121 protein-coding genes and 2 tRNA genes (1 of these 123 running past the window's edge) are annotated in these 111821 nt (G+C 62.9%); 39 read left to right on the top strand and 84 right to left on the bottom strand.

The window, feature by feature from the left end:
• Both W930_RS28985 and W930_RS31105 read right to left on the bottom strand, forming a co-directional pair.
• Positions 1–345: the 5' portion of a phage antirepressor N-terminal domain-containing protein gene (locus tag W930_RS28985; RefSeq protein WP_024788421.1), read on the bottom strand. Its footprint begins 630 nt before the window's first position; 345 of the gene's 975 nt are visible here — the first part of the coding sequence; the start codon lies at positions 343–345; its stop codon lies beyond the left edge, outside the window.
• Between the two features lie 78 nt (positions 346–423).
• Positions 424–573, bottom strand: coding sequence for an Arc family DNA-binding protein (locus W930_RS31105; RefSeq protein WP_200873088.1), 150 nt, complete (start codon positions 571–573; stop codon positions 424–426).
• 136 nt (positions 574–709) lie between these two features.
• Between W930_RS31105 and W930_RS25760 the strand changes: the two genes are divergently transcribed.
• Positions 710–1207: an Arc family DNA-binding protein gene (locus W930_RS25760; protein ID WP_024788420.1), complete on the top strand. Its 498-nt coding sequence runs from the start codon at positions 710–712 to the stop codon at positions 1205–1207.
• 230 nt (positions 1208–1437) lie between these two features.
• Here W930_RS25760 and W930_RS0102495 read toward each other — a convergent pair whose 3' ends face one another.
• The 21 genes from W930_RS0102495 to W930_RS0102395 all read right to left on the bottom strand — a co-directional run bounded on the left by W930_RS0102495 (position 1438) and on the right by W930_RS0102395 (position 18543).
• On the bottom strand, positions 1438–1752 hold the full coding sequence (locus W930_RS0102495) for a hypothetical protein (RefSeq protein WP_023874023.1): 315 nt from the start codon (positions 1750–1752) through the stop codon (positions 1438–1440).
• A 1-nt stretch (position 1753) separates the two neighbouring features.
• On the bottom strand, positions 1754–2311 hold the full coding sequence (locus W930_RS0102490; protein WP_369798641.1) for a phage baseplate protein: 558 nt from the start codon (positions 2309–2311) through the stop codon (positions 1754–1756).
• A gap of 20 nt (positions 2312–2331) precedes the next feature.
• On the bottom strand, positions 2332–4140 hold the full coding sequence (locus W930_RS0102485; protein ID WP_023874021.1) for a mannosyl-glycoprotein endo-beta-N-acetylglucosamidase: 1809 nt from the start codon (positions 4138–4140) through the stop codon (positions 2332–2334).
• On the bottom strand, positions 4133–4363 hold the full coding sequence (locus W930_RS30580) for a hypothetical protein (RefSeq protein ID WP_145929453.1): 231 nt from the start codon (positions 4361–4363) through the stop codon (positions 4133–4135). Before W930_RS30580 ends, W930_RS0102485 begins: the two co-directional genes overlap by 8 nt.
• Complete coding sequence (locus tag W930_RS0102475; RefSeq protein ID WP_023874019.1) at positions 4321–4830, bottom strand: phage tail assembly chaperone; 510 nt, start codon at positions 4828–4830, stop codon at positions 4321–4323. Before W930_RS0102475 ends, W930_RS30580 begins: the two co-directional genes overlap by 43 nt.
• Entirely contained in the window at positions 4830–5270 is a 441-nt protein-coding gene (locus W930_RS0102470; RefSeq protein WP_023596439.1) for a phage protein, read from the bottom strand. Before W930_RS0102470 ends, W930_RS0102475 begins: the two co-directional genes overlap by 1 nt.
• A 12-nt stretch (positions 5271–5282) precedes the next feature.
• Complete coding sequence (locus tag W930_RS0102465) at positions 5283–6758, bottom strand: DUF3383 domain-containing protein (RefSeq protein ID WP_023874018.1); 1476 nt, start codon at positions 6756–6758, stop codon at positions 5283–5285.
• A gap of 31 nt (positions 6759–6789) precedes the next feature.
• The gene (locus W930_RS0102460; RefSeq protein ID WP_337588070.1) at positions 6790–7311 is read right to left on the bottom strand and encodes a hypothetical protein; all 522 of its coding nucleotides are present in this window, start codon (positions 7309–7311) and stop codon (positions 6790–6792) included.
• Between the two features lie 39 nt (positions 7312–7350).
• On the bottom strand, positions 7351–7722 hold the full coding sequence (locus W930_RS0102455; protein WP_023874016.1) for a hypothetical protein: 372 nt from the start codon (positions 7720–7722) through the stop codon (positions 7351–7353).
• 2 nt (positions 7723–7724) lie between these two features.
• On the bottom strand, positions 7725–8300 hold the full coding sequence (locus W930_RS0102450; RefSeq protein WP_235195474.1) for a hypothetical protein: 576 nt from the start codon (positions 8298–8300) through the stop codon (positions 7725–7727).
• A 44-nt stretch (positions 8301–8344) separates the two neighbouring features.
• The gene (locus tag W930_RS0102445; protein WP_023874014.1) at positions 8345–8728 is read right to left on the bottom strand and encodes a DUF4054 domain-containing protein; all 384 of its coding nucleotides are present in this window, start codon (positions 8726–8728) and stop codon (positions 8345–8347) included.
• 39 nt (positions 8729–8767) lie between these two features.
• Positions 8768–9184 (bottom strand): hypothetical protein, encoded by a 417-nt coding sequence (locus W930_RS0102440; RefSeq protein ID WP_023874013.1) that lies wholly within the window; start codon positions 9182–9184, stop codon positions 8768–8770.
• Between the two features lie 2 nt (positions 9185–9186).
• Positions 9187–10275, bottom strand: coding sequence for a DUF2184 domain-containing protein (locus tag W930_RS0102435; protein ID WP_023874012.1), 1089 nt, complete (start codon positions 10273–10275; stop codon positions 9187–9189).
• Positions 10276–10343: 68 nt separating this feature from the next.
• The gene (locus W930_RS0102430; RefSeq protein ID WP_023874011.1) at positions 10344–10847 is read right to left on the bottom strand and encodes a hypothetical protein; all 504 of its coding nucleotides are present in this window, start codon (positions 10845–10847) and stop codon (positions 10344–10346) included.
• A 9-nt stretch (positions 10848–10856) separates the two neighbouring features.
• Positions 10857–12326 (bottom strand): DUF2213 domain-containing protein, encoded by a 1470-nt coding sequence (locus W930_RS0102425; RefSeq protein WP_023874008.1) that lies wholly within the window; start codon positions 12324–12326, stop codon positions 10857–10859.
• A 153-nt stretch (positions 12327–12479) separates the two neighbouring features.
• Positions 12480–12995: a hypothetical protein gene (locus tag W930_RS0102420; RefSeq protein WP_028730764.1), complete on the bottom strand. Its 516-nt coding sequence runs from the start codon at positions 12993–12995 to the stop codon at positions 12480–12482.
• Positions 12996–12998: 3 nt separating this feature from the next.
• Positions 12999–13757 carry a phage minor head protein gene (locus W930_RS0102415; protein ID WP_023874006.1) on the bottom strand — a complete coding sequence of 253 codons (759 nt, stop codon included), beginning with the start codon at positions 13755–13757 and terminating at the stop codon, positions 12999–13001.
• The gene (locus W930_RS0102410) at positions 13754–15235 is read right to left on the bottom strand and encodes a DUF1073 domain-containing protein (protein ID WP_023874005.1); all 1482 of its coding nucleotides are present in this window, start codon (positions 15233–15235) and stop codon (positions 13754–13756) included. Before W930_RS0102410 ends, W930_RS0102415 begins: the two co-directional genes overlap by 4 nt.
• Positions 15236–15252: 17 nt before the next feature.
• The gene (terL, locus tag W930_RS0102405) at positions 15253–16809 is read right to left on the bottom strand and encodes a phage terminase large subunit (RefSeq protein WP_023874004.1); all 1557 of its coding nucleotides are present in this window, start codon (positions 16807–16809) and stop codon (positions 15253–15255) included.
• Positions 16760–17170: a hypothetical protein gene (locus tag W930_RS0102400; protein ID WP_023874003.1), complete on the bottom strand. Its 411-nt coding sequence runs from the start codon at positions 17168–17170 to the stop codon at positions 16760–16762. The genes terL and W930_RS0102400 overlap by 50 nt, the downstream gene beginning before the upstream one ends.
• The gene (locus W930_RS0102395; RefSeq protein ID WP_023874002.1) at positions 17170–18543 is read right to left on the bottom strand and encodes a DNA methyltransferase; all 1374 of its coding nucleotides are present in this window, start codon (positions 18541–18543) and stop codon (positions 17170–17172) included. The genes W930_RS0102400 and W930_RS0102395 overlap by 1 nt, the downstream gene beginning before the upstream one ends.
• Positions 18544–19186: 643 nt before the next feature.
• Between W930_RS0102395 and W930_RS0102390 the strand changes: the two genes are divergently transcribed.
• The 3 genes from W930_RS0102390 to W930_RS0102380 are packed head-to-tail and all read left to right on the top strand — an operon-like array spanning position 19187 to position 20044.
• A complete protein-coding gene (locus W930_RS0102390; protein WP_010806546.1) occupies positions 19187–19378 on the top strand; it encodes a type II toxin-antitoxin system HicA family toxin in 192 nt (63 codons plus the stop codon).
• A complete protein-coding gene (locus tag W930_RS0102385) occupies positions 19375–19770 on the top strand; it encodes a type II toxin-antitoxin system HicB family antitoxin (RefSeq protein WP_023874000.1) in 396 nt (131 codons plus the stop codon). Before W930_RS0102390 ends, W930_RS0102385 begins: the two co-directional genes overlap by 4 nt.
• Before the next feature lie 22 nt (positions 19771–19792).
• Positions 19793–20044 (top strand): hypothetical protein, encoded by a 252-nt coding sequence (locus W930_RS0102380; protein ID WP_023873999.1) that lies wholly within the window; start codon positions 19793–19795, stop codon positions 20042–20044.
• 101 nt (positions 20045–20145) lie between these two features.
• Here W930_RS0102380 and W930_RS0102375 read toward each other — a convergent pair whose 3' ends face one another.
• The 8 genes from W930_RS0102375 to W930_RS0102335 form a co-directional block, all read right to left on the bottom strand.
• Positions 20146–20772 (bottom strand): hypothetical protein, encoded by a 627-nt coding sequence (locus W930_RS0102375; protein ID WP_023873998.1) that lies wholly within the window; start codon positions 20770–20772, stop codon positions 20146–20148.
• A 108-nt stretch (positions 20773–20880) separates the two neighbouring features.
• The gene (locus tag W930_RS29990) at positions 20881–21573 is read right to left on the bottom strand and encodes an AP2 domain-containing protein (RefSeq protein WP_051399259.1); all 693 of its coding nucleotides are present in this window, start codon (positions 21571–21573) and stop codon (positions 20881–20883) included.
• Positions 21570–21944, bottom strand: a complete 375-nt coding sequence (locus tag W930_RS0102360; RefSeq protein ID WP_235195473.1) for a DUF1064 domain-containing protein — start codon at positions 21942–21944, stop codon at positions 21570–21572. The genes W930_RS29990 and W930_RS0102360 overlap by 4 nt, the downstream gene beginning before the upstream one ends.
• Complete coding sequence (locus W930_RS30980) at positions 21941–22066, bottom strand: hypothetical protein (protein ID WP_023873996.1); 126 nt, start codon at positions 22064–22066, stop codon at positions 21941–21943. The genes W930_RS0102360 and W930_RS30980 overlap by 4 nt, the downstream gene beginning before the upstream one ends.
• Positions 22067–22146: 80 nt before the next feature.
• Complete coding sequence (locus W930_RS28975) at positions 22147–22923, bottom strand: hypothetical protein (RefSeq protein WP_023873995.1); 777 nt, start codon at positions 22921–22923, stop codon at positions 22147–22149.
• A complete protein-coding gene (locus W930_RS28970; RefSeq protein ID WP_024788419.1) occupies positions 22874–23824 on the bottom strand; it encodes a hypothetical protein in 951 nt (316 codons plus the stop codon). The genes W930_RS28975 and W930_RS28970 overlap by 50 nt, the downstream gene beginning before the upstream one ends.
• Positions 23825–23835: 11 nt before the next feature.
• On the bottom strand, positions 23836–24345 hold the full coding sequence (locus tag W930_RS0102340; RefSeq protein ID WP_145929452.1) for a hypothetical protein: 510 nt from the start codon (positions 24343–24345) through the stop codon (positions 23836–23838).
• Between the two features lie 67 nt (positions 24346–24412).
• Positions 24413–24823, bottom strand: a complete 411-nt coding sequence (locus W930_RS0102335) for a hypothetical protein (RefSeq protein WP_145929451.1) — start codon at positions 24821–24823, stop codon at positions 24413–24415.
• Positions 24824–24879: 56 nt separating this feature from the next.
• Here W930_RS0102335 and W930_RS0102330 point away from each other — a divergent pair, with 56 nt between their 5' ends.
• Positions 24880–25176, top strand: a complete 297-nt coding sequence (locus W930_RS0102330; RefSeq protein WP_145929450.1) for a hypothetical protein — start codon at positions 24880–24882, stop codon at positions 25174–25176.
• Positions 25177–25547: 371 nt separating this feature from the next.
• On the opposite strand, the gene W930_RS25735 is transcribed toward W930_RS0102330, so the two are convergent.
• The gene (locus W930_RS25735; RefSeq protein ID WP_023873990.1) at positions 25548–25745 is read right to left on the bottom strand and encodes a hypothetical protein; all 198 of its coding nucleotides are present in this window, start codon (positions 25743–25745) and stop codon (positions 25548–25550) included.
• Between the two features lie 91 nt (positions 25746–25836).
• Between W930_RS25735 and W930_RS0102320 the strand changes: the two genes are divergently transcribed.
• From W930_RS0102320 to W930_RS0102255, 14 genes are all read left to right on the top strand, one after another.
• Positions 25837–26511 carry a LexA family transcriptional regulator gene (locus W930_RS0102320; RefSeq protein ID WP_023873989.1) on the top strand — a complete coding sequence of 225 codons (675 nt, stop codon included), beginning with the start codon at positions 25837–25839 and terminating at the stop codon, positions 26509–26511.
• An 8-nt stretch (positions 26512–26519) separates the two neighbouring features.
• Positions 26520–27494, top strand: a complete 975-nt coding sequence (locus W930_RS30715) for a LexA family transcriptional regulator (protein ID WP_023873987.1) — start codon at positions 26520–26522, stop codon at positions 27492–27494.
• Positions 27495–27884: 390 nt separating this feature from the next.
• Positions 27885–28358 carry a helix-turn-helix transcriptional regulator gene (locus tag W930_RS29430; protein ID WP_080685085.1) on the top strand — a complete coding sequence of 158 codons (474 nt, stop codon included), beginning with the start codon at positions 27885–27887 and terminating at the stop codon, positions 28356–28358.
• Positions 28355–28786 (top strand): hypothetical protein, encoded by a 432-nt coding sequence (locus tag W930_RS29985; protein ID WP_152552652.1) that lies wholly within the window; start codon positions 28355–28357, stop codon positions 28784–28786. The genes W930_RS29430 and W930_RS29985 overlap by 4 nt, the downstream gene beginning before the upstream one ends.
• A gap of 329 nt (positions 28787–29115) precedes the next feature.
• Positions 29116–29307, top strand: coding sequence for a hypothetical protein (locus W930_RS0102300; RefSeq protein WP_023873983.1), 192 nt, complete (start codon positions 29116–29118; stop codon positions 29305–29307).
• A 1-nt stretch (position 29308) separates the two neighbouring features.
• Positions 29309–29581, top strand: coding sequence for a hypothetical protein (locus W930_RS30575; protein ID WP_023873981.1), 273 nt, complete (start codon positions 29309–29311; stop codon positions 29579–29581).
• Positions 29578–29721 (top strand): hypothetical protein, encoded by a 144-nt coding sequence (locus tag W930_RS30365; RefSeq protein WP_023873979.1) that lies wholly within the window; start codon positions 29578–29580, stop codon positions 29719–29721. The genes W930_RS30575 and W930_RS30365 overlap by 4 nt, the downstream gene beginning before the upstream one ends.
• 114 nt (positions 29722–29835) lie before the next feature.
• Positions 29836–30642, top strand: coding sequence for a PD-(D/E)XK nuclease family protein (locus tag W930_RS0102285; RefSeq protein WP_023873977.1), 807 nt, complete (start codon positions 29836–29838; stop codon positions 30640–30642).
• Positions 30643–30651: 9 nt separating this feature from the next.
• Entirely contained in the window at positions 30652–30858 is a 207-nt protein-coding gene (locus W930_RS25715; protein ID WP_023596474.1) for a hypothetical protein, read from the top strand.
• Positions 30859–30863: 5 nt separating this feature from the next.
• Positions 30864–32090: a hypothetical protein gene (locus W930_RS0102275; RefSeq protein WP_023873976.1), complete on the top strand. Its 1227-nt coding sequence runs from the start codon at positions 30864–30866 to the stop codon at positions 32088–32090.
• Between the two features lie 11 nt (positions 32091–32101).
• Positions 32102–33841 (top strand): AAA family ATPase, encoded by a 1740-nt coding sequence (locus tag W930_RS0102270; protein ID WP_023873975.1) that lies wholly within the window; start codon positions 32102–32104, stop codon positions 33839–33841.
• Positions 33838–34170 carry a DUF551 domain-containing protein gene (locus W930_RS0102265; protein WP_023873974.1) on the top strand — a complete coding sequence of 111 codons (333 nt, stop codon included), beginning with the start codon at positions 33838–33840 and terminating at the stop codon, positions 34168–34170. The genes W930_RS0102270 and W930_RS0102265 overlap by 4 nt, the downstream gene beginning before the upstream one ends.
• Positions 34163–35113 (top strand): hypothetical protein, encoded by a 951-nt coding sequence (locus W930_RS0102260; protein ID WP_023873973.1) that lies wholly within the window; start codon positions 34163–34165, stop codon positions 35111–35113. Before W930_RS0102265 ends, W930_RS0102260 begins: the two co-directional genes overlap by 8 nt.
• A gap of 127 nt (positions 35114–35240) precedes the next feature.
• Entirely contained in the window at positions 35241–35873 is a 633-nt protein-coding gene (locus W930_RS0102255) for a hypothetical protein (RefSeq protein WP_028730761.1), read from the top strand.
• Positions 35874–35875: 2 nt separating this feature from the next.
• Here W930_RS0102255 and W930_RS25710 read toward each other — a convergent pair whose 3' ends face one another.
• Positions 35876–36445, bottom strand: a complete 570-nt coding sequence (locus tag W930_RS25710) for a hypothetical protein (protein ID WP_023873970.1) — start codon at positions 36443–36445, stop codon at positions 35876–35878.
• A gap of 35 nt (positions 36446–36480) precedes the next feature.
• Here W930_RS25710 and W930_RS25705 point away from each other — a divergent pair, with 35 nt between their 5' ends.
• Entirely contained in the window at positions 36481–37305 is an 825-nt protein-coding gene (locus W930_RS25705; RefSeq protein WP_023873968.1) for a DNA adenine methylase, read from the top strand.
• Entirely contained in the window at positions 37302–37967 is a 666-nt protein-coding gene (locus tag W930_RS0102240; RefSeq protein ID WP_023873967.1) for a hypothetical protein, read from the top strand. Before W930_RS25705 ends, W930_RS0102240 begins: the two co-directional genes overlap by 4 nt.
• A 200-nt stretch (positions 37968–38167) precedes the next feature.
• Here W930_RS0102240 and W930_RS0102235 read toward each other — a convergent pair whose 3' ends face one another.
• The gene (locus W930_RS0102235) at positions 38168–38401 is read right to left on the bottom strand and encodes a hypothetical protein (RefSeq protein ID WP_023873966.1); all 234 of its coding nucleotides are present in this window, start codon (positions 38399–38401) and stop codon (positions 38168–38170) included.
• 89 nt (positions 38402–38490) lie between these two features.
• Here W930_RS0102235 and W930_RS25700 point away from each other — a divergent pair, with 89 nt between their 5' ends.
• Both W930_RS25700 and W930_RS0102225 read left to right on the top strand, forming a co-directional pair.
• Positions 38491–38721 (top strand): DUF4224 domain-containing protein, encoded by a 231-nt coding sequence (locus W930_RS25700; RefSeq protein WP_023596483.1) that lies wholly within the window; start codon positions 38491–38493, stop codon positions 38719–38721.
• Positions 38687–39895 (top strand): hypothetical protein, encoded by a 1209-nt coding sequence (locus W930_RS0102225; protein ID WP_036655656.1) that lies wholly within the window; start codon positions 38687–38689, stop codon positions 39893–39895. The genes W930_RS25700 and W930_RS0102225 overlap by 35 nt, the downstream gene beginning before the upstream one ends.
• A gap of 84 nt (positions 39896–39979) precedes the next feature.
• Here W930_RS0102225 and W930_RS0102220 read toward each other — a convergent pair.
• Positions 39980–40055: transfer RNA gene (locus W930_RS0102220), tRNA-His, on the bottom strand.
• A 199-nt stretch (positions 40056–40254) separates the two neighbouring features.
• Positions 40255–41268 carry a tRNA dihydrouridine(20/20a) synthase DusA gene (gene dusA, locus W930_RS0102215; protein ID WP_023596485.1) on the bottom strand — a complete coding sequence of 338 codons (1014 nt, stop codon included), beginning with the start codon at positions 41266–41268 and terminating at the stop codon, positions 40255–40257.
• Positions 41269–41507: 239 nt separating this feature from the next.
• Between dusA and W930_RS0102210 the strand changes: the two genes are divergently transcribed.
• On the top strand, positions 41508–42392 hold the full coding sequence (locus tag W930_RS0102210; RefSeq protein WP_023873963.1) for an EamA family transporter: 885 nt from the start codon (positions 41508–41510) through the stop codon (positions 42390–42392).
• Positions 42393–42478: 86 nt separating this feature from the next.
• Here the strand turns inward: W930_RS0102210 and W930_RS25695 are convergent, their stop codons facing one another.
• Both W930_RS25695 and W930_RS0102200 read right to left on the bottom strand, forming a co-directional pair.
• The gene (locus W930_RS25695) at positions 42479–42952 is read right to left on the bottom strand and encodes a GNAT family N-acetyltransferase (RefSeq protein ID WP_023873961.1); all 474 of its coding nucleotides are present in this window, start codon (positions 42950–42952) and stop codon (positions 42479–42481) included.
• Between the two features lie 71 nt (positions 42953–43023).
• A tRNA-Met gene (locus W930_RS0102200) sits at positions 43024–43100 on the bottom strand.
• A gap of 223 nt (positions 43101–43323) precedes the next feature.
• Here W930_RS0102200 and W930_RS25690 point away from each other — a divergent pair.
• From W930_RS25690 to W930_RS0102170, 6 genes are all read left to right on the top strand, one after another.
• Positions 43324–43938, top strand: coding sequence for an NUDIX hydrolase (locus W930_RS25690; RefSeq protein WP_023873960.1), 615 nt, complete (start codon positions 43324–43326; stop codon positions 43936–43938).
• An 86-nt stretch (positions 43939–44024) separates the two neighbouring features.
• On the top strand, positions 44025–44789 hold the full coding sequence (gene aat, locus W930_RS0102190) for a leucyl/phenylalanyl-tRNA--protein transferase (RefSeq protein ID WP_023873959.1): 765 nt from the start codon (positions 44025–44027) through the stop codon (positions 44787–44789).
• On the top strand, positions 44786–45562 hold the full coding sequence (locus W930_RS25685) for an arginyltransferase (RefSeq protein ID WP_023873958.1): 777 nt from the start codon (positions 44786–44788) through the stop codon (positions 45560–45562). Before aat ends, W930_RS25685 begins: the two co-directional genes overlap by 4 nt.
• Positions 45563–45737: 175 nt before the next feature.
• The gene (locus tag W930_RS0102180) at positions 45738–46766 is read left to right on the top strand and encodes a quinone-dependent dihydroorotate dehydrogenase (RefSeq protein WP_023596491.1); all 1029 of its coding nucleotides are present in this window, start codon (positions 45738–45740) and stop codon (positions 46764–46766) included.
• 49 nt (positions 46767–46815) lie between these two features.
• Positions 46816–47613 (top strand): transporter substrate-binding domain-containing protein, encoded by a 798-nt coding sequence (locus W930_RS0102175; protein ID WP_023596492.1) that lies wholly within the window; start codon positions 46816–46818, stop codon positions 47611–47613.
• A 111-nt stretch (positions 47614–47724) separates the two neighbouring features.
• A complete protein-coding gene (locus W930_RS0102170; RefSeq protein ID WP_023596493.1) occupies positions 47725–48384 on the top strand; it encodes an amino acid ABC transporter permease in 660 nt (219 codons plus the stop codon).
• A 169-nt stretch (positions 48385–48553) separates the two neighbouring features.
• On the opposite strand, the gene W930_RS0102165 is transcribed toward W930_RS0102170, so the two are convergent.
• From W930_RS0102165 to W930_RS0102155, 3 genes are all read right to left on the bottom strand, one after another.
• Positions 48554–49963: a lactate utilization protein B gene (locus W930_RS0102165; RefSeq protein WP_023873957.1), complete on the bottom strand. Its 1410-nt coding sequence runs from the start codon at positions 49961–49963 to the stop codon at positions 48554–48556.
• A gap of 97 nt (positions 49964–50060) precedes the next feature.
• On the bottom strand, positions 50061–50786 hold the full coding sequence (locus tag W930_RS0102160; RefSeq protein WP_023596495.1) for a (Fe-S)-binding protein: 726 nt from the start codon (positions 50784–50786) through the stop codon (positions 50061–50063).
• A 90-nt stretch (positions 50787–50876) separates the two neighbouring features.
• Positions 50877–52394: a PspA/IM30 family protein gene (locus W930_RS0102155; protein ID WP_036655653.1), complete on the bottom strand. Its 1518-nt coding sequence runs from the start codon at positions 52392–52394 to the stop codon at positions 50877–50879.
• 291 nt (positions 52395–52685) lie between these two features.
• On the opposite strand from W930_RS0102155, the gene W930_RS0102150 reads away from it, so the two are divergent.
• Positions 52686–53516, top strand: a complete 831-nt coding sequence (locus tag W930_RS0102150) for an IclR family transcriptional regulator (protein ID WP_023596497.1) — start codon at positions 52686–52688, stop codon at positions 53514–53516.
• Between the two features lie 145 nt (positions 53517–53661).
• Here the strand turns inward: W930_RS0102150 and pbpG are convergent, their stop codons facing one another.
• The 4 genes from pbpG to W930_RS25680 form a co-directional block, all read right to left on the bottom strand.
• Positions 53662–54927 (bottom strand): D-alanyl-D-alanine endopeptidase, encoded by a 1266-nt coding sequence (pbpG, locus tag W930_RS0102145; protein ID WP_023873954.1) that lies wholly within the window; start codon positions 54925–54927, stop codon positions 53662–53664.
• Between the two features lie 188 nt (positions 54928–55115).
• Positions 55116–55874, bottom strand: a complete 759-nt coding sequence (locus W930_RS0102140; protein WP_080685076.1) for a nitroreductase — start codon at positions 55872–55874, stop codon at positions 55116–55118.
• A 174-nt stretch (positions 55875–56048) separates the two neighbouring features.
• A complete protein-coding gene (locus W930_RS0102135; protein WP_224785335.1) occupies positions 56049–56936 on the bottom strand; it encodes a DMT family transporter in 888 nt (295 codons plus the stop codon).
• A gap of 101 nt (positions 56937–57037) precedes the next feature.
• Positions 57038–58015 carry a histone deacetylase gene (locus tag W930_RS25680; RefSeq protein ID WP_023873950.1) on the bottom strand — a complete coding sequence of 326 codons (978 nt, stop codon included), beginning with the start codon at positions 58013–58015 and terminating at the stop codon, positions 57038–57040.
• Between the two features lie 482 nt (positions 58016–58497).
• On the opposite strand from W930_RS25680, the gene W930_RS0102125 reads away from it, so the two are divergent.
• Positions 58498–59058, top strand: coding sequence for a phasin family protein (locus tag W930_RS0102125; RefSeq protein WP_024788403.1), 561 nt, complete (start codon positions 58498–58500; stop codon positions 59056–59058).
• Between the two features lie 329 nt (positions 59059–59387).
• On the opposite strand, the gene lpdA is transcribed toward W930_RS0102125, so the two are convergent.
• From lpdA to aceE, 4 genes are all read right to left on the bottom strand, one after another.
• Positions 59388–61175, bottom strand: a complete 1788-nt coding sequence (gene lpdA / locus W930_RS0102120) for a dihydrolipoyl dehydrogenase (RefSeq protein WP_023596502.1) — start codon at positions 61173–61175, stop codon at positions 59388–59390.
• 20 nt (positions 61176–61195) lie between these two features.
• Positions 61196–61777: an MFS transporter gene (locus W930_RS0102115; RefSeq protein WP_023596503.1), complete on the bottom strand. Its 582-nt coding sequence runs from the start codon at positions 61775–61777 to the stop codon at positions 61196–61198.
• A gap of 83 nt (positions 61778–61860) precedes the next feature.
• Positions 61861–63546: a dihydrolipoyllysine-residue acetyltransferase gene (gene aceF, locus W930_RS0102110; protein ID WP_023873949.1), complete on the bottom strand. Its 1686-nt coding sequence runs from the start codon at positions 63544–63546 to the stop codon at positions 61861–61863.
• A gap of 97 nt (positions 63547–63643) precedes the next feature.
• Positions 63644–66331 (bottom strand): pyruvate dehydrogenase (acetyl-transferring), homodimeric type, encoded by a 2688-nt coding sequence (gene aceE, locus W930_RS0102105; RefSeq protein WP_023873948.1) that lies wholly within the window; start codon positions 66329–66331, stop codon positions 63644–63646.
• Between the two features lie 343 nt (positions 66332–66674).
• Here aceE and W930_RS0102100 point away from each other — a divergent pair, with 343 nt between their 5' ends.
• The 4 genes from W930_RS0102100 to W930_RS0102085 all read left to right on the top strand — a co-directional run bounded on the left by W930_RS0102100 (position 66675) and on the right by W930_RS0102085 (position 73138).
• Positions 66675–69158, top strand: a complete 2484-nt coding sequence (locus W930_RS0102100; RefSeq protein WP_023873947.1) for a PAS domain S-box protein — start codon at positions 66675–66677, stop codon at positions 69156–69158.
• Entirely contained in the window at positions 69155–69799 is a 645-nt protein-coding gene (locus tag W930_RS0102095; RefSeq protein ID WP_023596507.1) for a response regulator transcription factor, read from the top strand. Before W930_RS0102100 ends, W930_RS0102095 begins: the two co-directional genes overlap by 4 nt.
• Before the next feature lie 208 nt (positions 69800–70007).
• Positions 70008–70862 (top strand): bifunctional methylenetetrahydrofolate dehydrogenase/methenyltetrahydrofolate cyclohydrolase FolD, encoded by an 855-nt coding sequence (gene folD / locus W930_RS0102090; protein ID WP_023596508.1) that lies wholly within the window; start codon positions 70008–70010, stop codon positions 70860–70862.
• Between the two features lie 197 nt (positions 70863–71059).
• On the top strand, positions 71060–73138 hold the full coding sequence (locus W930_RS0102085) for a M3 family metallopeptidase (protein ID WP_023596509.1): 2079 nt from the start codon (positions 71060–71062) through the stop codon (positions 73136–73138).
• A gap of 124 nt (positions 73139–73262) precedes the next feature.
• Here W930_RS0102085 and W930_RS0102080 read toward each other — a convergent pair whose 3' ends face one another.
• From W930_RS0102080 to ndk, 17 genes are all read right to left on the bottom strand, one after another.
• On the bottom strand, positions 73263–73895 hold the full coding sequence (locus tag W930_RS0102080; protein ID WP_081255977.1) for a DUF4189 domain-containing protein: 633 nt from the start codon (positions 73893–73895) through the stop codon (positions 73263–73265).
• 467 nt (positions 73896–74362) lie between these two features.
• A complete protein-coding gene (locus W930_RS0102075) occupies positions 74363–74899 on the bottom strand; it encodes a phosphoribosyltransferase (RefSeq protein WP_023596511.1) in 537 nt (178 codons plus the stop codon).
• Between the two features lie 27 nt (positions 74900–74926).
• Positions 74927–76267, bottom strand: coding sequence for an adenylosuccinate synthase (locus tag W930_RS0102070; RefSeq protein ID WP_023596512.1), 1341 nt, complete (start codon positions 76265–76267; stop codon positions 74927–74929).
• 74 nt (positions 76268–76341) lie between these two features.
• Positions 76342–77502, bottom strand: coding sequence for an ATP phosphoribosyltransferase regulatory subunit (locus W930_RS0102065; RefSeq protein WP_023596513.1), 1161 nt, complete (start codon positions 77500–77502; stop codon positions 76342–76344).
• A 38-nt stretch (positions 77503–77540) separates the two neighbouring features.
• The gene (locus W930_RS29425) at positions 77541–77732 is read right to left on the bottom strand and encodes a DUF2065 domain-containing protein (protein WP_023596514.1); all 192 of its coding nucleotides are present in this window, start codon (positions 77730–77732) and stop codon (positions 77541–77543) included.
• A gap of 72 nt (positions 77733–77804) precedes the next feature.
• Positions 77805–78704: a protease modulator HflC gene (hflC, locus tag W930_RS0102055; protein ID WP_023873944.1), complete on the bottom strand. Its 900-nt coding sequence runs from the start codon at positions 78702–78704 to the stop codon at positions 77805–77807.
• Between the two features lie 12 nt (positions 78705–78716).
• The gene (gene hflK / locus W930_RS0102050) at positions 78717–80036 is read right to left on the bottom strand and encodes an FtsH protease activity modulator HflK (protein WP_024788402.1); all 1320 of its coding nucleotides are present in this window, start codon (positions 80034–80036) and stop codon (positions 78717–78719) included.
• Positions 80037–80288: 252 nt separating this feature from the next.
• Entirely contained in the window at positions 80289–81458 is a 1170-nt protein-coding gene (gene hflX / locus W930_RS0102045) for a GTPase HflX (protein WP_023873940.1), read from the bottom strand.
• A 99-nt stretch (positions 81459–81557) separates the two neighbouring features.
• On the bottom strand, positions 81558–81794 hold the full coding sequence (hfq, locus tag W930_RS0102040) for an RNA chaperone Hfq (protein ID WP_010807283.1): 237 nt from the start codon (positions 81792–81794) through the stop codon (positions 81558–81560).
• Between the two features lie 126 nt (positions 81795–81920).
• Entirely contained in the window at positions 81921–83258 is a 1338-nt protein-coding gene (gene der, locus W930_RS0102035) for a ribosome biogenesis GTPase Der (RefSeq protein ID WP_023596518.1), read from the bottom strand.
• A gap of 78 nt (positions 83259–83336) precedes the next feature.
• Positions 83337–84512, bottom strand: coding sequence for an outer membrane protein assembly factor BamB (gene bamB, locus W930_RS0102030; RefSeq protein ID WP_051399350.1), 1176 nt, complete (start codon positions 84510–84512; stop codon positions 83337–83339).
• 98 nt (positions 84513–84610) lie between these two features.
• On the bottom strand, positions 84611–85240 hold the full coding sequence (locus W930_RS0102025; protein WP_023873937.1) for a tetratricopeptide repeat protein: 630 nt from the start codon (positions 85238–85240) through the stop codon (positions 84611–84613).
• A gap of 32 nt (positions 85241–85272) precedes the next feature.
• Positions 85273–86649 (bottom strand): histidine--tRNA ligase, encoded by a 1377-nt coding sequence (gene hisS / locus W930_RS25675; protein WP_023596521.1) that lies wholly within the window; start codon positions 86647–86649, stop codon positions 85273–85275.
• 67 nt (positions 86650–86716) lie between these two features.
• Entirely contained in the window at positions 86717–87997 is a 1281-nt protein-coding gene (gene ispG, locus W930_RS25670) for a flavodoxin-dependent (E)-4-hydroxy-3-methylbut-2-enyl-diphosphate synthase (RefSeq protein ID WP_029754083.1), read from the bottom strand.
• A 20-nt stretch (positions 87998–88017) separates the two neighbouring features.
• Positions 88018–89079 carry a RodZ domain-containing protein gene (locus tag W930_RS25665; protein WP_024788401.1) on the bottom strand — a complete coding sequence of 354 codons (1062 nt, stop codon included), beginning with the start codon at positions 89077–89079 and terminating at the stop codon, positions 88018–88020.
• 261 nt (positions 89080–89340) lie between these two features.
• Entirely contained in the window at positions 89341–90462 is a 1122-nt protein-coding gene (gene rlmN, locus W930_RS0102005) for a 23S rRNA (adenine(2503)-C(2))-methyltransferase RlmN (protein WP_023596524.1), read from the bottom strand.
• 62 nt (positions 90463–90524) lie between these two features.
• Positions 90525–90950, bottom strand: a complete 426-nt coding sequence (gene ndk, locus W930_RS0102000; RefSeq protein WP_023596525.1) for a nucleoside-diphosphate kinase — start codon at positions 90948–90950, stop codon at positions 90525–90527.
• Positions 90951–91357: 407 nt separating this feature from the next.
• On the opposite strand from ndk, the gene W930_RS0101995 reads away from it, so the two are divergent.
• Positions 91358–92059, top strand: a complete 702-nt coding sequence (locus W930_RS0101995; protein ID WP_023596527.1) for a Bax inhibitor-1/YccA family protein — start codon at positions 91358–91360, stop codon at positions 92057–92059.
• A 163-nt stretch (positions 92060–92222) separates the two neighbouring features.
• Here the strand turns inward: W930_RS0101995 and rlmD are convergent, their stop codons facing one another.
• The 5 genes from rlmD to W930_RS31100 all read right to left on the bottom strand — a co-directional run bounded on the left by rlmD (position 92223) and on the right by W930_RS31100 (position 97420).
• Positions 92223–93752 carry a 23S rRNA (uracil(1939)-C(5))-methyltransferase RlmD gene (rlmD, locus tag W930_RS25660; protein ID WP_023596528.1) on the bottom strand — a complete coding sequence of 510 codons (1530 nt, stop codon included), beginning with the start codon at positions 93750–93752 and terminating at the stop codon, positions 92223–92225.
• A 131-nt stretch (positions 93753–93883) separates the two neighbouring features.
• Entirely contained in the window at positions 93884–94660 is a 777-nt protein-coding gene (locus W930_RS0101985) for a 3'-5' exonuclease (RefSeq protein ID WP_023596529.1), read from the bottom strand.
• A gap of 158 nt (positions 94661–94818) precedes the next feature.
• A complete protein-coding gene (gene rpoS, locus W930_RS0101980; protein ID WP_023596530.1) occupies positions 94819–95904 on the bottom strand; it encodes an RNA polymerase sigma factor RpoS in 1086 nt (361 codons plus the stop codon).
• Between the two features lie 15 nt (positions 95905–95919).
• Positions 95920–96693, bottom strand: coding sequence for a peptidoglycan DD-metalloendopeptidase family protein (locus W930_RS0101975; protein ID WP_224785342.1), 774 nt, complete (start codon positions 96691–96693; stop codon positions 95920–95922).
• A gap of 85 nt (positions 96694–96778) precedes the next feature.
• The gene (locus W930_RS31100) at positions 96779–97420 is read right to left on the bottom strand and encodes a protein-L-isoaspartate(D-aspartate) O-methyltransferase (protein ID WP_369798639.1); all 642 of its coding nucleotides are present in this window, start codon (positions 97418–97420) and stop codon (positions 96779–96781) included.
• Between W930_RS31100 and W930_RS31095 the strand changes: the two genes are divergently transcribed.
• Positions 97410–97595 carry a hypothetical protein gene (locus W930_RS31095; protein WP_369798642.1) on the top strand — a complete coding sequence of 62 codons (186 nt, stop codon included), beginning with the start codon at positions 97410–97412 and terminating at the stop codon, positions 97593–97595. The two genes, W930_RS31100 and W930_RS31095, sit on opposite strands and share 11 nt — an antisense overlap.
• Positions 97596–97956: 361 nt before the next feature.
• Here the strand turns inward: W930_RS31095 and surE are convergent, their stop codons facing one another.
• The 6 genes from surE to W930_RS25655 all read right to left on the bottom strand — a co-directional run bounded on the left by surE (position 97957) and on the right by W930_RS25655 (position 104165).
• Entirely contained in the window at positions 97957–98718 is a 762-nt protein-coding gene (gene surE, locus W930_RS0101965; protein WP_023596533.1) for a 5'/3'-nucleotidase SurE, read from the bottom strand.
• Between the two features lie 171 nt (positions 98719–98889).
• On the bottom strand, positions 98890–99708 hold the full coding sequence (locus W930_RS0101960) for an ABC transporter permease (RefSeq protein ID WP_023596534.1): 819 nt from the start codon (positions 99706–99708) through the stop codon (positions 98890–98892).
• 165 nt (positions 99709–99873) lie between these two features.
• Positions 99874–100686: an ABC transporter ATP-binding protein gene (locus W930_RS0101950; RefSeq protein ID WP_023873935.1), complete on the bottom strand. Its 813-nt coding sequence runs from the start codon at positions 100684–100686 to the stop codon at positions 99874–99876.
• Positions 100686–101717: an ABC transporter substrate-binding protein gene (locus tag W930_RS0101945; RefSeq protein ID WP_023873934.1), complete on the bottom strand. Its 1032-nt coding sequence runs from the start codon at positions 101715–101717 to the stop codon at positions 100686–100688. The genes W930_RS0101950 and W930_RS0101945 overlap by 1 nt, the downstream gene beginning before the upstream one ends.
• Positions 101718–101859: 142 nt before the next feature.
• Positions 101860–103233 (bottom strand): CaiB/BaiF CoA-transferase family protein, encoded by a 1374-nt coding sequence (locus tag W930_RS0101940; protein ID WP_023873933.1) that lies wholly within the window; start codon positions 103231–103233, stop codon positions 101860–101862.
• Between the two features lie 206 nt (positions 103234–103439).
• On the bottom strand, positions 103440–104165 hold the full coding sequence (locus W930_RS25655; RefSeq protein ID WP_023596539.1) for a response regulator transcription factor: 726 nt from the start codon (positions 104163–104165) through the stop codon (positions 103440–103442).
• A 435-nt stretch (positions 104166–104600) separates the two neighbouring features.
• Between W930_RS25655 and W930_RS0101930 the strand changes: the two genes are divergently transcribed.
• Entirely contained in the window at positions 104601–105026 is a 426-nt protein-coding gene (locus W930_RS0101930; RefSeq protein ID WP_023596540.1) for a hypothetical protein, read from the top strand.
• A 140-nt stretch (positions 105027–105166) separates the two neighbouring features.
• Here the strand turns inward: W930_RS0101930 and W930_RS0101925 are convergent, their stop codons facing one another.
• From W930_RS0101925 to W930_RS28965, 7 genes are all read right to left on the bottom strand, one after another.
• Complete coding sequence (locus tag W930_RS0101925) at positions 105167–106498, bottom strand: hypothetical protein (protein WP_023873931.1); 1332 nt, start codon at positions 106496–106498, stop codon at positions 105167–105169.
• A 395-nt stretch (positions 106499–106893) separates the two neighbouring features.
• Positions 106894–107655 (bottom strand): hypothetical protein, encoded by a 762-nt coding sequence (locus W930_RS25650; protein ID WP_023596542.1) that lies wholly within the window; start codon positions 107653–107655, stop codon positions 106894–106896.
• A 12-nt stretch (positions 107656–107667) separates the two neighbouring features.
• Positions 107668–108378, bottom strand: a complete 711-nt coding sequence (locus W930_RS0101915) for a C39 family peptidase (RefSeq protein WP_023873927.1) — start codon at positions 108376–108378, stop codon at positions 107668–107670.
• 52 nt (positions 108379–108430) lie between these two features.
• A complete protein-coding gene (locus W930_RS25645) occupies positions 108431–109810 on the bottom strand; it encodes a hypothetical protein (protein WP_023596544.1) in 1380 nt (459 codons plus the stop codon).
• A gap of 30 nt (positions 109811–109840) precedes the next feature.
• Complete coding sequence (locus tag W930_RS0101905) at positions 109841–110491, bottom strand: hypothetical protein (protein WP_023596545.1); 651 nt, start codon at positions 110489–110491, stop codon at positions 109841–109843.
• Complete coding sequence (locus W930_RS25640; protein ID WP_023596546.1) at positions 110488–111009, bottom strand: hypothetical protein; 522 nt, start codon at positions 111007–111009, stop codon at positions 110488–110490. The genes W930_RS0101905 and W930_RS25640 overlap by 4 nt, the downstream gene beginning before the upstream one ends.
• 5 nt (positions 111010–111014) lie before the next feature.
• The gene (locus W930_RS28965; RefSeq protein ID WP_051610622.1) at positions 111015–111569 is read right to left on the bottom strand and encodes a hypothetical protein; all 555 of its coding nucleotides are present in this window, start codon (positions 111567–111569) and stop codon (positions 111015–111017) included.
• Positions 111570–111821: the final 252 nt, after the last annotated feature.

Here is a 111821-nt window from a genome sequence, read left to right as displayed (position 1 = left end):
GAGTACGTCATCGCATTCCGCCTGATACTGGATCACACGCTCACGGATCTCGTCTTTCACCTTTCCCGGATGGATGCCGGTAAGCCACCCGAATATTTTCCGAAGAGGGATGCACAGGTACTGCTGGGCACCTGCGTTCGAAGGGATTGTGATGATCACAACACCCCACCGGCGCTCATTGGCGCGCAATTTCGTGAACTGACTTGCCCAATCCAGCCCCATTCCCTCGACGATCGGCTTCATCGGCGTGTAAGGTTGCCCATCGTGTTCGATGAGCAACAGGTTTGCGCCGTGAAACGGCACCGAAATTTGGCGGTTTACCGCCTGGATGCTATTCTTCGTCATGTTCTGACCTCGCAAAAGTGTTCGGAACCAAAGCCCTGACTGAATCCGCCAAGATATGCAGTCGGGGCTTTTTCTTTCTCAAGCCACATTTCCCCTCTCCCCCGAACGCTCGCGGACCTCCGTAAGAAGTCGAACGATTTCTGCGCTCAGGCTTCGAAAATTCTGCTGCGCCTCTCCCTCCAGCCACGACTTAAGGCCTTCAGGCATCCGGATGTTGACTTGCGGCATTGCGCGGGCACCACGCATTGATCACCTCCATGTTGTAAACACCGGCACCGCACCGGTAAACACATCATAGAATCTATATGACTCAGAGTCAATAAGATTCTTTGAGTCTTTTTGGCTCTAGTCCGATAATTGATACATGAGCGAGAAAACCCAACTTCCTCCTTACCCTCTTCGAATGCCCGCCGATCTTCGCGATCGGGTTTCCGATGAGGCGAAGAAAAACAATCGTTCCATGAACGCGGAACTCATCGCTCGCTTGGAGGAAACGTTTTCCAGCGCGGGCGCCATCGAGCGCGTCCAAGAACTTGAGGCGATGGCTGAACAGCACGCCGCCGTCATTAACGCAATGGGCGGCGAACTTGACAGAGCGCGGGATGCCCTTCGAGCTCAAAACGCCTTAATCGCCTCGCTCGGCTTGTATCTCAGGTTGGTTGCAGAGCGAGTGCCACCGTCTGACGACCCTGTTTCGAGCGAACTGATGTCTATCGTTCGAACAGTTGGCAACTCGATCGCCCACAACAAGATCGCAGATGCAATCGGCCCGATTAAGCGCATGATCGAGATGGGCAGAGAGCTTGAAATATTCAACGCTGACGGCAGTCCCGGACCAAACCACCCGGGCGAGCTTCGCTAGTCCGCCACCCAAATTACGCACCTCGCTCGCTGCTGTCGTCCAACAATAGTTGGAATCTGCAAAGAACTCAGCAGACTATTGTCAGAACTTCCCTTTCCGCAAACAGCTTCAGCAACGTTGATCCGAGTATCAGCGAACTCGGTTAGGAGCACCACGTTCAAATGCATCGCATTTCAACGTGTTGTTTTGGCCTGATCTGCGGTAGCTCACATCAGAAAATGCGCCACTGATCAGTCGGTCACCCAGAAAACATGCGAACCAGCGCCGAGGTCGTCGAACGTTGGGACATTGTCAGGGTCGTCAGCACCCTGGACCCAGATTCGGCCGCCCAGGCCAAGATAGCTGTACTGCTCGAGCAGGTCAGCACCGGTCACCAGCGGTATGCCCCCGATGATCGGCGCGCCGGACGAGTCTGCGATGCCGAGCACCCAGCCGGCACCACCAGCCGCGCGATACTGCACCGTTAGGGTGTACTCGACGCCTGATAGCGTGATGCGGAACGCCTGCGGCGTGGGCGAGAACGGGATTTCGTAGTAGCTGGCCATGTCATTGAGGGGTGACCGACCCGCCGGGCGCCGGCGTGGCCGGCACTGCTTGCTTCGAGCCGGTGTTCTGCGTCTCAGCGGTGCGCGACGGATCCGCCTGGTCGTCCCGCGGCGGAAGCCTCGTCGCCTTGGTCTGAACGATCCGGATCTGCCGCAGCGTTGCCGTAAGCATCAGCGCTCCGCTCGTCTTTGCGTCGTGGACGACTCGCAAGCCCTGCAACAGAACGTTCGAGTACTTCCGGCGCGACGTCACCGCGTCAAACCGAACGCGCGACTCCTGCAGCTTGAGCAGTTGCGAATACACCGCATCGATATATTCGGACTGCGTGGTGCTGCCGAATTCGTCGAAGTCCACCACGGGCGAGCTCAGCAATGCCGCGTAGTCGGCGTTCGACCAACCGCACTTCAGCACCACGTCGGGCTGCCGCTTGTATGCGTGGTCCGTGATGGCTGCGCCCTGCTCCACTGGGTGTTCGGTGATCTGCAACTCGTCGTTGTAAACCTCTTCGATCGTCACACCGATGCGGATCGTGTCCAGCATCTTCGGGATGATCATCATCACGTCGAAGCCAATGGTGCTCATGACAGCGCGCCCTGCAAGTTTCGAGTGAGTTCCTGGTTCACGCCGACCTGCTCGTCGCGTACCGCGCGCCCGGCCGCCTGCGGATCATTCACGCCGGTCACTGTGATATTCGTCTGGTTCGTCTGTGCGACGCTGATCTGCCGCGCGCCACCGCCCGACGCCCCCAGAATCGCCTCCGGCGAAAACGGGTTGCGCCCGTTCTCGTGCCGAGTGATTTCCGCGGACAGCCCGGCGATCACCTTCGGGTCGCTCATGTTCAGCGCCTGGTCTTCGCCCACGCCGAGCCGCTTGGCCACGGCCCCGACGTACGCACCGGTGTCGTTCTCACTCGGCGGCGCCCAACGGTTGATGACCCCGCGTACCGTGTTCAACCCGCGCCGCGCGTAGCTGCGCAGCAGCTCGCCCAGCGCGCGAAGACCGTCCTCGGCCGTCTGGAAGATGGCGAAGCCGCCCGAGTCCCTGCCGATGGCGCCTTGACCCTGAGCGAACTTTCCATAGCGGATGTTGCCGGGATTGTTGTTGCGCAGTCCACGCGGTAGCGATTTATCAGTGCTGGGCTGACCGCTCGCGGCGGACGTGGATGGTGCAGTACTAGGCGTAGCGCCAGGCACTGGAACGTTCGACGTCGTGCCGTCCGGGTTGGTGATGGTCATGCCGAGCTTTCGCCGACGCGCCAGGTCCTCGGGCTCGCCCTGGTTAAGCCCTTCGCTGTGGAACATCAGGCCAAGCGCGCCGCCGATACGCGCGAGCGGGGCAAACCGACTCAGAAGGCCGGCCACACCTGCTGCGATTCCACCGCCCGCCGCTGCGCCACCGGCACCAGCGGCAGCCCCGGCCGCAGTCGCAGCACCACCCAGTTCCCGCAGGGCTGCGACCATCTTCCAGATTCCGCCGATCAGCTGAAAGCCACCGAGGATCTTGAAGATCGCGATGGCGCCGATGATCTTTGTCGACCAGCCATCGGTGGACTTGTCGAGGTCGACGAACAGATCGATCAGTTTCCCGAGCACCGGGCCGATGGCTTCTGCGGCCGTGATGATCGCAAGCGCGATATCGCCGACGCGCTGCTCGATTACCGGCCCGTTCCGCTCGAACCACTTCTGGAACTCGCCCAACTTTGGCCCGAGACGCTGCACCAGACTGCTTTCGAGCCGGGCGGTGAAGCCGTCCCAAACCGCCCCCAGATCGCGCAGGGCGACCATGAACTTGTGTGAGTCGTTGGCCGCCTTGTCGAAGCCAGTCTTCGCAGCCATCTCGCGATACTGCTGCAGGTACTTCGAGAACTCGCCGCTGCGCATGGCCAGCAGCAGGTTCTCGTCGATTCCGAGCAGGTTGGCGTACTGGCTCGCGAGAAAGGTTGGCTTCTTAGCGAGTTCCCCGCCCAGGTCGGCCATGATGTCGACCGTGTCGCGCAATTCGCCGTTGGCGTTGCGCGTCTGGACACCGAGGCTTGCGATGTAGCTCTCGCCCGCCGGATTGTTGCGCATGAAGCGCGCGAGCGCTTCCACACTTCCCCGGGCCGTCTCGGCAGATATGCCCAGGTTCTTCGCCGAGAACTCGACCGCCTTCAGGCTGGTGACCGTAGCGCCGGTTCGCTGGGAAACGAAGTACAGGCCTTCAAGCTTCGAGGCGAATGCGGCTACGCCAACGCCAATGGCAATCGCTGCGCCCTCGATCGTGGCCACCATGCGGACCACGCTCTTCGTCGCATCTTCGACACCACCCTTGAATTTCTTCAAGCCCTTCTCATCGACCTTGTATCCCAGGGCGACGAGGAATTCTCGAATGATCGTGGGCTCAGACATGCTCGTTCTCTCGCAGGCGCTCGGCCAGCGCGCGATTATCGGCGCGCACAGACAGTGCGTCGTTCATCAGGGCTACGTCGTGCAGCCCGAGAACGCCGTCGAGCAGCGACTCGTACTTGCACATGCCGGCGAGCACAGGCGCCAGTAGCCAGTCCTCGCCGTCCGGCAGCCGCGCCCACGCTACGCCATCGTCGAAGGGTGACTCGCGGGGCTGGTAAGCCACCCGGCAATAAAAGGGCCGAGGCTATCCGCAATCACCTTCACGGAAAGCTCGATCATGGTTGCGAGGTCGATGTCCTCGTAAGTCGGCTGCTTGGCAGCCGGGGCCCAGATCGAGAACCACGAATTCCCCTGAAAGCGCTGCACCACCGACAGGCACTCGCCGATCACGTATTCCGCCTGGTCGTCCGGAAGGCTCGCCAGACCGTCCGCAAACGGCTGCAGCAACTGGGGCCGCGACAGGATGCCGCTGCCATCCGCGACCGCGACTTCCGGTGCCGTGCCGCCAACCAGCGGGGCATCGGCTGCCGGTTGAACCGGGGCCATTCCCTTCGATGAGGCCAGTTCCAGCATGATCGGCAGAAGCGCCGGTACCAGCGGCGCAATCTTGCGCGAGACGTGAAGCTGTTTCATCGCCGAGAGCTTGCCGATGCGGTACTTGATACCGCGGATCTCGAGATCAATTGCCATCAGTAAGTCCCCAGCATCGAGTCGATCTTGCCCGCGTGGAAGGTCCATTCCATCATCGCGCCCGCCTTGTCGTAGACCACGCGCGGCTTGCGGGCGAACGCGCAATCGCGACCGACATGCAGGTCGCTCGCGGCAGAGTTCGACACCGTGATGATGTTCTTGCCGTGCAACGCGCTACTGAGCGTCTGCGCGTCAAACGCGGCTTGCAGCAGCGCGTTCTGAGGGCTCGTCTTGAGCAAGCGCACCGTGATCGTGCCCGACTTGTCGGCGTGCAGGGCATGCATCACTTCGCCGTCGGCGCCCACCGTCATGGTGTTCTTGTCGCCGGTGGCCTCGATCGTTATGCCCTCTTCCGAGGCCGCCGCGCCCGCCCCGATCGAAAATGCCGCGCCCGGGCCGACGATGTTGGCCTGAACGTCTTGAAAGCTGTAAGTTGCCATTCGAGGCCCCTGTTATCGGTTGACGTTGACGAGAATGTCGACGGAATGGATCGCGCCCGCTTCCTTCGCTGCGATCTGGAACGGCACGGATTTGCGGGCCTCGCGGTCCGACTGCGCCTGCGTCGCGATTGGCGGCGTGTAGACGTAATAGCCCTTCGCCAACGTATCGCCCTGCTTCAGCGCACCGAAGCCCGCGGAATTCCAGATGCCCGGGGCGAGATAGCCGTTGTTCACCGCTGCCGCGCAAGCGGCCTCGATCACCGTGGCGATCAGCGCGTTGCCGGCATCGGTCTGCGGAATCTTCGTCGGGCTTTGATACAGCAGGTTGTAGACGTCGGTCTGGATGCGGTTCTGGAACCAGATCGAGTTGTAAACCGAGTCGATGAAGATCCCACTCGGCGTTACACCGTTCTGCAGGATCGCCGTCCCGTTGGCGTAGTTGACGTACGCATTGCCGTTCTTTGCCTCGAGCGCGTTCGCCTGGCTCGTGGTCAACGTCTCGGCGATCACCCCCGGTTCCTGCTTGAACATCAGGGTGATCGTCGTCGAATTCCCATTGAAATTGACGGTGAGAAGCCGCCCGAGCGCGGACACGGCCGTATACGGGCTCGACGACGAGTACTGTGCAAAGCTGTACTTGAACTTCAGCGCCTGGAATCGGCTGAGCAGATCCGTCGTGACCGTGGCATCGAGCGACTGCGGGTTCTGGGTCGTGGCCGCGTAGATGTGCTTCTGGTCCGCTTCGATCATCTGCGCAACGGCGACATGCTGGTCGTCGGTGACGGCGGCGTCAGCGATCGCGAGGCCGACAAACTGGTTCGCGAAGCGATCGAGGAAGATTGCGACCGCATCCGTCGGCGTCTCGGCAGCGATTCCCGGCGCCGGCGTTCCGGCAAGACCCGACGTCAGGCCGAGCTGAGCGGAAATGTCGGTACCGCTCGCCGGCGCCACGGCATAGCCGATGCTGGACGTGGCGCCCGTGCTGTTCGACGTGACAACGAACTGAGAGCCGTTCCACGCGCAGCTCGCGCCTGTGAGAGCGCCGTTGATCACGGTCGCGACACCATTCAGGTTAGTCTGCGCCGAGAAGTCCAGCCCCGATACAGATTTCGTGGTGCCGTCGATGGGGATCTTGAACGCGCCCGCAGTGACGGTCGTCCAGTTGGTCATTGCCTGCTGCGCGGCCGACAGTGCGCCGCCACGCAGAACGCCCGACGTGGCCGTCTTTGCCCACCGGCCAATGCTAAGCGTTTGGGGCTGCGGAACCTGGTTGAAATGCAACTGAGCGGCGAGATACTCGGGCGCGAGTGTGCCGAAATCGGCCGCCACTTCGTCGATCCCTCCATAGGTGCGCATCCGTTCGCCCGTGTCGATCACGGCGGACGCCCCCAAGATCAGCGCGTTGTTCAGGTTCGCACCCTGGGCCGCCAGCGGCGACATGTTGATCGAGACGTTGATCAGCCGCGATACCGGCAATCCATTGGACATGGTGATCCTCTACGTTGGTGAAGTTGGTGTTTCAGGGCTGATCCGTCGTGGTCGACGTTTGAGCAGACTCGAGATTGAGCACGCGGTAGGTGCGTGTGATCTTGCGGCGCAGGAAGACGCTGATGTCATATCGCCGCCTGACTTGCCGGTTGACCACGTCGGGGGCGCCAACAATGCTGGACGTGCCGATGAGGCCGAAATCGTTGAGCTGCAACTGCTCGCGGTTTTGTGGCACGTACAGGCCATCGCGCAAGACGCGCGCATATTCGCCGGCGTTTGGGCCGTAGAACTGGCATTTGACCTCGATGTCCTCGTGCCGAAGGTAGGTGTCGCTGCCGTCGTCTGCGGGCTGGTGGATGAGCCCTGCGTTTGCGTCCGGCTGGAAGTCGGCGACGGTGAATCCGCACCAGTTCGTCCCAGGCTCGGGAATTTTCGGCGCCACGGGTTGCGGGTATGGACGGACGAATGCACCGTCCAGCGACGTGACGCCCGCGATCATGGTTTGCAGGAAATCCTCGAGCGCGGAATCCTCGATCGGCGGCGTCGACTGCACAGGGGACAGGAAGCCACCGGTCGAGCTGTCGTTCATGGGTTACCCCGAAAGCGGTTTCAGGTCGCACGTGGCGCAGACGAAGCCGCGCCCGAAATGCGAGTAGTCGTTGACGTTGACGACTGTGTACACGCGTCCCTGCCAGGTGACCTCGTCGGCGTCAAAGCCGGCGCTGCCATCGATCAGGCGGAACGTCGTGTGGATGGTGATGGACCCGATGATTCTCGAGCCGTCGGCGTTGCGGTGCAGGATGTCGCCCTTGTCGCTGGTCACGACACCCGAGAACGCCTGCTGCGTGGGCGCGTTGGTCGCACGGCCACGGGCGTCGACGGCCTGCGCATTGCGTGTGACCGTCAGCCCGATGTCCATGAAATCCGGATCGAACAGGACGTCGGTAACGTCGAGTAAGGCCATGCCTACCTCTTCTTTTTGCGACGTACGAACGTGATCGCATTGCGCAACTGCCCGGTATTGATCAGCGGGACAATACCGGCCGCAGATTGGATCTCGGCGAGACTCATGCCAGCGGCCTGCGCACCAGCGTCGACCATGTCGAGGTACGCCTGCTCACCCTTGCGACGAGTGGCCGTCCCGCGCTGCCGCGCGCGCTCGCGTATCGTGCCCGGCTTGAGCGGCGGCGGGATATTGCTGCCGATCTTGGCCTTCACCGTGGTGGCGCCCAGCAACCCGACTCGGTCCATCCTCTGAAGCGCCAGATCCCGCTTGCCGTCTAGCGCCAGCCCGGCGGCGCCACCAAGTTCCTTGGCAGCGCGGTCCTGAATGCTCTTTACGCCGGGCACGAGAAACGGGCGGGCCGGAATGTTGTTGGCAGCCGACCCGTTCTCTTGTACGTACCCGATTTCGGCATTGTTGATCGGCCCGGCCTCGCCGTCCTTGCGCTCGGCGGTGGACGCCGGGATGCCGACGAGGACTTCCTCGTTGACCAGATCGGCGATGGACTTGAGCACGTCGTCCAGACGATCGACGGGCATTTTGAATGGCATGGTGAGATCCCGGCAGATCGCCGGGACGAGCGTCAGAGTTGCAAGCCGCCGGCGCCCATCATCTGAGCGAGTTTGAGGTAGCGAATGCCGTACTTCGACATATTCCAGAATCCGGCGCCGTCGATCGTTACCGACTTCGTGTCGTAGCCGACGCTGACCTTGTCGACGGATTTCGACGCCGTAGCCCCTTTGACTTCGCCCGGCGTGCCGCCGGCCGTGGCAACGGTCTGGTCCTGACTGGCGGTCACCAGGTGATGCGCGGTCACCAAACAGACGCCCTGATCAGTCAAGACGCCCCAGCGCTCGGCGTTGACGAGCGACACCGCGACGGTCATCCAGAACTGGACCTGGCTGTCGGGATACTTCGTCGTATCGGCGAATTCGGGAAAGTACGTGCGGAACTGATCAGGTGTCATGGGCGGAAGGATGATGCCCGGTGAAGGGCATCATACCCCTCACTTCTTGGCTGGGGGAGTGGACTTGGCAGCCGCTGCCGCATCGACCGCAGCCTGCTCGGCGGCCTTCTCGCGGGCCGCAACCGCTTCCTCACGCTTCGCCAGATCAGCGTCGCGTGCATCCGCGGCCTTCTCGCGGGCAGCTAGGTCCGAAGCCTTCTTCGCTTGATCGGCTTGGATGGTCTTCAGGAACTCATGCTGCTTGGCAAGCGCCCTCTCGCGCGCCTCAAGGTCTTCCAGCAACTCATCCGCCGACTTCTCGTCCGCCGTCTTCGCCGGTGCATCGCCCGTGTGGGGCTTCACAAACCAGTGGTTGGCGACCGCATCTTCGACGTCATGCATGCCCACGGCGAAATCCTGCTTCGTGCCGTCGGCGTGGGTGAACTGGAATGGAGTATGGACGTTGATCTTCGGCATGGTCAGACCCCGTCGCGATAAGCCGCCGTCACACCATAGCGCCACTCGATCTGGCCCAGACGCGACCAGTAGGTCGTGATCTGGAACAGCGAGCGGTACTCGAGCGGCGTGCGCTGAAGCTCGGTCATCGGGAACTGGACGTACTTCTTGTCGTCGTTGTACGCAACCATGCGGTCCACAGTACCAAGCTGGCCCGGCGTGCCGCCAACACCTGCGCCGATCAGCCACTTCAGCTCGAGGATTTCAAGCGGCGTGCCGAGTTGGCGGCAGATGTTGTTCTCGATCAGGTACGCGAGGATCGACTTGCTGCCAGCCGAGCTGACGAGACGGGTAGACAGCATGCCGAGCACTGCCGGCGGCAAAAGCAGTTTGTTCGGCTTCACCTTCCAACCCGAAGCCTGCCACGCGGCCGTCAGAATCTCGTTCACGTCGATGAGGATTTCATCCGGCGTCTTCGTTTTCCATTGCGGGGTGCCTGCCGCGCCGTTCTGCACGTTCGACGCACTGCCCACGGACGCCGACGAATTGACCAAGCCAGTGAAGCCAAGTTGCGAATCGCCGAAGTACACGATCTGGTCGATGTCCATATTGCGCTTCATGTTCATCGCCTCGACTTTCTGAGCGTCGATCGGCAGGCCCAGCCTCTGCGACTTCACCAGTTCGGGCACCGTGTACTTGACTTCGGCGCCCCAGAGGCGCATCGGCTGCGGCGTCTTGCCGATATCGACCGACGGGCCCGCAATCGCGTTGCCTTCGTTCGAGATCCAGTTCAGCCCGTTCGGATTGATACCGCCGCTCATGCCGAAAGCCGAGTTCGTGAACGACGCGATCTCGTCGGCGGCTGACACATCGGTGCGAATGAAGACATCGCGAGTCCAGGTGTACTCGACGAGCGGCTCGTTCAACGTCTGGTCGAGCCGTTCGAGCTGACCGACGAGGAACGCGCCGGTCGAGTCGACAGTCGCGCGATCATAGGTGTATTGCTCGTCGCGCGTGTATGCGCGGACGAAACGGCGCGTGGGTTCCGCGATCTCGCGTTGCGAGAGGTCTGCGGCCCGGCGCTTGAGGTGTTTCTGTACGGACATGTCCATTCAATGGCTCCAGAAATGCAAAAGCCCCGCCAAAGCGGGGCCGGTGTGTTGCGCGTAACGCGCCGGGATTAGATGTTGACGGCGATCTCGGTGATGCCGTTGGCGTCAGCCGGGCCGGTGAAATACCAGTTCGACGGCATGGCCACGGTGTTCGTGCTGTCGGCCGCAGCTTCGAAGCCGCCGAGCGGTTTGCCGCTGGCAGCGCCCGCGACGCGCACGTACACGGTGCCGTTCTTCGTGGCCGAGGCCGTGCCACCGAGTTGGACCAAGATGTAGCCGCGTTTGAGCACGTCGACGACACCCGACGTCGGCGGCGTCGACGTGCCCAGCGGGTCCGTGCCATTGCCCTGAATCGGGTAGGCACGGATGTTCACGCCGTAGACAGTTGCAGCGGTGTCGGCCGCATTGTTGATCGGCTGGACCTTCCCCGACACGAGCTTCACCGGCAGGCCGAAGGCAGCCGGCGGTGCGGACGCATCGAGAAACTGCGTCTCGATCGTGGCGACTTCAGCGCGTTGCAGGTCACCGGCGAAGCCCGCCGGCATACGGTATTGATAGGCTTGGAGGGACATGGCGATTCCTTACGAACGTTTCCAGAAAGCGCGATTGCGCTCGTTGATGTCATCGAAGGTGCCCGGCTTGGCACTGTCATTCGTCGCGTGGCGGTGCTGACCGGCATGGCTGTTTCGCGACTTGACCAGCTCGGCCGCTGCGTTGAACGCGACTGCCGCCGAATCGCAGGTCATGGCCTTGATGTCCGCGCCACCCAGTACAGACTTCACCAGGTCAGCATTCGGCGTTGCGAGCGCCGCGCGCAGCGCGCGCCGACGAAGCACGCACAGCGAATCGGTGGTCTTCTTCAGGCTCGACTTCGCATCGAACGTCGGGAGGTTGACGCCTGGTGCCAGGATTTCGGCTCGGGCACGCGCCTCTTGGAACAGTTCTCGCACAGCGGCGCTATCGCCAGTCTTCTGCGCCGATCCGGCTGCTGCCCCGCTGACCTCCTCGTCATCGTCTTCGGTCAGGCCGTCGATGCCGTCGTCATCGTCCTCGGTGGCGCCAGCGCCGCCGCCCGCTTCGAGCTTGGCGACCCGCTCGCCGATTGCTTCGACTGCTTCGGCAACCTTAGTGACGGCGGCAGTAAGGGCGGCAATCTTGTCGTCGCCGCCTGTTGCGCCAGCGCCAGCACCATCACCGCCTTCGTCACCCGTTGCGGCGGCAGGTGTGGCAGGCGTGCCGGGCATATGGATGTGAATCTGAGGCTGGCCGTCGCCCCCCTCGCCGCTTTCGTCGCCGGTCATCTCGCTCGCGGCCTGCTCGAATGCGTCCGAGTCTCGCGTCATGAACGCCTTGCGCAGCTTTTCCATCAGCGTCGAAGGCGCGGTTTTGTTCGTCTTCATTTCAGTGATTCCTTTCGAAAGGAGGTTGGATGCGCTATCCCCGATGGAACACACCGGGCCGCAGCGGGCGCTTTTCACGAGCGCGACGTGGTTGCCCACGATCGACACTTGACGCGCCCGCCCTGGCGCGATTTGCTCGTACTTGGCGTCGTAGCCGTTGCTGGTCTGCGTCAGCTCTTTCGCACGAACGCGGTGAATCGCCACGGCGTCCGTGATCAGCAGGTCTGCCAGCATCAATTCAGACTGCGTGCCCTCGCCTCGCCGCACGTTGCGCACGGTGCCGCGCACGACGTCCCGGTAGTTTTCCGGCGTCACGAAGTCGGGCGGGTGGTCGATCGTGACCGGCTTGCCCTCGAAGCTGGCCAGCGTCTCGGGATTGAACAGCACGTCGGCCGTCCGTTCGGCGACGATCACGCCGTCCTTGTCTTCGAGCTCGGGCAGTTCGACTGCCGCGTAGTCCATCGTCCCAACTCGGGCGATCGGCACCTCTTCGCACAGTAGGAAGCCCTCCGGCGTCATGGACTGACGCGCGCCAAGCGCTTCGGACGTCAAAACGCCGGCGGTGATCGCGCCGTCGCACGTATGCACGGGCGCGCCCGGCTTCTCGCCGCCGCACTTGCAGGTGCCGCCGCGCTTGGTGTGTTTCTTCATGGGAAGGGCACGCTTGAACAGCGTATGTCGTTGTTGCAGCAGGGAAATTGCGGAAAATCGGCAGCGCGCTATAATTGAAACCGGAGACCCCGGAGGTTCAAGCCAGTCCGCCCTAGCAGCGGGACGCACCTTACTCAAACGGCGGTCTCTTTTTTATTGCACCAGCCCATGGTCGTAGTAGCGACGCCCATCGCGGTACTGCTTGACCGTCAACAGCGCCTGGTACGTTTTTCCGTCGATCGTGACCGGCGCCGCGTATTTCTCAATCCCGAGAATGTTCTGGTCGCGCCGCTTGTCCTTCGCCGTCTCGACCAGTTTCGCGCGCTGCAATAGCTCGGGAATCGCGGGCACCGTTCGCACCAGGCTGTCGGACGCACCGGAAATCGTGTGACGCACGCCGGCGCGCGTCACGTTGATTTCGTTGCCCGTGTGGGCGTTCTTGAAGTTCTTGCCGATGAACCGATCGGCGTAGGTCAGCGCCTTCTCGCGCAGTTCCTTCATCGTGCTGTACTGGCCCAACTCGTCGCCGCGCAGCTTGGTGCCAAGCATCGCCACCTTCGACGAAGCGCCACCACTTCCGAACCGACCGTTCTTCGCCCTCGGGTGACGGCTCTCGTCCCAGTCCGACGAGTCACGGACATGAAAGTAAATGTGCAGTGCTTGGGGCATAACTCAGTCGGGTAAGTCCGGTTCCGGATAGCACCGGCAGTTCGGAAAACACCCGGCGTGGCCAGTCATGCCGTCCAACGTCGGCGGCGAATCCCAACGCACATACTTGCCTTCCATCTCGGCGTGCGAATGCCGCACGTCGCCGTCACCAGCTGTCCGCCAGAAGTAGCCCTCAGACCCGACGTGCCGCGCACGAGCCTCGGTTAGCGACGAGGCGCTGCGTGAAACTTCGGTGCGCGCGATCAAGTCGGCGCGGCTCTTTACGACACCGCCCGAGTTCTGAATGTCGCGAGAAATGTCAGCGGCACGGCGCCCGGTGCTGAGCCCGTCAATCGCCAACTCGTGTACGCGTCGCGCCGCGTCGAGTGGAATCGACTTGATCAGGCCGACCTGCTCTTCCATCAACTGAAATAGCGTCTGCCCCGTAGGTGCGTTGCGGATCTCATCACTGAGCGCCCGCCCTATCTCGTCGGAAAGGCGACTCCATGCCGACGCATCATTGCGGGCGACATCGTCGAGCATCTGTGCGGCGGCGCGCCGCGCCCAGCCGTCGAGCGCGTCGCTGTACTGACGCAGCACCTGTTCGAGCGTTGGCACACCTGCCAGGTCATCGTCTACGCCGTTCACGAGCGCCGCGACGTGCGACGCAATCTTGCGCAGTTGCGTCCGATAGCGGGCTTCAGTCGCTGTTGTGCGCACGGGGTTCCGGTTGCGGTTTCGCTTGCCGTTGCCCTTGCGCATTCTGTCGACGGTGTAGCTCATCCTCTCTTGAACCAAAATCGGCGGAAGAACGAATCGTTCGTGGCGACTTTGCCCAAGTCAGTGAGCTTCCGGACCGAATCCACCGGGCTCACATCGGGCGCCGGCGGTGGCTCGTCGACTTCCTGCGCTTCGGCTTCCGCCACCTGCTTAGCGGTGATATTTCCGAACAGCCCGGTGATCGCCGCGAGCCCCTTCAGTTCCTTGAGCGCCGTCGACACCTTGATAACGCCTTCTGCAAGCGCCGCCATGATGGCGTTCGTCTTGCGTTCTGCAATCTCGGCCTTCTCGGCCTCAGACATGTCCTGAAGGTTTCGAAACTCAAACTCGAATTCGTCTGGTAGCGGCTTGCCGAGTTCGGACATCGATAGCACGCCGAGAAGCCGGTGAAGCGGATGACGCAGACGCCTTTCCTGCTGCTGCTTGACGTTCTCGTGGTACTGCTTCATCTCGCCATCGCCGGTGGCATTGAGCCCGCCCGGCGACTGCCCGAACAGACGGGTCAGTGGCGTGCCGATCGAACCCGCCAACTGTTCGGCAAAGCGGATCATGACGTCCGACAGCCCGCTGAAGCTGTATTGGTGCGTCTCGAATTTGTCGGTCGAGTCGAGGACCGTCATGCCCTCGTTCGTCTGAGTGCCGCGAATGAATTCAATTTGCTTCGTCAGACCAGCCATTGCCGGGCCGCCAGCCGCGACGATCTCGCGCAGCTTCTCGATGCTGATCACGCGCAAATGCGCTTTGTAGATCAGTTGCCCGATGCCCACCGACGCGCTGTCGAAAGCGATCAGGCGGTCCCACATCGGTTCGAGGACCGACAGCCCCCATCCGTTTTCGCTGATTCGCTGGTTGAACGGCAAGTCGATGCCATCCATGCGCAACACGCGCGAATGGTGGATTTCCCCCGGCGGCAAACCGGTATTGGCGGCGACAATCTGGTAATACTTGGGCTTGCCCATGTCAGGGCCGAAATCCGTGACCACTTCACCGACAGGCGGCGCGATCATCCAACGGTCCAGCACCATCAACCCTTTGAAAGCCCCTTTTCCAATGGCTTCGGTGCGCAGCGGCGTCGACATGTCCTGCCCGTCGATCAGCATGACAGCGATAGAGCCGCCATACAGGCGTGCCCACTTCCCGTTGTCGCAGAGCGCGTCCCAGATGCCGAGCCGCGTCATACCGCGCTCCATCAGGGTGATGTCGGACGGATCCATGCCGCGCATTTCAATACCAGCGCGCGTCATATCCTCCGGCATTGAGTCGACGGCTTTGCCGACGATCCAAGAACCGCGATACGCGGCTTCGAGCCAGATTCGATTGCGGCTCTGGTAGGAAAGCGTGTATTGCGATCCGGACGATTGGTTGTCCGTCCCCCAGCCCAAGCGCGCGCCGAAGTTGGCGAACGAATCACTCGTACGCTGGGTAGACGTCGCGCCGGCCGCTGCTGCGGGGCTGCGGCCAGGTTTGTTCTTTCGCGACATCCTGTTTCAGTCCTGTGTTATCCGGCGCCGAGACGTTCCCAGACAGAGAGATTGCGGGCTGGGCCGAGCATGTCGTTGATTGCGTCGACCATCGGGTCGATCTGGTCATCGTGTGCGTGGGTGTCGTCAGCGGTGAAGGCGTCGCACTCAGACACGAAGTCGCTAACCCACGGCGCATCGATCGGGATGGCCACGTTGCCCGCGTCAATTTGGCTGATGATGTCCATCACCCGCGTCAGCTTGTCCTTGACACGCTCGATACCCTCAATCGGGATTCCGCCCTCTGCCTGGATGTCCTGAATAAGTCCGGTACCGCTGGACTTGTCCTCAACCTTCATCTGGCGCAGGACCGGCGCGTTCGGGTCGTCTGCGCCAATGGCGGCATGCTTGTTCCAGAAGTCGATGGCTCGCTGCTTCAGTTCGGGCGCCTTCCACTTCCCGCGCACCGTGTCGATCAAGTAGATGCGCTTATCGAAGCCCAGGCCCCAGCACTGAAGCACGCTGTAGTCGTTACGCTCGGCGGTCTTCTGCGCCGTGTCGGCAAAAATCTTGCGGTACTCAAGCAGCGGCAGCGCGCCGTAGCGCAGGAACTTGCCGCTTTGAATGATCCCGCCGCCGAGCGGCGCGGGACGCTGCATATACTGGCCGTTGAAGACATAGACGTCGGCCTTTTCCGTAGCAAGCAGGTCGTGCAGCGGTTCTTTGTAGGGCCAATAGCTAAACCGGCCGTCGTCGTCGCGCTCGCTATCTTCGACCTGGTCACGCACGCGCTGCGGCAGTTTCGCGACGTACTCATCGGTGATCAGGGCCGGGATCTCGATGAACTCCCATTCCCCCGGCACCTTGCCCGCTTTGATGAAGCCCGTCGGGTCTTCCTCGGCGAGCCGCTGCATGATCACGATGATCGGCGTGTCCGGATTGGCCTTTCGGCTCTTTACCGTAGACAACAGCTTGCGGTTTGCCTTGTTGCGATTCGGCTTGCTGTAGGCGTCCTCGACCTTCAGCGGGTCGTCGATGATGATCGCGCCCTGCCAACCCTCGGCCATGTGACCGGCTCGAAAGCCGGTGATCTGACCGCCGAGCGACACTGCGTAGACGCCGCCGGCCTTCTTGCCGTTCAGCATCACGTTCCAGCGCTTCTTCGACTTCGCGTCGTCGGCGATGGCCAGGGGCCAAAGCGCTTGGTATTCGTCGGACGAAACAATCTCTCGTGCCGTCTCGCTGTTGAGCAGCGCGAGGTCGTCCGAATACGAGATGTGCAGGAACCGCGCGCGAGGGTTCAGTGCGAGACCGCGTGCGATCAGGTTGATCGCGACCAGTTCCGTTTTCGACGAGCCCGGCGGCACGTTGATGACAACGTTCTTGAGTTCGCCGTCGATCACGCGCTGCACCGTGTCGGCGATCAGCACGTGGTGCCAGTTGACGCGGAACTTGATGCCCTGCCGGTGCTTGAAGAAGTACCGGCTGAAGAACAGGTGATCGCGTTCGCACTTCGCTTTTATGACTGCCCGCTCGACGGCAGGGTCAATACTCGTCTTCGAGCTTTGCGACGGTGGCTGCGACCTCTCTTTCATCGACGACGGTTGTCCGTTGTTCCACGGGGCCGCCGTCGGCCCCCGTGTGCTCAAGCCGCTGCGGCGGCTCTTTCCAGCCAGCGCGCACCTTCATCCAGAAGATTGCAGCGGTCACGGCGCCTTTGCCGGTGCCGGTCGCATGCTTGAAGAGTGACTGCGCGACAAGCGAGTTCGCCTTCGTCGCGCCAGTGTCTAGTTCAGAGCGAAAGTGCCTGCGCAGTGATTTCGGGTCCAGCGCCTTGGACGTCTGCGGGTTGACGATCTGCAGGGCGATATCCTCGTGCGGCACGCCATACCCGGCAAGCGTCTCGACCATCTTCCGGTCCGCCGCCGTGGGCACGAAGGGTTTGCGTCCAGCCATCACTCGTCAGGTTCGGGAAATTCAACGTTCGTCATATCCACCGTGCCGCATGCGGCGACGGCCTTCTTCCAGTCGCCCTTCACGAACACGAGGACGTTCTGGTGCACCTTCCCAAGCTTGCGACTGGCGGCGAACTGCTTGCCTGCGCGGATGGGAGCGCTGCCCAGCGCGGTCAGCAGGATCGCCTCGTTGTAGAGCGTCAGCCCGGCGTCGAGGAAGGCGGCAATCGTGTCGGACACGAAATTGCGATACGCGCCACTGCGCGCCCGAACATCGCCCACGACGAAGCCGGCGAAGCGGTCAGGCTTCAGCAGCGCCGCCGCGCCGGCGACGATGTCCCGGTACGCTGCAAGGAATTCGGAGTACTTCATCGTGGACAGGTCTTCCGTCCTGTCCGAGTAGCGTTCGAGGTCAGCGTATGGCGGGCACGAGAACAGGAAGTCGGCCTCGACGCCCTTGAGCGCCTGGCCAATCTTCCGGCTGTCGCCCACCGTCCACGCGGGCGCCGGGTCATCCGGCGCAATCAGGTGAAGCTGCTCGCGGTTGGCCGCGACCTGCTCTTCGCGCAGTTCCATGCCGACGTACTGGCGCCCGAGGCGCGCCGCGACGATGCCGCGCACGCTGCCGCCCGCGAACGGATCCAGCACGATCCCACCTTCCGGGCAAAACCACCGGTAGGCCAGTTCGCACAGCACCGGGTCGAACACACTGGTTCGGTGCTGAGCCGTTGCGCCGCGTGCCGCCTTCTGTGCCTCGCTGGAACCGCCGAATGCTGGCGCGTCGCGGCCGACTTCGGACTGGATGCCCAGCGACAGCCAGGCGTCTTTCCGCTCTTGCCATGCGGCGGCGCGCGCATCCAGCGTGCTGAATGGCGGCACCATGAATAGTTCAGCAAGCGACCCATCCCCACCGGGACCGGGTTCGCCGGGATCCGTGAATAGTTCGCGCAATTCAGCGTCGCTGAAGCCGATGACGGACAGGTCAAACCCGTCAGCCTTCAAATCAGCCAGCTCGGCCGCGAGCAGCTCTTCATCCCAGCCGGCGTTCAATGCAAGCTGGTTGTCGGCAAGGATGTACGCGCGCCGCTGCGTGGCGTCGAGGTGCGACAGGTCGACCGTCGGCACTTCGAACGGCCTCGGGCACATGCCGATGTTCTTGCCCGCTTCCCACATTCCGGTCGCCGCTTCGATGCGGCCATGCCCGGCGATGATTCCGCCGTCAGCGATCAGGACTGGGTTCGTCCAGCCGAACTGCTCAAGCGATGCCTGAATCTGCTCAATCTGCGCAGTGCTGTGCGTACGGGCGTTGTTCTCGTAGGCGGCCAGCTCGTCCGTCGACCGGTAGACGATCAGGAGTTGAGCGGGCTTTTTCATAGGCGGGAAAAATTCGAAAAATGGCGATCGTCGGCACGGTGAGCGTGACGAACTTGTACGTATCTCGCCGAAGTAATTTCTTTTTGCTCAAACACTTACAAGAGGAACAAGCGATATCCACGCAAACGGTCGGGATTCCGACCAACGCTTAAGTCGAGAATTTCGATGCCCGACAGGCACACAATTCAAACGCTATCGAAGGGAACACCATGCCGAACCGGATCGAAATCACCATCACTTGCGCTGCTTGTGCCTCGCCTCGCCGCCTCGACTTGCTACCGCCTGATCTTGCCAATGGCACTGCCTATGAATGCATTTGCGAGCGCGTTGATGCCGTTTCGCTCGAGCGCATGTCAATCCGGCATGGCGATGAGGGATATGTGGGACCCTGGTTCGGAAAAGCGAACATCGTATGACGATCAGTACTTCCACGCGCCCCCACCGCTCGTTTCCCCGCAGGAGGTACGGGTGGCGACATGTGGCGCGCTGCCGGGGTTATTTCGGAAAGGATCGGACACTGGCCGGCTGGTCCGGGCAGCGACGCGGCGTTATGGTCTGTGCCCTGCCGGGCGAATCAACCGATATGCGTCACGCTGCGCAAAATACCTTTACACAACGTTGTGTATTGTGTAAGATTACACACATGACAAGCGCAGACATCATCAAACGACTGAAAGCCGCCGGGTTCACCGAAGTGTCGGTGCGCGGCAGCCACCACAAGTTTCGGCACGAGAACGGTCGAGTGGTGATCGTCCCGCACCCGAAAAAGGACATGCCGATTGGCACCGCCCGCTCGATCTTTAAGCAAGCGGGCATTGACTGGAGAAGCGAATGAAATATCCGATCTACGTGTGGCAGGAAGGCGATAGCGCCTTCGGCGCCGCATTCCCGGATCTGCCGGGGGTGCACACCGCTGCGGATACGCTCGACGATCTCGAGCGCAATGCGCAAGAGGCCGTCGAGCTCATGTACGAAGACAGCGACGAGCAGATCCCGGCGCCGACATACGACATCAAGAAGCTGCACGCGAATGAAGTGGACGACGGCACCGGCTTCTGGATGTTCGTCGACATTGATCTGTCAAAGGTCAGCAGCAAGGCCGTGCGACTGAACATCAGCCTGCCCGAGCGTCTCGTGAGCCAAATCGATGCCGAAGCCGAGAAGCGCCATATGTCGCGCTCGGCATTTCTGGCACTCGCGGCACAGCGCGAGATGGAACACGCTTAATTCATCAACCCAGGGATACGCAATGGAAAAGGCACTGATCGAAGCCACAATGACGACTGCGGGCGATACCCACGCAATTCTCGCAGCGATAATTGCTCTGCTGAGCACGACGGAACGAACACCACAACTCGAGCAGGCCATGCATCACTGGATGGAGACGCTTCTATCAGCGTCCCTCGGTGCTGGCTGGTCCGATACGCAAATCGAGGCATTCGAGAAAACGCGTGCACTCATCGAAGGCTCGATCGGATCGGCGATAGCACCGAAACAGTGAAAAAGCCCGCACTAGGCGGGCTTTGGGTGTACTCGCGGTGAGTATGGGCGAATCTTAGGTGCTTTGTCGCAAAACTGCAAGCCCTTTTTCGTTCGAAGTCCTTACGCTGCAACGGACTGCGCGAAGTCGCACGCGGGACGGTTTGCGGCGGGCACCACCCCGTGAAGGACGAAACCCGATTCGAGTCGCGCGACTGCCAGATTTTCGAGTTCGGTGAAACGACTCGCCATCCACTTCGCAGCGCGGAAAGCCTTGTCCTTGGTCACCTTGTGTCGTTCGGCCAGGTCACGAATTGACGCCCCTTCGCGTTTGGTGCGCGGCAGGTAGTTCCACACGACCAAGTCCTCCAGCAGCCCAACCGCCGTGATGCCGCTCGACTTCCGCGACCAGACGGCCAACGCCTTGATACCCCTCACCTTCTCGTCACCATGCGCGAAGCGCGCGAGCACCGCGGCGTATTCAGGCGACGGCAAGCGCGTGCGCGCTGCGTCTGTGATCATGGCGCACTGAGCGCGATATTCCTCGAGCGTCAGGCGTTCTGGATCAAAGTCCCCCTGCGGGCCACGCAGTTCGTTGAGCCACGCTTCCTGCGCCCTCGTCGGTCGGTCGAGGTCCTCGAGGATACGAATCAGCATGTTCCGGAATGGCGCCTTCTGGCGCGGCGGTAGCGACAGAACGAGGTACGCCACGTGTAGCGCCTGTCGCGTGTCTTGAAATGCTTCGTTCATTGGCCTATTCCCCCGTCAAAAGTGCCAATCCATCACGCCGCTTCCAGCGGCAACTGCTCCGCCTGCACCCTCACACCGGGCGTCAGGCTGTAGCGCTTGTAAGCGCGGTCATTCATAGTCGTTCTCCAACCCTGCGTTGGGCGACGCAAACGCGCCGTGAAGCACCTTTGCTTCTGCGTCATATGCGGCAGCGGCTGCCTCACGCGTTCCGAAGTAACCGATCAGCCGTTCTTTTCCGTCTGCCCAGATACGCGCTCGCCACCGACCTCGCGCAGCGCGCGAGACGCCCTTGAATCCGCTCGTATTGTTCTTGGCAAGGCTGGTGTTCTGAGCATTCCCATTCGTCGTCGCGCTACGCAGGTTTCCGCGTCGATTGTCCAGCCGGTCGCGATTTTCGTGATCCACGATCAATTTGCCCTTGGCTCCCCCTATCAAAAGCCAACGGTGCAAGGTGACGCTATTTGCGAACCCAGCCGGGCGGCCAACCACATACCCACGAGCATCTTTCGTCCACGCGATGCCCTGGGTAATCTCAAGGTCGGCGTGGTCGACAAGGGCCCACCCGTGAAAGATGCCGCGCTGGCCGTGAAGCGGCAGCTTAGCGGTAATGCCATCGGTTTCCACTTCACGCCGATCGAACACCCGCCCAAAGTGCTTCACTTCAGCTGCAAGCCGTGCGCTCTTGGCCGCGTCGAAGCCGGCGAACCATCCCAAATAGAGGTTCTCGCCCCCGACGCCAATCGAGGCAGTCCAGCCTCCGTCCTTATGAGCGTAAACGCCGCGGAATTTGGCGTGTGTCACTCGAATACCTCCTGCTGCCAGCCACCGCCCTCGCGCTTCAAGCGCGTGCGCACGGCGATGAATCGGAACGGGTACAGCTCCGCCGCAACCTTAATTTTCACTCGGGCATCATCCTGCCAATGCCCTTTGACTTCGTGCATTTCCATGCATCCGTCCGCCAACATCACAGCAAAATCAGGCGAATAAAACGTGTTGTCCGCAAGGCGCAACTTCATGCCTTCGAACTTGTACCAAGCGATCGTGCCCGCTACGCGGCGCGCTTCGAGGTACTCGGCGTACTGCTTTTCGGTCTTGTTCATCTCGCCCGCCTTCAGCCGACCAAGAGCCTGCATGCGGGTTTTGGCATTGCTTCTAAAGTTCAACGTACTCATGCTTTCCTCGCTGCCCATCGGGCTTTCACTTCGGTTTCGATCTGGTTCATGGCCGTGTCGCCCAACTGCCTGCGCCATCGGTCGAGCGTCGCGCGGCGCATTTCGACCTTCGGCAGCGCCATGAGGTGCCGGACGCGGCAGCAGGGCTTCGTGAAGTCGAGCCGGCCGGCGTTCACCTGGCAGAGTGGGCACAGATCCACGGTCAGCCCCGCGGTGAGCGCTGAGCGCCCTTCTCTGCCCCGCGCGCGTACGCGAGGACGGAATCGGGGAGCAACTTCGCCACGGCGTCGGGGCGATCTGCAACCGGGAGCAACGCCTCGCGCGCACGCGAGAGCGAGCGTTCCGAGCGCCCCTTGCATCCCGCGAGAATCGTTGCGAGGTGCGCACGGCCGGTCGCCTTGTCCGTCACGGCTTTGCCGGGTGCTGGCAGCGCGGCCATAGCGGGTGGCACGGGCGGCACGTTGCCCTCGTCCCGAACCGCATCAAGCGCCGCCGCGAACCGCTTCACGAGCACGTCGCGACCGAGAGTGCGCATCTCGTACCCGCCGACGCGCTGGGCCGCCCAGTAGACCGCGGGATCGGGCCAGGCGTCATTGCCGTCGGTGCTGCGACGATGCAACTGCGCGACGGCGTAGTCGAGCAGTTCGCCAACGTGCTGGCGTGGGCGGCACAGCACGCGAAATTCCGGGCTGGTCGGCACGTACGGGCGATCGCGCAAAGCGGCGATACCGCGCTGCCACTCGGCGGCCGTCAGGTCGGACAGGTCGAGCGCCCACTGGCGCTTCACGCCGTCGAGGTGCTTTTGCACCGTCTCGGGCCGCGCCGGATCGCCGCCGCGCCACATGTCCGCGAGGCGGGCCCCGTAGCGCTGCCCAAGGATGGCGAACAAACGCTCGATGAGCCTTTGCGGTGCCGCGTCTTGCGGCCAGTCAGCCGACGACAGTCGCGTCGACGTCGATGGTGCCGGGGTCGTTCCCATGCTCGTCTCCCAAGGGGTTACCGGCGAGGCCGGCGAGGATCGCTGCGTTTTCAGCGCTGCGCGGCGAGGCGCGTGGTGCGCTCGAGCTGGCCAGCACGCGGTCGACGTATGCCGGCAGGTAAGCGATCGGTTCGGTCGCCTCGGCGTATGCGCGCTCGATGGCGTGGCGCATCCGACCGAGCGTGATACCGGCATTCACCCATGCTGTCGCCAACGGGACGAACTTCCGCCGATCGTGCTGGCTGCTCACAGAGACCTCGATGCCGTACTCGGCGCCGAAGAAAGTCGCCCATTCGGCCGGGTTGGCTGGCACGTACGCATCCGGAAGGCTGCGGATTTCATCGTCGCCGCTTACGGCGATTGAAGTACCACTACCTTTCGATACTCCACTCCCTTCCACTCCACTCCCCTCCGGGGGTGAACGGTCGTCGAACACTCCCCGTTCATTCGACGAGTGTTCGTCGAACATTCCACGAACATCAGGCGAGCGCTCACCGTCCAATCCGCGATCACTCGCCGAATCTTTCGATTTCATGCGGGTTTGACGGCGTTTCGGCGCACCAGAAGGAACTGTGCCGTCCGGCAGTGGGTGCTTGAACGTCGGTTGGTCAATCTTCTGGTGATGCCAGCCCGTGACGATCCAGAATCGCTGTCCGGCGACTTCATACTCGTCGAGCAAGCCGACGCGAAGCAGTTCGTCGACCATTCGGCGAACATCCGCCGAAGTCAGATCATCCGCCGGGAATACCTCGGCCTTCAGGCGCTTCTCGTTGGCCGAGTGAATTCCTGCGTCGTCGCAGAAATTCCACATCCCGATGAACAGGATGCGTGCGTCGCGAGACACGTCCATCACCTGCTCGGACGTCCAAAATTCAGGTTTAACTGAGCGAATTCTTGCCATTTTTCCCCCGCCTACGCGGTGCCATACAGCGCCGCAACCAGCGGATCACGACGAACAAGCCGCCCTGTCTTGATCGCATAGCGTGCGCGGGCACGCGCGTTGCGCGCGGCTGTGTACGCAGGATCCTTACTGGCCCGCTGCTTGTAGCGCCGGTCCACCACTTCGGGCGGTATCGGATCTGGTTTGAGTGCGTCAACGCCGGCACCGAGCGCGTAGCGGGCAGCCCATACGCCGGCAGGGGCGTAGCGCGCCCATCCGGCGATGTGAAGCTCGCCGGCGGTGTAGCGTGCGCGCAGCTGAATGAGGACTTGGCGACGCGAGAAGCCCGTCACCATGGCCAGAAACTTGGAATCGGCCATCGGCACCTTGCGCAACTCGCGTTGGATCGCTTCCCACGCGACAGACTGATTCGGACGCGGCATGTTGATCCGGTCGGGCAACGCAAGCCCGTAGCGGGCACGCTTCTGCACGGCAACTGGTGTGCGGTCGGCGAACCGCGCTGCAATCTGTTTGATAGACATGTGCGTTGCCCAAAGCTGCACGAGCAAGGCATCCTCTTCCGCACGCCACGCTTTTCGCGATGCCATATCAGTCCCCCAGCGAGTGCTTGAGAAGCGTGCGCATCGCATCCTGGCGCTCGAGCATCGCCTCGTACTCTGCGCGCGGCATCGTGACCGTATCGACGTCTTCGGGTATTTCCGGCGCGCCTTCAAGCCGAGACAGATCCAGTCCGAGCAGCTCGAGCAGCTCGCAGAATTTTTTCAGCGACAGTCCGTGACCGCGGCTGTTGTGGAAGCGATTGAAGTTCGTGCGGTCGATGCCCAGGGCGTTTGCCACGGCGACCTGAGTCCGCTTCGCGATCAGGCCCACTACCACATTTTCGTTTCTCTCAGCAACCTTCACGTGTTGCTCCCAAGTGCAAAGCGTCGTCAATACGATGGATTCCAACGAGACGAACGAGGCGGCGCAGCGGCGCCGGGCTGAAATGGTGAGCACCACCGACCATGCGAGAATCGAGTTTCCACACGTCAATCACTCTCACAGAAGGGGTGCTCATGAACAAATCGGAACTTATCGAAGCAGTCGAGAAACGACGGCTCATCGAGTTCACGGACGAATGGCTGAACGTCCGCACTGTCGAGGCACGCGCGTGCGTTCGTCTGAAAGACGGTCGGACCGCTCTCATCGGCTTCCAGGTGGACATTGGCCACGGACAGCCTCAGGAACAGCTTTGGAAGCTGCTGGACGATCCTGTGCGAATGCACGCCGTACACGGCCGGAACTACGCCACAAAGCGAACGATCCCCGAACGGTATATAGAGCAAGTGCTAGAGGTCTACGCTCAAGCTTGAGCGACATTCCACACACGCACGGCCGGCAATCATCGGGGCCCGGCGGGCACATGTGCCAAGTGCAGACCGGATGGTGGCCATACTTCTCAATGCCTGACGCGCGAGCCGCGACGCAGCGTGGGCAGTGGCACAGCATCTCTGGTGCGATCATTTCTGGATATCGGCGCCACCACGCGAAATGGGTGTACTCCAACGCCGCCCATACCATTCGCTCGAGCAAGGTCGGTCGTTTCATCGACGCCCCCGGAACTGTTTCGGGTCGTAGTAAGGACTGGGCGGCCGGCGATCAGCACGATGCAGCCGCCAGGCGCTGAAAAGCGCGGCGACGGTGCCGAGCAGGCCGACACGGCGACGGATCGGGATGACCTTTCTCATGCCGGAGTCGGCTCGCACGCTTTAGCCGCGGCGGCAAGCAAATCGGGCTTGGCGTGTTGAAGCGTCTGAAGGCGCGCCTTCGGAATTCCGGTTTTCTTCCATTCGGACACCGATGGGGGTTCGATATCGAAGAATTCGGCCGTCTTCGTTGTTCCGCCGAAGAGTTCGATGACAGCAACTGCGTAGGCATCCATCACTGGCTCCGATGACAATTTCTCGGAAGTTTAGGATTTCCTTACTTTTGAGTCAAGGAATTCCGAAGTCTCATTCTGTTAGGCTTACCTAATGTCTACACTCGCTGAACGTCTTACCGAATGTTTCGAGGATTCCGGGGCCAAGCCGGCGGAGCTCGCACGCGCGTGCGGGATTAAGCAACCGTCTATCAACGACTGGATGTCCGGCCGCACGAAGAACATCAGCGGTGAAAACTTACTGCTGGCCGCTCAGTTCTTTAAGGTGAATCCTTGGTGGCTCGCTACGGGCAAGGGCCACAAGGCCATCGATGGCGGGACATCTGGCATCGGTAACGTTATGCCTGCGTCCATTGGGCAGCGCCGTATCCCGCTTATCAGTAGTGTCCAGGCCGGCAGAATGACTGAAGCGTTCGAACCGTTTCCTCCGGGTGCGGCTTTCGAATACCTCCTGACCGACCTCGATCTGTCGGATCACGCATTTGCGTTGGAAATCGAGGGCCAATCAATGGAGCCCGATTTCAAGGAGGGCGATCGCATCATCGTCGACCCTGCGTTGCAACCTCAGCCCGGCGACTTCGTAGTGGCGAAAAACGGCCGTGAAGAAGCCACCTTCAAAAAGTACCGCCCCCGCGGTATCGGCCAGGGCGGTCGAGAGGTGTTCGAGCTCGTGCCGTTGAACGACGACTACCCGACCATCAACAGCGAACACGAGCCGGCTCGGATCATCGGCGTGATGGTCGAGCACCGCCGATATCGCCGGCGATAGGCGCTGACATGACCACGAACGCCAACACCTTCCCCGCGGCGACCCAGGCATGCGAGGGCCTCGCCCAGCGCATTACAGCTATTCTGGGCGACGGTGGAATCACGCAGGAAGCGCTCGAGGCGGCGGCTGGCGTAGCACCGGGCACCGCGGCAAAATGGCTTTGCGGCGAGCTGCTCGATATTGGCCACGACCAGGCCGCACGCCTTCAGGAAGCGTACGGCTTCAATATGTTTTGGCTGATCACCGGTAGGGGCAATCAGCGCATTCCGTCGCTCATCGGGCCAGGGCAAAAGCCGGCCCCGAAGTACCTCAATTCGTACCACCCGGAGAGCTTCACGGCCAGGCTGCACTACGCGATGGGCCTGCGCGGTGTTCGGCAGAAGTCCGATATCGCCGAAGCCGGCGGCGTCAGCACGGCAGCCGTTTCCCTATGGTTCAACGGCGCAGCGGACGCGGTCGACGACGAGAAGGTGGTCGCGCTGGCGAAGTTTCTGCGGGTTGAACCCGAATGGCTGCGGGACGGGAGTGGCCCTATGGAGGGCCCGGTGAATGTGCGCCCCGCCGAAGTGGGCAGGCGGCGCATACCGTTGATCAGCAGCGTGCAGGCAGGACTGATGCATGAGACCGTGACGCCCTTCCCTGCCGGCGACGCGTTCGAGTATCTGCTGACTGACCTCGACCTGTCGGATAGCGCCTTCGCGCTTGAGATAGAGGGGCGTTCGATGGAACCGGATTTTCGAGAAGGGGACCGGATTCTCGTGGATCCGGCGATCCGGCCCATCGCAGGGGACTTCGTTGTGGCCACCAACGGGCGTGACGAAGCGACGTTCAAGACCTACCGACCGCGTGGCGTAGACGCCAAAAGTATCGAGATATTCGAGCTGGTGCCGCTGAACCCGGACTATCCCACGATCAGCAGCGAACGCGAGCCGTTGCGCGTGGTCGGGGTCATGGTCGAGCACAGGCGATACCGGAGACGGTGATAGCGGTCTGGGCGGCATGCAATCTTGAAAATTATATGTTATAAGCTATAATGACAAGGGTAAGGCTCCACAGGGAGGCCAACGAGGACATCCAGAAAATCAAGTTGACATCGCAGAAAGATGCTGCGATGGCGCTTCTGATCGTCCGCGGGTTGATTGATGACCCTTCACCTCTCGAGCATTTGACCACACCGGACACGATCTGGCCCGGATTAGGGTTTGACTATGAAGTCACTCAATTCCAGTTCTTCCACAAACGCGGTCACGACGTATGGCGCATAAAGGCATATGACGCTCCTGGCCACACATTTCCTTACAGGCTTATCTACTTCTACGATATCGAAGCAAAAGACTTCTACATTGTGGCGGTAGTACATCGGAGCCTAGATTATGAAAATGACCCCGACACGTGCAAACGTATTCGTGAGCTTTATAAGCGACTCGGGCTCAAAGTTCACTGAATTCGCTCCGTCAGCGACCAGTGAACCCTTTGCTCTAGAGTTCAAACAAACGAAGTTCATTAACACGCTTCCAGACGACGAGTTCGTTGATATTGATGCGGAAATCGCCGCATTCGCGAACGAACCAGGTGGCCGAGAAGCGTTGGCGGCGGCGGCCTCAGACTACGAGGAAGTCAAGCGCCTAGAAAATTTATCCTTGCGCGAATTTCGTCTCGACCGTGGAATCTCGCAGACGCAGTTGGCGGCCCTCGCATGCATGAAGCAACCCTCCATTGCGAGAATTGAATCTGGCCGCGGAGATCCTAGGCTTAGTACATTCGTTCGCCTTTCTAGTGTTCTCGATGTTCCGCTATTGGATGTGGTTGGCGCATTCGTGCAGGTTTGCAAGCAGGAAAACAAATGAGTGGCCGTCACATTGAAGCAATATTTTGCGATGACATTCGCAACGAAATCGGGAATAAGATGTCATTCATGGGCGTCTACTTAAATGACATGCATGTCTCTGATTTCCCCATTACTATCCCAAAGCTTTGCATTTTTGCATCCGTTCACACAGCGATAGAAAAGCCATTTAAGGAGCTTGAACTCGTAGTGCGAAAAGATGGAGAAACTATTAGTTCAATTAAGTTTGAACCAGAGTCTCTCGTCCTAAATACGACAAGTCGTGAGGGATTCGCCCCTCCTACGCGCGCGCACGCCGGCGCAGCTCTCATATTCTCGCCATTCCAGTTCGACAGCCCCTGCCGTTTAGACGTTGTGGCGATTACAGAAGAAGGCGAACTAACTGGGCCCAAACTGTACGTTACGAAGGCCCTCGCCCCAGCGACTTGACTCGTACGCCCACATCTATCAAAAGCCCGCTTCGGCGGGTTTTTTCTAGCCCGACTCCCACAAAGCCCGCCTCGGCGGGCTTTTTTGCGTCTATAGCCGACGTGATCTCTCCGGCCGCTACCGCCAAAATTAGGAACTCCGAAAATAAATTAGGAAATCCTATTGACCAAAACTTAAGGATTTCCTAATATCCACTCCAACGCAGCACACAACCCGCCCCAATCCGCTGACTGACGAGTCATGACGCGGGGTCGCCGGGCCGGGAACCGGTAGCTGCGTCAGCCGCGCGAAAGCGCATTCGGAAGTGAACGCACGAAGGGGCCAGCGCGATGAACGTCAGCTACGTCGAGAGCTTCGAGGAAAAGCGGTATCAGACCTCGCTCGACGTGGCCGACGATCTGGCTGCCTACGCGGAACGGCACGGCCTGACGATCGGGGAAGCGCGCGACGAGTTGCGCGACCCCGACTCGATCAGCAGTGACCTGCGCCGCCTGCTCGTGCGCCGTGCTACGGGGGAATGAGATGGGCGATATCGCCGAAATGATGCTCGACGGCACTCTCTGCGAGGGTTGTGGCGTCGCTCTTGATGGCGCTGGCGAGGGTTTCCCGCGCCGCTGCTGTGACTGCCAAGAAGAGTCGACCTTCGACCAGCCGAAGAAGGCATCGAAGTGCTACTGCCCGGACTGCGGGCGCCGCGTAAAAGCCGCCGGGCTCGCAGACCATATGCGCGATGCCCACCAGGCCACGTATTTCAAGTTGGAAGTGCGCTACGCCCGCGCCCGAGGTGCCGCATGATCCGCCTCGCCCTCGACTTCAGCCAGTTTTGTGGCCGCGTCCTCATCGTCCTGATCGTACTTGCCCTGCTCATCGGCGGCGCGAAGTACTGCGTCGACGCCGAAGCCAGCGAAATGCCGGTCTACGGGAGGTCCGCATGAACGATCCCCTCTTCCACGAATTCGTCGAGCGCATGCGCGCTCGCGGCTGGCGGCTGTCGTGCCGCTGGTCCGGCAACGATCTGATTTTCGTCCGCATCCACTGAGAGACCCGCCATGCAAAGCATCTACACCGTTCGCGCCTCGAGCTGGGGCGCCCTCTTCGACTGCTCGTACCGCTGGGAAGGCATTCACCTGCTGAAGCTGCGCAATGTCGTCGGCCTGCGCGCAGCGCTGGGCACCGCCATCCACGCGGGCACCGCTGTGTTCGACCAGAGCCGCCTCGATGGCGCGGGGCTCACTGCTGACGACGCCGCCGGCGCGCTCATCGACAAGCTGCGCGATCCGGAAAACGAGTTTGATCCGTCGCAGGACGATCTGACGATGTCCGAAGCCGAGCGCATCGGCATCACGCTGCTGACGAAGTACTGCCGCGAGGTGTCGCCGCAATTCGAGTTTGTGGCCGTGGAAATGGAAACGAAGCCGCTCGACATTGATTGCGGCAATGGCGTCATCGTTCGCCTGACTGGAACCATGGACCGGGCCCGCGTACGCCGCACCGCCGCAGGCGTCGGCATCGCCGACCTGAAGAGCGGTTCGGCCGCCGTGCAGAAAGGCGCGGCGGTCACGAAGGGCCACGGCCCGCAGATCGGCACCTACGAGATTCTCTACGAGCACTCGACGGGCGACGTGATCGGCGACGATGCGGAAATCATCGGCCTCAAGACGAAGGGCACGCTCGAAATCGCAACCGGCACGATCAAGAACGCCAAGCGCGCCATGCTCGGCACCGAATCGACGCCCGGCCTGATCGAATTCGCGGCCGACATGTTCAAGACCGGCCGCTTCTATCCCAACCCGAAATCGCTGCTGTGCTCGGAGAAGTACTGCCCGCGCTACGCCGCCTGCCAGTTCCACGACTGAGCCACTGCCATGACCGCACAAGACCTTTTCATCCGCCTGACTGACCCGGCAGGCAAGCACAGCCCGATCGTGACGCAACACCGCGTGTGGGATCGGGACCGCTTCATTCGCAACATGCAGCACCAGTTCGGCGAAGGCGTGAAGAGCGTCGAGGATCGCCGCACCGTGACCGTCGTGGATCGCGACGCCTATACCACCATCCGTAAGGGAGCCTGAAGTCCATGAACGCACCCGCCAACATCCAGACAATGAAGACTGCAGGAAATGCGGTGCAGCCGATGCCGGATCTCGCCGTCGACATGTTCACCGAACGTGGTTTCGCACTGGCTAACCGAATCGCCAAAGCGTATGCAAGCAGTGACGCCGTCCCCGCGCAGTTCCGCGCGTACAACCTGAAGAAGGCAGGCACCGAAGAGAACTGGGTCGAGAACCCGTCCGCAATCGGAAACTGCCTGGTGGCCATCGAAGTCGCACGGGCTGTCGACATGTCGATCACTGCGGTGATGCAGAACGCCGACATGATCGAAGGAAAGCTGCGCTGGTCCGGCAAGTTCGTGATCGCCGCCATTAATGCGTCTGGTCGCTTCACCCCCCTTCGGTTCCAGATGATCAACCGTGGCCGCATCAATGCGACCTACAAAGAAAAGACCGGCTGGAACAAGGAAGCCCGTCGACCGATTTTCGAGGAGCGTAGCGTCGAAGTCGACGACGTCGAGTGTATCGCCTGGGCATTGCCGAAGGGGTTTCCGGAACCGCAATTGACCCCGGATCTGTTGCGCAAATTCCCCAATCGCATGCTGGACATGTACAAGGCGCTCGGGCTGCCCGTGGTCGAATCCGCGCCCGTCACGATGAAGATGGCCGTAGAAGAAGGCTGGTACGGCAAATCCGGCTCGAAATGGCAAACCGAAATGCGCGTGCTGATGTTCCAGTACCGCGCCGGGAGCTTCTTCGGCAACATCCACGCCCCCGACATCGTCATGGGCATGGGCCGGACGTCCGAAGAAGAGCGCGACATCATCGACATCAACCCTGACGGCAGCTACGTGGTTCCGACGATGTCCGTTGACGATTTGCGCGCCAATGCGACCCAAGCCACCGCGCGCGCCGAGCCTACCGACGTCGTCGGCGAACAGGCGCCCCAACACGCGGCCGCCGCAGACGATGGCCAGCAGCCTGGGCTCGACATCGATGGCAACGATGATGCCGGCCACGATGGCGACGCCCCGACGTTCAAGGACATCAACCGCGAACTGCTCACCGCGTCAACCGTCGAGGAATTGGACCTCGCCCGCAGCATGATTTCGGGCCTCGCAGACGAAGCGCATAAGGCCACGCTGAACCAGGTCGCCGCCCGCCGGGTGCGCGAACTGACTCAGGCCGCTGAAGAGCCGAGCACCGCGGCGCCGGCTGGCCGCCGCGCGCGCGCGCCCCTGAACGCTGAGTGAGGGCCGGCTCGATGAAGATCACCCACATCCACGCCACCAACTTCCTCGGCATCCGCACGGCCGACGTCGAGCTGCGCACGCCGGTCGCCCTCTTCTGCGGGCCGAACGGTGCCGGGAAGTCGAGCATTCAGGACGCCGTACGCCTGGCTCTCGCCGGCGAGAGCGTGCGCGTGGCGCTCAAGAAGGAATACGGGCGCCTGGTACACGACGGCGCCGAGTCGGGATCCATCGTCGTCGTGGCCGACGGCGGGCGCGCGAATAACGTCGCGCTGCCCGGCGGGAAGATCACTCAGACGATCCCGACCGATCCGCGCACACCGTTCGTGCTCGACGCCCAGCGCTTCGCCAGCCTCGATTCGAAGGCCCGCCGCACGTTCTTGTTCGACCTGATGGGTGTGACCGTGGGCACCGATGACGTGCGCAAGCGCCTCGCTGCCCGCGGCATCACCGGCGACAAGGCCGATGCCGTGCTGCCGCTGGTGCGCGCCGGCTTCGACGCCGCGGCGACCGAGGCTCAGTCGAAGGCCACCGCCGCTAAAGGGGCGTGGCGCGCCGTCACCGGCGAGACCTACGGCAGCTCGAAGGCCAGCGGTTGGACGGCAAAGGCACCGGAAGGCGCCGAGGATGCCGCAGACCTCGCCGCCGCACTGGTCGAGGGCCGCGAGACGATCGAGAACTTCGACCGCGAGTGCGCCGACCTTCAGCAGCAGCTCGGCGCCATCGACGCGGCAGACCGCCAGCGGCAACAACGTGACGCGCGCGCCGCGGCACTGCGCGAGGCTGCCGCCAAGCTGCCGAAGGCGGAACAGTCGCTCGAGCGCGCGCGCGCCGAACTGGCAGAGTTTTTGCCGAAGGTCGAAGCGCTGCGCGCCGCCGCCGGCGGCAAGGTCGAGGGCATGCCGTGCACCTGCCCCGAGTGCGGCGCCCTGCTGCGCTACCTCGCCGGGAAGCTCGCAGCGGACGCACCCGTCGAGCGAAACGAGGATGCAGCCGCGAGCCTGCCCGAGTACGAGAAGAGCCTGGCCGTGTTGCAGAACGCGATGAAGAGCCGCGAGGCCGAATTCGACCGCGCGCGCGACGCCGCCGCGCAGTTGGAACTGGTGATGAAAGAGTCCGCCGAGGCCGCGTCGGACGATGCCCCGCCGCGCACCGACATCGAGCAGGCCTTGACCGATGCCAGGGCAAGCGCCACCAAGGCGCGCGAGATTGTCGCGGGTATCGAAGGTGCACAGCGCGCGATCGCCGAGGCCGGCGAGAAAACGAAGCGCGCTGCGCAGCATCACGCAGACGTTGCAGCCTGGGAAGCACTCGCCGGTGCGTTGGGCCCGGACGGCATCCCCGCTGATCTGCTCGCCGAAGCCCTCGGGCCGATCAATGCCCGGGCGGCAGAACAATCCGACGCCGCGGGCTGGGCACGCGTAGCGATCGCCGCTGACATGTCCATCACCGCCGCCGGCCGCGATTACGCCCTGCTGTCTGAATCCGAGAAGTGGCGCGCAGACGCCTTGATCGCCGAGGCCATCGCGCACCTGTCCGGCGTGCGCGTGCTGATGCTCGACCGCGCCGACGTGCTGGTCGGGGCAGAACGCGACAACCTGCTGTATTGGCTCGATGACCTCGCGCACGCCGGCGACCTCGATACCGCTCTCGTGTTCATGAGCATGAAGGCCGCGCCCGGCGCCATGCCGGAATCCATCACCACATTCTGGATCGCCGACCACAGCGTCGGTGGATCGAAGGCGGCAGCATGACGCAAACGTTCGAACAATGGGCCGAATCGGAAGGGCTCGATATGTCGGTCGACTGGAAAGGCGAGCTTACGTCGCCGGTGACCGCTGGAGCGCTGCGCGGATGGGAAGCGGCGCAGCCGAAGTGGATGTCGATCGAGACGGCTCCGAAAGATGGCACAGAGGTGGCGCTGCTGTTCGCCGATGAGGTGACCGTGCTCGACAAGGTGCGGCCCCGCGTGCGCGCTGCATCGTGGCTGGGCGACTGGACGATACCCTATCGCCGCGACAACCCGCCGACTCACTGGATGCCCCTCCCCGCCGCTCCGACTGATGAGGTGAAAAATGCCTGACAACAAGACCGTGACGCTGGCCGACGCGATCATCAAGCAACTCGATGACCCCATGTACAAGATGTGGACTATCCAGGATGCGGTGCGAGATGCGGTCCGAAGAACTGCCGCCCCCACGCCAGCCGCACAGAGCGCAGGGCAAGAGGCGGTTCCTGTCGGTCGCGTGCAGGTCGGTGACGGCAGCATCACGTTCATCCCCGATGCCGATGCTTGGCGCATGGGCGACGAGTACGAAGTGTTCGCAAACGCCGCGCCCGTGAATGGCGGCGAGCGCGAGCTGGGGCAAGTGATTGACGAGCGCGACCAGTATCACGACGCGGCCGAGAAGCTGGCCGATGCCATCGCAAAGCATTTCGGTGTCGAAATTGGTGAGCACAGCAACCTCAATTGCCCGTGGCAGAACGCGCTTGATCATATCGCGCAGGCGACCAAGCGCGCCGCAGATGCGCAGCAGGTGGACGCTGACGTCATGGAGCGCCGAACCGGTCACGAAGCTGACGCCCTTGTGTTCGCGATCATGGAAGAAGTCCGCAAGCCGATCACGGCGGCCAATGCCTACGGTCTGAAAGCGAAGGCGAACATTCGGGCAATTCTGGTCGACGCGCTGAACCGTGCCGCCCTCACGTCTCCCGCGAAGGTGGGCGGGGATAAGCGGGAAAGATTCGTGCAGTGGTACACCCGTGGCACCGGCAAGCCGATTTCCACGAACGACCGGGACGCTGAGACGGCGTGGGATGCATGGCGCGCCGCGCTGTCAGCGGATGGCGGGAAGGACAAGCGGGATGCGGAGCGGTATCGGTGGGCCATCGCATTCGAAGATAACGCTGAAACGCTCCACTCCATCATGCTTTGCCATGCCGGTGATGCCGCAAAGATCAACGAGCGTGTGGATTCGTACATGGCCGCCGCCATTGCCGCCAATCAGGCAAAGGGGGATGCGTGAAGATCATCCTCATCATGACGGCACCGTGCGGCGAACCGCAAAAAGACGTTGTGGGCTGCCTCGGCATGGGCTGGCACGTCTGCTACTCGTGCCCTATCGGCCCTCAGGCAGCGGAGGAGCGGAAATCGTGAAAGAGCGCCCTATCCTTTTTAGCGCGCCGATGGTGCGCGCAATCCTCGACGGCACCAAGACGCAGACGCGGCGGGTCGTGAAGCCTCGCAAGGATCTCGCCTTTGGTGTGCTGCTTGCGGCCCACGAACTGGCCGGTGAGGTGAACGGCGGCGACTTCATGAACAGCCTATTCGGTCAGCCCGGAGACCGCCTGTGGGTGCGCGAGACGACTTACGACGTAGAACGCTACGGTTTCGTCGGACCGGTCTACGTGGAGTCGGAGGAAGGCGAGCACGCCGCCGCTTGGGGTTGGGGCGAGTCTGACGATCCCGACCACATCGAGCCGTATGAGCTTCGCAAGCGCCCCGCAATCCACATGCCGCGCTGGATGTGCCGCCTTGTGCTCGAAATCACCGGCGTGCGGGTAGAGCGGTTGCAGAGCATCAGCGATGCAGATGCGATCGCGGAGGGGGTGAAGCCGACAAGTGACGGGGCGTTTCACATTGAAGAAGACCGATACCGAGCGCCAAATCCGGCGGAATGCTATGTCCGCCTATGGGAATCGATCAGTGGCCCCGGATCGTGGGACGCCAACCCGTGGGTGTGGGTGATCGAGTTCACGCGCGTCGACGGCGCTAAGGGGGCGTGATGCTAGTCGTCGATACCGTCCACACCTTGGATGCCCGACCAAGCCTTCCGCGCCGCCCTTCTCGCTTCGGAAAGCACTTCCAAGTCGGAAGAATCAAACAGAAGGAATCCGCTTTCGGACCGGTCTCGGATATGTCTGACGGTACGCATCAACGAACTTCTAAGCGAACCCACTCTCGCGAGTTGCTCGCCTGTGGCAGCACGCTGACGACACCATGTCAGCCGTTCAAGCAAGTCGCTCACATCGATGTCGTCAATTTTTACCGTATTGGGCATTCCATCTGCCGCGTTGGCGAATCGATTAAGGAACTCCATCACATCGCCACTGACCCAGCGAAGTTCGACTTGAAGTTGATGCGCCAGGTCCTTGGCTTCTTCTGCCTGCCGTTGCGCAAATCTTCGCTGCTCGCTAATCGCGATCAAAACGGCCCAGAAAATTGCAGTTACCGAACCAAATGCCTGTACCCAGCTTGCCCAATCTCCACTCGACGCGGGCGGAAACCTAAAGAACACCGCAGCGAGGACGCCTGCGACGAATGCCCCGAAAAATGTCCCCCAACTGTGTCCTTGCACTTCGGTCCCCTGCAGAATTTTCGAGGAATCCTAGCATGACCTCCCCCACTCGCCCCATCATGCGATACCACGGCGGCAAATGGCGCCTAGCCCCGTGGATCATCCAGCATCTGCCCAGCCACCGCGTCTACGTCGAATGCTTTGGCGGCGGCGCGAGTGTGCTGCTGCGTAAGCCCAGATCATACGCAGAGATTTACAACGATCTCGACGGTGAGGTGGCGAATCTCTTCCGCGTCTGCCGTGACCACGGCGAGCGGCTCGCGCTCGCCTGTGAGTTGACACCATTTGCACGCAAGGAATTTGTATGCGCCTATGAGCCTGCCGAGGATCCAATCGAGCAGGCGCGGCGAACGCTCATTCGCAGTTTTATGGGGTTCGGCTCCGCCGGGGCTTCTGGTCAAGCAACCGGTTTCCGCGCGAATAGCAACCGCTCCGGCACGACGCCCGCTCATGATTGGATGAACTACCCGGATTGTCTGCGGGCCGTCATCGGTAGATTACGTGGGGTTGTCATCGAGAATCGTGACGCCGTCGCCTGCATGCGCCAGCACGACGGTCCGGAAACGCTGCATTACGTAGATCCACCCTATGTCCATAGCACGCGCAAGCTCGCTACGCATGCGCCTGCCTATCGCCATGAAATGAATGACGATCAGCATCGAGAACTTGCAGAGAGCCTATGTGGCCTTCAGGGGATGGTTGTTCTCAGTGGGTATCGGTGCGATCTCTACGACGAACTGTTTAAGGGTTGGGCTCGCATCGATGGCCGTGCGCATGCCGATGGTGCTCGTCCTCGGGTGGAATCACTCTGGCTATCGCCCAACCTGCCGCGCGTCGACTTATTGATGGAGGTCGCATGAGACAGAACGAGATCATTCTGGGCGACTGCCGACGCATCGTCATCTCGTGCTTCGACAAGACCGGCAACATGGTCAAGCCGTGGGCCGACTCTGGGTATCTGTGCTACTGCGTCGACATCCAGCATGCGCCAGGCGAGCGCCGCGATGGAAACATCGTCTGGGTAGGAGCGGACATGCTCGACTGGATGCCGCCGCGCGGGGATATCGCCGCAGCTTTTTTCTTCCCGCCGTGCACAGACGTCGCGGTGTCAGGTGCACGCTGGTTCAAGGATAAGGGTATTGGCTCGCTCATCATGGCTCTTCGCTTGTTCGATGCGTCCGTGAAGCTTGCCGAGTGGACCGGCGCGCCGTATCTGATCGAAAACCCTGTGAGCACCGTCAGTTCGTATTGGCGTAAGCCGGACCACACGTTCCATCCGTACGAGTTCGCCGGACTATGCGCCGACGACAACTATACGAAGAAGACGTGCCTGTGGACCGGTGGCGGCTTCATCATGCCTGCACCGCAACGGGACTTCGCACTCGCCTCGCCTGACGACCGCATTCACAAAGCGCCCCCGGGGGAACATCGCGCCGACTTCAGAAGCGCCACGCCGATGGGATTCGCGCGCGCGGTCTTCTTCGCTAATCACCGACAACAACAGACTGAACAAGCAGCATGACCACCCACCCGGCCAGAACGAAAAAAGGCCCATCGATGGGGATGGGCCCTGAATCCGCGGCGCCAGGGGGCAAATCAGCACCATACGGTCAGATCAGTCTACGAAGCCAAATTACGTCAGGAAGTATGGAATACCCGGAACACCCAAACGACCGTTTGATTTCTTCGTCGCTGTCGAACGCAGGGCCATCCAAGGGCCGCTCAGCAGCCAACAAGCCGATGATCGATCGCCATCTGGATCTCTTCGACAAGCGCCGCCTGGATCTCGTCCAGTTCCTCGACCTTCGCCAGCTTCAGCTTGCGGGCGCCGAACGGTTCGATCAGTTCGACGCCGTCGAACGGCGTCACCTCGATGGTGATGTCCCAGAGGGTTGCACGCTCGCCGATCTCGATGTCGACGTTGCAACCGCGATACGTGAAGTTGAGGGTAGGCATGGTTTGAGCGGCTTCCGAGAGTGGCCGGGAACCCATGATAGTACGAACGACATGCTACGAGTGACAGCACGAAATTGGGGAATCGCAATATGAACGACTACCTCTCCATGCACGAACTCGCCGAGCTGATCGGCTGCAAACCGAACCAGCGCTCGGCAATGATGAAGTGGCTCGACGCCAATCGATGGCGTTACGTGGTCGACAGCCACGGACAGCCGAAAGTGGCCCGGGCATACCGCGACAAGAAAATGGGCATCAATGAGAACAACAGTAGCACCAACAAATATGACGCAACGCCGAACTACCAAGCCTTCGCGTAAGAGCACCACTCGGGTCACCGACGAGCCTACCGGTACCCCGCGCCTTTACAAGAGGTTCGGGGTTCGCAAGGTCACCTTCTGGTACAAGTACCCGGACGGGCGCCGGGAAACGATCGCGAGCGCGCCGCGTGGTGACCGCGCCGAAATCGCGCGCGCCGCGGCGGTGAGCCAGCGCCGCGCGATGGACATCATTGCAGGACAGATCATCGCTGATTCAGTTGGCGACATGATCGACCGCTTTCGCACCGAGATCGACCCTACCCATTACGCCGACCAGTCGAAGGCAGGCATCGCGGTGCGCAAAGGCACATATGAACGGCTCACGGCATTCTTCGGCCGCATGCAGCCTGCGGCATTGGAGCCTGTCCACGGCTATCAGTATCTGGACGCGCGAGCAAAGTCCGGCGCCCCCAAAGGGGCGAACAAGGAAATGGCCCTCATGTCGACAATCTGCAACTACGGTATTCGCTGGGGGCTGATCCGTGTCCACCCGTTCCGCAACCTCATGTTGAACAAGGCCGACACCTTCGTGCGCGATGTCGTGCGCAGCCAGGTGATTCGGTTCTACCTGTGGTCGGTAAAGCAGGAACAGGCCTTCCGTACGATGGGCGTGGCCGGCATGTTCACGTACTTGACCGGCTTCCGCGCCGCAGAGGTGCGCCCGTATCACATGTCAGGGCTGAGCGACGATGGAGTGATGGTCGTTAGCGCGAAGCGGAAGATGGGTGAATCGGAAACGCGCAAATTGAGGAAATGGTCCCCACGCCTTCGCGTGGTCGTCGAGCGGGCGAAGCGCGAGCGAAAAGTCGCGAGCGTGTTTCTGTTTCCGAATCGCAGGGGCCGACCGTACACGAAGAGCGGCTGGAACTCGGTTTGGCAGGACGCGATGTATACGTACATCGGCGAGAAGGACGCCGCGATCGCCGAGGAATTCAAGGCGAAGAAGGCGCGCGAGGCAGCTCAGCGAAGAGGCGAAGCTGTGGCCGACTTGGAGCTTCAACTCACGAAGCACCCGGAATACTTTTCGTTGCTCGACATCCGCCCGGCTGCTATCACCTCGAAGCTCGAACAGCGCGCCGCAGATGCGTACGATTTCGCCGCTCACACAAGCCCGTCGACGACACATCGACACTACGATCGACGCAAGACAAGGGTCGCTGACGCTACCGAGTGAATTCCGAATTTGGGATTTTCGTTCCGAATTTTGCTTTGTGGAACGTAATGAGTGCGCTTAACGCTTTGAACAACAAGGGAATTTTGGGGTGACCGATGGGACTCGAACCCACGACGACTGGAATCACAATCCAGGACTCTACCAACTGAGCTACGGCCACCGCCGTGATCAGCAACATGACTTGCTTGCTGAACAGAAGCAAGATTATAGCGACGTTTTTATTTCGTTGCCAAGCACTTTTTTCACTTCTTCTAAATGTTTCCTCACTCGCGTGCGCGATCGATGCGCAACATCGCCATCTCACGCGGCGAACGATCCTCGCGCGACGCGGTGCAACATCACTCGCGCCACAACGCCGCTCAAGCCGAAGCTACACCACCCGCGTCTTCGCGCGCCGCGAAGGCGCCTGCGCGCAGTTGCTCCCGCGCTTGCTCGAACGCACCAATGCCGGCCTTCAATCGCTTGGGGTCCGACAGCACTCGACGCCATCCGCGCGCGCCCGGCACCCCGCGATACAACCCCAACGCGTGACGCGTGATCGCGCCCAGGTATTGCCCCTTATCCACCTGCGATGCCGCGTACTCGATCAACGCATCCTCCACCGCCTCGCGTGACTTGACCGGCGACGCGTCCCCATAGAATCGCGCATCCACCTCCGCCAGCACGTACGGGTTGTGATATGCCTCGCGGCCCAGCATCACACCGTCGACATGCCGCAGATGCCGCTCGACTTCATCGAGCGTCTTCACGCCACCGTTGATCAGGATTTCCAGTTGCGGAAATACCTGCTTCAGACGATATGCGTAGTCATATTTCAGTGGCGGAATTTCGCGATTCTCCTTCGGGCTCAGGCCCTTGAGAATGGCATTGCGGGCATGAACGATAAACGTCGTGCAACCCGCCTCGGCAACCTTGCCGACGAAATCCTCCACGAACGAGAACGATTCGACGTCGTCGATGCCAATGCGGTGCTTCACCGTGACGGGCACCTGCACCACGTCGCGCATCGCCTTGACGCAGTCGGCCACCAACGCCGGCTCGGCCATCAGGCATGCGCCAAATGCACCGCGCTGCACACGCTCCGACGGACATCCGCAGTTCAGGTTGATCTCGTCGTACCCCCACCGCTCACCCAGTTTCGCCGCCTGCGCCAGATCCGCCGGCTCGCTGCCGCCCAGTTGCAGCGCGACCGGATGCTCCACGGCGTCGAAGTCGAGATGACGCGCCACGTCGCCGTGCAGCAACGCCCCGGTCGTGACCATCTCGGTATAAAGCCACGTGTGACGCGAAAGCTGGCGATGAAAAACGCGACAGTGCGAATCCGTCCAATCCATCATCGGTGCGACGCTGACGCGGCGGGCAGGCAAGTTCATGCAAATTCCTCAAATACAGCAATCGCCGACTTGCTCCGGCAAGACGACGTCATGTGAAATACGAAACGCAAAGTATACGTGATGCCTTCGCCGGCCGCCGGCAGTACATCCCGGTCGCGGTCATCCTCCATCGCCCTGCCCCGCCCCGCAGGTTTTTCCTACGACACGTCGACGTCGCGGGAGTACACTTTCGCCTTTCTCCCCGAAACCCTACCCAAGCAGCGACAGGAGACGTCGGCATGGCACCGAAGGACCTCTTTCAGGCATTGATCGTCGTACTCGCCTGGGGCGTGAACTTCGTCGTCATCAAGGTCGGCCTTCACGGCGTGCCCCCCATGCTGTTGGGCGCGCTCCGATTTTTGCTCGCAGCGTTTCCCGCGGTCTTTTTCGTGAGACGCCCGCAAGTGCCATGGCGGTGGCTGCTCGCCTACGGCGCGACCATCTCATTCGGACAATTCGCGCTGCTGTTCACGGCGATGTATGTCGGCATGCCCGCCGGGTTGGCGTCGCTGGTACTTCAGGCCCAGGCATTCTTCACGCTCGGACTCGCCGTGATGTGCCTCGGCGAACGCTTTCGTGCGCAGAACGTCGTCGGACTGTTGATCGCGGCAGCAGGGCTCACCGTGATCGGACTTCAGGGCGGCGGCGCGATGACGCTCCTCGGCTTCGCGCTCACGCTGTGCGCGTCGCTGAGTTGGGCGACCGGCAACATCGTCACCAAGAAGATCGGCAATGTCGATCTGGTCGGACTCGTCGTATGGGGCAGCCTGATTCCGCCAATTCCCTTTGCCCTGCTCGCCTATGTGTTCGAAGGCCCACGGCAAATCGCCGACTCGCTGATGCACATTTCGGCGTCTTCGGTTTTCGCGGTGGCCTATCTGTCGTTCATCGCCACGCTCGTCGGCTACTCGCTGTGGGGACGCCTGATGACGCGCTATCCAGCCAGTCAGGTCGCGCCCTTCTCGCTGCTCGTGCCCATCATCGGCCTCGCATCGGCCGCCCTTTTGCTGGACGAACAACTCACGACACCGCAAATCGCAGGGGCTGCGCTCGTCATGGCCGGACTCGTCGTCAACGTGTTCGGTGCACGCATCAGACAGCGCCTGATGCCGGCGTCGCGTTAAATACGCGTGGCGCCTGACTTGCCTGATTTGCCCGATTCGCCTGATCCGCCTGATCCGCCTGACTCGCCTGATCCGCTAGATGGGTCCTACGCGTTCGATCCTGCGGCATGACCGGTCGGCGCGCTCGCCAGTTGCATGTGCAAAAGCGGAAAAGGACGCCCCTGTCCGTCGAGCGGCGAGCGCCCAGTCACCTCGAAGCCCTCGCGGCGATAAAACGCCAGCGCCTGCGGATTCTGCTCATTGACGTCGACGCGCGTGCAACCGAGTTCGCGCACCGCATAAGCCAGCAGCGCCGCGCCGATCCCCTGGCGCCGCGCGTCGGGCGCCACGAAAAGCATCTCGACGTTCCCTTCGGCCACACCGACAAACCCGCGGATGACATTCGCATCGTCGCGAAACACCCGCAGCGTCACCGCAGCGAGATATTCATTCCGAATGCGCGGACGCAACCAGGCGATATCCGCTTCGCTCAGGAAATCGTGCGTCGCGCGCACCGACGCTTCCCACAATTCGGTAATGGCGTCGAATGCCTTTTCGCTCGTAGAAAAGATGCCGGACATGGCGGTACCCGCTGGTTTGTCGTTCAGAACGCAAAAAGCCTGATTTCTTGTGGAAATCAGGCTTTCGAATTTGGTTGCGGGGACAGGATTTGAACCTGTGACCTTCGGGTTATGAGCCCGACGAGCTGCCAGACTGCTCCACCCCGCGTCTGAAGAATTGAATTATATGACAATCGCCATCGCAGCGCAACATTTACGGCCGAATATTTTTCCAGTCCCCTCACGAGGCGCCACCGGCTCACCGACACCCACGGCCGCGCAGTCCTCCGGCATGGGCGCTCGCCGGGGTTATCCCGGCACCCCGCGTGCGTCGGCGCACAGCGCGCGCCGCCGATGATACACTCGCAGCAACCATGAACCGACGTCCTACCATCCAATTCTGTTCCGCCTGCGGCCATCCGGTCGAGCTGCGCGTTCCGCCCGGCGACAACCGCGAGCGGCATGTCTGCACCCATTGCGGCACCATCCACTATCAGAACCCGCGCAACGTGCTCGGCACGGTGCCCGTGTGGGGCGATCAGGTGCTGCTGTGCAAGCGCGCCATCGAGCCGCGTCTCGGATACTGGACGCTGCCAGCCGGCTTCATGGAAATCGGAGAGACGACGTCGCAAGCCGCCGCGCGCGAAACACTGGAAGAAGCCGGTGCAGTCGTCGAGGTCGGCGCGCTGTTCTCGCTGCTCAACGTGCCGCACGTCAATCAGGTGCATATCTTCTATCTGGCACAGATGCGCGAACCGCAATTTGCCGCCGGCGAAGAGAGTCTCGAGGTCGGGCTGTTCTCGGAAGACGAGATTCCCTGGGACGATATCGCCTTTCCGACCGTCGCCAAGACGCTGAAGTACTTCTTCGAGGATCGCCGCGCGGGCGCCTTCGGCGTGCACCTCGAAGGCATGCCCAATGCAACCGCCCCCGGCATGCCGACGCCGGTGTTGCCCGTCAATACGGCGCACACCGAGGACATCCTCACGCCGATGCTGCGTGTCTGAACACACGAACGCCTCGCCTGCGGCTCCGCCTCGGCGCCTCACGCCCCGCGCGATGGCCTCCGTCACCCCGAAAAGCTAACGTCGTCATGGTCGTCTGGCTCGAAGCAAACGATCCTTTCCCGTCGGTCGACGAAGCGCTCGACGCCACGAGCGACGCGCCGGGACTGCTCGCCGCCGGCCTCGACCTCTCACCGCAACGCTTGCTCGCCGCCTACCGGCAGGGCATTTTCCCGTGGTACTCGCAGGGCCAGCCTGTTCTCTGGTGGAGCCCGGACCCACGCATGGTGCTGCGCCCGGAGCAGTTCGTCGTCAGTCACAACTTCCGCAAGTTGCTGCGCCGAGTGCTGCGCGACGACGCCTGGGAAATACGGCTCGACGACGATTTCGCCGCCGTGATGCAAGCCTGCGCGCAAGCTCCCCGGCGCGGACAGGACGGCACGTGGATCACGCCGGCCATCGTCGCGGCGTACCGCGCGCTGCACGACGCCGGCCTCGCCCACAGCGTGGAAACGTTCTACGAAGGTGAACGCGTAGGCGGCCTTTACGGCGTGGCCCTCGGACGAATGTTCTACGGCGAATCGATGTTCGCCCGCCGTAACGACGCGTCGAAAATCGCCCTGGCCGCACTCGTTGCTTTTGCACGCGCGCACGCTATAGAGATGATAGACTGCCAGCAAACTACCGCACATCTGGCGTCGCTCGGCGGCGGCGAAATCCCCCGCCAGGCCTTTCTGGCCCACGTGCAGAAAGCGGTCATGGCCCCCGCGCCGGTCTGGCGTCTGGACAAGCGGATGCTCAGCGCACTGGCCTACGGTAACGCAGCAGACAAGGCTCACGAGGTTTCGCAGTGACCCATCCGAACGAACTGCCGCTGTCCCCGCTGTCTGCCCTTCAGTTCTACGCGACAGCGCCCTACCCCTGCAGCTATCTCGACAATCACACGGCACGCTCGCAGGTCGCCACTCCCAGTCATCTCATCAACTCGGACGTCTACAGCGAACTCGTGCGCGCCGGATTCCGACGCAGCGGCGTATTCACCTACCGTCCCTATTGCGACGGCTGCCGCGCCTGCGTTCCCGTGCGCGTGCCGATCGCGCGCTTCGCGCCGAATCGTACGCAGCGACGTATCTGGCGGCGCCACGCCGGTCTGGCCGTCAACGTATCGGGACTGCACTACACCGAAGAGCACTACCAGCTCTATATGCGCTATCAGTCGCAGCGTCACGCGGGCGGCGGAATGGACCACGACAGCCGCGAACAGTACGAACAGTTCCTGCTGCAAAGCCGCGTGAACTCCCGCCTCGTCGAATTCCGCGAACCTCCCGGACATCAGGGCGCCGGCACGCTGCGCATGATCAGCATGGTCGACATCCTCAGCGACGGGCTGTCGTCGGTGTATACGTTCTTCGACCCCGACGTCGAAGGCGCCTCCTACGGCACGTACAACATCCTCTGGCAGATCGAACAGGCGCGTGCGCTCGGACTGCCCCACGTCTACCTCGGCTACTGGATCCAGGCCAGCCGGAAGATGGTCTACAAGGCCAATTTCCGACCGCTCCAGGGCTTGATCGACGGACAGTGGCATGACATGCCACAAGCCATGCTCGACGCCGCCGGGGCGTGACCCGGCGGGCAAAGGAACGCACCGGCGCACCCGCGCACACCTCGTAGTGCGCACCGCGCTCATCGCACCCCGGATGCTGCGGAATACAAGAGTACGCAGAGCGTAGAAAAAGACGCGCCCCGGCGTCGCGATCCCGGTAAAATGGCGACTTTCCGATTCTGCCGAACCCGACACCGTGCTTGCGTCTCTCTATCCTCTGGCCCGCCGCGCCCTGTTCTGCCTCGACGCCGAACAAGCTCACCATCTGACGCTTGCCACGCTGCGGGGCACCGCCGCGCTCGGCCTGGGCGGCCTCGTGGGCCAGACGCTTCCCGAATCCCCCCGCACGGTCATGGGCATCCGCTTCCCGAACCCCGTGGGCCTGGCCGCAGGCCTCGACAAGGACGGCAGCTGCATCGACGGTCTGGCCGCACTCGGCTTCGGTTTCGTGGAAGTGGGCACGGTCACGCCGCGTCCGCAGCCAGGCAATCCGAAGCCGCGCATCTTCCGGCTGCCGCAGGCCGAAGCGATCATCAACCGCATGGGCTTCAACAACGGCGGCGTCGAGCAGTTTCTCCAGAACGTCCAGTCGGCGCGCTACAAGGGACCGCTCGGCCTGAACATCGGCAAGAATGCCGACACGCCCATCGAGCGCGCAGTCGACGACTACCTCATCTGCCTCGAGAAGGTGTACCCGTACGCCACCTATGTAACGGTAAACATCTCGTCGCCCAACACGAAGAACCTGCGCCAGTTGCAAGGCGGCGATGAACTCGACGCATTGCTCGGCAAGCTCAAGGAAAAGCAACGCGCGCTGTCCGATCGTCATGGCAAGTACGTGCCGATTGCACTCAAGATCGCTCCGGATCTCGACGACGAGCAGATCAAGGTGATTGCGGGCACGCTGACGCGCCACGGCTTCGACGGCGTGATCGCCACCAATACCACACTGTCGCGTGAAGCGGTCGCCGGCCTGCCCTACGCCAACGAAACGGGTGGATTGTCGGGGCGTCCGGTGTTCGAGGCGTCGAACCGGGTGATTCGCGCGCTCGCCGCCGAACTCGGCGGCGCGTTGCCGATCATCGGCGTGGGCGGCATCCTGTCGGGCGCCGACGCACGAGCCAAGCTCGATGCCGGCGCAAGCCTGGTTCAGGTCTACAGCGGATTGATTTACCGCGGACCCGAGCTGGTGCGAGAATGCGTGGAGGCTCTGCGTTCGGCCTGACCGGCTGCACGCTGCCCCTCTTCAATCGCTATAGGGAGAATTCGTCACCATGAAAAACTGGCTCAAGACGCTGTGCCTCGTGCCGCTGGCCGCCGCCGCGTTGATCGGCACATCGCCGGCCCGCGCAGCCGACCTGCTCGATACCGTGAAATCGGCGGGCGTGTTGAAAGTCGGCATCGAGGGGACTTACCCCCCGTTCAACTACCGTGGCACCGACGGCCAGCTCGACGGCTATGACGTCGACGTGGCCAAGGCCGTGGCGCAGCGCCTCGGCGTGAAGGCGCAATTCGTGACGACCGAATGGAGCGGCATCATCGGCGGGCTGGTCGCAGGCAAGTTCGATGTCATCGTCAACCAGGTGGCCATCACCGACGAGCGCAAGAAGTCGCTCGACTTCAGCCAGCCGTACACCTACTCGGCCGCACAGCTCATTCAGCGCAAGGACGACAAGCGCGAATTCAATTCGCTCGACGCGCTCAAGGGCCACAAACTCGGCGTGAGCCTGGGCAGCAACTACGACAAGATGGCCAAAGCCGTGCCGGGCATCGACGTGCGCACGTATCCGGGCGCGCCCGAGTACTTGCGCGACCTCGCGGCAAACCGCATCGACGCCGCCCTCAACGATCGCCTGATGCTCGCGTATCTGATCAAGACGTCGAATCTGCCGCTGCGTCCGGGCGCCGTGCTCGAAGGCGCCAGCCAGTCCGTGGGCATCCCGTTCCGCAAGGGCAATCCGAAATTCGCCAAGGCCATCGACGACGCCCTCACGCAGATGAAGCAGGACGGCACGCTCACCAGGATCGCACAGAAGTGGTTCGGTGAAGACGTGTCCAAACCCGCGAAGTAAACCGCAGCTCCCGCGCCGAACGGTTTCGGCGACGTCACGGCCGGCATCACGCACACGACGCGGGTGCCGGCCGTCGTCATTGCGCACTCCGCCATTCCACCAGACATCCCCATGAATCCATTCGAACTCGCCGCCCAATCCATGCCGGTGCTGCTGCAGGGCACCGTGCTGACGATCAAGTTCGCCTTGATGTCGATGGTGTTCGGCCTGATGATCGGCATCGTCGTGGCGATCATGGGCATCGGCAAGATCCGTGCGCTGCGCGCCATCGCCCGCGCCTACGTCAGCGTGATGCGCGGCACGCCGCTGCTCGTGCAGATCTTCGTGGTCTATTACGGCCTGCCGGGCATCGGTATCTCGCTCGATCCCACTCCCGCCGGCGTGCTCACGCTCAGCCTGAATGTGGGTGCGTACCTGTCGGAGAGCATGCGCGGTGCGCTCGAAGGCATGCCGCGCGGCCAGTGGCTGGCCGCCTATAGCCTTGGTCTGTCGTACTGGCAGACGCTGCGCTACGTGATCGCGCCTCAGGCGCTACGCATCGCCGTGCCGAGTCTTGGCAACAGCCTGATCAGCCTGATCAAGGACACCTCGCTCGTATCGGTGATCACGGTGACCGAGTTGCTGCGCTCCGCACAGGAAGTGATTGCCTCGACGTACCAGCCGCTACCGCTATACCTCGCGTGCGCCGCCATCTACTGGGTGCTCTCGACGGGGCTGTCCGCGTTGCAGCGACGCATCGAGAAGCGCCTCGCGCTGCCGGCGAGGACGTAAGCCCACCCGCTGAATGCGACATGGCCGGGGGGCGCCGACACGGTCGACGCCACCCGGCCATGCCGGAAGTCCCACGTTGCGTTGGCGCGTCGGCGTGCGAACATGCACGCGCTCTTCGTCAACGCACCGCCGCGATCATCGCCAAGACGCACGCGCGGGCGGCTGACGCTTACCGCGGCGCCCTGCGCTCGCGATACATCGCACGGAACGTCTTGCCGCTCGGGGCGGGCATCTCGCGCGTGTCGGTCCAGCCTCCCCCGAAAGGCAATTTCGAAATGCTGCCGCGATCGCGCCCCATGCGACGCAGCGCCCACGAGCCAATGCCCGTGAGCGTGGCATACAGACGCGGCCGACGCGCGGCGAACGCCCATGCCGCAAGCGCCGCCCGCTCCTGCCACGGACGCAGGCCACGGTCGACCTGGCGCTCACGCAGCTTTCGCAGCAGGTCCGAAATCGGAATGCCGACCGGACACACACGGTTGCACTCCCCGCATAGCGTTGCTGCCTGCGGCAGGTCGAGCGTCTTCTCCAGCCCCACGTAGCTGGGGGTGAGCACCGACCCCATCGGCCCAGGATAGACCCAGCCGTAGGCGTGGCCGCCGATCTTCTGGTACACCGGACAGTGGTTCATGCACGCGCCGCAGCGAATGCATCGCAGCATCTCCTGGAACGCACCGCCGATCAGCCCCGAGCGCCCGCCATCGACGAGTACGAAGTACATGTGATCGGGGCCGTCCACCTCGCCTTCAGCACGCGTGCCCGTGAGCAACGAGAAGTAGTTCGACGTTCCCTGCCCGGTCGCCGAGCGCGGCAGCAAGCGCATCGCCGTGGCCAGGTCCTCGAGCGTGGGCAATACCTTTTCGATGCCCGTCACCGCCACATGCACGCGCGGCATGATCGTGCACATGCCCTCGTTGCCCTCGTTGGTCACCACGGCCACGGAGCCGGTTTCGGCCACGAGGAAGTTGCCGCCGGTCACGCCCATGTCGGCCGAGAGAAACTGCGGGCGCAACATCTCGCGGGCTTCGCGCGTCATCGCGGGAATCTCGGTCAGGCGCGGCTTGTGGTGCACGCGCGCGAACAGATCCGCGACCTCGTCTTTATCCTTGTGTACCACCGGCGCGATGATGTGCGACGGCGGCTCGTTGTCGTTGATCTGAAGAATGTACTCGCCAAGATCGGTCTCGACGGACTGCACGCCCATGTCGGCGAGCACCTTGTTGAGTTGCAACTCCTCTGTGACCATCGACTTCGACTTGATCACCTTTTTCACGTCATGCTTGCGCGCGATCTCGGCGATCAGGCGCGCGGCGTCCTGCGTGGATTCGGCGAACAGCACCGTCGCGCCGCGACGCGTGGCTTCGCGCTCGAAGATCTCCAGCCAGACGTCAAGCGTCTCGAGCCCGCGGTTGCGGCGCTCCTTGAGCGCCTCGCGAGTGGCCTCGAAATCGATCTCTTCGATGGCCGCGGCGCGCGCCGTCACGAACTTGGTCGAGAGCTTCTTGAGATTGGCCTGCAGACGCTGATCCGCGAGCTTCTGCCCCGCGCGCGCCTTGAACTGCATCGATTGAACTTGCATCGCGACTCAAGAGTAGTGATGGCAACCCGCACGCGCGCCGCGCGTCACCACGCGCGACGGTGCCGGGGCCGGTAGGGTCGGGAGGATGGCGGCGAACTCACGCATCGCCGGCGAGCACCTGTGCGATGTGCAACACGCGCGTCTTCGTGTCGCCCGTGCGCCGCAGGCGCCCTTCGATGTTGAGCATGCAACCGAGGTCGCCGAGCACCACGGCCGGTGCACCGCTCGCCGCAATGTTCGCGCACTTCTCGTCGACGATCGCCGTCGAGATGTCGCCGTACTTCAAGGCGAACGTGCCGCCGAATCCGCAGCAGGCCTGGCAGTCCTTCATCTCGGTCATCTTCACGCCGGGCATCTTCGCGAGCAATGCACGCGGCTGCGTCTTGACGCCAAGCTCGCGCAGGCCCGAGCACGAATCGTGGTACGTCACTTCGCCGTTGTAGTCGCCGGGCACCGTGTCGATGTGCAGAACGTTGACGAGAAAATCTGTCAGCTCGAACACCCGCGGGCGCAGGCGTTCGTAGCGTCCCATGAGTTCGGGGTCGTCGGCGAAGAGGTCGCCGTAATGCGCCTTGACCATGCCGCCACACGAACCCGACGGCACCACGACATAGTCGAACGATTCGAATTCATCGAGGAATTTCTGGGCGAGATCGCGGGCGATGGCGCGCTCGCCCGAGTTGTAGCCCGGCTGACCGCAACAGGTCTGGGAATCGGGAATGACGACTTCGCAACCGGCTGTCTCGAGCAGCTTGAGCGTCGAGAAGCCGATCTCCGGACGCATCATATCGATCAGACACGTGACAAACAGTCCGACGCGCATTGGGGGAATCCTCTTTTCGGGAACAATGCGCCATTATAAGTCGCCGGGCCAGGGCGGCCCAGCGTGGATTCCCGCATATCGCGCAGTGGATCACGCCATGCGCGGAACGTGCGGGCCGGCGCGGCCCGCCGAGCGAGAGCGCGGCGGCACGTAACCCCGGTCCGCCATCAGCGTGGCGACCTGATCCGAGGTGACCTTCAGCATGCGCTCCAGGCGATCCTGCCCCGCCGAGAGCCGCGCGTATCCCTCGGCCTGTGTCGTCCTGAGGCTCGCCACGTCGGCCTCGAGCACGGTCAGGCGATTCACGTCGGCCTCCACACGATCGAATCGTTCTCCAGTCGTGCCGGCGAGCGCCTTCAAGTCCGAGGAAAGCGCGTCGAGCCGGTGCCAGACCTGTTTGTCACGCGCCTCCTGCGCACGCGTCGCCTTCTCCAACCCGGTGGACAATCCGTCGAGCCGGTGCGAGACGCGCGCTTCGCTTTCCTGCCGCGCCCGGGTCTCCTTCGCCAGGTCCGCCGACAGCCCATCGAGCCGACGCCGCACCTGCGCATCGTCCTCCCGACGCGCCAGCGCCTCCTTCGCGAAATCCTCTGACAGTCCCTCGAGCCGGTTCGTGACGAAAGTGTCGCGCGCCTGTTGCGCCTGCGTCGCCTTGGCAAGATCCGCCGACAGCGCATTGAGCTGGTTCCATACCATCGTGTCACGCTCCAGTCGCGCACGTGTGGCCTGCACGTTCATTTGCGTTTTCATCATTGCCCCCTCCGATTCCAGAAAATGTCGGGTATCCGCCAACAGACCTTCGATCGACTTCCACGCGCGATCGCGATCGAACCCTCGTATGCTCGCCAGACTCTGCAGGCGAATAACCGTGGTGAATGTCAGTGCGGCGATGCCGATGATCGCCGCGAACGAGCCCCCCGAAGCAATCAGCGCCGCGATGCCGATTCCAACGGAGACGGCGTATAGCGCCGACGAAATCCAGAATCGCTTGCCGTAGTGCTTCTTCTCGGGCACCACCTGCTTCGAGGCCTGCCCAAGCGCCTCGCGCACCTCGTCGAGATGCAGGTCGATGGTCGCCATGAGCGCGGACGCCTCGCTCTCCACCTCGAGCCGGCTGCGCCACTCTCCCTGCACGTGCGAAGGCGGCCTCGCCCCGAGCTCCTCCACGCTCCGGGCCACGTCGATGCACGTCTGAAGCGCCTGATGTTCGTGCGCCAACACCTCCGTCAACTTCTCCAGAATCCGCGAAAACCGCCTGGCCGACGGCGTCAGCCGGCGGGCGTCGCTCACTGTCGTCTGATCGCCGACGAAGCCGAGCAGACCGGATGCCCGCGACGCCGATCCGCACCGCCAGAACGCATCGCACAGCCCGCCGCGCCAATAACCGGACGTCGCCTTCGCATAGCTCGTCACGAAGGTCTTCTGAAGCTTGCGCGTTGCAACGTTGCTCAGGCCGAGCCGGTCGCGGGCGTTGGCGATCTGCTCGAGTCGCGCGACGATTTCCGCCCGCCTCGCATCGATCGACCCTCCCAGCCCCTTGACCGCGCGAGGAACGTCATGGCGTCGGGGCAACACCGCCACCGCCGGCGCGTACACATAACCGAACATTGCCTGCACCTCCTCCGTGCCGGCCGCCGCCGCCCTCGACCGCGGCTTGACACTCCGTTGAATGGCACTGTCATCGTAACGAGCCACGGCGTTGGCCACTTTCGGTTTCTATCGGCGGTTACTGCGGCACCAACGCGCTTGCATGGCGAAGACCGAGCCACGGCGGCTCGCCGCCCCTTGCGCATACGATCGGCGTCGACGTCACTTTTCGCATGAGTCCTCTACGCGAAATGTGCGAATTTTTCACCATATGATATAGAATCGACGCTATACGAAACTCGGCCCTACCCCATGAAAGACGAAAGCAGTCAAGGCACGGAATCACGCACGTCCATCCAGGTGATCGAGCGCATGATGCGTTTGCTCGACGCGCTGGCAGCGCATGCGGACCCGGTCAGTCTCAAGGATCTGGCGCACGCCACCGAACTCCACCCGTCCACCGCACACCGCATCCTGAACGATATGGTGGCTTGCCGTTTCGTGGATCGTTGCGACCCGGGCACGTACCGTCTGGGCATGCGGTTGCTGGAACTCGGCAACCTGGTCAAGGCGCGCCTGTCGGTGCGCGACGCCGCGCTCACGCCGATGCGCAGCCTGCACCGCATTACCGGACAGACGGTGAACCTTTCGGTCCGTCAGGGCGACGAGATCGTCTATATCGAGCGCGCCTACAGCGAGCGCTCGGGCATGCAGGTGGTGCGTGCCATCGGCGGCCACGCGCCGTTGCACCTGACCTCGGTCGGCAAGCTGTTCCTCGCCGCCGACGAAGCGGCTCGCGTGCGGGCCTATGCCACACGCACCGGACTGTCGGGACATACGCGCAACAGCATCACTGATCTGCAGAAGCTCGAGCGCGAACTGACCCACGTTCGCAAATCGGGCTACGCGCGCGATAACGAAGAGCTGGAGCTTGGCGTGCGATGCATTGCTGCGGGAATCTACGACGACAGTGGCAAGCTCGTGGCGGGCCTCTCGCTCTCGGCGCCTGCCGACCGGCTGCAGGACGCCTGGCTGGCGAATCTGAACGAAACCGCGTTGGCGATTTCCACCTCGCTGGGTTTTCACGCCCCGCATCCGGAAACCAGCGGCGCGGCAGCACCGCACACCGCCGCGGCGGAATAGCCTGGATCGCCCAGTCGCACCAGGGCCTCCTCGGCCTTCACGGCATTCACGACGACCGGAACGGTTTGGACAAAACAAAAGGCGCTCCCGTGGGAGCGCCTTTTGTTTTGAACCCGAGCGTGGCAGCGGCCACGCCGCGAGCCGCTTACAGCGCGTGCTCGCTGTTGGTCGCGACCTGCGCCGTCGGCGCGGTACCGGCCGTACGCTGCGGCACCGAGCCACCCCCTTCCAGCAGCCACTTGCGGACGCGCGTTGCGTCGGCGAAGCGTGAATACTTGCCGGTCGAATCGAGCAGAATCATGATCACGGGACGGCCATCGACGTTCGCCTGCATCACGAGACATTGTCCGGCTTCGTTGATGTAACCCGTCTTCTGCAGACCGATTTCCCAACCCGGATGTCCGATCAGGTGGTTCGTGCTTACGTAGTGCAATTCACGACGACCGGTATTGACGTCGTAATTGCTGTCCGTCGAGAAACGGCGAATCATCGGGTACTGATACGCGGCCTTGACCATCTTCACGAGATCGCGGGCGCTCGACACGTTCTGGCTCGACAGTCCGGTGGGATCGTTGAAGTGCGTATCGTTCATGCCGAGCGCTTTCGCCTTGCGGTTCATCGCCGCGAGGAACGCCGGACGGCCACCCGGGAAATAGCGCGAGAGCGCCGCGGCCGCACGGTTCTCCGACGACATCAGCGCAATGTGCAGCATGTCCTCGCGCGTTAGACGCGAGCCCACCGACAGACGCGAGCCGGTGCCCTTCTCGTAGTCACGATCCTCGTCCGTCACTTCCATGACGTCCGTCATCGGGATATTGGCGTCGAGCGCGACCATTGCCGTCATCAGCTTGGAAATCGATGCGATCGGCAGCACGGCCTGCGAGTTCTTGTCGAACAGCGACTCGCCGGTGCGCTCGTCGACGACATACGCCACCGACGAACGCAGTGCCAGGGAGTCCGGTGTTTCGTGCAGGCCGAAGGCGCGGCCCGTCGACAAACGCTCCGGCGCCTGCGGTGCAAAACTCACGGTGCGGTACGACGTCACGACACGACGCTTGCCGTTCTTGTAGACGACGCGCTTGACGGCAACTCGCTTGGCCGCGGGTTCGTCGACTTCGACGGCCGCGAGCTTGCGAACCTTGCCACCGGCTTTCGCGTGTTTCGTTTCGCGAGAGACCTTGGTCGCTACAGCGGGTCTGACTTGGGATTTGGCGTTGACGGATTTCGTGGAGGCAACATTCGCGCAGGCGCGCTTCTGTGCAGCCGTCTTGGCCGTCTTGGGCGAGCAGGCGCTCGTCTTACCGGCGGCATGAACGACTGCCGGTGCACCGGCGGCGAGCGAAATCGCCACGACGGCAGCACCCCAGAGGCGGGAGCGGCACAGACGCGCAAGGGCGGTGATCGCGTACATAGATTGGGGGTAGCGTAAGGTTGGCAGGCAACGAGTTTGGGAGAAGTTTAGTAACTTCCGAAAAAATAAGCAATATGAATGACTTAGCTGAAATACTTAAACTGGCATCTGGCAGTTTTGTGCAGCGCAACGCGGCGAAATGCACATCCGCCAAATTTTGCCAAATTACGCCAACCTCTCGTGAAACGTCAGTTCAGAAAATGCGCCCATTCTTCAAGGGGCGCGCGCTCGGTGACGAGGCCGTTTTCCACCGCGTTCGGGTCGGCATGGCCCATCGCCATGCCACAGACCACCATGCGGGTCTCGGGCAGACGCAGTTCCGCCGCAATGACCTGATGAAACGTGGCGAAAGCCGCTTGCGGACACGTATCGAGCCCACGCGCGCGCGCCGCGACCATCACGCTCTGCAGGAACATCCCGTAATCCAGCCAGCTTCCCTGCTCCAGATGCCGGTCGATCGTGAAGATCAGTCCGACCGGGGCGTCGAAGAAGGTGAAATTGCGGGCATGTTGTCCGTGCATGCGCGCCTTGTCGGCCCGACCGATGCCCAGCAGTCCGTACAAATCCCATCCCACCTTGCGGCGCCGCGCCTGATAGGGCTCGGTCCACTCGCGCGGGTAGTACGCGTACTCCTCCTGGTGCAACAGCCGCTGCGCCGGATCGTTGAACGCCTCGAGCAATCGCGTCGTGAGCCGCTTCAGCGCTTCACCGGTCAGAACATAGGTCTGCCACGGTTGGATGTTGCTGCCGGATGGCGCCCTCGACGCGACCGACAGAATTTCGGCCACGGTCGACGGCGGCACCGGCTTGGGCAAATAGGCGCGAATCGAACGACGGCTGCGAATCGCCTCGTCGACATATCTCACGCACAGACCCGCATCGTCGTTGACAACTTCGTTCTGCGGACTTTCCCCAGGGCGTGCGCAATCGCCGTCGGCCGTCGCCATCGGACCGGGCGAATCGACGCGATCGGACGGATCGGCCGAACCGGTCGAATCCGTAAGATACGTAGAATCCGTCGAATCGACGTGCGGCATCGACTGTGCCGTGGGGATGTGCGGTGCTTCGTGACTCATGACGATGGACTCGTAACGTTCGGGAAAAGGCGAGCGCCGTGCCGATTACGACACTGCTGCGGCAGGCGCCGTGCGGCGTTCGATCACGAGGGCAACGCCCAGGGCCGCAACGACCATGCCTGCAGCGCTCAACGGCGAGAGCGTCTCGCCGAACAGCAGCCATGCCATGACGGCAGTGGTCGGAGGTGTCAGGTACATCAGACTGGAAACCTTGGTTGCGGCACCATGCCGGATCAGCACGAACAGCAACGAAATGGCGCCGATCGACAAGGCGAGCACCGACCACGCGAGCGCACCGATCATCTCGGCATTCCAGCGCACCTGCATGGTTTCGAGCGCCCAGGCGGCAGGCAAAGTCACGGCGAAGGCGGCGCCGAACTGCACAATCATGCCCACGCGCAGGTCGAAGTGCGAGCAGAAGCGCTTCTGGTACAACGTGCCCATGGTGATGGCAAACAGGCTCAGCACACACAGCGCGACCGTGCCGGCGCCAACGCCGCGAACACCGACCTTGTTGGCTACCACCAGCCCAACGCCCACGAAGCCGCACAGCAGGCCAAGCCATTGGCGGCGCGATACGGGTTCGCCGACCACACGCGCGAAGAGCGCCGTCAGGAGCGGCTGGATACCCACGACGAGCGCCGCCAGCCCTGCCGGTGCCCCGTGCTTGATCGCAGCCCAGACACCGCCGAGATAGATCGCCTGAATCAGGATGCCGGAGATCGCCAGATGCACGATGAGGGCCCAGTCGATGCGCTGCGCATCGCCGCGTCGCCTTGGCCACGGCGTGCGCGTGAGCAATGCGATCGGCAGCATCACGATCAGCGTGCCGCCAAACCGCAGTGCCAGGAAGGTCAGCGGTTCGGCGTTCGGCATGCCGTACTTCGCGACAATGAAGCCCGTGCTCCAGATCAGCACGAACCACCAAGGCATGGTGGCGCTCCAGAGCGCGCCCGCTCCGGCACGCGGCGCAGCGTATGCGCCTGGCAAATTCGGGGAATGAGAGGATTGCGGGTCGGCCGCGCGTCGATCCGTCATGCGAGCGCAACCGTCTGCGAGGTCGCGCTCGACGAGCCTGCCGCAAGTGCGCTGACTGCACCCAATGCACGACGTGAAGCGCGCTGGAACTGACTGGCGAGTCGAATCGTCGAGAAATGCGCGTCGACGGTCTGGCCAATGTCCCGTCCATATCCCCCTGCCATGGCAATCGCCACCGGCAGCCCCCGCTCGACGCACGCCGTGAGCACCCGCCGGTCGCGTGCGATCAGACCATCGTGCGTGAGCGCGAGCCGTCCGAGCCGGTCGTTCTCCAGCGGATCGGCGCCCGCAAGATAGATCACGAGCGTCGGGGTGAACTGCGCGAACAGGTCCGTCAACGCATGCCCCAGCGCGACGAGGTATTCGTCGTCGCCGCAGCCGTCGGGCAATGCGACATCCATGTCGCCGTGCGCCTTGTGAAACGGATAGTTATGCTCGCCGTGCAGCGACAGCGTGAAGACGCTCGGATCCTGCTCGAAAATCGCCGCGGTGCCATTGCCCTGGTGCACGTCGAGATCGACGATCGCCACGCGCGTGCCTGGGCCGAGCTCGGCCTGCATGGCACGGGCCGCGACCGCGGCATCGTTGAATACACAAAAGCCCTCGCCGTGATCGGAATAGGCGTGATGCGTACCCCCAGCGAGATTGACGGCAACACCGTCGACGAGCGCCGCCCGACACGCCGCCACCGTGGCCCCCGCTGACCGACGCGAACGCTCCACCATCTGTAGCGACCACGGAAACCCGATTTCGCGCTGTTCTTTCGGACTCAGCGCGCCCGAGCTAACGCGGCCAACGTAGTCCGAGGCATGGACGCGGCCGAGCATCGCATCATCGGCCGGCAGGGCCTCGACGAGCATGACCTGGGGCAGCTCTCGCGCCACACGTTCGCGCAGGCGCGCGTACTTCTCCATGGGAAACCGATGCCCGGGAGGCAGCGGCAAGACGAAATGGTCGCTGTAAAACGCTTGCATCGACGCGGATGGCCGGCGGGTGCGGCACGCTAAAAGGCGTTGAACGACGTCGGCAACGGCGAACGGCGCTCGCGGGAGCCCCCATCGGGTGTCCACCGCACGGCAAGCGCCCGTTCCGCCAGTGCCGGAACTCGTCGATAGTACCATCGCCCGGGACGGTGCGCCGGGCGCCACAACGGTGCAAAGCCGCACCAGTCAAGGCGTGCGAGGCGCCTACCCGCCTTCGCCGCAACGCGAGGTGATATGCGCGCCACGGGATCCCAAGTTACTGATTTTGTAAGTCTTTGTTGAATTTGTGCGCCGCACAAAAAAGACTTGACAGCCACGGGAAAATCTCTAAACTTGCATTTGTGCGATGCACAAAAAGAGATCGCACCCATTTTGAGAAGGCCCCAACCGTGTTTTCACCGAGATAAGGTGAGAACCATCCAGCGAACACGGAGTGGGTCGATACGTTGTGTATGACACCCTAGGAGAACGCCATGTCGTTTCTGACCCCCGAACAATTCGCTGCCGCGCACAAAGCCAACCTCGAAACCCTGTTTGGCCTGACCAACAAGGCCTTTGAAGGCGTTGAGAAGCTGGTCGAGCTGAACCTGCAAGCCGTCAAGGCATCGCTGGCCGAATCCGCCTCGACCGCACAGAAGGCTTTCGCCGTGAAGGACGCTCAGGAGCTGCTCGCCCTGCAAGCCAATCTCGTTCAGCCGGCGGCCGAAAAGGCGCTCGCGTACGGCCGTCACCTGTATGAAATCGCTTCGTCGACGCAAGCCGAAGTGACCAAGGTGGCCGAAGCCCAACTGGCCGAAGGCTCGCACAACATGCAAGCGCTGTTCGACAATCTGGCCAAGAACGCTCCGGCCGGTTCGGAGTCGGCGGTGGCACTGGCCAAGTCGGCCCTGTCCGCTGCCAACAGCGCGTTCGACAGCGTCCAGAAGGCAACCAAGCAAGCCGTGGAAATCGCCGAAACGAACTTCGCCGCTGCGACCAACGTCGCATCGAAGGCTGCGGCTCAGGCTTCGCGCGCCGCCAGCGCCAAGAAGTAATCTCGGCGCGTCTTTGGCATTGCTTTACGAGGGACGCTTGAAAATTCGTCGCCGCACCCCAAACTGATGTGGCGACACCAGTTGTCTCCTCGGTACCAAAGGTACCTTTCGAACCCGGCACTCGCCGGGTTTTCTTTTTGTGCGGTGCGAATTGTGCGCCACTGCGGGGCATCGACGCCGCACAAAAGAAAACCGCCATTCGGAGTCCGAACGGCGGTTTTTCACTTTGGCGATCGATGCGGCAGGGAGCACCCCTGGCGACCCTGCCGCACCGTGCTACGCCCTATCGCGCCGACGCGGCAAACGTGGCAAACGCGATCAACGTTGCCTCACTTCTTGCGAGCAGGCGGCACATCGGTGCACACCCCTTCATAGATCTCCGCGGCCATGCCGACCGATTCGGCCAGCGTCGGATGCGGATGGATCGTCTTGCCGATGTCGACCGCGTCGGCGCCCATCTCGACCGCCAGGCAAAGCTCGCCGATCAGATCGCCCGCATGGGTGCCGACGATCGCGCCGCCAACGATGCGATGGGTTTCTTCGTCGAACAGCACCTTGGTGAAGCCCTCGTCGCGGCCGTTCGCGATCGCGCGGCCCGACGCCGCCCACGGGAACACGGCCTTGCCGTACTTCACACCTTCGGCTTTCAACTGATCCTCGGTCTTGCCAGCCCAGGCCACTTCCGGATCGGTGTACGCGACCGAGGGAATCTGGATCGCATCGAAGTAAGCCTTCTCACCCGCTGCCGCCTCGGCAGCCACGTGCGCCTCATGCACCGCCTTGTGCGCGAGCATCGGCTGGCCGACGATATCGCCGATGGCGAAAATGTTCGGCACGTTGGTGCGCATTTGCTTGTCGACGGAAATGAACCCGCGATCGCCCACCGCCACGCCCGCCTTCTCCGCGCCGATCTTCTTGCCGTTCGGGCTGCGGCCCACCGCGACGAGCACGAGGTCGTAGCGTTGCGGCTCGGCCGGTGCGGATTCGCCTTCGAATTTCACATAAATGCCGTCGGGCTTGGCTTCGGCACCCACGGTCTTGGTCTTGAGCATGACGCGACCGAAGCGCTTGGCGTTCATTTTCTCCCAGACCTTGACGAGATCGCGGTCCGCGCCCTGCATCAGGCCATCGAGCATTTCGACGACGTCGATTTCGGCACCCAGCGCGCTGTACACCGTCGCCATCTCGAGACCGATGATGCCACCGCCGATCACCAGCATCTTCTTCGGCATCTGGCGCAACTCCAGCGCACCGGTCGAATCGACGATGCGCGGGTCTTCCGGCAGGAACGGCAGCTTGACGGCTTGTGAGCCAGCCGCAATGATCGCCTGCGCGAACTTCACCACGCGCTTGTTGCCCTCGCCGTCCACGACTTCGATGTGATTCGGGTCGAGGAAGGTGCCCACGCCGCGCACGACTTCGACCTTGCGCATCTTGGCCATGCCCGCCAGGCCGCCGGTGAGTTTGCCGACCACGCTTTCCTTGTAGCTGCGCAGCTTGTCGAGGTCGATCTCGGGCTTCGCAAACGAGATACCGTGATGCCCAAGCGATTGCGCCTCTTCAAGCACGGCGGCCGTGTGAAGCAGCGCCTTCGACGGAATACACCCCACGTTCAGACACACGCCGCCGAGCGTCGCGTAGCGCTCGATCAGCACGGTCTTGCGCCCCAGATCGGCACTGCGGAAGGCGGCCGAGTACCCGCCCGGTCCTGCGCCGAGCACGACCACGTCGCACTCGGTGTCGGCGCCACCGGCATGCGTGGCCGCGGCCGGTGCGGGTGCGCTCGATGCGGCTGGCGCTGCCGGCGCTGCCGGCGCTGCCTGGGCCGTTTGCGGCGCGGGCGCAGCGGCGGCCGGCGCAGAGGCCGTTGCGACACCCGCGTCGTCGGCTTCGACGAGCGCGATCAGCGTGCCCTGGCTGGCCTTGTCACCAACCTTGATCTTCACTTCCTTGACGGTGCCCGCCACTTCGGACGGCACTTCCATGGACGCCTTGTCCGATTCCAGCGTGATGAGCGACGCATCCTTGGCGATCTTGTCGCCGGGCTTGATCATCACTTCGATGACATCCACGCCCTCTGCGCCGATATCCGGCACCTTGACTTCAATGAGACTCATGCGGGGTCTCCCTGTCGCATTTATGACTTGATGGTGGTATCGATCGGAAACGCATGCACCTGAAACGGGCCGGCCGAGCTCTTGTCGAACTCGGCCCCCGCCTTCACGCCCGCTTCGGCGATGGCGCTAGCGCTCAGATCCTGGTCGTAGAGGGCGTACATCGCACCGAGCGCGAAGTTGCGCCCCGAGCCGATCCCCCAGAACCGATCGAAAACAAACACTTCCCGATAGGAATAGATCCCGTAGATACCCGTCGGATTCGCGACCACACAAGTGATCTGCGACGATTCGTACGGATCGTCTTCCTCTTCCTTGGTGTTGAGGAAATACTCTTCCTTGAGCTTCTGGTGGACGCGACAGAACGTGCGGAACACTTCGTCACGCGTGTGCAGACGGCACTCATCCGCCATGCCGGAGAGAATGGCGCGCATGACCGGAAAGTGCGCGGTCGTGCCGGCCAGTCCGATATACGAGTCGCCGACGAGAAACACCTTGCGATTCTCTTCGTACGTTTGCGACAGCCGCGTATCGCCGAACGTGACGAGCGAATCGGCGGCAATGGCGATCTCGCCGGCCTTCCTGACGACTACCACGGTGGTCATGCTGCCCCTCCCCCGTCCAGATCCAGAAACTTGTCCGCGCCGCCGCCGGCATTGCGCTCACGCGCGGCCGGCGGCGATTGCCATCACAGCATTGCGCGGCGGAAGTCAGCCAACAGTTGACCCAGGTAGGCATTGAAGCGCGCGGCCTCGGCGCCGTCGATCACGCGGTGATCGTACGACAGCGACAGCGGCAGCGTCAGTTGCGGCACGAACTGCTGCTTGCTTTCGTCCCACACCGGCTTCTGATACGAACGGGACAGGCCGAGAATGGCCACTTCCGGCGCGTTGATGATCGGCGTGAAGGTCGTCCCGCCGATACCGCCCAGCGACGAAATCGAGAAGCATCCGCCCTGCATCTGGTCCGGCTTGAGCTTGCCTTCGCGGGCGAGCTTGGCCAGTTCCGACGTTTCGCGAGCGATCTCGAACACGCCCTTCTTGTCGGCGTCGCGCACGACCGGCACCACGAGGCCGTTCGGGGTGTCAGCGGCGAAGCCGATGTGGAAATACTGCTTGAAGACGAGGTTGTCGCCGTCGAGGCTGGCGTTGAACGTCGGGAACTTCTTCAGGGCCAGCACGCAGGCCTTGATCACGAACGCAAGCATCGTCACCTTGATGCCGGCCTTTTCGTTTTCCTTGTTCAGTTGAACACGGAAGGCCTCGAGCTCGCCAATATCCGCTTCGTCGTTGTTCGTGACGTGCGGAATCATGACCCAGTTGCGGTGCAGATTGGCGCCGGAAATCTTCTTGATGCGCGAGATTGCCTTGGGCTCGACCGGGCCGAACTTGGAGAAGTCGACCTTCGGCCACGGCAGCAGATTCAGTTCGCCACCACCGGCCGGGGTCCCAACCGCCGCAGCCGGACGATTGCCGGCAAGCGCTGCCTTCACGAAGTTGCGAACGTCGTCGATGACGATACGTCCCTTCGGACCGGTGCCCTTCACTTGCGTAACATCCACGCCCAGTTCGCGGGCGAATTTGCGCACCGACGGGCTGGCATGGCTGATCGGTTGACCGCTCTGGGCCACGGCGGGCGCAACAGGTGCGGCGACAGCGGGGGCCTGCTGGGGCGCCGGCGCGGGCGCCTGTGCTGCGGGAGCCGGCGCGGGTGCGGGTGCGGGTGCGGGTGCAGGTGCAGCGGCCTTGGCCGGGGCAGCAGCGCCTTCGAGCACGACGATCGACGTGCCTTCCGAAACCTTGTCGCCCACCTTGACCTTCACTTCCTTGACAACGCCAGCCGCCGGGCTCGGTACGTCCATCGACGCCTTGTCCGACTCCAGCGTGATCAGCGATTGCTCGGCCGTCACGGTGTCGCCCACCTTGACGAGCAATTCGATCACGGGCACGTCGTCGTAGCCGCCGATATCCGGCACCTTCACATCGATCGTGCTCGTGCCCCCGACGGCCGGTGCGGAGGCCGGGGCCGGGGCCGCGGCGGGTGCAGACGGCGCGGCGGCCGTCGTCGCAGGCGCCTGAGGCGCTGCAGCCGGTGCGGGCGCCGCGGCACCGTTGGCTTGCGCACCCGAGCCGTTTGCGGTCTCGAGCGTCAGAATGAGGGAACCCTCGGATACCTCATCGCCGACTTTCAGGCTCATCGCCTTGATGACACCGGCGGCCGGACTCGGCACATCCATCGTGGCCTTGTCCGATTCCAGGGTGATCAGGGCCTGCTCGGCATCGATCTTGTCGCCCGCCTTGACCAGCACGTCGATGACGGGCAAGTCCTTGAAGTCACCGATATCCGGGACTTTCACTTCGATCACTTGACTCATTTTCCACAGTCTCCTCGAGGCTGCGCTTGGCACACAGCGCGCGAGCGCCGGCCGCTGGGGGGCGGCCGGTGCGCATGCACACCGCGCGAAGCGGCCTTTAGACGGTCATCGGGTTGGGTTTGTTCGGATCCAGGTTGTACTTGGCAATCGCTTCGGCGACCTTGCTCGCCGGCAGCGTGCCTTCGTCGGCCAGTGCCTTGAGGGCAGCGACCGTGACCCAGTGACGATCCACCTCGAAGAAGTGACGCAGCTTCTCGCGCGTGTCCGAGCGGCCGTAACCGTCGGTACCGAGCACCACATAGCGTCCGCGTACGAACGGACGGATCTGATCGGCGTACGTACGGATATAGTCGGTCGATGCGATGACCGGACCACGCGTGTCATTCAGGCACTTCTCGACATGCGACAGACGCGCCGTCTCGGTCGGGTGCAGGAGGTTGTAACGTGCCACGTCGTTGCCTTCGCGGGCCAGTTCGGTGAAGCTCGGGCAGCTCCACAGATCCGATTCGACACCCCAGTCGTTCCTGAGCATCTCGGCGGCGGCAATGACCTCATTGAAGATCGTGCCCGACCCCAGCAGTTGCACCCGCGGCGCCTTGCCGTTGTCCGCGCCACGGCGGAACGCGTACATACCCTTGAGGATGTCCTGTTCCACGCCTTCCGGCATGGCCGGATGCGGGTAGTTCTCGTTCATCACGGTCAGGTAGTAATACACGTCTTCCTGATCCTGCACCATGCGGCGCAGACCGTCCTGAACGATCACGGCGAGTTCGTAGGCGAACGTCGGATCGTACGGCAGGCAGTTCGGAATCGACGACGCCCACAGCAGCGAGTGACCGTCTTCGTGCTGGAGACCTTCGCCGTTGAGCGTCGTGCGACCAGCCGTGCCGCCAACCAGGAAGCCGCGTGCACGCATGTCGCCCGCTGCCCAGGCCAGATCGCCGATGCGCTGGAAGCCGAACATCGAGTAGAAGATGTAGAACGGGATCATCGTCTCGCCATGCGTCGAGTACGACGTCGCAGCGGCGATCCAGTCGCACATGCCGCCCGCTTCGTTGATGCCTTCCTGGAGAATCTGACCGCTTTCCGATTCCTTGTAGAACATGAGCTGGTCGTGATCCTGCGGAATGTAGCGCTGACCAGCCTGGCTCCAGATGCCGATCTGGCGGAACAGACCTTCCATCCCGAAGGTGCGCGACTCGTCCGGCACGATCGGTACGATGCGCTGGCCGAGCGCCTTGTCCTTGAGCAGCACGTTGAGAATACGCACGAACGCCATCGTCGTCGAAATCTCACGGCCTTCTGCCGTCGCCTTGAGCAGCGCGTCGAACGCTGCCAGCGCGGGCACCGGCAACGAAGCCGCCTTGGTACGGCGCTGCGGCAGGTAGCCGCCCAGTTCCATGCGGCGAGCGCGCATGTACTCGAGTTCCTTCGAGCCTTCCTCGAACTTCAGGTAGGGCACTTCAGCGATCTGATCGTCCGGAATCGGCAGCTTGAACTGATCGCGGAACTTCTTGAGCGACTCCACCGGCATCTTCTTCTGCTGGTGGGTGATGTTCATGGCCTGACCGGCCTCGCCCATGCCATAACCCTTGATCGTCTTGGCCAGGATGACGGTCGGTTGCCCCTTGTGCTGCGTGGCGGCCTGGTACGCGGCGTAGATCTTGTGCGGATCGTGACCGCCGCGGTTGAGCGCCCAGATGTCCTCGTCGGAATAATCGGCGACCATCGCCTTGAGTTCCGGCGTGTTGAAGAAATGCTCGCGCACGTAGGCGCCGTCCTTCGACTTGTAGGTCTGATACTCGCCGTCCACGCACTCCATCATGCGCTTCATCAGCAGGCCGTTCTTGTCGCGAGCCAGCAGCGGATCCCAGCGGCTACCCCAGATCACCTTGATGACGTTCCAGCCTGCGCCGCGGAACTCCGACTCGAGTTCCTGGATGATCTTGCCGTTGCCGCGCACCGGACCATCCAGGCGCTGCAGGTTGCAGTTGATCACGAAAACGAGGTTATCGAGCTGCTCGCGGCCGGCCATGCCGATGGCGCCCAGCGATTCCGGCTCGTCCGTCTCTCCATCGCCGAGGAAGGCCCAGACCTTACGGCCCTCGGTCTTCACGATATTGCGCGACTCCAGGTACTTCATGAAGCGTGCCTGGTAGATCGCCATGATCGGGCCGAGGCCCATCGACACGGTCGGGAACTGCCAGAAATCCGGCATCAGCCAGGGGTGCGGATACGACGACAGACCGCCGCCATCGACTTCCTGGCGGAAATTGTCGAGCTGCGGCATGTCGAGTCGGCCCAGCAGGAAAGCCCGGCTGTACACGCCCGGCGACGAGTGGCCCTGCACGAAAACCAGGTCACCGCCATGCTTGTCGGAAGGTGCATGCCAGAAGTGGTTGAAACCGACGTCGTACAGCGTGGCGGCCGAGGCGAACGATGCGATGTGGCCGCCCACGTTCGTGTCCTTGCCGGCGCGCAGCACCATCGCGATCGCGTTCCAGCGGGTGTACGAGCGGATCTTGTGCTCGACGTCCTGATCGCCAGGAATGCGGGCCTGCTGATCGACCGGGATGGTATTGATATAGGGGGTGTTGGCCGAGAACGGGTGGTGCTCGCCGTTGATGCGGGCGAATTCGATCAGCTTCTCGAGCAGGTAGTGGGCGCGCCCAGGTCCTTCGGCCGCCAGCACGCCTTCGAGCGATGCCAGCCATTCTTGCGTTTCTTGGGGATCGGCGTCCGCAGGGGATACGATCTTCAGGGCTTCTTCAGGTACGGCGGACATGGTGTCTCCTTGTCTGTCGTTAGCGGGTTGGCGTAATGGTCGATACCCGCTTCATGGACGGGCCCACCGGCATTTTTACCGGGGCATTGTACGAAGGATATTCCCGCATTCGCAAGCGAAATTTCAGATTACGATAGTAAATTTCATGATGCGGAATTCTGTTGCAGTGCACATAAAATCAAGGGGTTGCTGACGACATCACACCACGAATCGAGCGCGTACCGATCGGTCTCAACTGCACTTTGAGGTGCCGTCTTACCAAAAGGATCGGACGCATCCGAAAAGCAGGACCCTACGTGTTGCGGCAGCGGGAAACGGGGCGCGCCTGCGCTACAATCTCGCCATGCTTTCGCCACGCCTTGCCAACTCCGCCCCACCGTCCCGGTCCGCCGCTACGCCTGCCCGCTCCAACCGATGGTTGCAGGGGTTCGCGGAGTCGCATTACTACTTGCTCGTCCCGCTCGTCTCCATTGTGATCTTCCTCGTGGTGATGAGTTTGATCCTGTGGAGCCTGAACCGCAGGGAGACGGAGCAGCAGCAGGACACGCTTTACCGCAACGTGGCGTGGGCGCAGCAGCAGATTCGCCTGAACATGCTGGCCATTCAGGACCAGATCAGTTCCCTCGCGCGGGACACGGCCGCCAAGCCCCAGGACATCACGCACTTCCAGAACACCGCGAGCGAGCTGATGCAGAATCATGCGGACATTGTCTTCATGAACTGGCTCGACGCGTCGCAACGTCCGCGGTGGGCCGTCCCCGCCGATTCACCGTTTGCCTCGCGCCTGCAAGGCTCGGCGCAGCATCCGATGGAGGACGAACTGTTAGTGGCGTTTCGCGCCGCCCGGGATTCGCGGCGATCGGCGTACTCCACGCTGATCTACGACGCGTCCGGCGCCAGCTACATCGTCGTGCAGGTGCCGGTGCTGCGCGAGCGCGAGTTTCTCGGCACGATCAGCGCAGTGTATTCCGTCGAGGGGCTGCTCATCCATGAGCTGCCTCAGGAGCTCGGCGACAAGTTCAAGGTGTCGTTCATCGACACGCACAACAACGAGTTGGCCACGACGTCCACACGTCCGCCGTTGCCGCGCGACGTCTCGTATGAGTTGCTGCTCGATCCGCCGGGTCACAGTCTGGCGGTGCGTATCTACTCGTATCCGGCCGTCGGGAATTTCGTCAACAACACACTCGTCTGGCTGATCGCGGGACTGTCGTGTTTCGTCCTGTGGAGCTTGTGGAGCCTGTGGCGCCACACGCGGCAACGCTTCGAAGCCCAGCAGGCGCTGTTCAACGAAACGTCGTTCCGGCGTGCCATGGAGAACTCGATCGTCATCGGCATGCGCGTGCTGGACCTGCAGGGCCACATCACGTACGTGAATCCCGCGTTCTGCCGCATGACCGGCTGGGACGAGCCCGATCTCATGAATCGCGCGCCGCCCTACCCCTACTGGCCGAAGGACGACATTCACGAAATGCAGCGTCGCATCGACATGACACTGCGCGGCAAGGCCCCGTCGCACGGATTCGAGATTCGCGTGCAGCGCAAGGACGGCACCATCTTCTACGCGCGCATGTTCGTCTCGCCCCTCGTGGATGCACACGGCCGCCAGACCGGCTGGATGTCGTCGCTGACCGACATCAGTGAACCCAAACGCGCGCGCGAGGAACTGGCGGCGGCCCACGAGCGTTTCACAACCGTGCTCGAAAGCCTCGACGCGTCGGTGTCGGTACTGGCCGTCGACAAGGCCGAATTGCTGTTCGCGAACCGTTACTATCGACAACTGTTCGGTACGCGTCCCGAAGGTCACCTCGAACTATCGGGCGGCGGAGAACTGTCCCCGACGTCGCTCGATCATATCGACATGGTCGATGCGTTTGCGGGGCTGCCGGCGGCATCGCTGACCGACACGGCAGCGGAAACGCAGGAAATCTACCTGCCAACGCACCAGAAATGGTTCGAAGTCCGACGTCAGTACATTCAGTGGGTGGATGGTCATTTGGCGCAATTGCAGGTGGCGACCGACATTACGGCGCGTCGGCACGCGGAAGAACTGGCCCGCCAGGAAGAAGAACGCCTGCAATTCACCGGGCGCCTGACGACCATGGGTGAAATGGCGTCGTCGCTGGCTCACGAACTGAACCAGCCGTTGGCGGCCATCAACAACTACTGCATGGGCACGGCCGCACTGGTCCGTGCCGGGCGTACGTCCCCCGAGACCTTGCTGCCCGCGCTGGAAAAGACATCCCAGCAGGCCGTTCGCGCGGGCATGATCATCAAACGGATTCGCGCGTTCGTGAAACGTAGTGAACCGAAGCGTCAACCGTCATCGATTTATGAGATCGTGGCGGATGCCGTGGGCCTCGCCGAGATCGAAGCGCGCAAGCGGCGCATTCGCATCGTGACCGAGCTGCCCGCGGGACTACCGCAGATTTACGTCGATCCGGTGCTCATCGAGCAGGTGTTGGTGAACCTGCTCAAGAACGCCGCGGAAGCCATGCACGGCTACACGCCGCCGCCTGGTCAGCGACGCGATCCGACGGTACGTCTGCATGTGGAACGGCGAGACAAATCGGTCGAATTCCAGGTATCCGATCATGGACCTGGCGTCGACGAGGCGACCATCGAACGACTGTTTGAACCGTTCTTTAGCACCAAGTCGGACGGCATGGGCATGGGCCTGAACATTTGCCGCTCCATCATCGAATCGCATCACGGCCGTCTGTGGGTCGAAAACAATGAAATCGACGGCGTGCGGAATGGTTGTACTTTTTGTATTCTGTTACCGTTAGAAGGCGATACGACATCCGGATCCGGGGGAGGACTATGACGACACCCAACACCAATATCGATCAAGAAACTGTCTTCGTTGTCGATGACGACGAAGCTGTCCGCGACTCGCTTCGCTGGCTTCTCGAGGCCAATGGCTATCACGTGCGTACTTTTTCGAACGCCGAAGATTTCCTTTTGCACTACAACGAACATCAGATCGGCTGCCTGATTCTGGATGTCCGCATGCCCGGCATGACCGGCCCCGAACTTCAGGACCAACTGCTTGGCAAGAAAGTCAATATTCCGATCATTTTCGTGACCGGGCACGGCGACGTGCCGATGGCCGTCGAGACGATGAAAAAAGGCGCGATGGATTTCATCGAAAAGCCGTTTGACGAAGCGGACCTCCGGGCCCAAGTCGAGAAGATGCTGTCGAAAGCGCGTGCCGAAGCGAGCAGCCAGCGCGAACAACAGGCAGCGGAAGAGTTGCTCTCCAAGCTCACCAGTCGCGAGCACCAGGTGCTCGAGCGCATCATCGCCGGTCGCCTGAACAAGCAAATTGCCGACGATCTGGGCATCAGCATCAAAACGGTCGAAGCGCACCGCGCGAACATCATGGAGAAGCTCAACGTCAACACCGTTGCCGATCTGCTTCGCCTCGCGCTCTCGAAGCGCTCCAGCAGCGCACCTCGCCCCTGAGCGAACCGCCGCGAGCCGTGTGAAGGACGCCTCGTCACTCCCCCTTTGACGAGGCGTCAAAGCGCAGGCGCCCGCGCTTGTGCGCCCTCTCCCGTCCGTCCAGACGCGTCGGTATAATACGATCTTTGCGCTCGTCATCCGCCTGACACGCGCCGCCGTATCCGGCCCCTTGGGCCAGCCCCCTTCCTTCATTGAATACCCACGCATCATGACCGCCACCCTCATCGACGGCAACGCCCTCGCCAAACGTATTCGCGCCGAAGTCGCCACGCGCGCCGCCGCCCTCACCGCCCGCGGCCACCAGCCCGGCCTGGCCGTGGTGCTCGTCGGCGACGACCCCGCCAGCCAGGTCTACGTGCGCAACAAGGTCAAGGCGTGCGAGGACAACGGTTTGTATTCGTCCCTCGACCGCTATCCGGCGGATCTGACGGAAACCGCCCTGCTCGCCCGAATCGATGAGCTCAATCGCGACCCGAAGATCAATGGCATTCTGGTGCAACTGCCACTGCCGAAGCATATCGACAGCCACAAGGTGCTCGAAGCCATCGCGCCGGAAAAGGACGTCGACGGCTTCCACGTCTCAAACGCCGGCGCACTCATGACCGGCGCGCCGCTGTTCCGCCCGTGTACGCCCTACGGCTGCATGAAAATGCTCGAGTCCGTCGAATTCCCGCTGCGCGGCGCGGTGGCCGTCGTGATCGGCGCGTCGAACATTGTCGGCAAGCCCATGGCCATGATGCTGCTGCAAGCGGGCGCCACCGTCACCATCTGCAACAGCAAGACCCGTGACCTGGCCGCGCACACCCGCAACGCCGACGTGATCGTCGCCGCCGTGGGCAAGCGAAACATCGTGACGGCCGACATGGTCAAGCCGGGCGCCGCGGTCATCGACGTCGGCATGAACCGTGACGACGAAGGCAAGCTTTGCGGCGATGTCGATTTCAATGGTGTCAAGGACGTGGCGGGCTACATCACGCCAGTGCCGGGCGGCGTTGGCCCCATGACGATCACCATGCTGCTCGTCAACACGATCGAGGCTGCCGAGCGCGCACTGGGCGCCTGATCGCTCACCCGCCTCGGCCGCCCCTCGCAAGGGTGCATGCGGACAACCGCATGCACCCTTGTTGTTTCTGGACGCGCGCCATCGGACGGCCATTCGGGACCGCCCCACCCAATCGGCGCGGTTGAAAAAAACGACTGGAAAATTCGACGGGATGCCCCCACACTCTTCGTAAGCCCTTTCCAGTGGACCATGAACGCATGAATACGCCGCAAACCAATCCCCTGCTCGACATCGAAGGCCTGCCCCGTTTCGCCGAAATTCGCCCTGAGCACGTGACGCCGGCCGTCGACGTGCTGCTGGAGCAGGCGCGCGCGGCGGTCGAGCGCGCAGCGGACCCCGCAACGCCGGCGACCTGGGCCAACATTCTCGACGCCGTGGAAGACGGCACGGAAGGCCTTGGCCGTGCCTGGGAGATCGTCGGGCACCTGAACGCCGTTGCGGATACCCCCGAACTGCGCGCCGCCTACAGTGAAAACTTGCCGCGCGTTACCGAATTCTCGGCCAGCGTCGGCCAGAATCTGGCGTTGTTCGAAAAGTACAAGGCGATCGCCGCCGGCTCGGAATTCGACGGCCTGTCCGCAGCCCGCAAAAAGATCCTCGAAAACGAAATGCGCGGCTTTCGTTTGGGCGGTGCCGAACTGCCCGAAGACCAAAAGCCTCGATTCGCCGAGATTCAGGAAGCGCAGGCGCGACTGGCCAAGACCTTCTCGGATCACGTGCTCGACGCCACGAACAAGTTTTCGCTGATCGTCACCGACGAGCAGGAAATCGCTGGCCTGCCCGACGACGACAAGGCCGCCGCCCGTGCCGCCGCAGAGCGCGACGGCGCACAGGGCTGGAAGTTCACGCTGCACTTCCCGTCTTATTTCCCGGTGTTGCAGTACGCCGAAAATCGCGCGTTGCGCGAGAAGCTGTATCGCGCAAACGTCACGCGCGCCTCGGAGCTGGGACCGAAGTTCGGTGACGGCGAAGCCGACTGGGACAACACGGAAATCGTCGTCGAACAGCTGGCATTGCGTCGCGAAGAAGCCCATATGCTCGGCTTCAAGAACTATGCGGAGGTGTCGCTCGAACCCAAGATGGCGGAATCGCCGGCACAAGTGCTCGAGTTCCTCGAAGACCTCGCCCGTCGTGCCCGCCCCTACGCCGAACAGGATTGGGCGGAACTTCAGGCATTTGCCGCGACATCGCTCGGCATCGACAAGCTCGAACCCTGGGACACGGCCTATGCCTCTGAGAAGTTGCGTCAACAGCGCTACGCATTCTCGGAAACCGAAGTTCGCCAATATTTCCCCTTGCCCAAGGTGCTCGACGGCCTGTTCCGCGTGGCCGGCACGCTGTTCGGCGTGACGATCCGTCCGCAGGATGCCGAGACGTGGCACCCGGACGTGCGCTTTTTCCGCATCGAGCGCGACGGTGAACTGGTGGCCCAGTTCTACATGGATCTGTTCGCACGCGAAGGCAAGCGCGGCGGCGCCTGGATGGACAGCGCCCGTACGCGCAAGCGCCTGCACGACGGTGCGCTTCAAACCCCGGTCGCGTACCTGGTTTGCAACTTCCCCGCGCCGGTTGGCGAGAAGCCAGCCCTGTTGCCGCATGACGACGTGATCACACTGTTCCACGAGTTCGGCCACGGGCTGCACCATATGCTCACGCAGGTGGAAGACGCCGGCGTCGCGGGCATCAACGGCGTGGAATGGGATGCCGTCGAGCTGCCGTCGCAGTTCATGGAGAATTTCTGCTGGGAATGGGATGTGCTGGAGCACATGACGGCGCACGTCGACACGGGTGCCCCATTGCCGCGCGCATTGTTCGACAAGATGGTCGCCGCACGCAACTTCCAGAGCGGCCTGATGATGCTGCGTCAGCTGGTTTTCTCCGACTTCGACATGCATCTGCATTACGACTTCGACCCGCATGGCAAGGAGTCGGTGCTGGCGCTGTCCAAGCGCATCAACGATCGTCTGCACGTCACGCCCCAAGCGGAGTTCTCGCGCTGGCCGAACACGTTCAGCCACATCTTCGCCGGCGGATATGCCGCGGGGTACTACAGCTACAAGTGGGCCGAGGTGCTGTCGGCGGACGTGTATGCCGCGTTCGAGGAAGCCGCCAAAGTGAGTGGCACCGTTCTCGATACGACCACGGGTGCACGGTACCGCGATGAAATTCTTGCCGTGGGCGGCAGCCGCGAAGCGATGGAATCGTTCATCGCATTCCGTGGCCGAGCCCCGCAGGTGGACGCGCTGCTGCGCCACAGCGGGATGTCGGCAAACTGACGGACCTGCTCCGGGCGTGCGGGGGTAGACGCCGCGGTAAGGAAGACGGGCGCTTTCGAGCGCCCGTTTTTGTTTCGTCGGCCTTTCGCAAGGCACCAGCCGTCCAACGTCCCGACAACCGGCGTCACCCAGCGTCGTCACAGGCGTCCGGCTGCCAGACGTAGCGGTTCGTCTCCTTGTCAAAACAACGGGTAGCCTGAAAGCGAACTGTACAGCCGTTGTCGTAGGTTCGCGTGCAGCCGAGCGCATCGCATCGGGTCTGCATTCGGATCACCTGACCTGTCGGGATCCGGCACTGTGCGGGAGAAGCCTGTGCCGCCGGCGGCGGTGGCAGTCTGCGGCCCGGTCGTTGACCGTTGTCCGCCCACACTTGCGCGTTCTCCAGCGTGCATTGCCCCGCGCGCTGACACACCACGAAAGCGTCCCCGATTGCCGCCTCCTGCGTGTCGCCGAGCGCCACACCGACCTCGCCATTGGTCGCTCGCACCACCGCCCAGTAGGCGGGGCCGTTTCCGGCCATCAGAACTTCACATCGCCCTCCCCGGCTCCCCGCCGAGAACTGGGTCCGGCACCGGCTCAAGGCCGCAACTTTGGCCTTGGCCATGGATGTCTGGTTGGTCACGTACACGAGTCGAAACCCGCCCGACCCGCGTACCCCCGCCACGGCAGACGCCGCAAGGCCCGACGTGCTGGCCAAGCCCAACAGGCAGGACAGCCACATCGCAAGCATCACGGAAAGATAACGACTTCCATTCATCAGGGCGTAACCGCTGGTGCGGGAGCAACGAAGGCGTGAACCGATGCCCTCATCAAACCACACGACACCGCCTGACGAAGCGCGAAACAAAGGGGATTTTCGGGGGCATTATGGCCCGTCCAGCGTGGCGGCCATGCGCGCATGGGGCTCATCGGTGTCGCCGCTGCCTTGTAGGGTTGACGCGGCCACCGGCGTTCCGGCCCACTTCCCGGGAGTCTCGATAGAGAGAGCGATGCAGCGCGATAGCACGTCGCGGGCCGAAGAAGCGCACACCGAAACGGCGATACCGCCTCAAGTCGTCGGATAGCCGCTGCCAAAGGGCCTTCGGCATGCAAAGTCGCCGAAAAGCCGATATAACACTCCCGCCAAAGAAAAAGGCGGTGCATCTTTCGATATCACCGCCTTCCGGCAGAAGTTCGGCAGTTGGACGCCCCTGTCAAGGCGCGTCCAGTGCCTGCAAATTTCGCTCAGGTGCCGCGTTTGATCCAGGCCGCCAGGTTGTGCGGGCGCAGCGTGTCGTACTCTTCGAACGGCTGGTGAATCCATGGGTTCGTCGGCAGGAATTCCACGGCGTAGTCGGGCGCCACCTTCGAGCAGGCCTTGTGCCAGAGCACTGCCGAGCGCACGTCGGTCACGGCAGGAAATCGCTGCTTGAGGTGCTGGCCCACGCGCTCGAGCGTCACGCCCGAATCGACCAGATCGTCGACCAACAGCACGCGGCCTTCCAGCTCGCCGCGCGTGATGGTGATGTACTGAGCGATATCGAGGTCACCGCGCACGGTCCCCTCGGCTTCACGATACGAACTGGTCGCCAGAATCGCGAGCGGCACGTCGTAGATGCGCGCGAGCTGATCGCCCACGCGCAAACCACCACGGGCCAGACACAGGATCTTGTCGAACTTCCAGTTGGACTCATGGACCTTAAGCGCCAGACGCTCGATCAGCCGGTGATACTCTTCCCACGAGACCCAGAGGTTCTTATCGTCGTTTTGGGGCAGATTCATGGTGTGCCTTGCCAGTCCTACGGTATTTCAGTTCTTGAAGGGGTGACGCAACAGGATGGTTTCGTCGCGATCCGGGCCGGTCGACACCATATCGATCGGGATACCGCTCACCTCTTCGATGCGCTTCAGGTAATTCTGCGCCTGAACCGGCAATTGATCCCACGACGTCACGCCGACCGTGCTTTGCGACCAGCCGGGGAAGTCCTCGTAAACCGGCTCGCAACGCGCCACATCGACCGCACCGCGCGGCAGGATATCCACCGTCTTGCCGTCGATCTTGTAACCCACGCACAGGCGCACGGTGTCGAGGCCGTCGAGCACGTCGAGCTTCGTCATGCACAGGCCGGTCACGCCGTTGATCTGGATCGAACGCTTGAGCGCCGCGGCATCCATCCAGCCCGTGCGACGCGGACGTCCCGTGACCGAACCGAACTCCTTGCCGACCGTGGCCAGTTGCAGCCCGATGGGTTCCTGACGGGCGGGGTTGTCCGCATCGTACAGTTCGCTCGGGAACGGACCGGCGCCCACACGCGTGCAGTACGCCTTGGTGATGCCCAGAACATAGTGCAGTTGTTGCGGACCAACGCCGGCACCGGCCGAGGCGGCGCCCGCCACGCAGTTGCTGCTGGTCACGAACGGATACGTCCCGTGATCGATGTCGAGCAGCGTCCCCTGGGCACCTTCGAACAACAGCTTCTGGCCTTCACGGTTGGCCGCGTAGAGCATCTGCGACACGTCGGCAATCATCGGCTGCAGACGCGGTGCGTAGCTCAGCATCGTGTCCAGCGTTTCCTGGAAGTCGACAGCCTTCGCGCCCAGATATTGGGTCAGCACGAAGTTGTGATAATCGAGGTTTTCACGCAGACGATCGGCGAACGTCTTCGGATCGAACAGATCCTGGACACGCAGGGCACGGCGCCCGACCTTGTCTTCGTAGGCCGGACCAATGCCGCGACCGGTCGTGCCAATCTTGCCGGCACCGCGACGCGCTTCACGCGCCTGATCGATGGCGACGTGGTACGGGAGAATCAGCGTACAGGCCTCGGAAATGCGAAGGCGGCCGCAGACATCCAGGCCAGCGCTTTCGAGTTCTTCGATTTCCTTGAACAGCGCTTCGGGCGAGAGCACGACGCCGTTGCCGATGTAGCAAGTGACGTCCTTGTGCATGATCCCCGACGGGATCAGGCGCAGAATGGTCTTCTTGCCACCGATGATGAGCGTGTGTCCGGCATTGTGACCACCCTGGAAACGCACCACGCCTTGCGCGTGATCGGTCAGCCAATCGACGACCTTACCCTTGCCTTCGTCGCCCCATTGGGTTCCGATAACGACGACGTTGCGTCCCTGATTCAAAGCATTGCCGGACATAACAATAGTTGGTTTGGTTAAAAACGTATTCTACCCGTGTTGACGGACGCTAGTGCCGCTTTTTTCAGCGGGGTTCACCGGGGTGTCACTACCCATTGCCCATCTTTCTCGACGAGTACGCGGTCTCCCGTGAATTCCTCGAAATCCTGGTCGTGGCCGGGCAACATGCGGATGACCACCTCGCCCGCGTCGCGCAGGCCATCGATCTTCGCGCGCAGACCCGGCACATCGTCGGCCGGCGCCAAAATCGCGTTACTGCGCGCTTCCACCGGCGAAATAGCTGCCAATTCTCGCAAATCGAGCGAAAAACCAGTGGCAGGACGATCACGTCCGAAGGCCTGTCCAACCTTGTCGTAACGGCCACCGCGCGCGATCGCATTCGGGATGCCGTCCACGTAAGCGGCGAACATCACGCCGCTGTGGTACTGGTAGCCACGAAGATCGGCCAGATCGATCGAAAGGACGGCGGGTCCGTCCTTGCCTTGCGAAGCCGCCAGATACGCCAGATCATCCAGTGCGGCCTTCACGCCCGGCAGGTCCGGCAGCGCGTTGCGCGCGCGCGCGAGCGTCTCGGCCGGTTCACCGTACAAGGTGGTCAGGGCAAGCAGCGCATCGCGCAGGTGCGCGGGCAGATCGCGCGTCAACTCCTGCAGCTGGGGCACGTCCTTCGTCGCGAGCGCGCCGAACAGCTGGCTTTCAATGGCCTCCGCCGCCGGCACGCCTTCGATCAGCGCCTCGAGCACGCCGGCGTGACACAAATCGATACGAATCTGCTTCAGACCCGCCAGTTGCAGGCAGTAGAGCAGCAACTCCTGGATCTCGAGATCGGCTTCCAGGCCGCTGTGACCGAAGATCTCGGCACCGATCTGGAACGGCTCGCGGGTCGCCAGCAGATTGCGTGGGCGGGTGAAGAGCACACTGCCCGCGTAGCACAGGCGGGTCACGCCCTTGCGATTAAGCAAATGTGCATCGATACGGGCGATCTGCGGCGTGATATCCGCACGCAGGCCCATCGTGCGTCCCGAAAGCTGGTCGACGAGCTTGAACGTGCGCAGATCGAGGTCATGCCCGGTCCCCGTGAGCAGCGACTCGACATATTCGAGCATCGGCGGCATCACGAGTTCGTAGCCGTAGGTACGGAATCGATCGAGCATGAGACGGCGCAGATCCTCGATCTTGCGCGCCTCGGACGGCAGCACGTCGGCGATATTTTCGGGAAGTAGCCAATTCGGCATGGGTAGTTCGGTATTCAGACGGCGCGCAAAGGCGCCTTTTAGTAGTCGGCCAGCAGCATCAGAATCAGCCCCAGCGAGACGGCGGCCAGGCCGAAGAAGCGAATCTGGCCGGACGGCATTTCCGTTATTTTACGAAAACTTTGCCGCCACCGGTCCGGCGCGACAAACGGAAACATTCCCTCGACGATCAGCATGAGGGCAAAAGCGAGAATTATCGTGCTGCTGGTCACAGGGAGGCTCGGCCAAAACGCCACCGCCCGCGATTGACGCGGGCGGTGGCAGCTACTCGGATGTCAAGAGCGCTATTTTCCCGCTTTTCCGGCCGACGCGCCAGCACCACCGGAACTGCGCATGAATCGGAAGAAATCGCTGTTCGGGTCGGCGATGATCACGTCCTTCTTGTCGCGGAAGGTGGCCTTGTACGCCTCCAGACTCTGGTAGAACTGCGCGAACTGCGGGTCACGCCCAAAAGCCTGGGCATAGATGCCAGCCGCGGTGGCGTCGCCCTCACCCTTGACCTGCTGGGCCTTGGCATACGCTTCGGCCACCACGACGTCGCGCTGACGGTCCGCATCGGCACGAATCTGTTCGGCCTCGGCGGCGCCTGTCGAACGCAACTCGTTCGCCACACGCTTGCGCTCGGCCGCCATCCGGCTATAGACCGAATCGCTGATGCCCGCGGCCAGATCCACGCGGCGCATCCGCACGTCGACGATCTGGATGCCAACCTGCGCGGCGTCCTCGCCCACCTTCTGCTTGACCCACTGCATCACCTGCTCGCGCTGCGTCGACACGACTTCGGTCACCGTACGCTTGGTGAAGGCCTCCTGAAGGGCCGAGCGAATCTGCTGCGTCAGGCGATCCTGGGCGAGACGATTGTCGCCCTTGAAGCTCACATAGAACTTTCGCGGGTCGACGATGCGCCATTTCACGTAGGAATCGACGATCAGGTTCTTCTTCTCGGCCGTGATGAAGCGCTCCGGCTCCGGGTTATCGATGGTCATGATGCGCTTGTCCAGATACAGCACGGTCTGGAGCGGCGGCGGCAACTTGAATTTCAAGCCGGGCTGGCCATAGACATCCTTGATCTCGCCGAGCGAGAACACCACGGCGTAACGGCGCTGATCCACCACGAACATGGTCGAGGCGAGCACGATCAGCAGGACGATCAGCGCGACAATAGCGGTTCCAATACGGTTCATGCGCTTATCCCCTTAGCGTGAATCGCGGTCGCGGTTGCGCAGTGCCGCGCGCGAACGATCATGGTCGACATCGTTGTTGTCATCAGCGGCCGGTGCACCCGCCGCCGAACCCGTGCCGGCGCCGGACGCCGGTGCAGGGGTCGACGCGTCGCCGCGCGAACGCTCCATGATCTTGTCCAACGGCAGGTACAACAGACTGTTGTTCTTCGAGTCCACCATGATTTTCGTGGTACGCGAGTAGATCTGTTGCATCGTGTCGAGATACATCCGCTCGCGAATCACGCCAGGCGCCTTGGCATAGGCTTCCTGCACCGACTTGAAGCGATCGGCATCACCCTGCGCCTGCGATACCACGCGCGCCTTGTACGCGGCGGCTTCCTCGGTCAGGCGCGAGGCCGTACCCTTGGCGCGCGGTATCACGTCGTTGGCATAGGCCTGCGCTTCGTTCTTCGCACGCTCCAGATCCTGGCCGGCCTTCACGGCGTCGTCGAATGCGGCCTGCACCTGTTCTGGCGGCTGCACGCTCTGCATCGTCACGCTCGTGACGAGAATACCGGTCTTGTAGCTATCGAGAATGCGCTGAATCGACGTGACGAGTTCGTTGGCGATTTCCTCGCGCCCCGCATAGAGCACAAAATCCATCTTGCTCTTGCCGACGATTTCGCGAACCGCCGTCTGGGCCGCCAGATTCACCGACGATTCGGCGTCCACGTTATTGAAGAGGAATTCGGTCGCGTCCTTGATGCGGTACTGCACGGCAAAGCGCACGTCGATGATGTTCTCATCGCCCGTGAGCATGGACGAATCCTTCAGATCGGTGTCGCGGATCGTATTCGAGCGGCCGATCTCGACCGACCGGATTTGCGACATGTTGACGATCTCGACCGACTGGAAAGGATAAGGCAGGCGCCACTGAATCCCGGAGGTCGTCGTGTATTTGTACTTGCCGAATTGCGTGACAACGCCGACCTGGCCTTCCTGCACAATGAACACGCCGGTAGCGAGCCAGATGAGGAACGCCAGCGCGACAACGACGCCCACGCCGATGCCCGACCCACGCGAGCCGCCGGAGACATTGCCGGAGCCGCCGTTGCCGCTTCCGCCGCCCTTGCGGCCAAAGATACGGTTCAGGCGCCGGTTGAAATCGCGCCACAATTCGTCGAGATCGGGCGGGCCGTCCTGCTGCGGGCCTTGGGGTCCGCGTTGCGGCTCCTTCGGATCCTGCGAATTCGGTGGATTCGCACGATCAGGGCGGTTCGGCTCCTGATTGCCGGACGGCGTGTCGCCGCCGCCGTCCCGCCCCCAGCGCGGGTCGTTCAGGGAGAAAATCAAGCCAACTCGTCGCATCAAAGCTCTTGGAAGCATAGGTAGAAGCGTGGTGACTGAAGCGGTCTTGGCGTTGCGACCGGCGCCCGCGCTTCGGAGCGCGCATGCTGCCGGTTCGCGCGTGGTTCCCGAATCTGGTTTGCCGATCGGCGGCCTTGCCCGGCCTCCGTCTAGTCTCTTGCCAGTTCGTCACCCGTCTCGGGTCGCGCTGCCGGTATTCCCCGTGGCAACCCGCCCTTCACGGTGCGACGTCTCGTGTTATCTGTCTTCTGCGCGCGGCGCATCTTCCCAACGGTCGATGAGCCGGACATCGGGCGCTTCGTGTTGCGATTGTAACCCAGCAGTGCCGGCCACAACCGCTTCGCTGATGGCCTCGCGCAGCAGATCGAGGCCCTGGCCGGTACGTGCGCTCAGGAAGACGCGTGTGATGCGCCCCGCCTCATCCCGCTCGATTCTCGGCCCTTGCGCGGCCAGTTCCGGCACCGCGTCGATCTTGTTCCAGACGAGAATCTGCGGGATGTTCGCCGCGTCGATCTCCGCCAAAACGGCATTGACCTCGGCCATCTGCTCCTGGCGCACCTGACTCGAGGCATCCACCACATGCAACAGCATGTCGGCGTGCACCGTCTCCTCCAGGGTCGCCCGGAATGCCGCCACCAGTTGGTGCGGCAACTCGCGGATGAATCCGACAGTGTCGGACAGCACGATGTTCCCGACTTCGCCAAGATAAACGCGACGCGAGGTCGTATCGAGCGTGGCGAACAGCTGATCCGCGGCGTAGGCATTGGCCTTCGTCATCGCGTTGAACAGCGTGGATTTACCGGCGTTGGTGTAGCCGACGAGCGAGATCGACATGGTGCCGCTGCGCTGGCGCGCCCGGCGTTGCGTGTCGTGCTGGCGCTTTAGCCGCTCCAGCCGCGCCGTGAGCGACTTCACGCGCTCGCCGAGCAGACGGCGGTCCGTTTCGAGCTGCGTCTCACCCGGCCCTCGCAGGCCGATACCCCCCTTCTGACGCTCGAGGTGGGTCCACGCCCGAACGAGGCGCGTGGACAAGTACTGCAACTGCGCCAGTTCGACCTGCAGCTTGCCCTCGTGACTCTTCGCGCGCTGGGCGAAGATGTCGAGAATCAGGCTGGTACGGTCCTCCACGCGACGTTGCAGCAGGTGTTCGAGGTTTCGCTGCTGACCGGGTGTCAGCGCGTGGTTGAAGATCACCAGGTCGACGTCGTATTCCGCGATCGCGGCGCGCAATTCTTCCGCCTTGCCGCTGCCGATGAACAGCTTCGCATCGGGGCTGTGACGGCGACCGGTAATGGTCACGACAGGCGTGGCGCCTGCGGATTGCGTCAGAAGGTCGAGTTCCTGGAGACTGGCTTCGAAATCGAGTTTGCCGAAATCGATGCCGACGAGCGCGGCGTTGGTGGTCAAGCTACGCTGAGACTGGGTGTTGGGACTGTTGGACAAGAGCGGGCGATGGGGAAGAGAAATTCGCCCGGCCGGAGAGACTCCCGGTCGGGCGAGCCTGAATCAGGACTGCTCGGCTTCCGGATGGAAATTCACCGGACGCGCAGGGACGACCGTCGAAATGGCGTGCTTGTACACCATTTGGGTGACCGTGTTGCGCAGCAGGACGACATACTGGTCGAACGACTCGATGTTTCCCTGCAGCTTGATACCGTTGACCAGATAGATCGAGACGGGAACATGCTCCTTACGCAAGGCGTTCAGAAACGGGTCTTGTAGAAGTTGCCCTTTGTTGCTCATAAGTTACTCCATTGTATTTTTAGCAAATGACCGTAAGCCAGGGCGTGTGCGCGCTTCCCACCCTGACCTCCACACTATAGCCGATTTTGCTAGCGTCGCCAGCAAAACCCCGCCCGGGACTGGCTTTCACTCGCCCTTGGCGTAAGGGTTCGCGCTGTTGCGGAACTCTATGCGTAATGGAGTGCCCTTCAACTTAAAAGTTTCGCGGAAGCGGTTCTCCAGGTAGCGGCGATACGTGTCGGTCACGCCATCCAGATTGTTCCCGTGGATAACGATGATCGGCGGGTTCGATCCCCCCTGGTGCGCGTAGCGCAGCTTCGGACGAGAGAACCCCGAACGACGCGGCTGCTGGTGCTCCACCGCCTCGATGAGCGCCTTCGTGAGCTTCGGCGTGGGCAGCTTGCTCATGGCCGCGGCGTAGGCCTCGTCCACCGAGCGCATCAGCGGGCCGATACCGGTTGCCTTCGCGGCCGAAATGAAGTGGAAGTTCGCGAAACTCAGGAATTTGAGTTTGCGTTCCAACTCCTGCTTCGCCTGGTCCCGGGTGTACTCGTCCAGGCCGTCCCACTTGTTCACACCGACGACCAGCGCGCGCCCCGACTCGAGAATGAAGCCGGCGATGTGCGCGTCCTGATCCGAGATGTCCTGACGCGCGTCGAGCATGAGAATCACGACATTGGCGTCCGCGATCGATTGGAGCGTTTTCACAACCGAGAACTTCTCGACCGCCTCGAACACCTTGCCGCGACGGCGCAGACCCGCCGTATCGATCAGCGTGTACTGCTTGCCCTGACGCTCGAAGTCGATGTGAATCGAGTCGCGCGTGGTGCCCGGCATGTCGAAGGCGATCACGCGCTCTTCGCCGAGCAGCGTGTTGACCAGCGTCGACTTGCCGACGTTGGGGCGCCCGACGATGGCGATGCGCACACGGCCGTCATGCTTCGCATCGTCGTCCTCTTCGTCCTGGTTGGCATAGAACGGTGCGATCGCTTCGTCGATCACCTCCTTCACGCCATCGCCGTGCGCGGCGGAAATCGCCAGCGGATCGCCCAGACCTAGTTCGTAGAAGTCGTTCGCCACGGTGGTGTACTTCATGCCCTCGGCCTTGTTGACCACGAGCATGATCTTGCGTCCCGTCTTGCGCAGGTATTCGGCGATGATCTGGTCCTGCGGCGTGAGGCCCTGACGCCCGTCCACGATGTAGATCACCACGTCGGCCTCGACCACGGCCTGGCGCGTCTGCTTGGCCATTTCGTGGAAGATGCCGTCCTTGGCCACGGGTTCGAAGCCGCCGGTGTCGATCAGCAGATACGGGTGCTCGCCCACGCGCCCCTCGCCGTAGTGACGGTCGCGCGTGAGCCCGGGCATGTCGGCGACGAGCGCGTCGCGCGAGCGGGTCAAACGGTTGAATAGCGTCGATTTACCGACGTTGGGGCGCCCTACGAGCGCGATCACGGGTTTCATGAATAAGCCCTAAAAACGAAGACGGCCGGCGCGCTGCCGGCCGTTCCCGGAAAATGCCCGGGTGCTGCCGGTTACCGGTTATTCCGGACGGAAGCCATAGATGTTGCCGTCGCGCGTCTGGACCACCAGCGTCTGGCCGGCCAGCACCGGCTGCGCGCTGATCGCGCCGCTCAACTTGACGCGGGCGAGAATGTCACCGTTGTCACGCGACAGGAAATGCAGATAGCCCTGCTTGTCACCCACGACCACCACGCGGCCGAGCGCCAGCGGCGCCGACAGGTCGCGGTACTTGAGCTTGTCGTTCTGCCACAGTGTACTGCCATCAGCCGCATTGAAAGCGTACACGGCGCCGTCGGTATTGACCGCCGCCACCACGCGCTCGTCCTGCGACACGCCGTTCGGCGACGAGAAATCACGCGCCCAAAGGCCATTGCCGGTCTGCACGTCCACGCAGCCCACGCGGCCCTGGAACGACGCACCACAAACTTGACGGCCGAAAACGACCGGCGAGCCCGTGACGTCATTCACGCGCTCGACCTCCGTCACGCCCTTCGGGTACGACAGCGGCGTGATCCACAGCGGATTGCCCGTGTTGGCGTCGAGTGCCACCAGCTTGCCGCCCGGGAAGCCCGTCACGATCGCACGGTCGCCCACGAATGTCATGCCGGTGCCGGTGCGCAGCGTGAGCGTGGAGGTCGGCTGCGAATACGACCAACGCACGCTACCGGTGCCGGCGTCGAACGCCGTCACGCGGTTATTGATCGCGCGCACCACCACCAGACCGCGACCGACGAGCGGCGCGGTCAGCACCTCGCTGCCAGCGTTGGCCTTCCAAGACGGCTTTCCGTCATGGTCGAAAGCGATCACGTCACCCTTGTGCGTGGCGACAACCGTCGTCTCGCCGTCGCTACCCGGGCCGGCGGTGATGTTCGTGTCGGCCTTGGCCGACCAGGTCGATGCCCCCGTGTCCGCATCCACGCGCACGACGCCGCCGTTGGCGCCGGCCGCAAACACGGCATTGCCCACCGCGACCGGGGCAAAGCTGTAAGCGCCCGCCTTGCCGACGCTCGCCGTCCAGATTTGCTTGACGGTCAACGCCTGCTTGATCTCCGTGAGCGGCGTCGGCTCATGCGCCGGCTTGCTGCCGAACAGACCGCAACCACCCAGCGTGCCCAGCACCGCCAGCGCCAGCGCGGCGCTGCCCACTCGCTTGAAAATGCCACGGCGCGACGGCTCGGACTGTGACATGGCCATCGTTTGCGGCATCGATCGACGGAAGTCGTTAAGGATCATCATGTACCCGGTTATGCGTTATGGGAGGGTAATACTTGCCAACGGAATGCCGACGCGCGTCAGGCCCCCAGCGCGTCGAGCTTGAACTGCACGAACTGCCGCATGCCCGAGTCCTGCTTGTCGAGCTTGTCGAGCGCGAGCTTGTATGCGGTGCGCGCATCGGCCACCTTGCTCTGCGCGACGAGCACGTCGCCGCGACGGTCGGCAAACAGGGCAGCATACGCCGCCGGCGGGTTCTCGAGCAGCTTGAGTGCCTCGTCGTAGGCCTTCTCGTCGAGCAACACACCCGCCAGACGCAGCTTGGCCAGTTGCTTGTACTCGTCGTCCTTCGCATTCGACACCGCCCATTGCAGTTGGGCCTTGGCGCCGGCAGCATCGCCCGCGTCCGAAAGCGACTTCGCCGCCAGCAGCGCGGTCATCTGCGCATACGGCGTGCCGCTGAACTTGCTCTCCATGTCGGAGGCAATACGCGCGACCTTGGCCTTGTCCTTCGCATCGATGGCGCTTTCCAGTTCGCCGTACAGCACGCCCGCCTCGACCGTTTGCTTGCGCTCGTAGTAGCGCCACAGGTTCCAGCCGCCATAGGCCAGCATGATGACGACCAGCGTCCAGATAACGTAATTGCCGTACTGCTTCCACCAGGCTTTTACGTTCTCGATCTGTTCCTGTTCCTCGTGATAGCTGCTCATTCGCCGGGGTTCTCCGTGTCTGGCGTCTTGGATTAGTGAAGCGTTTCGTTGCCCGTACCGTTGCCGGTCAGGCTTTCGTTCACGCTTTCGTCGGCACTGGCGACGATCGCGTCGATCAGGTGCTCGGCGAGGGCGTCGAACGCCACGCTCGTCTGGTTGTTGGCCTGGTCGGCCGCGCGCAGGTGCTTGACCACCGCGGTGCCCGAGGCAACTTCGTTCTCGCCGACGATTACGGCGAAATTCGCCCCGCTCGCGTCCGCGCGCTTCATCTGCGACTTGAAGCTGCTGCCCTTGCCGTCCGGGCTGCAATGGAACACGACGTTCAGCCCGGCATCGCGCATGCGCTCGGCCGCGATCAGCGCCGGCGCCACCGCCGACTCACCCTGGTGCACGACGTAGACGTCGGCGCCTTCGGCCTGCGGCACGAGATCGTCTTCACGCAGCAGTTCGAGAATTCGCTCCACGCCCATTGCCCAGCCGCATGCCGGCGTGGCATCGCCGCCCAACTGTTCGATGAGGGGGTCGTAGCGGCCGCCGCCGGCCACCGTGCCTTGCGCGCCGAGCTTGTCGGTCACCCACTCGAACACGGTCAGGTTGTAATAGTCCAGCCCCCGCACCAGGCGCGGATTGATCGTGAACGGGATGTTGTTCGCCTTGAGCAGCGACTGCACACCCTCGAAGTGCTTGATCGACGCCTCGCCGAGGTAATCGATGAGCTTCGGCGCACCTTCGACCATCGCCTGCATCGCGGGGTTCTTCGTGTCGAGCACGCGCAACGGGTTCGTGTACAAACGACGCTTGCCATCCTCGTCGAGCAGGTCGACGTGCTTTTCCAGATACGTGATCAGGTCGGCACGGTGGCGCGCGCGCTCCTCGCCCTGCCCCAGCGAGTTCAGTTGCAGATGAATCCCGGTCAGGCCGAGATCGTCCCACAGGCGCTGGCACATCAGAATGATTTCGACGTCGGCATCGGGACCGGCCAGGCCGAGCGCCTCGACGCCCACCTGATGGAACTGGCGATAGCGACCGCGCTGCGGCTTCTCGTGACGGAACATCGGACCGAAATACCACAGGCGCTTCGGACCGCCGTAGAGCAAATTGTGCTCGAGCGTCGCACGCACAGCGGCGGCCGTACCCTCGGGGCGCATCGTCAGTTGCTCACCGTTGAGCGAATCGGTAAAGCTGTACATCTCTTTCTCGACGATATCGGTCACTTCGCCGATACCGCGCGTGAACAACTGCGTGTGCTCGAGAATCGGCGTACGGATCTGCTGATAGCCATACGCGCGCAGCATGGCGCGCACCGATTCTTCGAAAAACTCCCACAGGGCTTCGTCCTGCGGGAGGATGTCGTTCATGCCCTTGACCCCGGCCAGCTTGGCGGGGCGTTTCTTCTTTGCGTCAGTCATATTCTCTTGTGTCCTGCCTGCTTGCTCCTGCCTGCAACGGCCTCACTGCCCCACCGTCGGCACGGGGTCAGGCAGCGACCACCCCTTCGGCCTGACCGTAGCGCGTCTTCACGTACTCGTCGACGATCTGCTGGAATTCCTCGGCGATGTGATCGCCGCGCAGCGTGCGTACCTTCTCGCCGTCGACAAACACCGGTGCGGCCGGGGATTCGCCCGACCCCGGCAGGCTGATGCCGATGTTCGCGTGCTTCGATTCGCCCGGGCCGTTCACGATACAGCCCATCACGGCCACGTGCATGTTCTCGACGCCCGGATATTGAGCCTTCCATACCGGCATTTGTTCACGCAGATACGTCTGGATGCTCGAAGCCAGCTCCTGGAACACCGTGCTCGTCGTACGGCCGCAACCCGGACAGGCGATGACCATCGGTGCGAACGCGCGCAGGCCCATCGTCTGCAGGATTTCCTGCGCCACCACGACTTCGCCCGTGCGTGCGCCACCCGGCTCCGGCGTCAGCGAAATCCGAATCGTGTCGCCGATCCCTTCCTGCAGCAGCACCGCGAGCGCGGCCGTCGACGCCACGATGCCCTTCGACCCCATGCCGGCTTCGGTCAGCCCCAGATGCAACGCATAGTCGCAGCGCCTGGCCAACTCGCGATACACGGCGATCAGGTCCTGCACGGCGCTCACCTTGCACGAGAGCAGGATCTTGTCGGCCGACAGCCCCACGCGCTGCGCGAGTTCCGCCGATTCGAGCGCGGACGTGATGAGCGCTTCGTACATCACGCTTTGCGCGTCCCACGGGGTGGCGCGCGACGCGTTTTCGTCCATGATGCGTGCGAGCAGCGACTGGTCCAGACTGCCCCAGTTCACGCCGATGCGCACCGGCTTGTCGTGCTTGATCGCCATCTCGATCATCTGCGCGAACTGCGTGTCGCGCTTGGCGCCCTGCCCGACGTTGCCCGGGTTGATACGATACTTCGAGAGCGCCTGCGCGCACTCCGGATAGTCGGCGAGCAGCTTGTGACCGTTGTAATGGAAATCACCCACGAGCGGCACCGTCACGCCCATGCGATCGAGCTGCTCACGAATCGCCGGCACCGCCGCGGCGGCCTCCGGCGTATTCACGGTGATACGCACGAGTTCGGAGCCCGCCTGCGCAAGTTCCTTGACCTGGATGGCCGTGCCGATCGCGTCCGCGGTATCGGTATTGGTCATCGATTGCACGCGAATCGGCGAGTCGCCACCGACCGTCACGAGCTGGCCGCCCCAGCGAATCGCAACCTTGCGCGACTGACGGCGCGGCGCCGGACCGCCGATGATCGGCATGCATTCTACAGAAGCCATGATTACCCTCTTTCGGTCACTTACTGGAGCGTCAGACGCGCCACGTTGCCCGCATTGCGGGACTTGATCTCGACCGGTTGACCGTTGAACTCCAGCGACTCGACGCCCGCGACGTTACCCACGACGATCCTGAGCGGCGCATCGCCCGTAATTTCCTGTTGCGCACCTGCGCGCAGCAACTGGGAGAACAGCACCTTGCCGTCCTTCGAACGCACTTCTACCCAGCTATCCGCCTTCAGACGCAACGCAATCTTGCCATTACCCGGCGCACCGGCGCTCGACGCCCTGGCGTCCGACGGCGCCTCGGGGGCCGAAGCCACCTGCGCCGCGGCGGCCGCGCTCGCGATACCCGCCACCACATGCGTGGGGTCGACGGCCGCGATCAGGCCCGGGCCAGCAACGGCGGCACTGGCCGTCGCACCATTGACCGTATTTTCCGTGTTCCCGATGTTGGCCCCATCCGCGCCCGGCGGCGTGCCGTTGGCGTCGGTAACCACCGGCTGGCTCGCCGGCTCGGCGGCGTCCGTCGCACCTTGCGCCGACACGCCGCTTGCGAGTTCGGCCGGCTCGACCGAACCGCGTCCGGCCTTGTGGGCGTTGCCAAAGTACCAGGCGGCGCCAGCGATCACCACGAGCGCGGCTAGCGCCCAGGGCCATTTGGCCTGCGACGCGGCCACCGGCGAGCGAAAGCGCACCGGGCTCTTCGGAATGCTCGGCTGCCCCGTGGGCGCCTGCGGAATATCGATGGGTGCCGCGCGGCCGAAACGACGCAGCGGTTCGATCATCGGCTCCGGATCCGCGCCGAGCATGCGTGCATAGCTGCGCACGACGCCCTGGAGGAATGGCATCTCCGGCAAGGCATCCCACTCGCCGGCTTCGAGGCGCCTGAGCTTTTGCACCGACACTTTCAGACGCGCCGACACGTCTTCGATCGACATGCCGCGCTGTTCGCGCAATGCGGCCAGTTGCGCACCCACCTGCGCGCCCAGCTCAGCCAATCCGGCGGAAGACGATCCCTGCGGCAGCCCTTGGCCCTGAGCCTCGGCTTGCCCGCCTGCATCCGCCTGATTCTGGTTATCCATCGATACGCCCCCGTTCGTAAGCAGCCGCCCGCAGCGGCTGAGGATATGCTGACGACAGTCCCGCTACATCATCAGACGTACGCTCGGCGTGAAGATCTGCTCGGCGCATCGACGGATTCGGCATGGAACTGACGGAATCGCGCGGCGCACGAAACGCGCCCCGCGCAAGGAATGCTGTCCTGCGAGACTGATCCGACGGGCGGCACGGCGCGTGCGGGGCCGACGGCCCTCGCCACGGTCCGCGCCCGCCCGTTCGCAACCTCATACGGTACGCACCTCGACCGCGATTTTCCCGAATTTGCCGCGTTGCGCAAGCCGTGTGCGGTCCTGCACTTCACCGGCGAGTTGGCCGCACGCCGCGTCAATGTCGTCGCCACGCGTCTTGCGCACGGTGGTGACCAGGCCCGCGTCGAGCAGAATTTGAGCAAATCGCTTGATCTGCGGATCCTTCGAACGCAGCAGACCGGATTCGGGAAACGGATTGAACGGAATCAGATTGAATTTGCACGGCACGTCGCGCGTCAGGGCGACCAGCTCGCGCGCATGCGCTTCGGTGTCGTTCACACCGTCGAGCATGCAGTACTCGAACGTGATGAAATCGCGCGGCGCCACTTCCAGGTAACGCTCGCACGCGGCCATCAGTTCGCGTAACGGATATTTCTTGTTGAGCGGCACGAGCACGTCGCGCAGCGCGTCGTTCGGCGCATGCAGCGACACGGCCAGCGCCACGGGCAACTCCTGGCCCAGGCGATCCATCATCGGGACCACACCGGACGTCGACAATGTAACGCGCCGACGTGACAGCCCGTAAGCATTGTCGTCGAGCATCAGGCGCATGGCGCCCACGACGTTATCGAAATTGAGCAGCGGCTCGCCCATGCCCATCATCACCACGTTGGTGATGACACGCTCGTTCTTGCCCTCGCGCCCGAGATCACGACGCAGCGCGAATTCGGCCATCCACAGCTGGCCGATGATCTCGCCGAGCGTCAGGTTGCGCGAGAAACCTTGCTTGCCGGTGGAACAGAACCGGCAATTGACCGCGCAGCCCGCCTGCGACGAGACGCAAAGCGTGCCACGCGTTTCCTCGGGAATGTAGACGGTCTCGACGGCATTGCCGTTGCCCACGTCCAGCAGCCATTTGCGCGTGCCGTCCGCCGACAGGTGGTCGGTGATGGCGGCGGGCGCTGCGATGGTCGCGCGCGTCTTCAACTTCTCGCGCAGCGACTTGGCAAGATCGGTCATGCCGTCGAAATCGGCGGCACCCATCTGGTGGATCCAACGCTGGAGCTGGCGGGCACGGAACGGCTTTTCGCCGAGCGTGCCGCAATAGGCGGCCAGACCGTCCGGATCGTAATCAAGCAGATTCGTAAGGTGGGTCATGGCCGTAGTCCGTCTAACATCCCTTCGGTAACTTCCTGCAATCGAGCGACTGAACGCGCGGCTTAGCGCGCGTAGACGTTCATGCCCGGGAAGAAGAATGCCACTTCCACGGCGGCCGTTTCAGCGGCGTCCGAGCCGTGCACGGCGTTGGCGTCGATGCTGTCGGCGAAGTCGGCGCGAATCGTGCCCTTTTCGGCCTTCTTCGGATCGGTGGCGCCCATCAGTTCGCGGTTCTTCGCGATGGCGTTCTCGCCCTCGAGCACCTGGATCATCACCGGACCCGAGACCATGAAGTCGACCAGATCCTTGAAGAACGGGCGCTCCTTGTGCACGGCGTAGAACTGCTCGGCTTCGGCGCGCGACAGGTGCACGAGCTTGGCAGCGGCGATCTTCAGGCCTGCGCCTTCGAAGCGGCTGTAAATCTGGCCGATCACGTTCTTGGCAACGGCATCGGGCTTGATAATCGACAAAGTGCGTTCGACTGCCATGAAAAACTCCAAAAAATTAAGCAGTTATATAACCAACATGAACCCATAATTGTAGCACGAAGGCTGTTATGATGGGGATGGAACCTACAGTGCGCGTACCGCTCAAACGCAGGACGGCCGGGACGATCCGGCTTTTCGTGAAGTCGACGCAGGGGTATGAATCGGCAACCCTCCTATTATTGGAGGGTCGGGTGTCGGAAAGGTGAATTGAAATTCGGGGATTCGCCCGCAAATTTCGAGCGTCTTCCGAGTCCGCTGCCGGGTATCTTTCGGTATCCTCTGGACTTCGACGACGAGCCAGTCGCAGCGGCTGCGGGGAATTTGCCGGAGAAACGCCGGCATCGTAAGCGTCAAGCGGCGCTTGCCGGCCCCGCCGGCGGGCACAATGACCACGGAGAACACAATATATGAACCAGGACTTCCAACGTTTCGGCTACGGCGGGACCGCCGGCGCCACCACCGTACAAGTGCGCAACAAGGTACTGCGCAATACGTACTGGCTGCTCGCTCTGTCGATGCTGCCGACGATTGCGGGCGCCTGGCTGGGCGTGAACTACGGTTTCGCCTTGTTCGCGGGCAGCCCGATGGTCAGCATGATCGCCTTCCTGGCGATCGCTTTCGGCTTCATGTTCGCGATCGAGCGCTTCAAGAACAGCGGCGTGGGGGTTGCCCTGCTGCTGGGCTTCACGTTCTTCATGGGCCTGATGCTCACGCGCCTGCTGAGCTTCGTGCTGGGCTTCTCGAATGGCGCATCGCTCATCATGCTGGCGTTTGGCGGCACGGCGGTGATCTTCGGCGTCATGGCCTCGATCGCCACGGTCAGCAAGCGTGACTTCAGCGGACTCGGCAAGTGGCTGTTCATGGGCGTGCTCGTGATCCTTCTGGCCTCGGTCGCCAACATCTTCCTGCAACTGCCGGCACTGATGCTGACGGTTTCGGTGCTTGCCATCGCGATCTTCTCCGCCTACATCCTGTTCGACGTCCAGCGCGTGGTGAATGGCGGCGAAACGAACTACGTGACGGCAACGCTGGCGATCTACCTCGACCTTTACAACATCTTCACCAACCTGCTCGCCTTGCTGGGCGTGCTGGGCGGCAACCGCAACTGATCTGCCGCGGATGCGGTGGGTGCGCCCACCGCATCCATCTCGATCCGACAAAAAAACCAGTCCCTCGGGACTGGTTTTTTCGTTTTGGCGAATCGCGCCGCGCGCCTCGTCCTTCGCCGGGCCACGGGGAGAGAAGCGGGATTGCCGTCCCGCCCGCACGAAATCACTCGCTTTCGTGGACCACACCGTCACCGCCGATGGCACCGGCGATCGCCTCGACCCCCTCATCGGCGGGCGTCGCCTCGTCCTGCGGCTCCGACACGCGCACGCGCGGCACCCAGGGCTGACCGATACTCTCGTGCTCGAACACCGCCATCGATTCGACGTGCGACGTATGGGGGAACATGTTCACCACCCCCGCCAGCGTCAGACGGTAACCCGCCTCGTGCACGAGCAGGCCGGCGTCTCGCGCAAGCGTTGCAGGACTGCACGACACGTAAACGATTCGCCTGGGTAGCCCATCGTAGCCCTGTTGCGCCAACTCGGCGAGCGCCTTCGCGACGGCCAGCGCCCCTTCGCGCGGCGGGTCGATCAGGTAGCGATCGAACGCGCCCAGCGCCCGAATGTCGTCAGGCGTGATGTCGAACAGGTTGCGGCACGCGAACTCGGTACGATCCGCCACACCATTGCGCTGGGCGTTGGCCAGCGCCCGCTCCGTAAGCGCCGTGCTGCCCTCGATCCCCATCACGGTGCCGGCGCGACGCGCCAGCGGCAGCGTGAAGTTACCCAGGCCGCAGAACAGGTCGAGCACGCGCTCATGCGACTCGGGAGCCAGCAGCCGCAGCGCACGATGGACCAGTACGCGATTGATCTGGTGATTGACCTGCGTGAAGTCCGTCGGCTTGAACGGCATGCGGATCTGATATTCCGGCAGCGTGTAATGCAGCTCCGGCTCGAGCGGATAGAACGGCACCGCGGTATCCGGCCCCTTCGGCTGAACCCAGAACTGCACACGATGGGCGTCGGCAAACGCACGCAGAATGGTTTCGTCTTCTGGCGTAAGCGGCTCGAGAATACGCAACACGAGGGCTGTCACGTCCGCGCCGATAGCCAGCTCGATCTGCGGCAGACGCTCGCGAATCGAGAGCGACTCGACCAACCGCCGCAAGGGCACGAGCATGTCGGAAACATGGCGCGGCAACACTTCGCACGAGTCCATGTCGGCCACGTAGCTGCTCTTGCGTTCGTGAAAACCGATGAGCACCCCACCCTTCTTCGGCACGTAACGCACCGTCAGACGCGCCCGGAAACGGTACCCCCAGTCCGGGCCCTGAATCGGGCGAAGCATGGCTTCGGCTTTCACTTTCCCCAACCGGGCGAGATTGTCCTCGAGCACGCGCTGCTTGATGGCGATCTGTGCCCGGGGCTCGAGGTGCTGCATCGAGCAGCCGCCACACTTGCCGAAATGGGGGCATTGCGGCTTCGCGCGCATCGGACTCGAGCGCAGCACGCTGACGGCTTCGGCCTGCTCGAACTTGGGCTTGCGGCGATAGCTCAGATAGGTGACGCGTTCGCCGGGCAATGCGCCTTCGACGAAGATGACCTTGCCGGGCTTGTAATCGGGGGTACCCGGCTCACCCTCTGGCGCGGTGCGGCCAACGCCGCGCGCTTCCATGTCGAGCGATTCGATGTCGATGATGCCGGGCTCGGCGGCCGGCCGGCCGCGCGAGGCGTTTCGGGAGGAACGGGTCACGTCTTGGTTCTCATGGGCGACAGCAAACCCGGCATTTTAATCGATTCGTCCGCCCCTGACGCGTGCAGGCCGCGTCGCACCGCACCCCCATGCCTCGAACTGTCGATTCCGCGCACCGCCCCGCCTTGCGTTCAGCCCCACGCGTCGAGATATTCCTTCCAGTGGGCAGCGGCCTCCTGCGCGAGCGAATTTTTCACAAACTCGATTTCCTGCTCGTACTCGGCCTGACGCAGTCCACCGCGCATCAACTGATAGCGGCAATAGACGAGGTACGTGTTCACGACATCCGTCTCGCAGTAGTTGCGAATTTCCTCGAGCTTGCCTTGGCGATACGCCTCCCACACCTTGCTGCCGTCCATGCCGAGCTTGCCCGGGAAGCCGCACAGTTTGGCCAGATCGTCGAGGGGCGCGTTTGCCCGAGCCTGATACATCGCCAGCAAGTCCATCAAATCAAGGTGACGCTGGTGGTAGCGGCTGATGTAGTTGTTCCATTTGAACTCGCGATCGTCTTCGCCCATGTCCCAGTAGCGCGGCGCGGCAATGCCGTGAATCATCGCGCGGTAGTGCAACACGGGCAGATCGAATCCGCCGCCGTTCCACGATACGAGTTGCGGCGCGTACTTTTCGATCGTGCGATAAAACCCCGACACCAGTGCGCCCTCGCCGTCCTCGAGCGTGCCCAGCGACTTCACCCGGAAACCGTCGCGATCGCGAAACACGCAGGAAATGGCGGCGACACGCTGCAGATGCAACGGCAGGAAATCATGCCCCACCTTTTCGCGGCGCGCAGCAAACGCGGCTTCGGCAACGGCATCGTCGGACAGGCCGGCGTACGCCGGTTCGAGCTTGCGCAAGCCCTCGACATCGGGAATCGTTTCAATGTCGAAGACGAGTACGGGAGATGGCATGGTGACAATCGAAAGAGAAAAAATAGTGAGCGCCGCAATGCGGCATCGACGTGAGGCATGACCCGCCGGCAACGTCGGCGATTCGCGGCAATCCGTGATGCCGACCGGCGCGTGTCAGCGAGATGGCAGCATGCCGTAAGCGACTGGACCTGCGTTGCTCAGAGCACCGCGTCCTTGCGCACGCCGTTCGACGCGAAGTAGCGCTTGAGCTTGACGAGTGCTTCCTGCTGGATCTGACGTACGCGCTCGCGCGTCAGCCCCATTTCGTCGGCCAGCTCTTCGAGCGTCGCGGGCTCGACGCGATTGAGCCCGAAACGACGCTCGATCACGTAACGATGCTTGGTCGACAGCCGGGACAGCCACAGACGCATCAGGTCCTCCAGCTCTCGGTGTTGCACCTCTTGCTCGGGAGCCTCGCTGTGATCGTCGGACAGCAAATCGAGCAGACTGCTGCCCGGATCGATGTCCAGCGGTGCGTCGAGCGACGCCACGTGTTCGTTGAGCGCGAGGATGTCGGTAATTTCCTCGGGCGTCTTGCCGGTCAGGTCGGCAATGTCCTCGATACTGGCCTCGCGTTGTTCGCCAGCGTCGACATACGCCGCGCTCTTCTCGAGATGACGCTTGGCGCGCAGCACCTGATTGAGCTCGCGAATGACGTGCACCGGCAAGCGCACGGTTCGCGCCTGATTCATGATGGCCCGCTCGATGCTCTGGCGAATCCACCACGTGGCGTAGGTCGAGAAGCGGAACCCGCGACCCGGATCGAACTTCTCGATGGCGTGCATCAGGCCGAGATTGCCTTCCTCGATCAGATCGAGCAGCGGCACCCCGCGATTGAGATAGCCTTTGGCGATACTCACGACCAGACGCAGGTTGCGCTCGATCATGACCTGACGGGCGTCGAACTCGCCCGCTTGCGCGCGCGTGGAGTAATCGAGCTCCTCCGCGGGCGTGAGCAGCGGCTTGACACTGATGCGGTTGAGATAGTGCTGGACGGTGTCGGCCGTGAGTTCGGCCTGCAGCACGGTGCCGAAGTCGTCGGCGTCGGCGGACTTGCGCTTGCGCACGCCACCGCCGTCTTCGGCGGCATCGGACGACGAGGCGTCGTCGTCCTCCGCCTCGCGCTCGTCGAAAGCGTCGTCCACGTCCTCGTCCTGCCGGGATTGCCGATCGTCGATTTCCTGATCGGGCTCCGGGGCAGCGAGGTCTTCCTCTTGCGAAGTACGACGCTTTCTCTTGAGCATTCGACCCTGCCTAGATTATTGAGGCGGCAAATACTTCATCGGATCCACAGGCTTGCCATCCTTGCGCACTTCGAAATGCAGCATCACACGGTCTGCATCCGAACTGCCCATTTCGGCAATTTGCTGACCCCGCGTAACGGAGTCGCCTTCCTTGACCAACAGTTTGCGGTTGTGCGCATACGCCGTCAAGAAGGTGGCGTCGTGTTTGATGATGACAAGGTTGCCGTAGCCGCGCAGCCCCGCGCCGGAGTACACCACCTTGCCCGCCCCGGCGGCGTAGACGGGGGCGCCCGCGTCGGCGGCAATGTTCAGCCCCTTGTTCTTCGAATCGTCGAAACGCCCGACGACCATCCCCTTTGCCGGCCACGAGAGTTGCAGCTCGCCGCTCGACACCGCGGTCGGCGCCGACGACGTTGCCGGCGGCGGCACAACGGCCGGCGGCACGGTCGCCGCCGTGTTGCCGGTGCTCGACGGCGTGCTGGCCATCGGCGGCGGCAGCGGCGTGCCGGTGTCGCCTGCCGGCGGCTTCACGCGCAGCACCTGACCGACCTCGATCTGGTCCGGATTCTGGATGTTGTTCCAGCGCGCGATGTCGCGATAGTTCTGACCGTTCTCCAGCGCGATGCGATAGAGGCGATCACCGGGCTTGACCCGGTAATAGCCCGCCGGCACCGGCGTGTTGTCGATAACGGGCGCAGCACCCGGCACGTTGCTGTCGGTCGTCGCACCGCCTACGGTACGGTCGACGACCGGCGCCCCGACTTGTCGCGATGCGCACGCTGCCAGCATGCTCAGCAACAGGACACTGGCGACGCGTTGTTGGAAACCCGCTCGCAAATTCACTCAAATCCTCCGCAGAATAGGCCCGTCGGGCTCAAATGATGCCCGATTTTAAGGGGACGAATAACACCCTATCAAGCTGCGTCTCGCGCCATTGGCGCGCACCGACGCGCTCGATCAGGGTCAAAATCTGTTGCTCGCCGCCAACCGGCGCGACGAGACGCGCACCAACGGCCAGTTGGTCGATCAGCGCGTCCGGAATCTCAAGCCCGGCGGCCGCGATCACAATACCGTCGAACGGGGCGACCGCTGGCAATCCCAGGCGTCCGTCGCCGTAATGCAACCGGATGTTCGGCACGCGCAACGGCCGAAGATTGGCTTTGGCCCGCTCATGTAACGGCCGAACCCGCTCAATGGAATACACGTCGCGCGCGACGCACGACAACACGGCCGCCTGATAGCCGCAGCCAGTGCCGATCTCAAGCACCTTCTCGAGCGGACGTCCGCCCGCGAGCAGTAACTCGATCATCCGGCCGACGACCGAAGGCTTCGAAATCGTTTGTCCGTGGCCGATGGGCAGCGCGGCGTCCTCATACGCCTGAGTGGCCAGCGCGGCGTCCACGAAGCCATGGCGCGGCACCGTTGCGAGCGCCGCCAGCACGCCCGCGTGTTTGACGCCGGATGCGGCGACGCGTTCAGCCATTCGCGCCCGCACCCGATCGGATGTGAGTCCCATGCCCTCGGGCACGCTGGTGACCGCCGACGGGCCCGTGCGTACGGTACCGACAGACGAAACCTTCGCCGACGCGCCGCCATGCGACATCCCCGACGCACCGGCGGTACCGGCGGTGCCGACGGCACCGGCGACGGCCGGCTTGTGCAAACCGCCCGCAGCGGGCTTTGCCGCCTGACGCGGTGGGGTCTTCGCGGCGTGTGGGGCGGGTTGGGCATGCGGCGCCGCCGCCGGGCGCGCCAACCCTTTGGGCACGACGGGATGCGGCGTCTGGGCGCCACCCGGTCGCGCGGACGCGCCCGCCATCGGCGTCGACGCAGCGCGCGGTCCAGTGCGCGTGTTGGAATGCGCCGTAGCCGCGCCTCCTGCCGCCGGCGTTTTCCCATTCCCCGGGTTCGCTGAGCCCGCCTTGCGCGTCATTGCCGCGGGCGGTGCCCCTGCGGGACTTACCCGCGACGCCTTGTCGAGCGTCGGCGCCTTGCGTTGCCGACGCGTCATCACTTCGGCCAGGGGGAGAGGAAAACGCTTCGGCGGTGTCGTCATCGTTGGGCCACCCCTGCGCTGGCCAGCCAGTCATGCACGACGCCGAGCCGTGCGTTATGCGTGAGATCCAGTTGCAAGGGGGTGACCGAGACGTAATCGTGCGCCACGGCGTGAAAATCGGTGCCTTCGCTGCTGTCGCGCGCGTCGCCGGCCGGACCGATCCAATAAATGGCTTCGCCGCGCGGATTTTCCTGACGGATCACCGGCTGCGATTGGTGTCGCTTCCCAAGACGCGTGGCGAGTGCGCCTTTGAGCCGATCGTACGGCAAATTGGGAATATTGACGTTCAACAGGAACGGCGCGCCCAGCGGGCGCTCCATGTAGCGTTCGACGATCTCGCGCGCCACGCGTGCGGCGCTGTCGAGATGATCCCAACCCTTGTTGACCTGGGAAAACGCGAACGAGGGAATGCCGAACAGGAAACCCTCGGTGGCAGCGGCCACGGTACCGGAGTACAGCGTGTCCTCGCCCATGTTCTGGCCGTTATTGATACCCGAGACGACGATATCGGGACGCTCATTGAGCAGGCCTGTGAGCGCCACGTGTACGCAATCGGTCGGTGTGCCGTTGATGAACGTGAAATCGTTGGCCGCCTTGAAGACGGAAAGCGGCCGTTGCAGGGTCAGGGAATTGGACGCACCGCTACAGTTCTGTTCGGGCGCCACCACGGTAATGTCGCCAAGCGGTGCCAGCGCTTCGTAAAGCGCGGCCAGGCCTGGCGCCTGATACCCATCGTCGTTGCTGAGCAGGATTCGCATGCGGCAATTGTAACCGAGGAAAGGTACCCGGATATGACGCCTTCGCGGCATCGATCCACGCTTGGCCACGATCCGGGGTGGGCGGCAACGGCAAAATCGCCGTGTGTCGCCCAGTCGGCCATGCCACTGCCGCGAGCGCCGGAAACCCGGGGCGCCAGCGACACCGGCGCGCTACATCTTCTCGGTCTCGCCGGCTTGCGGTTGCCACACGAGCAAGCGCCGCTCGGCCACCCCGACCAGTCCGTCGAGCACCAGGGCGAATGCGGTGAGGATCAGCACCCCGGCAATCACGGCATTGATGTCGAACGTGCCCTCGGCCTGGAGGATGAGGTACCCCACGCCGCGCGCGGAGCCGAGGTATTCACCGACCACCGCGCCGACGAATGCCAGCCCCACCGAATTGTGAAGACTGGAGAACACCCAGCTCGTGGCGCTCGGCAAGTAGACGCGGCGCAGCAACTGGCGCTGGTTCGCGCCCAGCATGCGGGCGTTGGCCAGCACGACCGGACTCACTTCCTTCACGCCCTGGTAGACGTTGAAGAACACGATGAAAAACACCAGCGTGACCCCAAGTGCGACCTTCGACCAGATACCCAGCCCGAACCAGACCCCGAAAATCGGGGCGAGAATCACGCGCGGCATCGAATTGGCCGCCTTGATGTACGGATCGAGCAAGGCGCCGGCGCTAGGCGAGAGCGCCAGCCAGAGCCCGACCGCCAGGCCGGACACGGTGCCGATGATGAAAGCCAGCACCGTTTCGAGCAGCGTCACACCCAGATGCAGGTAGATCTCGCCGCTGGCGAACCATTGCCAGATTTGCAGGAGCACTTTCTGCGGTTCGCCAAAGAAGAAAGCCGCCTTGTCGGGGCTGTCGAAGTAGAACGCGGGCAGCAGCGTCGGGCTGGTGAGCACATACCAGACAAGAAACGCCACCGCCAGCAGCAGCCATTGCCACAAACGCAAATGCCGCATGATCGAACGATTACGCATGACAAACGGATTCCGGGAAATTCAGACGGACACGCAAACGAGCCGTCAGACAAGCCAATCGAACAGGCCGAAGCCATCCGGGAGATCGAACCAGTCCAGCCAATCGAACCAGCGCGCCCAGCCGCATGTACTCATCAGAAAGCCCGCGATTTGGCACATGACGATTCAGACCGCCTTCAACTGTTGGGCATAGCCCTTGAGCACTTCCTCGCGCAGCACGTCCCAGATCTGGGCGTGGAGCTCGGTAAAGCGCGGATGGTTCCGGATTTCCGCCACATCGCGCGGACGCGGCAGATCGATCCGGAACTCCCCTATCGGATGGGTGCCCGGCCCCGCGGCGAGCACCACGACACGGTCGGACAATGCAATCGCCTCGTCCAGATCGTGCGTGATGAAGAGCACCGCGCGACGTTTGGCCGCCCACAGCTCGAGCAACTCGTTCTCCATCAGCTGTCGCGTCTGGATATCGAGCGCTGAAAACGGCTCGTCCATCAAAATGATGTCGGGGTCGAGGATCAGCGTCTGCGCCATGGCAACCCGCTTTCGCATCCCGCCCGAGAGCTGGTACGGATATCGGTCGCCGAATCCGCCGAGCCCCACCCGCTTGAGCCATTCATGGCCGCGCGCCTTCGCCTCGTCGGCCGCCATGCCGCGAAATTCGAGGCCGGCGGTCACGTTGTCGATCGCGTTGCGCCAGGGCATCAGCGCTTCGGCCTGAAACATGTAGCCGGCGCGCGAATTGATGCCCCGAAGCGGTTCGCCGAACACCTTCACGGCGCCCGACGACGGCATGAGCAACCCCGCCGCGACGTTGAGCAAGGTCGACTTGCCGCAGCCGGTCGGCCCCACGACGGAGACGAACTCTCCCGGCGCAATATCGAGCGAGGTGTCCGCCACCGCCGTGTAACGCCTGGCGCGATCGTCGCGTGCGACGAAGGTGCACGTAATGCTGTCGAAACTCAGAGCCGGCGCAGTCATCATTTGTACTTGGCGTCGGCCTTCTTGGTGAACTCGTTCGTGAACGTCTTCGACAGATCGATCGACTTGCCCTTGACGGTTTCGTCGAACGCCTGGAGCGTGCGCAGCGCCGTTGCCGGACCGTCGGCGGGAATCATCCCATCGGGCGAGATCGCTTCTTTCACCCTCGCCCAGGCGTCAAGGTAAAGCGCACGATCGCCCAGCAGGTAGGCATCCGGCACCGTCTTGATGATGTCCGACGGACCGGCCGTCTGCAGCCAGCGCAATGCGCGAACCATGGCATTGGTCAGCGCCTGCGTGGTGTTCGGATTTTTCTGGATGAACGTTTCGTTCGTGTAAAGACACCCGGCCGGCATGTTGCCGCCGAACAACGATACCGTTTCCTTGAGCGTGCGCGTGTCGGAGATCACGCGGATTTCCTTGTCGCGCTCGAGCATCGTGATGACCGGATCGAGGTTCACGATCGCATCGATATTGCCCGAGCGGATCGCGGCGAGCGCACCGGACGAGGCCCCGACCCCGACGAAGGCCACCTCATTGGGTTTCACGCCGCCCTTGGCGAGCACGAAGTTCGCCATGATGTTCGTGGACGATCCGGGCGCGGTCACACCGATCTTCTTGCCGCGCAGATCGGCGATCGACTTGTAGTTCGGCAAGGTCTTGTTGGACACGCCGAAAACGATCTGGGGCGCACGGCCCTGCAGCACGAACGCGCGGATGTACTGATGCTTCGCCTGCAACAGGATCGTATGTTCGTACGCCCCCGACACCACATCCGCGCTGCCGCCGACCAGCGCCTGCAACGCCTTCGAACCACCGGCGAAGTCCGAGATCTCGACGTCCAGACCTTCGTCCTTGAAATAGTTCAGACGCTCGGCAATCGTGAGCGGCAGATAGTAGAAGAGGTTCTTCCCGCCGACGGCGATGGCGACCTTGGTCTTCTCCAGCTTGGCTTGCGCGAAGCCCGGACGAATGCCGGCCCCGATCAGACCGGTCGCGGCCAGTGCCGTAACGAATTGACGTCGTTGCATGGTTGTTTGTCTCCTTGGTTGCAGCGATTTTTCTTGGTGTGACGTGCGATGGGTGTGACGTGCTGCAGGGGCATCGCGTAAGGCGGCAAAGCGCGGACGATGCCGCATCTCGCGCGCCCCGGCGGGCACCAGGCAGTTTGGCTCAGATGACCCCGTTCTCGCGCAGCGCCTTGATTTGCTCGGCATCATACCCCAGGCGTGCGAGCACCTCGTCGGTGTGCGCGCCCAATTCGGGGCCGAGCCACTGCGTCTGGCCAGGCGTCTCCGACAGCTTTGGCGTGACGTTGGGCAGATCGATCGGCGTGCCGTCGGGGAACGTGTGACGCTGGATCATCTGGCGCGCGATGAACTGCGGGTCCTTGAACATGTCGGCCACGGTGTAGATCCGGCTCGCGGGCACATCCGCGCCCTGCAGCACGTCGAGCGCCTCCTCGATCGGTCGCTCGCGCGTCCAGTTGCCGATGGCATCGTCGATTTCCTGCGTGCGTGGCACGCGTCCGTCGTTGTGCGCCAGGCCGGGGTCTTCCGCCAGATCGGCGCGACCGATGGCGTGCATCAGCCGCTTGAAGATCGGGTCGCTGTTGCCGCCGACGACGATCATGCCGTCGGCGCAGGGATAGGTATTCGAAGGCACGATGCCCGGCAGCGACGCGCCGGTTCGCTCGCGCACCATGCCCGCCACGCTGTATTCGGGCACCACGCTCTCCATGAGGTTGAAGACAGCCTCGTAAAGTGCCACGTCCACGACCTGCCCTCGCCCGCCGTTCGCATTCCGATGGTGCAGCGCCATCATCGCGCCGATCACGCCATGCAGCGCCGCGATCGAATCGCCAATCGAAATGCCGATACGCGGTGGCGGCAGATCCGGGTAGCCGGTGATGTGCCGCAATCCCCCCATCGATTCGGCAATGGCGCCGAAACCCGGGCGGTCGCGGTACGGCCCGGTCTGTCCGTAGCCCGACAGGCGCACCATCACGAGCCCGGGATTGAGCGCGGACAATTGTTCGTATCCCAGACCGAAGCGCTCGAGCAGGCCCGGCCGGAAATTCTCCACCACGATGTCGGCCTGCGCCGCCAGCTTGCGCACGATCTCCTGGCCTTCCGACGATTTGAGGTTGATCGTCACCGACTTCTTGTTGCGTGCCTGCACGGCCCACCATAGCGAAGTACCGCCGGCGTCGGGGTGCAGCTTGCGCCACTTGCGCAGTGGATCGCCGTGCTGCGGATCCTCGATCTTGATGACTTCAGCGCCGAATTCGCCGAGCATGCGCGCCGCGAACGGCCCAGCGATGAGCGTACCGAGCTCCAGGACCTTGACCCCGGCGAGCGCGCCGCGCGCGGGCAGGCCAGCGGTCGCGGCGGAATTCTGCGACGAAGCGGCCCCGGGAGTACCGGCAGTACCGGGATTTCCGCCCATACCGGACGGATCGGACGGATCGGACGGATCGGACGTGGCAACCGAATCGGGTGAACGCGACGGTTCAGACGATGTGAACGACGTGGACGACTTGGACAACGCGTGGACTCCTGTACCCGTCGACGGCCATTGCCGTCGACTTCGAAACGCGCCCGGTGGGCGGCGCCTGTCACCATGGGTGGCAAATGAAGTCCGTATAGTAATTCGACAGTCGGCTATCGGCCAATAACGTAGAACCCGATACCGGAGAGTTCCGATCCGGATCGTCGCGAAGTCCTAAACTTGGCCTTCACCGGCCGCGGCGATCATGTCTCGAACAGGTGGCGCGCGCCACGCTGCGCCGCAATATAGATCGCTTCGCCCCGATTACGCGCGCCAAGCCGCCGGTAAAGCGCGGACACGTGGGTCTTTGCGGTGCCCTCCGAGATCACCAGTTGCTGGCAGATGCTTTTGATGGACAAACCGCGCGACAGCAGGGCCAGAATTTCGTACTGCCGTTGCGAGATGCCGAGGAGCGCCGACTCGGCCAGTTGCGTCGCCTTGTCGCCGCCGAGCGGAAACACGGGCAGGCGCGACAAGGGTAGCGCCTCACCCATGGCTTCCTGCCGCCAGAGCACGAGCAGCGCCGATAGCGCATCTTCCGGCACATAGCGCCCGCCGCAGAACGCCAGGTCGAACACCGACCGCACCCGCGCGACGGCGCTCGGCCAGGGCAGAAACGCGGTAACACCGCTCTGCAGCCAGTGAATGATTTCATCGGGAAAACCCGTATCGCCGATCACGATGACCGGCACAGGCGGCGCGCATTCGCCGGCCATCGGGCACAAGGTGTCGAGAAGCGGCGTGCGAGCGACCGATTCATCGAGTACGAGTGCACGGCGCGAGGGCAGTTCGCGCAGCCAGATCCAGTCCTGCGTCGCCACGTCATGAACGTGTCGCAGGACCGGTAGTGTCGCGTTGGCGTCGGTTTGCAATGCGACCTGCAGGCCGCTCAGCCATCTGGCGGCCTCACCCATGACCAGTACACGCATGGTTTCCCCTGTATTTCCGGTCGGCACCCCACGCCGCCGCCCCGATTCGGGTGACACCCGCCCGCTCGCCTGCGCTTCATCGCGCCGCTGCGCCGTTTTGTCTGCTCGCCACGTATGTCCGGCATCTCCGCGCGTTCCGCGCGCGTGTCGTGGCCGGCACGAAAACCGAAGATATCCTCCAGCGTTCGTCGTGATCTGTCCCTCGGGTGTCACTTCGCTTTCGAAGCAGTTTATGCGTGAAATCCGCACGTCGGCGAGTCCGCCCTCACGGGATCCCGGCCGTTGTTGCCTCTGCGCGACAATCCGCAATGTGCGTAACCTATTTACTCATTTCGCCGAGACTCCGCCATTACTTTTTTCCCTTCCTTTTCTCCAATAGCGCAATAGAATACAAAAAGCCTGACAGGACAGTCAGCGGAAGCCGGGGGGCACGCCATGTTCAAATTTTCCGTCGTCTCGACGCGCAGTGCCATGTTTTGCATGGCTTGCGCGTGCATTGCCAGCAGCGCCCAGGCCGACGTCACCGGCGCAGGCATCCCGAATATCGCCGTGAGCGACGCCTTGCTCGCCACCACCCGCGCCGCGAATCTGCAACAGAGTGTCGTTGCCCATCTCCCGGGCGCCACGCCCACCGCGCTCGCACCGGTCAGCTCGACACTCACCACCGCCAACAACGTGCGACTCTGGGATGAAGTCATCCCGCCTGCGCCGTCGCCGAAGCCAACACAGGCATCGAGCGCGCCGCAGGGACAACTGCGCACCACGGTTGCCATCGCCCAGCCGTCGACGCATCCCATCGCGGCCGGTTTGCTGGCAACGAGCTTCACGCTCAACGCCAGCACGGTGCGCGTGGGGCGTTGATCACCGGCACATCACCGAGGCTTTCCCGGCGCATCGCACGCACGCCGCGCCAGGCGCGCTCCGAATTTCACTGACGCGCTGCGCCTCTCCTGCGGGCGGGATGCGCAGCGCGTCACTTGTCACGGCCTCGCGTCACGCCATCAGAACGTGTACGGGAAACGCACGCCGATCACGTAATTCGGCGCATCCGGCGACATGCCGGCGTTCACGTAACCGTTCACCGTCCAGTGCTTGTTGATGGCGTAATTGATGCCGAAGTTGAGCGACGCGGCGTTCGTCGAGCTGCCGGCCACCGTCGTCCACGGACCGCCCGGCGTGGCGGTCTTCGTCGCACGCGAAATGGCCGTCGAGTACGAGATCGACAGCGCCGTCTTGTCGTTGAGCGCGAGCGCCATGCCGGCGCCGAGCTGAATGATGTCGCCCAGCTTGACCTTCGCGGGCTGCACCGTACCTTCGATCGTCGAGATGTCGTCGAAGGTGCGCGCCACGTTGTACGTGTACGCCACGTTCGCGAACAGCACGATCGGATCGTAGGTCCGCAGGAAAGACAAGCCGGCCGTGAACGCCCAGATCCCGTTCCCCGTGGGCAGACGCGACGGCGTGGTCAGGTTGTTGTTGGACGGGTCGGGCGTGCCGAGCTTGATACCGAACGGCGACGTGCCGGTCGGCGCCGTGACGCGCAACGACGCCACGATGTCCGGCCAGTTCGCATTCTCCTTGACCAGCTGGTAGTACAGCGACGCGTTCACGTCGCCGATATTCGCCGAGTTCTTGCTGATGTCGCTCACCGACGATGCCGCGCCGCCCACCCCGCCCGAGATGAAGTCCGAGTTGCGGTACAGGTACGGCACGTCGAACGCCACGCTCATACGGTCGGTGATGCCGTAGCGCGTGTTGACGTCGAAGGTCCACACGTTCGCCTTCGTCTGGCCGAGATTGAGCTGGCCGAGGAAGATGGCGTCGAGTGCCAGGAAGCCACTCAGTACGAGTTGACGCCGATCGTAGTAGCTGTAGCTGATACCGGCGTCGATGGTGAGCTTGCGATCGAACAGCGGCGCGTGCTGCGCCTGCACCACGGCTTCTTCGGCCGGCGTGCGCTGCGAGTCGGTCTCGCTCTTTTGCATCTGCTGCGTCTCGCCGATGGGCGTGGCCGTCGTGGGGCCCGCGGCCCCGGCGGCGCCACCGCCCGGCGTACCCGCGGACCCGGCGGCGGAACCGTCGCCGGGCGACACCTGCGCGATCTGCGCGGTATCCCACGCGGTCAGGCCGCGTCCGCGTTGCGCCATCTCGATGTCGGTAAGGCGCTGTTTCAGAGAAGAAATTTCCCGCTGCTGCCGGTCGACCATGTCCATCAACATCTGGAGACGGTCATCCGGCGATGGGTTCGTATGCTCCTGAGCCTGGGCCGATAGCGTGAAAAGCAGTACCCCCAACGGAATAGCGGCAACGGGAAAAAAGCGGTGAGTGTTCATGGTCCCCCCCGGGTAAAAAAGCGGACGGGCGTCCGCGCGCAATCCAACCAACACGTGATGCCGAAAAACGGTTGTCCTAGCTGCTCGACTGCGGGGTGATGCGTGCGAAACCCACCGCGACACCTGCTGCGCGCACTGCCCGGGCTCTGCCGACATCACCTTCTTGTTACGCCCCACTTCTTGTTGTCATCGCGTCCGGTGTCGCCCCGTCGCTTCACTGCGTTCGACGACCGCACCGGACACTGCTGCCGGCGTCGCGTGGTGCATGCACCACCTCGCGACGCCGTTACGACACCTGCGCTTTGCCTGCACCGCCACCTGCATCGGCGTCTGGGCGAACCGCATCGACACGGCTCGCCACATCGGTCACCGAATCGGTCACCCCAGCGATCGCTTCACCGGCGAATGGCCGCCATGTTGGCAAGCGCACTCTGCACGCCTGCCTGACGCAGCCCGCCCGATGTGATCGGACTCGACTGGAGGTTCAACTGCAACGTATTCATGACCTGCTGTGCGTTGCCCGCCACCTGCACGACCTGCATGATCTGGTTCATGGCCGCACCGGCGCCGCCGCCGATGCTCTGCCCGAGATTGCCGTTGGGCGTATTGAGCGTGACCTGCATGCCCGCCGACGTAATGGCGACGCTCGCACTCAGGTTGCCCACCGTGGTCTGCGAATGGTTGGCGCCCTGCCCGCTCACCGGTATGAGCGAGGCAATCGACACGCCCGGGGCGTACTGGATGATGGCTTTGTTCAATGCGTTGTTCGCGTCGCCGGCCACCTGCGTAATCTGGGCGACGCCGTTGATGAGCACGCTCGCACCGCCGGAGACAACCTGCGTGACGGGCGTCGTTGCGTTCGCCACGCCCGGCAGGATGCCGGTCGCGGCGCCGGTTTGGACCTGGTAGCCGCCGGCGCCCTGATTCACGCCGAGCACGCCGGTGGCCATCAGGCTCGCACCGGTCGGCATCTGCCATTGCGACTGCATGACGAGCTGAAAGCCCGTGATCATGTTCTGTTGAGCGTATTTGCCGGTCGCGTGCGAGAGCACCTCATCGCTCACGGGCGTCCAGCTCTCGGGCACCACGCTCGACGCGAATGCCGGCACGGCGCTCGCGAACAGCGGGATGGCCAGCATCGGGACATATCGATTCATGATGGTCTGGTCTCAAAACAGATCCGCCCGGATGATGCCGAAGTCCACCATCGGGGTCGGTGACGTCCCGGTCGCCAAGGCGCTGTCGCGTAGCTTGACTGCCAGGGATTCGTTGCCTTTGAGCAGCGGTGAATCCTCCAGAAACGGCTTGCCGATGACCGCCAACACCAAGCCATTCCACTGCTTGGCAAAATCGGCCTGCTCGATGATGCGGTTGCCCAGCGCCGGATCCGACACGAACACGCGCCCGTCCTTCGCCGCCTTGATGACCACAAAGTGCTGATAACCGTTGACGTCGATGAGCGCGATGACCGGGATCTTCAGGTCGTACAGCGCATTCACGTCCACCTTGAAACCGCGGCCCTCGAGCCCGAGCGTTTCGACGAACTTCTTCATGTCGAGCATCGAGAAACCATTCTTGATGACGGTCTGCGGATTGGAGAAGACCATCATCTTCTGAATCATTTCGGCCTCGGGGATATCGATCCCGTAGCCATATCGCAGCAACGTTGCCAGGGCTGCGGACCCACAGCTGAAGTCGTATTCCTGCTGGACCAGATTCACGTAGTGCATCGACTTGAACGAGCGCATCTTCTTGACCGCCGGTACACCGATCGAAGACTCCAGGTTCACCGATGCATACTGCGCGTGCCCGGCCACGCTTGCGCACGCCAGGGCGCAAACAGTAGCGATCCTCACTGCGGCACGACGCGCATCACTCATGACACACCTCAGGAAAAAACCGGTCCGGGGAACCCCGGACCGGTGACCTGCATTACTTGATTGCCGAGATGGCGAGGCTGTTGGCCTGAACGTTGCCGATACCGGCTGCGACGTTCACGCCCACGTTGCCGCTGGCCCACTGCAGAGCGCCGTTGCCCAGCGATGCGTTGGCGACGAAGTCACCCGAGGCCTTCATGCCCGCGACCTGGTCGGTTTGGGCCGTCGAGTTGGCCGCACCGCCCTTGAACCAGCCGTTTCCACCTTGCGAGACGGCCGCGGCCAGGCTGTTGCCCTGCACGTTGCCCACACCCGAAGCCACGTTCACGCCGACGTTGCCGGTGGCGCCGGCAAGCGCTCCGTCGCCCACGCTGGCGTTGACCATGAACTGCGAGATGCTGGCCGAACCCTTGGACGACTGGTTCGCAAACACCTGGGCCGACGCATACACCGGCTGGGCGTTGAGCGATGCGATCGCCACGTTGTTGGCCTGGGCGTTGTCGGCACCCGCCGCCACGTTCACACCGACGTTGCCGTTGGCGTTAGCCAGTGCGTTGGTGCCCAGCGTTGCGCCCATCGTCTGGTATTGCGCCGTGTTGAAGTGGTACGTGAGTGCGCCCTTCGTCCATGCGGTCGACGACATGTAGGTGTTCGAGAAACCCCACAGCGCACCGGCGGCCATCGAGTCGCTCTCGACGGAGTAGTTGCCGTGGTTCAGCGTGGCGTGGAACGCCGCGTCGAAGCTCTTCTGCGTGTTCAGGAAGCCTGCAGCAAGGAATCCGGCAGCCTGCTGCGACTGTTGCCCGTAGGCGTAGCCGCCCCATGCCGAACCCTGACCCGCGCCGAAGTTGCCCACGAGATAGCCGCCATACAGCGCCAGACCGCCCGGCAGCGGGATAATGCCGCCGCCGATGATGCCTCCACCGCCGGCGACGTTCGAGTACTGATACCCGCCGCCCGCGATGAAGCCACCCGAACCGGAGCTCGACTGGCCGGCCACATAACCCGCGCCCGCCTGGAAGGAGTGGCTCGTGTTCAGGTGGCCGTTGGCCGAAGCGTTCACCCACGACGTGGAGTTGTCGTAGTGCGTGGTGGTCCTGCCTGCGATCATGTACGCGCTACCCTGATCCGTCACCGTCTTGGTCTTCGAATCGACGCCGTACGTCACATGGCCTGTCACATAGGAACCAAGCAGCGGTCCCGTCAGGTTCACGTGGTGTACGTCGACACGCTGGTTGCTCTGCACGACAGCGTTGCCGGTGTTGTCCACCGTCACGCAGCCGCGAATGCCGACCAGACCGAAGATGCCGACCAGGTTCAGTACGTTGGTCTCGTTGCCGATGAACGAGAAGCTGTATTGCTGGTGATTGGGGGACGCCATGGCGGAACCCGTTGCTACCAGCAGTGCAGCCGCTGCAATTGCTTTCGTTTTCATGACCATCTCCTTGACGAGAGAATTACCCAGTTAAAAAGATGTGCCCGCCGGGGGACGGAGCACAAAAACATTTGCGGTTACATTGCCTATCCCAGCCGACTGGTTCACTTGCACCACACCGCTCGCGCCCCGAAAGGCGTCACCGGAAATCGACGCCGTGCGGAACTGATCGTTGAGGTTGTCGCGCCCAGCCGGGCCACCCTTGGAGATCGCAGCGGATAGTGCCGTATCCGATACGCTCGCCACTCCAGACGCATCGCCGGTCACAATGACGGTCGCGTTGCGTTGAAGATTGCCGGCACCGCTCGCCTGGTTGACTTGCGTCAGCCCCGAGGTGCCTGAAAATGCGTTGCCTTGAATTGCTGCGCTGGCCGCGCCGGTCGTGGTCGTGACGAGCGCCTGCTGATTCGTGCTCGACGCCCCGGCCGTCACACTGCCGCCATTGGCAATCACGGCACTGTTGGCCTGGGCGTTGTTCACGCCCGCCGCCTGATTCACACCCAGCGCGCCGGTCACGCCGACGGCCGTGCCGTTCTCGACGGTGGCGTGCGTGCCGGCGAGTTCACCGTTCACGAACCACACGTCTTCCGCGGCCGATGCACCGGCAAGCGTCGCCAACATTGCGGCAACCGCCAGATGGACGGCGCGCTGCGCGCCACGCGACCCACGCAGTCCGCTCATTTCGTCGCTCCTGCCGCGCCGAGATTGGTCAGCGGCGAGAGCGCCGAGCTGATCACCGACGGCACGAGCGTGCCGATGCTGCCGATACCGCCTACACCACCCGAGGCGCCCGCGAATCCACCGCCGACACCGTTGGACGTGTTGAGGCTGTTCCCACCAGGCGCATTGCCCACGAGCACGCCCATCACCGGATTGATGCCGGACTGCACGGCGCCCGTGACGAGACCGGCGTTGCCGCGGCCCATCAGGTCGCTGTCCGTGACCTGCTTGACAGCGCCCATGGCGGTATTGAACGGCCCGGTCGGGAAGGCCGGAACAGCGATGCCGATCGGGTTCTCGACGCGCGGCAGGCCTCGATAGGCGATTTGCGGACCGATGTTGCGCTCGACCACGATATCGCCCGGGGTCGCCGGTTCCGCACTCGCCTGACCCGCGAGCAGCACCGGCGTCAGCACCACGACCATCGTGGCGAGCGCTCGTGCGGCGTGCGCGACAGGAAGAAAATGGGTCTGGGTCATGTCGTTCACCGCGTGGTGTAAGTCACACGCGTCACCTGCACGTTGTTCACGCCGTTGGACAGTTGCTGCGGACGCGGCATCGGCGTGACGGCGCCGGGCAGTTCGTCCCACAACGTCACGCCATTGGCGAGCGCCATGCCTGGTGACTTGACCATCGTGCCGCCCATGTTGCGGCCGCGCTGGTTCCCAAGTTGTTCGTCGTCGACACGGGCGGCCGCGAGCGGCATTCCCGTAACGGCGGGGGCATTGCTTGCGGCCTCAGCCGATTCGTCATTGGTGGCGGCCACGTCCTGCGCATCGCCTTGCGGCAATTGCGCGGCAAGCGGCGCCGGGATGGCGACATCGGCGTCGTAAATCGACGCACGCGGCAGTGCCGTGGTCGTGAACGTCGTCGGCACCATCGCGCCCGTGAGCATCGCAACCTGCACGAACGGCGAGCGCGACACTTCCTGCGCCTGAGCCTGCGCGGCACACAGACCCAGTGCCACGGCAACCGCGGCGCCCAGAGCGCCTGCACTTTGCCGTACGCGGACCTGCATTTCGGTAGTGAGAATTCGCATCGCTTTGCCCTCCTTGCCCGGACCAATAAAGCGACTTCCGTGCCACCCACCTTAAGTGCATGAAAACATTGGCTTTATATTTTTCGACGTTCCAGTGTGCCTGGCCATGTGTCCGAAAACGTTTCAGCATTGATACGTGGGCCGCCATCCGGCGCGTGCGTCGTTTCACCCATGCCGTTCGCAAGCATTCCGAACTGCGAACGATATCCGCGCGAGCAGCGACGCATGCCGCGAAGGCCCGGCCGGCAAGGC

It is taken from the genome of Pandoraea sp. E26 (assembly GCF_000681415.1).
GTDB classification, from domain to species: Bacteria; Pseudomonadota; Gammaproteobacteria; order Burkholderiales; family Burkholderiaceae; genus Pandoraea; species Pandoraea pnomenusa.
The sequence above is the reverse complement of the archived record's forward strand: the minus strand, read 5'-3'. Positions and strand labels throughout refer to the sequence as shown.

Excerpts from the sequence above, each read along its gene's own strand:
- W930_RS31105 (WP_200873088.1), bottom strand. The coding sequence starts at position 573 with ATGCCGCAAGTCAACATCCGGATGCCTGAAGGCCTTAAGTCGTGGCTG.
- W930_RS25760 (WP_024788420.1), top strand. The coding sequence starts at position 710 with ATGAGCGAGAAAACCCAACTTCCTCCTTACCCTCTTCGAATGCCCGCC.
- W930_RS0102495 (WP_023874023.1), bottom strand. The coding sequence starts at position 1,752 with ATGGCCAGCTACTACGAAATCCCGTTCTCGCCCACGCCGCAGGCGTTC.
- W930_RS0102490 (WP_369798641.1), bottom strand. The coding sequence starts at position 2,311 with ATGATGATCATCCCGAAGATGCTGGACACGATCCGCATCGGTGTGACG.
- W930_RS0102485 (WP_023874021.1), bottom strand. The coding sequence starts at position 4,140 with ATGTCTGAGCCCACGATCATTCGAGAATTCCTCGTCGCCCTGGGATAC.
- W930_RS0102475 (WP_023874019.1), bottom strand. The coding sequence starts at position 4,830 with ATGGCAATTGATCTCGAGATCCGCGGTATCAAGTACCGCATCGGCAAG.
- W930_RS0102470 (WP_023596439.1), bottom strand. The coding sequence starts at position 5,270 with ATGGCAACTTACAGCTTTCAAGACGTTCAGGCCAACATCGTCGGCCCG.
- W930_RS0102465 (WP_023874018.1), bottom strand. The coding sequence starts at position 6,758 with ATGTCCAATGGATTGCCGGTATCGCGGCTGATCAACGTCTCGATCAAC.
- W930_RS0102455 (WP_023874016.1), bottom strand. The coding sequence starts at position 7,722 with ATGGCCTTACTCGACGTTACCGACGTCCTGTTCGATCCGGATTTCATG.
- W930_RS0102450 (WP_235195474.1), bottom strand. The coding sequence starts at position 8,300 with ATGCCCGTCGATCGTCTGGACGACGTGCTCAAGTCCATCGCCGATCTG.
- W930_RS0102445 (WP_023874014.1), bottom strand. The coding sequence starts at position 8,728 with ATGACACCTGATCAGTTCCGCACGTACTTTCCCGAATTCGCCGATACG.
- W930_RS0102440 (WP_023874013.1), bottom strand. The coding sequence starts at position 9,184 with ATGCCGAAGATCAACGTCCATACTCCATTCCAGTTCACCCACGCCGAC.
- W930_RS0102435 (WP_023874012.1), bottom strand. The coding sequence starts at position 10,275 with ATGGACATGTCCGTACAGAAACACCTCAAGCGCCGGGCCGCAGACCTC.
- W930_RS0102430 (WP_023874011.1), bottom strand. The coding sequence starts at position 10,847 with ATGTCCCTCCAAGCCTATCAATACCGTATGCCGGCGGGCTTCGCCGGT.
- W930_RS0102425 (WP_023874008.1), bottom strand. The coding sequence starts at position 12,326 with ATGAAGAAACACACCAAGCGCGGCGGCACCTGCAAGTGCGGCGGCGAG.
- W930_RS0102420 (WP_028730764.1), bottom strand. The coding sequence starts at position 12,995 with ATGCCCCAAGCACTGCACATTTACTTTCATGTCCGTGACTCGTCGGAC.
- W930_RS0102415 (WP_023874006.1), bottom strand. The coding sequence starts at position 13,757 with ATGAGCTACACCGTCGACAGAATGCGCAAGGGCAACGGCAAGCGAAAC.
- W930_RS0102410 (WP_023874005.1), bottom strand. The coding sequence starts at position 15,235 with ATGTCGCGAAAGAACAAACCTGGCCGCAGCCCCGCAGCAGCGGCCGGC.
- terL (WP_023874004.1), bottom strand. The coding sequence starts at position 16,809 with ATGAAAGAGAGGTCGCAGCCACCGTCGCAAAGCTCGAAGACGAGTATT.
- W930_RS0102400 (WP_023874003.1), bottom strand. The coding sequence starts at position 17,170 with ATGGCTGGACGCAAACCCTTCGTGCCCACGGCGGCGGACCGGAAGATG.
- W930_RS0102395 (WP_023874002.1), bottom strand. The coding sequence starts at position 18,543 with ATGAAAAAGCCCGCTCAACTCCTGATCGTCTACCGGTCGACGGACGAG.
- W930_RS0102390 (WP_010806546.1), top strand. The coding sequence starts at position 19,187 with ATGACAAGCGCAGACATCATCAAACGACTGAAAGCCGCCGGGTTCACC.
- W930_RS0102385 (WP_023874000.1), top strand. The coding sequence starts at position 19,375 with ATGAAATATCCGATCTACGTGTGGCAGGAAGGCGATAGCGCCTTCGGC.
- W930_RS0102380 (WP_023873999.1), top strand. The coding sequence starts at position 19,793 with ATGGAAAAGGCACTGATCGAAGCCACAATGACGACTGCGGGCGATACC.
- W930_RS0102375 (WP_023873998.1), bottom strand. The coding sequence starts at position 20,772 with ATGAACGAAGCATTTCAAGACACGCGACAGGCGCTACACGTGGCGTAC.
- W930_RS0102360 (WP_235195473.1), bottom strand. The coding sequence starts at position 21,944 with ATGAGTACGTTGAACTTTAGAAGCAATGCCAAAACCCGCATGCAGGCT.
- W930_RS30980 (WP_023873996.1), bottom strand. The coding sequence starts at position 22,066 with ATGGCGCTGCCGAAGGTCGAAATGCGCCGCGCGACGCTCGACCGATGG.
- W930_RS28975 (WP_023873995.1), bottom strand. The coding sequence starts at position 22,923 with ATGGGAACGACCCCGGCACCATCGACGTCGACGCGACTGTCGTCGGCT.
- W930_RS28970 (WP_024788419.1), bottom strand. The coding sequence starts at position 23,824 with ATGGCAAGAATTCGCTCAGTTAAACCTGAATTTTGGACGTCCGAGCAG.
- W930_RS0102340 (WP_145929452.1), bottom strand. The coding sequence starts at position 24,345 with ATGTCTATCAAACAGATTGCAGCGCGGTTCGCCGACCGCACACCAGTT.
- W930_RS0102330 (WP_145929450.1), top strand. The coding sequence starts at position 24,880 with ATGAACAAATCGGAACTTATCGAAGCAGTCGAGAAACGACGGCTCATC.
- W930_RS25735 (WP_023873990.1), bottom strand. The coding sequence starts at position 25,745 with ATGGATGCCTACGCAGTTGCTGTCATCGAACTCTTCGGCGGAACAACG.
- W930_RS0102320 (WP_023873989.1), top strand. The coding sequence starts at position 25,837 with ATGTCTACACTCGCTGAACGTCTTACCGAATGTTTCGAGGATTCCGGG.
- W930_RS30715 (WP_023873987.1), top strand. The coding sequence starts at position 26,520 with ATGACCACGAACGCCAACACCTTCCCCGCGGCGACCCAGGCATGCGAG.
- W930_RS29430 (WP_080685085.1), top strand. The coding sequence starts at position 27,885 with ATGAAAATGACCCCGACACGTGCAAACGTATTCGTGAGCTTTATAAGC.
- W930_RS29985 (WP_152552652.1), top strand. The coding sequence starts at position 28,355 with ATGAGTGGCCGTCACATTGAAGCAATATTTTGCGATGACATTCGCAAC.
- W930_RS0102300 (WP_023873983.1), top strand. The coding sequence starts at position 29,116 with ATGAACGTCAGCTACGTCGAGAGCTTCGAGGAAAAGCGGTATCAGACC.
- W930_RS30575 (WP_023873981.1), top strand. The coding sequence starts at position 29,309 with ATGGGCGATATCGCCGAAATGATGCTCGACGGCACTCTCTGCGAGGGT.
- W930_RS30365 (WP_023873979.1), top strand. The coding sequence starts at position 29,578 with ATGATCCGCCTCGCCCTCGACTTCAGCCAGTTTTGTGGCCGCGTCCTC.
- W930_RS0102285 (WP_023873977.1), top strand. The coding sequence starts at position 29,836 with ATGCAAAGCATCTACACCGTTCGCGCCTCGAGCTGGGGCGCCCTCTTC.
- W930_RS25715 (WP_023596474.1), top strand. The coding sequence starts at position 30,652 with ATGACCGCACAAGACCTTTTCATCCGCCTGACTGACCCGGCAGGCAAG.
- W930_RS0102275 (WP_023873976.1), top strand. The coding sequence starts at position 30,864 with ATGAACGCACCCGCCAACATCCAGACAATGAAGACTGCAGGAAATGCG.
- W930_RS0102270 (WP_023873975.1), top strand. The coding sequence starts at position 32,102 with ATGAAGATCACCCACATCCACGCCACCAACTTCCTCGGCATCCGCACG.
- W930_RS0102265 (WP_023873974.1), top strand. The coding sequence starts at position 33,838 with ATGACGCAAACGTTCGAACAATGGGCCGAATCGGAAGGGCTCGATATG.
- W930_RS0102260 (WP_023873973.1), top strand. The coding sequence starts at position 34,163 with ATGCCTGACAACAAGACCGTGACGCTGGCCGACGCGATCATCAAGCAA.
- W930_RS25705 (WP_023873968.1), top strand. The coding sequence starts at position 36,481 with ATGACCTCCCCCACTCGCCCCATCATGCGATACCACGGCGGCAAATGG.
- W930_RS0102240 (WP_023873967.1), top strand. The coding sequence starts at position 37,302 with ATGAGACAGAACGAGATCATTCTGGGCGACTGCCGACGCATCGTCATC.
- W930_RS0102235 (WP_023873966.1), bottom strand. The coding sequence starts at position 38,401 with ATGCCTACCCTCAACTTCACGTATCGCGGTTGCAACGTCGACATCGAG.
- W930_RS25700 (WP_023596483.1), top strand. The coding sequence starts at position 38,491 with ATGAACGACTACCTCTCCATGCACGAACTCGCCGAGCTGATCGGCTGC.
- W930_RS0102225 (WP_036655656.1), top strand. The coding sequence starts at position 38,687 with ATGACGCAACGCCGAACTACCAAGCCTTCGCGTAAGAGCACCACTCGG.
- dusA (WP_023596485.1), bottom strand. The coding sequence starts at position 41,268 with ATGAACTTGCCTGCCCGCCGCGTCAGCGTCGCACCGATGATGGATTGG.
- W930_RS0102210 (WP_023873963.1), top strand. The coding sequence starts at position 41,508 with ATGGCACCGAAGGACCTCTTTCAGGCATTGATCGTCGTACTCGCCTGG.
- W930_RS25695 (WP_023873961.1), bottom strand. The coding sequence starts at position 42,952 with ATGTCCGGCATCTTTTCTACGAGCGAAAAGGCATTCGACGCCATTACC.
- aat (WP_023873959.1), top strand. The coding sequence starts at position 44,025 with ATGGTCGTCTGGCTCGAAGCAAACGATCCTTTCCCGTCGGTCGACGAA.
- W930_RS0102175 (WP_023596492.1), top strand. The coding sequence starts at position 46,816 with ATGAAAAACTGGCTCAAGACGCTGTGCCTCGTGCCGCTGGCCGCCGCC.
- W930_RS0102170 (WP_023596493.1), top strand. The coding sequence starts at position 47,725 with ATGAATCCATTCGAACTCGCCGCCCAATCCATGCCGGTGCTGCTGCAG.
- W930_RS0102165 (WP_023873957.1), bottom strand. The coding sequence starts at position 49,963 with ATGCAAGTTCAATCGATGCAGTTCAAGGCGCGCGCGGGGCAGAAGCTC.
- W930_RS0102160 (WP_023596495.1), bottom strand. The coding sequence starts at position 50,786 with ATGCGCGTCGGACTGTTTGTCACGTGTCTGATCGATATGATGCGTCCG.
- W930_RS0102155 (WP_036655653.1), bottom strand. The coding sequence starts at position 52,394 with ATGTTCGGTTATGTGTACGCGCCGGCGGTGGCGGTGTTGCCCCGACGC.
- W930_RS0102150 (WP_023596497.1), top strand. The coding sequence starts at position 52,686 with ATGAAAGACGAAAGCAGTCAAGGCACGGAATCACGCACGTCCATCCAG.
- pbpG (WP_023873954.1), bottom strand. The coding sequence starts at position 54,927 with ATGTACGCGATCACCGCCCTTGCGCGTCTGTGCCGCTCCCGCCTCTGG.
- W930_RS0102140 (WP_080685076.1), bottom strand. The coding sequence starts at position 55,874 with ATGGCGACGGCCGACGGCGATTGCGCACGCCCTGGGGAAAGTCCGCAG.
- W930_RS0102135 (WP_224785335.1), bottom strand. The coding sequence starts at position 56,936 with ATGCCTTGGTGGTTCGTGCTGATCTGGAGCACGGGCTTCATTGTCGCG.
- W930_RS25680 (WP_023873950.1), bottom strand. The coding sequence starts at position 58,015 with ATGCAAGCGTTTTACAGCGACCATTTCGTCTTGCCGCTGCCTCCCGGG.
- W930_RS0102125 (WP_024788403.1), top strand. The coding sequence starts at position 58,498 with ATGTCGTTTCTGACCCCCGAACAATTCGCTGCCGCGCACAAAGCCAAC.
- lpdA (WP_023596502.1), bottom strand. The coding sequence starts at position 61,175 with ATGAGTCTCATTGAAGTCAAGGTGCCGGATATCGGCGCAGAGGGCGTG.
- W930_RS0102115 (WP_023596503.1), bottom strand. The coding sequence starts at position 61,777 with ATGACCACCGTGGTAGTCGTCAGGAAGGCCGGCGAGATCGCCATTGCC.
- aceF (WP_023873949.1), bottom strand. The coding sequence starts at position 63,546 with ATGAGTCAAGTGATCGAAGTGAAAGTCCCGGATATCGGTGACTTCAAG.
- aceE (WP_023873948.1), bottom strand. The coding sequence starts at position 66,331 with ATGTCCGCCGTACCTGAAGAAGCCCTGAAGATCGTATCCCCTGCGGAC.
- W930_RS0102100 (WP_023873947.1), top strand. The coding sequence starts at position 66,675 with ATGCTTTCGCCACGCCTTGCCAACTCCGCCCCACCGTCCCGGTCCGCC.
- W930_RS0102095 (WP_023596507.1), top strand. The coding sequence starts at position 69,155 with ATGACGACACCCAACACCAATATCGATCAAGAAACTGTCTTCGTTGTC.
- folD (WP_023596508.1), top strand. The coding sequence starts at position 70,008 with ATGACCGCCACCCTCATCGACGGCAACGCCCTCGCCAAACGTATTCGC.
- W930_RS0102085 (WP_023596509.1), top strand. The coding sequence starts at position 71,060 with ATGAATACGCCGCAAACCAATCCCCTGCTCGACATCGAAGGCCTGCCC.
- W930_RS0102080 (WP_081255977.1), bottom strand. The coding sequence starts at position 73,895 with ATGAATGGAAGTCGTTATCTTTCCGTGATGCTTGCGATGTGGCTGTCC.
- W930_RS0102075 (WP_023596511.1), bottom strand. The coding sequence starts at position 74,899 with ATGAATCTGCCCCAAAACGACGATAAGAACCTCTGGGTCTCGTGGGAA.
- W930_RS0102070 (WP_023596512.1), bottom strand. The coding sequence starts at position 76,267 with ATGTCCGGCAATGCTTTGAATCAGGGACGCAACGTCGTCGTTATCGGA.
- W930_RS0102065 (WP_023596513.1), bottom strand. The coding sequence starts at position 77,502 with ATGCCGAATTGGCTACTTCCCGAAAATATCGCCGACGTGCTGCCGTCC.
- hflC (WP_023873944.1), bottom strand. The coding sequence starts at position 78,704 with ATGAACCGTATTGGAACCGCTATTGTCGCGCTGATCGTCCTGCTGATC.
- hfq (WP_010807283.1), bottom strand. The coding sequence starts at position 81,794 with ATGAGCAACAAAGGGCAACTTCTACAAGACCCGTTTCTGAACGCCTTG.
- der (WP_023596518.1), bottom strand. The coding sequence starts at position 83,258 with ATGAAACCCGTGATCGCGCTCGTAGGGCGCCCCAACGTCGGTAAATCG.
- bamB (WP_051399350.1), bottom strand. The coding sequence starts at position 84,512 with ATGGCCATGTCACAGTCCGAGCCGTCGCGCCGTGGCATTTTCAAGCGA.
- W930_RS0102025 (WP_023873937.1), bottom strand. The coding sequence starts at position 85,240 with ATGAGCAGCTATCACGAGGAACAGGAACAGATCGAGAACGTAAAAGCC.
- hisS (WP_023596521.1), bottom strand. The coding sequence starts at position 86,649 with ATGACTGACGCAAAGAAGAAACGCCCCGCCAAGCTGGCCGGGGTCAAG.
- ispG (WP_029754083.1), bottom strand. The coding sequence starts at position 87,997 with ATGGCTTCTGTAGAATGCATGCCGATCATCGGCGGTCCGGCGCCGCGC.
- W930_RS25665 (WP_024788401.1), bottom strand. The coding sequence starts at position 89,079 with ATGGATAACCAGAATCAGGCGGATGCAGGCGGGCAAGCCGAGGCTCAG.
- rlmN (WP_023596524.1), bottom strand. The coding sequence starts at position 90,462 with ATGACCCACCTTACGAATCTGCTTGATTACGATCCGGACGGTCTGGCC.
- ndk (WP_023596525.1), bottom strand. The coding sequence starts at position 90,950 with ATGGCAGTCGAACGCACTTTGTCGATTATCAAGCCCGATGCCGTTGCC.
- W930_RS0101995 (WP_023596527.1), top strand. The coding sequence starts at position 91,358 with ATGAACCAGGACTTCCAACGTTTCGGCTACGGCGGGACCGCCGGCGCC.
- W930_RS0101985 (WP_023596529.1), bottom strand. The coding sequence starts at position 94,660 with ATGCCATCTCCCGTACTCGTCTTCGACATTGAAACGATTCCCGATGTC.
- rpoS (WP_023596530.1), bottom strand. The coding sequence starts at position 95,904 with ATGCTCAAGAGAAAGCGTCGTACTTCGCAAGAGGAAGACCTCGCTGCC.
- W930_RS0101975 (WP_224785342.1), bottom strand. The coding sequence starts at position 96,693 with ATGCTGGCAGCGTGCGCATCGCGACAAGTCGGGGCGCCGGTCGTCGAC.
- W930_RS31100 (WP_369798639.1), bottom strand. The coding sequence starts at position 97,420 with ATGGGACTCACATCCGATCGGGTGCGGGCGCGAATGGCTGAACGCGTC.
- surE (WP_023596533.1), bottom strand. The coding sequence starts at position 98,718 with ATGCGAATCCTGCTCAGCAACGACGATGGGTATCAGGCGCCAGGCCTG.
- W930_RS0101960 (WP_023596534.1), bottom strand. The coding sequence starts at position 99,708 with ATGCGTAATCGTTCGATCATGCGGCATTTGCGTTTGTGGCAATGGCTG.
- W930_RS0101950 (WP_023873935.1), bottom strand. The coding sequence starts at position 100,686 with ATGACTGCGCCGGCTCTGAGTTTCGACAGCATTACGTGCACCTTCGTC.
- W930_RS0101945 (WP_023873934.1), bottom strand. The coding sequence starts at position 101,717 with ATGCAACGACGTCAATTCGTTACGGCACTGGCCGCGACCGGTCTGATC.
- W930_RS25655 (WP_023596539.1), bottom strand. The coding sequence starts at position 104,165 with ATGCGTGTACTGGTCATGGGTGAGGCCGCCAGATGGCTGAGCGGCCTG.
- W930_RS0101930 (WP_023596540.1), top strand. The coding sequence starts at position 104,601 with ATGTTCAAATTTTCCGTCGTCTCGACGCGCAGTGCCATGTTTTGCATG.
- W930_RS0101925 (WP_023873931.1), bottom strand. The coding sequence starts at position 106,498 with ATGAACACTCACCGCTTTTTTCCCGTTGCCGCTATTCCGTTGGGGGTA.
- W930_RS25650 (WP_023596542.1), bottom strand. The coding sequence starts at position 107,655 with ATGAATCGATATGTCCCGATGCTGGCCATCCCGCTGTTCGCGAGCGCC.
- W930_RS0101915 (WP_023873927.1), bottom strand. The coding sequence starts at position 108,378 with ATGAGTGATGCGCGTCGTGCCGCAGTGAGGATCGCTACTGTTTGCGCC.
- W930_RS25645 (WP_023596544.1), bottom strand. The coding sequence starts at position 109,810 with ATGAAAACGAAAGCAATTGCAGCGGCTGCACTGCTGGTAGCAACGGGT.
- W930_RS0101905 (WP_023596545.1), bottom strand. The coding sequence starts at position 110,491 with ATGAGCGGACTGCGTGGGTCGCGTGGCGCGCAGCGCGCCGTCCATCTG.
- W930_RS25640 (WP_023596546.1), bottom strand. The coding sequence starts at position 111,009 with ATGACCCAGACCCATTTTCTTCCTGTCGCGCACGCCGCACGAGCGCTC.
- W930_RS28965 (WP_051610622.1), bottom strand. The coding sequence starts at position 111,569 with ATGCGAATTCTCACTACCGAAATGCAGGTCCGCGTACGGCAAAGTGCA.